This window comes from Streptomyces sp. NPDC053427 (genome assembly GCF_044544985.1).
Classification (GTDB): domain Bacteria; phylum Actinomycetota; class Actinomycetes; order Streptomycetales; family Streptomycetaceae; genus Streptomyces.
This window is the reverse complement of sequence record NZ_JBITYA010000007.1, coordinates 300,619-413,333: the sequence shown is the minus strand read 5'-3', so window position 1 is coordinate 413,333 and position 112,715 is coordinate 300,619. Positions and strand designations below refer to the sequence as shown.

The 112,715-nt window shown below is 69.5% G+C and carries 110 protein-coding genes, 4 tRNA genes and 1 pseudogene (1 of these 115 running past the window's edge); 95 read left to right on the top strand and 20 right to left on the bottom strand.

Annotated features, from left to right (window positions below; translation table 11 throughout):
• A pseudogene (locus tag ACIGWZ_RS22105) lies at positions 1–63 on the top strand (type VII secretion protein EccC); its annotated part reaches 361 nt to the left of the window's first position; the annotation flags it as partial.
• Positions 64–442: 379 nt separating this feature from the next.
• Here the strand turns inward: ACIGWZ_RS22105 and ACIGWZ_RS22100 are convergent.
• Positions 443–646 (bottom strand): cold-shock protein, encoded by a 204-nt coding sequence (locus tag ACIGWZ_RS22100; RefSeq protein WP_003984261.1) that lies wholly within the window; start codon positions 644–646, stop codon positions 443–445.
• A 251-nt stretch (positions 647–897) separates the two neighbouring features.
• Between ACIGWZ_RS22100 and ACIGWZ_RS22095 the strand changes: the two genes are divergently transcribed.
• Positions 898–1,791 carry a menaquinone biosynthetic enzyme MqnA/MqnD family protein gene (locus ACIGWZ_RS22095; RefSeq protein WP_400067098.1) on the top strand — a complete coding sequence of 298 codons (894 nt, stop codon included), beginning with the start codon at positions 898–900 and terminating at the stop codon, positions 1,789–1,791.
• A 21-nt stretch (positions 1,792–1,812) separates the two neighbouring features.
• On the opposite strand, the gene ACIGWZ_RS22090 is transcribed toward ACIGWZ_RS22095, so the two are convergent.
• Positions 1,813–2,943, bottom strand: a complete 1,131-nt coding sequence (locus ACIGWZ_RS22090; protein WP_400067096.1) for an alpha/beta hydrolase — start codon at positions 2,941–2,943, stop codon at positions 1,813–1,815.
• A gap of 156 nt (positions 2,944–3,099) precedes the next feature.
• On the opposite strand from ACIGWZ_RS22090, the gene ACIGWZ_RS22085 reads away from it, so the two are divergent.
• From ACIGWZ_RS22085 to ACIGWZ_RS22055, 7 genes are all read left to right on the top strand, one after another.
• Positions 3,100–4,860, top strand: a complete 1,761-nt coding sequence (locus ACIGWZ_RS22085; RefSeq protein ID WP_400067094.1) for a protein kinase — start codon at positions 3,100–3,102, stop codon at positions 4,858–4,860.
• Between the two features lie 114 nt (positions 4,861–4,974).
• Positions 4,975–6,174: a cyclic dehypoxanthinyl futalosine synthase gene (gene mqnC, locus ACIGWZ_RS22080; protein ID WP_400067092.1), complete on the top strand. Its 1,200-nt coding sequence runs from the start codon at positions 4,975–4,977 to the stop codon at positions 6,172–6,174.
• 25 nt (positions 6,175–6,199) lie between these two features.
• Entirely contained in the window at positions 6,200–6,751 is a 552-nt protein-coding gene (locus ACIGWZ_RS22075; RefSeq protein WP_400067090.1) for an imidazolonepropionase-like domain-containing protein, read from the top strand.
• Between the two features lie 302 nt (positions 6,752–7,053).
• Positions 7,054–7,752, top strand: a complete 699-nt coding sequence (locus ACIGWZ_RS22070) for a demethylmenaquinone methyltransferase (RefSeq protein ID WP_400067088.1) — start codon at positions 7,054–7,056, stop codon at positions 7,750–7,752.
• A gap of 185 nt (positions 7,753–7,937) precedes the next feature.
• Positions 7,938–10,451 (top strand): hypothetical protein, encoded by a 2,514-nt coding sequence (locus tag ACIGWZ_RS22065; RefSeq protein ID WP_400067087.1) that lies wholly within the window; start codon positions 7,938–7,940, stop codon positions 10,449–10,451.
• A gap of 225 nt (positions 10,452–10,676) precedes the next feature.
• Entirely contained in the window at positions 10,677–11,978 is a 1,302-nt protein-coding gene (locus ACIGWZ_RS22060; protein ID WP_400067279.1) for a geranylgeranyl reductase family protein, read from the top strand.
• A gap of 163 nt (positions 11,979–12,141) precedes the next feature.
• Complete coding sequence (locus ACIGWZ_RS22055; RefSeq protein ID WP_400067085.1) at positions 12,142–12,975, top strand: alpha/beta fold hydrolase; 834 nt, start codon at positions 12,142–12,144, stop codon at positions 12,973–12,975.
• Here ACIGWZ_RS22055 and ACIGWZ_RS22050 read toward each other — a convergent pair.
• Positions 12,965–13,783 (bottom strand): ATP nucleotide 3'-pyrophosphokinase, encoded by an 819-nt coding sequence (locus tag ACIGWZ_RS22050; RefSeq protein ID WP_400067083.1) that lies wholly within the window; start codon positions 13,781–13,783, stop codon positions 12,965–12,967. The genes ACIGWZ_RS22055 and ACIGWZ_RS22050 overlap by 11 nt on opposite strands.
• 192 nt (positions 13,784–13,975) lie before the next feature.
• Complete coding sequence (locus ACIGWZ_RS22045) at positions 13,976–14,773, bottom strand: C40 family peptidase (protein WP_400067082.1); 798 nt, start codon at positions 14,771–14,773, stop codon at positions 13,976–13,978.
• Positions 14,774–15,543: 770 nt separating this feature from the next.
• Here ACIGWZ_RS22045 and ACIGWZ_RS22040 point away from each other — a divergent pair.
• From ACIGWZ_RS22040 to nuoN, 14 genes are read left to right on the top strand one after another with little or no spacing between them, the layout of a single operon-like run.
• On the top strand, positions 15,544–15,903 hold the full coding sequence (locus ACIGWZ_RS22040; RefSeq protein WP_030262580.1) for an NADH-quinone oxidoreductase subunit A: 360 nt from the start codon (positions 15,544–15,546) through the stop codon (positions 15,901–15,903).
• Positions 15,904–15,912: 9 nt separating this feature from the next.
• Positions 15,913–16,467, top strand: coding sequence for a NuoB/complex I 20 kDa subunit family protein (locus ACIGWZ_RS22035; protein WP_400067080.1), 555 nt, complete (start codon positions 15,913–15,915; stop codon positions 16,465–16,467).
• Positions 16,464–17,201, top strand: coding sequence for an NADH-quinone oxidoreductase subunit C (locus tag ACIGWZ_RS22030; protein ID WP_400067079.1), 738 nt, complete (start codon positions 16,464–16,466; stop codon positions 17,199–17,201). Before ACIGWZ_RS22035 ends, ACIGWZ_RS22030 begins: the two co-directional genes overlap by 4 nt.
• Positions 17,201–18,523, top strand: a complete 1,323-nt coding sequence (locus ACIGWZ_RS22025) for an NADH-quinone oxidoreductase subunit D (protein WP_400067077.1) — start codon at positions 17,201–17,203, stop codon at positions 18,521–18,523. The genes ACIGWZ_RS22030 and ACIGWZ_RS22025 overlap by 1 nt, the downstream gene beginning before the upstream one ends.
• Positions 18,524–18,540: 17 nt before the next feature.
• Positions 18,541–19,392 (top strand): NADH-quinone oxidoreductase subunit NuoE, encoded by an 852-nt coding sequence (gene nuoE, locus ACIGWZ_RS22020; protein ID WP_400067277.1) that lies wholly within the window; start codon positions 18,541–18,543, stop codon positions 19,390–19,392.
• On the top strand, positions 19,389–20,765 hold the full coding sequence (gene nuoF / locus ACIGWZ_RS22015; protein WP_400067075.1) for an NADH-quinone oxidoreductase subunit NuoF: 1,377 nt from the start codon (positions 19,389–19,391) through the stop codon (positions 20,763–20,765). The genes nuoE and nuoF overlap by 4 nt, the downstream gene beginning before the upstream one ends.
• Positions 20,762–23,269 carry an NADH-quinone oxidoreductase subunit G gene (locus ACIGWZ_RS22010; protein WP_400067073.1) on the top strand — a complete coding sequence of 836 codons (2,508 nt, stop codon included), beginning with the start codon at positions 20,762–20,764 and terminating at the stop codon, positions 23,267–23,269. Before nuoF ends, ACIGWZ_RS22010 begins: the two co-directional genes overlap by 4 nt.
• Positions 23,269–24,657, top strand: a complete 1,389-nt coding sequence (gene nuoH, locus ACIGWZ_RS22005; protein ID WP_400067071.1) for an NADH-quinone oxidoreductase subunit NuoH — start codon at positions 23,269–23,271, stop codon at positions 24,655–24,657. Before ACIGWZ_RS22010 ends, nuoH begins: the two co-directional genes overlap by 1 nt.
• A complete protein-coding gene (gene nuoI, locus ACIGWZ_RS22000) occupies positions 24,650–25,288 on the top strand; it encodes an NADH-quinone oxidoreductase subunit NuoI (protein ID WP_400067070.1) in 639 nt (212 codons plus the stop codon). The genes nuoH and nuoI overlap by 8 nt, the downstream gene beginning before the upstream one ends.
• Positions 25,285–26,163: an NADH-quinone oxidoreductase subunit J gene (locus tag ACIGWZ_RS21995; protein WP_400067068.1), complete on the top strand. Its 879-nt coding sequence runs from the start codon at positions 25,285–25,287 to the stop codon at positions 26,161–26,163. The genes nuoI and ACIGWZ_RS21995 overlap by 4 nt, the downstream gene beginning before the upstream one ends.
• A complete protein-coding gene (nuoK, locus tag ACIGWZ_RS21990; protein ID WP_030067013.1) occupies positions 26,160–26,459 on the top strand; it encodes an NADH-quinone oxidoreductase subunit NuoK in 300 nt (99 codons plus the stop codon). Before ACIGWZ_RS21995 ends, nuoK (ACIGWZ_RS21990) begins: the two co-directional genes overlap by 4 nt.
• 13 nt (positions 26,460–26,472) lie before the next feature.
• Positions 26,473–28,356: an NADH-quinone oxidoreductase subunit L gene (gene nuoL / locus ACIGWZ_RS21985; protein WP_400067067.1), complete on the top strand. Its 1,884-nt coding sequence runs from the start codon at positions 26,473–26,475 to the stop codon at positions 28,354–28,356.
• 3 nt (positions 28,357–28,359) lie between these two features.
• Complete coding sequence (locus ACIGWZ_RS21980) at positions 28,360–30,042, top strand: NADH-quinone oxidoreductase subunit M (protein ID WP_400067065.1); 1,683 nt, start codon at positions 28,360–28,362, stop codon at positions 30,040–30,042.
• On the top strand, positions 30,039–31,691 hold the full coding sequence (gene nuoN / locus ACIGWZ_RS21975; protein ID WP_400067063.1) for an NADH-quinone oxidoreductase subunit NuoN: 1,653 nt from the start codon (positions 30,039–30,041) through the stop codon (positions 31,689–31,691). Before ACIGWZ_RS21980 ends, nuoN begins: the two co-directional genes overlap by 4 nt.
• Before the next feature lie 103 nt (positions 31,692–31,794).
• On the opposite strand, the gene ACIGWZ_RS21970 is transcribed toward nuoN, so the two are convergent.
• The 3 genes from ACIGWZ_RS21970 to fahA form a co-directional block, all read right to left on the bottom strand.
• Positions 31,795–32,286: a hypothetical protein gene (locus ACIGWZ_RS21970; protein WP_400067060.1), complete on the bottom strand. Its 492-nt coding sequence runs from the start codon at positions 32,284–32,286 to the stop codon at positions 31,795–31,797.
• Between the two features lie 745 nt (positions 32,287–33,031).
• Positions 33,032–33,709 carry a GPP34 family phosphoprotein gene (locus ACIGWZ_RS21965; protein ID WP_400067058.1) on the bottom strand — a complete coding sequence of 226 codons (678 nt, stop codon included), beginning with the start codon at positions 33,707–33,709 and terminating at the stop codon, positions 33,032–33,034.
• Positions 33,706–34,989 (bottom strand): fumarylacetoacetase, encoded by a 1,284-nt coding sequence (gene fahA / locus ACIGWZ_RS21960; protein ID WP_400067056.1) that lies wholly within the window; start codon positions 34,987–34,989, stop codon positions 33,706–33,708. Before fahA ends, ACIGWZ_RS21965 begins: the two co-directional genes overlap by 4 nt.
• Positions 34,990–35,473: 484 nt before the next feature.
• Between fahA and ACIGWZ_RS21955 the strand changes: the two genes are divergently transcribed.
• The 6 genes from ACIGWZ_RS21955 (at position 35,474) to ACIGWZ_RS21930 (ending at position 43,250) form a co-directional block, all read left to right on the top strand.
• Positions 35,474–36,748, top strand: a complete 1,275-nt coding sequence (locus ACIGWZ_RS21955; protein ID WP_400067054.1) for an ATP-grasp domain-containing protein — start codon at positions 35,474–35,476, stop codon at positions 36,746–36,748.
• Positions 36,745–37,956, top strand: a complete 1,212-nt coding sequence (locus ACIGWZ_RS21950; protein WP_400067052.1) for an NAD(P)-binding domain-containing protein — start codon at positions 36,745–36,747, stop codon at positions 37,954–37,956. The genes ACIGWZ_RS21955 and ACIGWZ_RS21950 overlap by 4 nt, the downstream gene beginning before the upstream one ends.
• A 612-nt stretch (positions 37,957–38,568) precedes the next feature.
• Positions 38,569–39,582 carry a polyprenyl synthetase family protein gene (locus tag ACIGWZ_RS21945; protein ID WP_400067050.1) on the top strand — a complete coding sequence of 338 codons (1,014 nt, stop codon included), beginning with the start codon at positions 38,569–38,571 and terminating at the stop codon, positions 39,580–39,582.
• 405 nt (positions 39,583–39,987) lie between these two features.
• On the top strand, positions 39,988–41,262 hold the full coding sequence (locus ACIGWZ_RS21940) for an outer membrane lipoprotein carrier protein LolA (RefSeq protein ID WP_400067048.1): 1,275 nt from the start codon (positions 39,988–39,990) through the stop codon (positions 41,260–41,262).
• A gap of 103 nt (positions 41,263–41,365) precedes the next feature.
• Complete coding sequence (locus ACIGWZ_RS21935) at positions 41,366–42,388, top strand: ATP-binding cassette domain-containing protein (protein WP_400067046.1); 1,023 nt, start codon at positions 41,366–41,368, stop codon at positions 42,386–42,388.
• Positions 42,375–43,250 carry an ABC transporter permease gene (locus ACIGWZ_RS21930; RefSeq protein WP_400067044.1) on the top strand — a complete coding sequence of 292 codons (876 nt, stop codon included), beginning with the start codon at positions 42,375–42,377 and terminating at the stop codon, positions 43,248–43,250. Before ACIGWZ_RS21935 ends, ACIGWZ_RS21930 begins: the two co-directional genes overlap by 14 nt.
• On the opposite strand, the gene rarD is transcribed toward ACIGWZ_RS21930, so the two are convergent.
• The 7 genes from rarD to ACIGWZ_RS21895 form a co-directional block, all read right to left on the bottom strand.
• The gene (gene rarD / locus ACIGWZ_RS21925; protein WP_400067042.1) at positions 43,240–44,298 is read right to left on the bottom strand and encodes an EamA family transporter RarD; all 1,059 of its coding nucleotides are present in this window, start codon (positions 44,296–44,298) and stop codon (positions 43,240–43,242) included. The genes ACIGWZ_RS21930 and rarD overlap by 11 nt on opposite strands.
• Positions 44,299–44,379: 81 nt before the next feature.
• Positions 44,380–45,249 (bottom strand): SDR family oxidoreductase, encoded by an 870-nt coding sequence (locus ACIGWZ_RS21920; protein ID WP_400067040.1) that lies wholly within the window; start codon positions 45,247–45,249, stop codon positions 44,380–44,382.
• A gap of 354 nt (positions 45,250–45,603) precedes the next feature.
• Positions 45,604–46,701, bottom strand: coding sequence for a 2-oxoacid:ferredoxin oxidoreductase subunit beta (locus tag ACIGWZ_RS21915; RefSeq protein ID WP_400067038.1), 1,098 nt, complete (start codon positions 46,699–46,701; stop codon positions 45,604–45,606).
• On the bottom strand, positions 46,694–48,634 hold the full coding sequence (locus tag ACIGWZ_RS21910; RefSeq protein ID WP_400067036.1) for a 2-oxoacid:acceptor oxidoreductase subunit alpha: 1,941 nt from the start codon (positions 48,632–48,634) through the stop codon (positions 46,694–46,696). Before ACIGWZ_RS21910 ends, ACIGWZ_RS21915 begins: the two co-directional genes overlap by 8 nt.
• A 295-nt stretch (positions 48,635–48,929) precedes the next feature.
• A complete protein-coding gene (locus ACIGWZ_RS21905) occupies positions 48,930–49,589 on the bottom strand; it encodes a response regulator (RefSeq protein ID WP_400067034.1) in 660 nt (219 codons plus the stop codon).
• A 201-nt stretch (positions 49,590–49,790) separates the two neighbouring features.
• Positions 49,791–51,107, bottom strand: coding sequence for a sensor histidine kinase (locus ACIGWZ_RS21900; protein ID WP_400067032.1), 1,317 nt, complete (start codon positions 51,105–51,107; stop codon positions 49,791–49,793).
• A gap of 184 nt (positions 51,108–51,291) precedes the next feature.
• The gene (locus ACIGWZ_RS21895; protein WP_400067030.1) at positions 51,292–52,482 is read right to left on the bottom strand and encodes a sensor histidine kinase; all 1,191 of its coding nucleotides are present in this window, start codon (positions 52,480–52,482) and stop codon (positions 51,292–51,294) included.
• 171 nt (positions 52,483–52,653) lie between these two features.
• On the opposite strand from ACIGWZ_RS21895, the gene ACIGWZ_RS21890 reads away from it, so the two are divergent.
• The 14 genes from ACIGWZ_RS21890 (at position 52,654) to ACIGWZ_RS21825 (ending at position 67,641) form a co-directional block, all read left to right on the top strand.
• Positions 52,654–53,775: a secretion protein snm4 gene (locus ACIGWZ_RS21890; RefSeq protein ID WP_400067029.1), complete on the top strand. Its 1,122-nt coding sequence runs from the start codon at positions 52,654–52,656 to the stop codon at positions 53,773–53,775.
• Between the two features lie 654 nt (positions 53,776–54,429).
• The gene (locus tag ACIGWZ_RS21885) at positions 54,430–55,866 is read left to right on the top strand and encodes a hypothetical protein (RefSeq protein WP_400067027.1); all 1,437 of its coding nucleotides are present in this window, start codon (positions 54,430–54,432) and stop codon (positions 55,864–55,866) included.
• Between the two features lie 212 nt (positions 55,867–56,078).
• Positions 56,079–56,480 carry an NADH-quinone oxidoreductase subunit A gene (locus ACIGWZ_RS21880; protein WP_400067025.1) on the top strand — a complete coding sequence of 134 codons (402 nt, stop codon included), beginning with the start codon at positions 56,079–56,081 and terminating at the stop codon, positions 56,478–56,480.
• Positions 56,471–57,130 (top strand): NADH-quinone oxidoreductase subunit B, encoded by a 660-nt coding sequence (locus tag ACIGWZ_RS21875; protein ID WP_400067023.1) that lies wholly within the window; start codon positions 56,471–56,473, stop codon positions 57,128–57,130. The genes ACIGWZ_RS21880 and ACIGWZ_RS21875 overlap by 10 nt, the downstream gene beginning before the upstream one ends.
• On the top strand, positions 57,127–58,323 hold the full coding sequence (locus tag ACIGWZ_RS21870; protein WP_400067021.1) for an NADH-quinone oxidoreductase subunit C: 1,197 nt from the start codon (positions 57,127–57,129) through the stop codon (positions 58,321–58,323). Before ACIGWZ_RS21875 ends, ACIGWZ_RS21870 begins: the two co-directional genes overlap by 4 nt.
• Positions 58,320–59,285 (top strand): NADH-quinone oxidoreductase subunit H, encoded by a 966-nt coding sequence (locus ACIGWZ_RS21865; protein WP_400067020.1) that lies wholly within the window; start codon positions 58,320–58,322, stop codon positions 59,283–59,285. The genes ACIGWZ_RS21870 and ACIGWZ_RS21865 overlap by 4 nt, the downstream gene beginning before the upstream one ends.
• Positions 59,285–59,875, top strand: a complete 591-nt coding sequence (locus ACIGWZ_RS21860; RefSeq protein WP_400067018.1) for a NuoI/complex I 23 kDa subunit family protein — start codon at positions 59,285–59,287, stop codon at positions 59,873–59,875. The genes ACIGWZ_RS21865 and ACIGWZ_RS21860 overlap by 1 nt, the downstream gene beginning before the upstream one ends.
• Entirely contained in the window at positions 59,872–60,483 is a 612-nt protein-coding gene (locus tag ACIGWZ_RS21855) for an NADH-quinone oxidoreductase subunit J (RefSeq protein ID WP_400067016.1), read from the top strand. Before ACIGWZ_RS21860 ends, ACIGWZ_RS21855 begins: the two co-directional genes overlap by 4 nt.
• Positions 60,483–60,860 carry an NADH-quinone oxidoreductase subunit NuoK gene (gene nuoK / locus ACIGWZ_RS21850; protein WP_400067014.1) on the top strand — a complete coding sequence of 126 codons (378 nt, stop codon included), beginning with the start codon at positions 60,483–60,485 and terminating at the stop codon, positions 60,858–60,860. Before ACIGWZ_RS21855 ends, nuoK (ACIGWZ_RS21850) begins: the two co-directional genes overlap by 1 nt.
• The gene (locus tag ACIGWZ_RS21845; RefSeq protein ID WP_400067012.1) at positions 60,857–62,854 is read left to right on the top strand and encodes an NADH-quinone oxidoreductase subunit L; all 1,998 of its coding nucleotides are present in this window, start codon (positions 60,857–60,859) and stop codon (positions 62,852–62,854) included. Before nuoK (ACIGWZ_RS21850) ends, ACIGWZ_RS21845 begins: the two co-directional genes overlap by 4 nt.
• Positions 62,855–62,967: 113 nt before the next feature.
• Positions 62,968–64,557: a NuoM family protein gene (locus tag ACIGWZ_RS21840; protein WP_400067275.1), complete on the top strand. Its 1,590-nt coding sequence runs from the start codon at positions 62,968–62,970 to the stop codon at positions 64,555–64,557.
• Positions 64,557–66,077 carry an NADH-quinone oxidoreductase subunit N gene (locus tag ACIGWZ_RS21835; protein WP_400067010.1) on the top strand — a complete coding sequence of 507 codons (1,521 nt, stop codon included), beginning with the start codon at positions 64,557–64,559 and terminating at the stop codon, positions 66,075–66,077. The genes ACIGWZ_RS21840 and ACIGWZ_RS21835 overlap by 1 nt, the downstream gene beginning before the upstream one ends.
• A 187-nt stretch (positions 66,078–66,264) precedes the next feature.
• Complete coding sequence (gene htpX, locus ACIGWZ_RS21830) at positions 66,265–67,128, top strand: zinc metalloprotease HtpX (protein ID WP_400067009.1); 864 nt, start codon at positions 66,265–66,267, stop codon at positions 67,126–67,128.
• A gap of 120 nt (positions 67,129–67,248) precedes the next feature.
• On the top strand, positions 67,249–67,641 hold the full coding sequence (locus ACIGWZ_RS21825) for a YccF domain-containing protein (protein ID WP_400067007.1): 393 nt from the start codon (positions 67,249–67,251) through the stop codon (positions 67,639–67,641).
• 15 nt (positions 67,642–67,656) lie between these two features.
• Here the strand turns inward: ACIGWZ_RS21825 and ACIGWZ_RS21820 are convergent, their stop codons facing one another.
• Both ACIGWZ_RS21820 and ACIGWZ_RS21815 read right to left on the bottom strand, forming a co-directional pair.
• Complete coding sequence (locus tag ACIGWZ_RS21820; protein ID WP_400067006.1) at positions 67,657–68,385, bottom strand: hypothetical protein; 729 nt, start codon at positions 68,383–68,385, stop codon at positions 67,657–67,659.
• 142 nt (positions 68,386–68,527) lie between these two features.
• The gene (locus ACIGWZ_RS21815; RefSeq protein WP_400067004.1) at positions 68,528–69,016 is read right to left on the bottom strand and encodes a YajQ family cyclic di-GMP-binding protein; all 489 of its coding nucleotides are present in this window, start codon (positions 69,014–69,016) and stop codon (positions 68,528–68,530) included.
• A gap of 189 nt (positions 69,017–69,205) precedes the next feature.
• Here ACIGWZ_RS21815 and ACIGWZ_RS21810 point away from each other — a divergent pair.
• Positions 69,206–69,287, top strand: a tRNA-Tyr gene (locus ACIGWZ_RS21810).
• Between the two features lie 531 nt (positions 69,288–69,818).
• Here the strand turns inward: ACIGWZ_RS21810 and ACIGWZ_RS21805 are convergent.
• Entirely contained in the window at positions 69,819–70,481 is a 663-nt protein-coding gene (locus tag ACIGWZ_RS21805) for an NAD(P)H-binding protein (RefSeq protein WP_400067002.1), read from the bottom strand.
• 64 nt (positions 70,482–70,545) lie between these two features.
• Positions 70,546–71,817, bottom strand: coding sequence for an amidohydrolase family protein (locus tag ACIGWZ_RS21800; protein ID WP_400067001.1), 1,272 nt, complete (start codon positions 71,815–71,817; stop codon positions 70,546–70,548).
• 182 nt (positions 71,818–71,999) lie between these two features.
• Here ACIGWZ_RS21800 and ACIGWZ_RS21795 point away from each other — a divergent pair.
• From ACIGWZ_RS21795 to ACIGWZ_RS21770, 6 genes are all read left to right on the top strand, one after another.
• Positions 72,000–72,072 (top strand) — tRNA-Thr (locus tag ACIGWZ_RS21795).
• A 46-nt stretch (positions 72,073–72,118) separates the two neighbouring features.
• A tRNA-Met gene (locus ACIGWZ_RS21790) sits at positions 72,119–72,191 on the top strand.
• Between the two features lie 89 nt (positions 72,192–72,280).
• The gene (gene rpmG / locus ACIGWZ_RS21785) at positions 72,281–72,445 is read left to right on the top strand and encodes a 50S ribosomal protein L33 (protein WP_030986111.1); all 165 of its coding nucleotides are present in this window, start codon (positions 72,281–72,283) and stop codon (positions 72,443–72,445) included.
• Between the two features lie 88 nt (positions 72,446–72,533).
• Positions 72,534–72,986, top strand: coding sequence for a MaoC family dehydratase N-terminal domain-containing protein (locus ACIGWZ_RS21780; protein ID WP_400066999.1), 453 nt, complete (start codon positions 72,534–72,536; stop codon positions 72,984–72,986).
• 1 nt (position 72,987) lies between these two features.
• Positions 72,988–73,422 carry a MaoC family dehydratase gene (locus ACIGWZ_RS21775; RefSeq protein ID WP_400066997.1) on the top strand — a complete coding sequence of 145 codons (435 nt, stop codon included), beginning with the start codon at positions 72,988–72,990 and terminating at the stop codon, positions 73,420–73,422.
• Positions 73,423–73,481: 59 nt separating this feature from the next.
• Entirely contained in the window at positions 73,482–74,537 is a 1,056-nt protein-coding gene (locus tag ACIGWZ_RS21770) for a UDP-N-acetylmuramate dehydrogenase (RefSeq protein WP_400066995.1), read from the top strand.
• A gap of 29 nt (positions 74,538–74,566) precedes the next feature.
• On the opposite strand, the gene ACIGWZ_RS21765 is transcribed toward ACIGWZ_RS21770, so the two are convergent.
• Both ACIGWZ_RS21765 and ACIGWZ_RS21760 read right to left on the bottom strand, forming a co-directional pair.
• A complete protein-coding gene (locus ACIGWZ_RS21765; protein WP_400066994.1) occupies positions 74,567–75,586 on the bottom strand; it encodes an adenosine deaminase in 1,020 nt (339 codons plus the stop codon).
• Between the two features lie 120 nt (positions 75,587–75,706).
• Positions 75,707–76,942, bottom strand: coding sequence for a pyridoxal phosphate-dependent aminotransferase (locus tag ACIGWZ_RS21760; protein ID WP_400066992.1), 1,236 nt, complete (start codon positions 76,940–76,942; stop codon positions 75,707–75,709).
• A gap of 183 nt (positions 76,943–77,125) precedes the next feature.
• Between ACIGWZ_RS21760 and ACIGWZ_RS21755 the strand changes: the two genes are divergently transcribed.
• The 45 genes from ACIGWZ_RS21755 to ACIGWZ_RS21535 all read left to right on the top strand — a co-directional run bounded on the left by ACIGWZ_RS21755 (position 77,126) and on the right by ACIGWZ_RS21535 (position 112,578).
• Positions 77,126–77,198: transfer RNA gene (locus ACIGWZ_RS21755), tRNA-Trp, on the top strand.
• Between the two features lie 109 nt (positions 77,199–77,307).
• Complete coding sequence (secE, locus tag ACIGWZ_RS21750) at positions 77,308–77,604, top strand: preprotein translocase subunit SecE (RefSeq protein ID WP_128507231.1); 297 nt, start codon at positions 77,308–77,310, stop codon at positions 77,602–77,604.
• Between the two features lie 72 nt (positions 77,605–77,676).
• The gene (gene nusG / locus ACIGWZ_RS21745) at positions 77,677–78,585 is read left to right on the top strand and encodes a transcription termination/antitermination protein NusG (protein WP_400066990.1); all 909 of its coding nucleotides are present in this window, start codon (positions 77,677–77,679) and stop codon (positions 78,583–78,585) included.
• 167 nt (positions 78,586–78,752) lie between these two features.
• Complete coding sequence (gene rplK / locus ACIGWZ_RS21740; RefSeq protein WP_083105792.1) at positions 78,753–79,187, top strand: 50S ribosomal protein L11; 435 nt, start codon at positions 78,753–78,755, stop codon at positions 79,185–79,187.
• A 79-nt stretch (positions 79,188–79,266) separates the two neighbouring features.
• Positions 79,267–79,983: a 50S ribosomal protein L1 gene (rplA, locus tag ACIGWZ_RS21735; protein ID WP_400066988.1), complete on the top strand. Its 717-nt coding sequence runs from the start codon at positions 79,267–79,269 to the stop codon at positions 79,981–79,983.
• Positions 79,984–80,116: 133 nt separating this feature from the next.
• Positions 80,117–80,983, top strand: a complete 867-nt coding sequence (locus ACIGWZ_RS21730) for a hypothetical protein (RefSeq protein ID WP_400066986.1) — start codon at positions 80,117–80,119, stop codon at positions 80,981–80,983.
• Positions 80,984–81,310: 327 nt separating this feature from the next.
• Entirely contained in the window at positions 81,311–81,862 is a 552-nt protein-coding gene (gene rplJ, locus ACIGWZ_RS21725; RefSeq protein WP_400066984.1) for a 50S ribosomal protein L10, read from the top strand.
• Between the two features lie 81 nt (positions 81,863–81,943).
• Positions 81,944–82,327: a 50S ribosomal protein L7/L12 gene (gene rplL / locus ACIGWZ_RS21720; protein WP_400066982.1), complete on the top strand. Its 384-nt coding sequence runs from the start codon at positions 81,944–81,946 to the stop codon at positions 82,325–82,327.
• A 629-nt stretch (positions 82,328–82,956) separates the two neighbouring features.
• Entirely contained in the window at positions 82,957–86,442 is a 3,486-nt protein-coding gene (gene rpoB / locus ACIGWZ_RS21715; protein WP_400066980.1) for a DNA-directed RNA polymerase subunit beta, read from the top strand.
• Positions 86,443–86,541: 99 nt separating this feature from the next.
• Positions 86,542–90,441, top strand: a complete 3,900-nt coding sequence (locus ACIGWZ_RS21710; protein WP_400066978.1) for a DNA-directed RNA polymerase subunit beta' — start codon at positions 86,542–86,544, stop codon at positions 90,439–90,441.
• 250 nt (positions 90,442–90,691) lie between these two features.
• On the top strand, positions 90,692–91,174 hold the full coding sequence (locus tag ACIGWZ_RS21705; protein ID WP_400067273.1) for a DUF1707 and DUF4190 domain-containing protein: 483 nt from the start codon (positions 90,692–90,694) through the stop codon (positions 91,172–91,174).
• 377 nt (positions 91,175–91,551) lie between these two features.
• Entirely contained in the window at positions 91,552–91,923 is a 372-nt protein-coding gene (gene rpsL / locus ACIGWZ_RS21700) for a 30S ribosomal protein S12 (RefSeq protein ID WP_030062899.1), read from the top strand.
• Between the two features lie 2 nt (positions 91,924–91,925).
• Positions 91,926–92,396: a 30S ribosomal protein S7 gene (gene rpsG, locus ACIGWZ_RS21695; protein WP_004571813.1), complete on the top strand. Its 471-nt coding sequence runs from the start codon at positions 91,926–91,928 to the stop codon at positions 92,394–92,396.
• 39 nt (positions 92,397–92,435) lie between these two features.
• On the top strand, positions 92,436–94,559 hold the full coding sequence (gene fusA / locus ACIGWZ_RS21690; protein ID WP_400066975.1) for an elongation factor G: 2,124 nt from the start codon (positions 92,436–92,438) through the stop codon (positions 94,557–94,559).
• Between the two features lie 155 nt (positions 94,560–94,714).
• Complete coding sequence (tuf, locus tag ACIGWZ_RS21685) at positions 94,715–95,908, top strand: elongation factor Tu (RefSeq protein WP_400066974.1); 1,194 nt, start codon at positions 94,715–94,717, stop codon at positions 95,906–95,908.
• A gap of 425 nt (positions 95,909–96,333) precedes the next feature.
• The gene (gene rpsJ / locus ACIGWZ_RS21680) at positions 96,334–96,642 is read left to right on the top strand and encodes a 30S ribosomal protein S10 (protein ID WP_004571821.1); all 309 of its coding nucleotides are present in this window, start codon (positions 96,334–96,336) and stop codon (positions 96,640–96,642) included.
• Between the two features lie 14 nt (positions 96,643–96,656).
• Positions 96,657–97,301 (top strand): 50S ribosomal protein L3, encoded by a 645-nt coding sequence (gene rplC / locus ACIGWZ_RS21675; RefSeq protein WP_031003040.1) that lies wholly within the window; start codon positions 96,657–96,659, stop codon positions 97,299–97,301.
• An 8-nt stretch (positions 97,302–97,309) separates the two neighbouring features.
• Entirely contained in the window at positions 97,310–97,960 is a 651-nt protein-coding gene (gene rplD / locus ACIGWZ_RS21670) for a 50S ribosomal protein L4 (protein WP_400066971.1), read from the top strand.
• The gene (gene rplW / locus ACIGWZ_RS21665) at positions 97,960–98,283 is read left to right on the top strand and encodes a 50S ribosomal protein L23 (protein WP_400066969.1); all 324 of its coding nucleotides are present in this window, start codon (positions 97,960–97,962) and stop codon (positions 98,281–98,283) included. The genes rplD and rplW overlap by 1 nt, the downstream gene beginning before the upstream one ends.
• A gap of 39 nt (positions 98,284–98,322) precedes the next feature.
• On the top strand, positions 98,323–99,159 hold the full coding sequence (rplB, locus tag ACIGWZ_RS21660) for a 50S ribosomal protein L2 (protein ID WP_400066967.1): 837 nt from the start codon (positions 98,323–98,325) through the stop codon (positions 99,157–99,159).
• 12 nt (positions 99,160–99,171) lie between these two features.
• Positions 99,172–99,453, top strand: coding sequence for a 30S ribosomal protein S19 (gene rpsS / locus ACIGWZ_RS21655; RefSeq protein WP_018090899.1), 282 nt, complete (start codon positions 99,172–99,174; stop codon positions 99,451–99,453).
• A gap of 44 nt (positions 99,454–99,497) precedes the next feature.
• Entirely contained in the window at positions 99,498–99,845 is a 348-nt protein-coding gene (gene rplV, locus ACIGWZ_RS21650) for a 50S ribosomal protein L22 (protein WP_006604878.1), read from the top strand.
• Positions 99,845–100,669 carry a 30S ribosomal protein S3 gene (rpsC, locus tag ACIGWZ_RS21645; protein ID WP_128507204.1) on the top strand — a complete coding sequence of 275 codons (825 nt, stop codon included), beginning with the start codon at positions 99,845–99,847 and terminating at the stop codon, positions 100,667–100,669. The genes rplV and rpsC overlap by 1 nt, the downstream gene beginning before the upstream one ends.
• 5 nt (positions 100,670–100,674) lie before the next feature.
• Positions 100,675–101,094, top strand: coding sequence for a 50S ribosomal protein L16 (gene rplP, locus ACIGWZ_RS21640; RefSeq protein WP_006604880.1), 420 nt, complete (start codon positions 100,675–100,677; stop codon positions 101,092–101,094).
• Positions 101,094–101,318 carry a 50S ribosomal protein L29 gene (rpmC, locus tag ACIGWZ_RS21635; protein ID WP_397843743.1) on the top strand — a complete coding sequence of 75 codons (225 nt, stop codon included), beginning with the start codon at positions 101,094–101,096 and terminating at the stop codon, positions 101,316–101,318. Before rplP ends, rpmC begins: the two co-directional genes overlap by 1 nt.
• Positions 101,318–101,599: a 30S ribosomal protein S17 gene (gene rpsQ, locus ACIGWZ_RS21630; protein WP_006604882.1), complete on the top strand. Its 282-nt coding sequence runs from the start codon at positions 101,318–101,320 to the stop codon at positions 101,597–101,599. Before rpmC ends, rpsQ begins: the two co-directional genes overlap by 1 nt.
• A 99-nt stretch (positions 101,600–101,698) precedes the next feature.
• Positions 101,699–102,067 carry a 50S ribosomal protein L14 gene (rplN, locus tag ACIGWZ_RS21625; RefSeq protein WP_003998823.1) on the top strand — a complete coding sequence of 123 codons (369 nt, stop codon included), beginning with the start codon at positions 101,699–101,701 and terminating at the stop codon, positions 102,065–102,067.
• A 3-nt stretch (positions 102,068–102,070) separates the two neighbouring features.
• The gene (rplX, locus tag ACIGWZ_RS21620; RefSeq protein WP_400066964.1) at positions 102,071–102,394 is read left to right on the top strand and encodes a 50S ribosomal protein L24; all 324 of its coding nucleotides are present in this window, start codon (positions 102,071–102,073) and stop codon (positions 102,392–102,394) included.
• The gene (gene rplE, locus ACIGWZ_RS21615) at positions 102,394–102,954 is read left to right on the top strand and encodes a 50S ribosomal protein L5 (protein WP_046927447.1); all 561 of its coding nucleotides are present in this window, start codon (positions 102,394–102,396) and stop codon (positions 102,952–102,954) included. The genes rplX and rplE overlap by 1 nt, the downstream gene beginning before the upstream one ends.
• 5 nt (positions 102,955–102,959) lie before the next feature.
• Positions 102,960–103,145, top strand: a complete 186-nt coding sequence (locus tag ACIGWZ_RS21610) for a type Z 30S ribosomal protein S14 (RefSeq protein ID WP_003956452.1) — start codon at positions 102,960–102,962, stop codon at positions 103,143–103,145.
• A gap of 239 nt (positions 103,146–103,384) precedes the next feature.
• Positions 103,385–103,783 (top strand): 30S ribosomal protein S8, encoded by a 399-nt coding sequence (gene rpsH / locus ACIGWZ_RS21605; protein ID WP_363150247.1) that lies wholly within the window; start codon positions 103,385–103,387, stop codon positions 103,781–103,783.
• Positions 103,784–103,805: 22 nt separating this feature from the next.
• On the top strand, positions 103,806–104,345 hold the full coding sequence (gene rplF / locus ACIGWZ_RS21600) for a 50S ribosomal protein L6 (RefSeq protein ID WP_400066962.1): 540 nt from the start codon (positions 103,806–103,808) through the stop codon (positions 104,343–104,345).
• A 3-nt stretch (positions 104,346–104,348) separates the two neighbouring features.
• On the top strand, positions 104,349–104,732 hold the full coding sequence (gene rplR / locus ACIGWZ_RS21595) for a 50S ribosomal protein L18 (RefSeq protein ID WP_053925091.1): 384 nt from the start codon (positions 104,349–104,351) through the stop codon (positions 104,730–104,732).
• A 46-nt stretch (positions 104,733–104,778) separates the two neighbouring features.
• Entirely contained in the window at positions 104,779–105,381 is a 603-nt protein-coding gene (rpsE, locus tag ACIGWZ_RS21590; RefSeq protein WP_006604888.1) for a 30S ribosomal protein S5, read from the top strand.
• Positions 105,381–105,563 (top strand): 50S ribosomal protein L30, encoded by a 183-nt coding sequence (gene rpmD, locus ACIGWZ_RS21585; RefSeq protein ID WP_052859629.1) that lies wholly within the window; start codon positions 105,381–105,383, stop codon positions 105,561–105,563. Before rpsE ends, rpmD begins: the two co-directional genes overlap by 1 nt.
• A gap of 1 nt (position 105,564) precedes the next feature.
• Positions 105,565–106,020: a 50S ribosomal protein L15 gene (gene rplO, locus ACIGWZ_RS21580; protein WP_400066959.1), complete on the top strand. Its 456-nt coding sequence runs from the start codon at positions 105,565–105,567 to the stop codon at positions 106,018–106,020.
• Positions 106,021–106,246: 226 nt separating this feature from the next.
• Positions 106,247–107,560 carry a preprotein translocase subunit SecY gene (gene secY, locus ACIGWZ_RS21575; RefSeq protein WP_400066957.1) on the top strand — a complete coding sequence of 438 codons (1,314 nt, stop codon included), beginning with the start codon at positions 106,247–106,249 and terminating at the stop codon, positions 107,558–107,560.
• Positions 107,560–108,213 (top strand): adenylate kinase, encoded by a 654-nt coding sequence (locus ACIGWZ_RS21570; protein WP_400066955.1) that lies wholly within the window; start codon positions 107,560–107,562, stop codon positions 108,211–108,213. Before secY ends, ACIGWZ_RS21570 begins: the two co-directional genes overlap by 1 nt.
• Before the next feature lie 123 nt (positions 108,214–108,336).
• Entirely contained in the window at positions 108,337–109,176 is an 840-nt protein-coding gene (gene map / locus ACIGWZ_RS21565; RefSeq protein WP_400066953.1) for a type I methionyl aminopeptidase, read from the top strand.
• A gap of 167 nt (positions 109,177–109,343) precedes the next feature.
• Positions 109,344–109,565 carry a translation initiation factor IF-1 gene (infA, locus tag ACIGWZ_RS21560; protein WP_014047798.1) on the top strand — a complete coding sequence of 74 codons (222 nt, stop codon included), beginning with the start codon at positions 109,344–109,346 and terminating at the stop codon, positions 109,563–109,565.
• A 60-nt stretch (positions 109,566–109,625) separates the two neighbouring features.
• Positions 109,626–109,739 carry a 50S ribosomal protein L36 gene (gene rpmJ, locus ACIGWZ_RS21555; protein ID WP_003956441.1) on the top strand — a complete coding sequence of 38 codons (114 nt, stop codon included), beginning with the start codon at positions 109,626–109,628 and terminating at the stop codon, positions 109,737–109,739.
• 199 nt (positions 109,740–109,938) lie between these two features.
• Positions 109,939–110,319, top strand: coding sequence for a 30S ribosomal protein S13 (rpsM, locus tag ACIGWZ_RS21550; protein ID WP_006604894.1), 381 nt, complete (start codon positions 109,939–109,941; stop codon positions 110,317–110,319).
• A gap of 64 nt (positions 110,320–110,383) precedes the next feature.
• A complete protein-coding gene (rpsK, locus tag ACIGWZ_RS21545) occupies positions 110,384–110,788 on the top strand; it encodes a 30S ribosomal protein S11 (RefSeq protein ID WP_004571845.1) in 405 nt (134 codons plus the stop codon).
• Between the two features lie 26 nt (positions 110,789–110,814).
• On the top strand, positions 110,815–111,441 hold the full coding sequence (gene rpsD, locus ACIGWZ_RS21540; protein ID WP_400066951.1) for a 30S ribosomal protein S4: 627 nt from the start codon (positions 110,815–110,817) through the stop codon (positions 111,439–111,441).
• 114 nt (positions 111,442–111,555) lie between these two features.
• Positions 111,556–112,578, top strand: coding sequence for a DNA-directed RNA polymerase subunit alpha (locus ACIGWZ_RS21535; protein ID WP_003956430.1), 1,023 nt, complete (start codon positions 111,556–111,558; stop codon positions 112,576–112,578).
• Positions 112,579–112,715 lie beyond the last annotated feature (137 nt).

The following is a 112,715-nucleotide window of genomic DNA, read 5'->3' as shown; positions in this document are numbered from 1 at the left end:
CGCGGTCATTCCGTTTCGCGTGAGCGGGGCACGCTGTTGGTGCAGCTGGGATGGCTGCCGGGGGACCAGCGGCGGGTGGGCGGGGCGATACGCTCCGCGCCGCGGCGTGCTGCGCCGGGGAAATCCCAAGCGGGTGTTTTTCGGTTTGCCGCGGCGTGTGTGTGCGTTCCCTTGCGGTTTCCCTTGTTGCCGCCTTCTCGTCCCCTTCTCGTCCCCCTCTTGCCCTCTTGCCGGTCCCTTCTCGGTCCCCCCGCCTTGGTCCGTTCTTCCCGGCGGCGGGGGAATTCGTGCGGCGGGTGCTCGCAGGGACGCGGCGGGTGCGGCGTCGTGGCGTGGGGGCGCACGGGAAAAGGCAGGAGCCCCTCTCCCCACCGAAGTGGAGGAGCGGGGCTCCTTGGGTTTTGCTAAGTCGACCTAATGGTTAAAGGTCGGACCGGGCAACTCAGACCGGCGTAACGTTCTCCGCCTGCGGGCCCTTCGGACCCTGCGTGACGTCGAAGTTCACCTGCTGGTTCTCCTCGAGGGAGCGGAAACCAGAGGCGTTGATCGCCGAGTAGTGGACGAAGACATCCGGGCCGCCGCCGTCCTGGGCGATGAAGCCGAAGCCCTTTTCAGCGTTGAACCACTTGACGGTTCCGGTAGCCATAAGCCCTCCTTGGGCCAAAGGGTTGCCCTGCTCCAGAACCTGCAAACAAGTCTGAAAACTACAAAAGCCTGCGGGTCACATGCTCCGCAGGCTCTGTACTGCAAGGGAAACCAAACTGCAACTTGCGGTGAGCCTAGCACGGTGCGCTCGTGAGGCGGAAGAGCCAAAGATCACGTTTAGTCGACGGCCGTGGCGGCCATACGGAGGCCCCGCCGCGTCGCCCCAAGGGGCGCGGGTCTAGCCTCCGGCATGTGGACAATTCAACCTTTGGAGATGCACCCGCAGGCGCACCGGCCGACTACCGTCGGAGCCGGCCGCGGGTGGGCCACATCCAGTTCCTGAACTGCCTGCCCCTCTACTGGGGCCTCGCCCGTACGGGCACCCTGCTCGACCTGGACCTCACCAAGGACACCCCGGAGAAGCTCAGCGAGCAGCTGGTCCGCGGCGAGCTCGACATCGCGCCGATCACCCTGGTGGAGTTCCTGCGGGCCTCCGATGATCTCGTCGCGTTCCCTGATCTTGCCGTCGGGTGCGACGGGCCCGTGATGTCCTGTGTGATCGTCTCGCAGAAGCCGCTGGAGAAGCTGGACGGCGCCCGGGTCGCCCTCGGGTCGACCTCGCGGACCTCCGTACGGCTGGCCCAGCTGCTGCTGGCCGAGAAGATCGGCGTGCAGCCCGAGTACTACAGCTGCCCGCCCGACCTCGGGCTGATGATGCAGGAGGCGGACGCGGCGGTGCTGATCGGCGACGCCGCGCTGCGCGCCAATCTGCACGACGGGCCCAAGCTCGGCCTGGAGGTGCACGACCTCGGGCAGATGTGGAAGGACTGGACGGGGCTGCCGTTCGTCTTCGCCGTATGGGCGACCCGGCGCGACTACCTGGAGCGCGAGCCCCTCGTCGTACAGAAGGTGCACGAGGCGTTCCTGGCCTCGCGCGATCTGTCGCTGGAGGAGGTCGGCAAGGTCGCCGAGCAGGCGGCCCGCTGGGAGACCTTCGACGAGCCGGTGCTGGAGCGGTACTTCACGACGCTGGACTTCCGGTTCGGGGCGGATCAGCTGCGCGGCGTGACGGAATTCGCGCGGCGGGTCGGCCCGACGACCGGGTTCCCGGCCGATGTGAAGGTGGATCTGCTGGGCGGCTACTAGGCCCTGATCCACCGGACAGGCCTAGGGCCCGGTGCGCCGCGCCGGGGCCCGGTCCTGGTGCTCGGCGGCCGGTGCGGGGCCGCGCAGCACCTTGCTGATCGCTTCCAGGGTGGCCTCCCGCATGCCTTGGACATAGCTCTTGGCGTTGTGGCCGCCGTTCTGGATGACGTGCAGGCGGGCCGTGATCGGGCCCGTTCCGTCGCCGTATTTCCGGACGAAGCGTTCGAGAGCGGCGCGGCCGCCTTCCTCGCTGCCGATCTGGAACTCGATGTGGACGGGGGGCGCGTCGGGGCGGGCGGTGAGCCGCTGGGCCAGGCGTTCGGGATCGTTGGCCCGCATCTCCTTCTCGTGGCCGCGCCAGAGGGGGGAGTCGGGGCGGGTGTCCGGGCCGGAGGCGATGACCGCCGCGAAGCGGTCCGGGTGCTGGAGGACCTGCTTGAGGCCGACGAACCCGCCGGACGAGGAGCCCATGAAGGCCCAGCCGTCGCGGGTGGTGAACGTCCGGAAGTTGGCTTTGACCAGGTCGGGGACGTCGTCGGACATCCAGGTGCCCATTTTCGGCTGCCCGGGTATGTCGCTGCCGTCGTAGTAGTGGTCCGCGTCCGGGTTCAGGACGGGCATGACGACGAGGAAGGGCCTGCTCCGGCCCGCCGTCACCATGTCGCTGAGGGTGCTCTGGAGCTTCAGATCGGTGCCCATCCAGTAATTCATGGGGTAGCCGGGGCCACCGGGGAGCGCGATCAGTACCGGGAAGGCGCTGTCGCGGTAGCGGTCCTCGTAGTACTCCTTCGGCGCCCAGACCCAGACCTTGCCGGTGAAGCCGGATTTCCTGCCGTGCAGCGTCGTGACGCCGATCTTGGTGCCGTCGGCGAGGGTGCCGGCCGTGCGGAATTCCGCTCGGGGGCCGGTGGGCATGCGGACCGAGGCGTCGGCGGGCGCGGATGCCGGGGCGGGCCGGTCGGCGGAGTCGAAGGACAGGGGCTCGCCGTCGCCGGAGAACGCATCGAGGTGGGCCAGGACGGGGAGGACTGCGGCGAGGCCGACGGCCGCGATGACGGCGCCGATCAGGAGCGGCCGCTTTCGGCGTGGGCGGCGCGGGCGGTGCGAGGGAGGCGGGGGAGGCGAGAGGTGCAAGGGGCGCGGGGGAGGCACGGACGTACTCCGGGGGGTCGCGCTGCCGCGTGGGGCAGGTGGGGGAGTTGTGGTGAGTTACGCCCTGTTTGATGCGGAAAGTGGTGTGCGGGTTTCCGACGACCGTGCATGACATGGGCCATAAGCTGAAGTGCGCCGTACGAGGGGGAGGCAGCCATGGAGCCGCTGGCAGCGGACGATCCACGGGTCTTGGGCGGGTACCGACTGCTGGGCCGTCTCGGCGCCGGCGGCATGGGCCGGGTCTACCTCGGGCGCAGCGAGGGCGGCCGAACGGTCGCGGTGAAGGTCGTCCATGCGCAGTTCGCGGTCGATGACCAGTTCCGGGCCCGTTTCCGGCGGGAGATCGAGTCGGCGCGACGGGTGGGCGGCGCCTGGACCGCGCCCGTCCTGGATGCCGACCCGGACGCCTCCGTTCCCTGGATCGCCACCGGATACGTCGCGGGCCCCTCGCTCGCGCAGGCCGTCGCCGATGTCGGGCCGCTGGCGGAGCACTCCGTACGGGTCCTGGGCGCCGGGCTGGCCGAGGCGCTGGCCGCCGTCCATGCGCTCGGGCTGGTGCACCGGGACGTCAAGCCGTCCAATGTGCTGCTGACCCTCGACGGGCCGCTGCTGATCGACTTCGGCATCGCGCGGGCCACGGAGGCGACGGCCTCGCTGACCTCCACCGGGGTCTCGGTCGGGTCGCCCGGATACATGGCGCCCGAGCAGATCGTGGGGAAGGGCGCGGCGGGGGCCGCGGATGTCTTTTCGCTGGGGGCGGTGCTGGCGTACGCGGCGACCGGGGTCAGCCCCTTCTCGGGCGACTCGTCGGCCGCGCTGCTGTACAAGGTGGTGCACGAGGAGCCGGAGCTCGGTCCGCAACTCACCGGTGAGCTGCGGGAGTTGGTGGCGTCCTGCCTGTCCAAGGACCCCGCGGACCGGCCCGCCCCGGCGGCGCTGGCGGCCCGGCTCGCGGGGGAGGGGAGCGGCGGGGCCGCGGGGCTGGTGCGCGCCGGGTGGCTGCCGGGCGCGGTCGTGGAGCAGGTCACCCGGCGGGCGGTGGAGCTGCTGAATCTGGAGGCCGAGGCGGCGGAGCCGGCTGCGGCCTCGCCGGGCGGGGCGTTCGGGCCGCCGGATCCCTCGTACGGGGCGGGGGCGGATCCCTCGTACGGACAGCCCTCCGGCCTGGTGCCGTTCGAGGCGGAGGCGACCGGACCCGGCGCCGTCGGCGCGCCCACGCAGGCTTCCCGTGTCCCCGATGTTCCCGGCCCGCCCGCGGCCCCCTGGCCGGTCGCCGGGGCGGCGGTCGCCGATGCCCCGACCGCGGGCCCGTCGCCCACCGCCCCCAACGAGCGGCGGATCGCACTGAGCGGGGCGGTCGGCGGCGCGCGGCGGCCGCACCGGGTGAGCTGCACGCTGGTGCTGTCGGTGGCCGGTGCGCTGGCCGCCGCGACGACCGCGGCGTCCGTGTTCCACCTGCTGCCGGGCGGCTCAGGCAGCCGGGACGCGGCAGGGGCCGAGCCGTCCTCCCGGCAGACGCCGACGGTCGCGTCCTCCCCGCCGAGTGACGGATCCGGCGGGCCGGCCGTCGCCGAGGGCTTCCTGGGCACCTGGACCGGCACGGTGACGACGGAGCTCGGCGTCAACGGCAAGATGACCAGCGTCATCAAGTCCGGCGGCAAGGGGGACTACGTCATCCACACCGTGTACGACGCGGTGCTGGTGAAGTGCGAGGCCAAGGCGAAGCTGGAGTCGGCCACCGAGGGCGAACTGGTGCTCGTGGAGCGTCCGGACGGCCAGCAGGGGCCGGGCTGTACGGGCAACAAGTCCCATGTCACCTACACGCTCGGCAAGGGCGGCCGCACGCTCGCCTTCTCCTCCGACGACCCTGCGGGCGGTACGCCGACCGCGACGCTGAGCCGCGTCGCGGGGCCGTGACCGGGCGTCGGGGGAGCGGCGGGCGCGGGCCCCGGGTCCGGCCGCCAGCGAGGCCGTCGGAGCCCTGACGTACGCTGGGTCAGTCGTGATGCCAGCCTGCGAAAGGGACGCCCGGTGACCGAGAACGCCGACCTCCAGTCCGTACTCGACCGCGCCGCGCAGGGCGGCCGCATCACGCCGGAGGAGGCCCTCGACCTGTACCGCTCCGCGCCGCTGCACGCGCTGGGCCGGGCCGCCGACGCCGTACGCCGCCGCCGCTACGCCGGCACCGAGCACATCGCGACGTACATCATCGAGCGCAACATCAACTACACCAATGTGTGCGTAACGGCCTGCAAGTTCTGTGCGTTCTACGCCGCACCCAAGGACACCGCCAAGGGCTGGACCCGCGACCTCGACGACATCCTGCGCCGCTGCGCGGAGACCGTCGAACTGGGCGGGACCCAGATCATGTTCCAGGGCGGGCACCACCCCGACTTCGGCGTCGAGTACTACGAGAAGCACTTCTCCGCCATCAAGAAGGAGTTCCCGCAGCTGGTCATCCACTCCCTCGGCGCGTCCGAGGTCGAGCACATGGCCCGCATCTCCAAGGTGTCGGTGGAGGAGGCGATCCAGCGCATCAACGCCGCGGGCCTCGACTCCTTCGCGGGCGCGGGCGCCGAGCTGCTGCCCGAGCGCCCCCGCAAGGCCATCGCCCCGCTCAAGGAGAGCGGCGAGCGCTGGCTGGAGATCATGGAAACGGCCCACAACCTGGGCGTGGAATCGACGTCCACCATGCTCATGGGCACCGGCGAGACGAACGCCGAGCGCATCGAGCACCTGCGCATGATCCGCGACGTACAGGACCGCACGGGCGGCTTCCGCGCCTTCATCCCGTACACGTACCAGCCCGAGAACAACCACCTCAAGGGCCGCACCCAGGCGACGATCTTCGAGTACATCCGCATGATCGCGATCGCCCGGATCTTCCTCGACAACGTCGCGCACATCCAGGGCTCCTGGCTGACCACCGGCAAGGAGGCCGGGCAGCTGACCCTGCACTACGGTGCGGACGACCTCGGCTCGGTGATGCTGGAGGAGAACGTCGTCTCGTCCGCAGGGGCCAAGCACCGCTCGAACCTCCGCGAGATGATCGACATGATCCGCACGGCCGACCGCGTCCCCGCGCAGCGCGCCACGACGTACGAGCACCTCGCCGTGCACGACGACCCGGCGAACGACCCGGTGGACGAGCGGGTGGTCTCGCATCTGTCCTCGACCGCCATCGAGGGCGGCACGGCGCATCCCGAGCTGAAGCTCGTCGAGGCCAACTGAAGCACCCGGACCGGCCGAGCTCCCGATGCTGACACTTCACCGCGTGCGCGGTGTCCGGCTCGTCCATGACGGGGCCCTGGACGCCGGGTACGCGGTCGTCGTCGACGGCGCCCGGATCGCCGCCGTCGGCCCGTACGAGGAGCTGTTCGCGGCGTACGGGGAGCGGGCGCGCGTACGGGAGTGGGACGGCGTCCTCACGCCGGGGCGCTACGAACCGCACGGGGCCGCGCTGTTGGAGGCCGCCTACCATCCCGATCCGCGGGAGGCCGACGAGCTCGGCGGCGAGCCCCTCACGGGGGCGGCGCTCGCCGCGCTCGGCATGACCGAGGCGCGGTGGGGCGCCAGCGCCCGGCGGGGGCTGCAACGCCTGCTGGCGACCGGCACGACGGCGCTGACCGGGCCGTTCACCCGGCCCGCGGTCCGCACGGCCGTACAGCGCTCCGGGCTCGTGGAGCTGCCGGGGCCGGTGCCGCGGGTGCTGGCCGCCGGGGAGCCGGCCCACTTCGCCGTGTTCGGCGAGGACGGGGCGTGCCTGGCCACCGTGCTGGCCGGCCGGCTCGTCCACCGGCGGCGCTGAGTCCGTCCGCCTCGATGATCTTCGTCAAGGAGCCGTCAACGCGGCCCCGGTGCACGTCAGGGCGGCGTCAACGGAAACGGAATGACGGATTCGGCCCGGCATGATCGCTGATGCGGGGACGGTCGGCGCCCGGCCGCTCACGATGCACTGCGCACCGCTGGACCGCCCGGATGTTCTGAGGGGGTCCCCCCTGCTCGAGCGGAGTCGAGAGCTCGGGGGAATCCGGCCGTCCCCGACCAGCCTCCCGGCAACGGGCGGTGCCCGGTGCGGGTGCCGGCCCCCGCACGGTGGACAATGGCCGGGTGACCCGAGCATCCCTGGACAAGCAGCCGCACGAAGTCGCCGCGATGTTCGACGACGTGGCGGCGCGGTACGACCTCACCAACGACGTGCTCTCCCTCGGGCAGGCGCGGCTGTGGCGCAAGGAGGTGGACCGGGCGGTGGCCGCCCGGCCCGCCGAGCGGGTGCTCGACCTCGCGGCCGGCACCGGCACCTCGTCGCTGCCGTTCGCCCGGACCGGCGCGTACGTCGTGCCCTGCGACTTCTCCGTCGGAATGCTGGGGGAAGGCAAGAAGCGGCACCCGTGGCTGCCCTTCACGGCGGGTGACGGCACCCGGCTCCCGTTCGCCGACGGGGTCTTCGACGCCGTCACCATCTCCTTCGGGCTGCGCAACATCCAGGACACGGATGCCGCGCTGGCCGAGCTGTACCGGGTCACCAAGCCGGGCGGCCGGGTCGTGATCTGCGAGTTCAGCGAGCCGACCTGGGCGCCGTTCCGGACCGTCTACACCGAGTACCTGATGCGGGCGCTGCCGCCGGTCGCCCGCGCGGTCAGCAGCAACCCGGACGCGTACGTCTACCTCGCCGAGTCCATCCGCACCTGGCCCAACCAGCCCGAACTCGCCGCCAAGTTGCAGGGCGTGGGCTGGACCAAGGTCGCCTGGCGCAATCTGACCGGCGGCGTGGTCGCGCTCCACCGGGGGACCAAGCCGGCCGGCTGAGCCGAACCGCCCCGGCCGGGGCCCGGGCGCGGACTCGCCTGCGGACCCTTCTGCAGGGCAGCCTGCGGACTCGCCTGCGAACCCGGCTACGGACTCGCTTGGATAACGTCGCTTCACAGGGCGTGATTTGGCGGGAACCATGCGTAGGACAGCGGTGTCCCTACGTTCGCGAGTGGTAGCCGATCGTGCTGCCCGTTGAGTTCCCGGAGTTCGATGTGTCCGAGCGTTCCGCCTCCTGCCCGGAATGTGGTTCTTCCTCGCCGCCCGAGGCGCGCTTCTGTATGGGCTGCGGCCGGGAACGGCAGGCCGCCGCGCCGCCCGCGCCCGGCGGGCCGCCGCCCCCGCCGCCCCCGGTGCAACCTCCGGTCCCGGCGGCGCCGCCCGGCCGTCCGCCGTACGCCGCCCCCGCCGCCCCCTCGCCCCTCGGCGCCTTTCTCGGCCGCACGATGAGGGGCGACTGGCTTGCGGCGCTGAAGGTCGCGGCCTGGCCGACGCTGATGCTGCTGCTCCTCGCCTGTGTGCTCGGCATCTTCTCGTCGGACGACATGGACGAGGCCGGGCTCGGCTGGGGCGTACGGATGCGCTGCTTCCTCGCGCTGCTGCTGCAGAGCGTGGGCGGCGGGGTCACCCTCTCCGGCAGCGCCACCGGGCCCCTGGGCAGGTTCGGCGAGGGCCTGAACGGCGAGATGTCGGTGTCGTTGGTGCCGCTGGTGGTCACGGGGCTGTGGGTGACGCTGCTGGCCGTCGCCGCCCGTAAGGCCCGCCGCGCGGCCGCCTCCGCACCGGCCGGAATACCCGGTACGGCCGTCCCGAGGGCTTCCGTACGGGAGTCGGTGCTGCGGATCGCCGTGCTGTGCGGCGCCGGCACCCTGGCGCTCGGCCTGCTGGCCCAGCCGTCCTACGACGGAATGGAGTTGTCCTCGGCCGCCTGGCGCGCGCTGCTGTGCTCCTTCCTGCTGGCGGCCGTGGTGAGCGGCGCGGTGCTGGCGCGCGACGAGGCACGGGCCTGGCTCGCCCCCCGGCCCGGGTGGCGGATCACCCTCAATGCCCTGCGGACCGCGCTGCTCGCGCTGGTCACCGTCGTCCTGCTGGCCGGTCTGGTCGCCTTCGTGGCCATCCTCGCCACGGCGGACGACGTCACGGGCGGCGATGCGGTCGCCCTGCTGGTGCTGCTGCCCAATCTCGGCGCGATCGCCCTGGCGCTGGCCTGGGGCGCACCGGTGAACGCCGAATGGAACGTCCCCGGCCTTCCGTTCCTGGATTCCGGCCGGCAGTCGATCGGCTACTCCGAGCTGGGCCGGCTCGGCGGCGACTGGGCGCTGTTCGGCATCATCGTCGGCGGCCTGGTCTGCGCCCTGCTGGTCGGCTTCCTGACCGTCCGTCGCAGCGCCGACCGGCGCGAACAGCTGCTGGCCGCGGGCTTCTTCGTGGTCGCGCTGGTGCTGGCGGTGTGGGCGGCGGGGGCCACCGTGTCGGCGTCCTTGCACGCCGGGGGCAGCGGGAGCGGCCTCGACGGCGGTTACGGCGGCCAGTACGGCGGCCAGTACGGCGGCGATTACGGGGGCGGCTACGGCGGTGAGGGCGACTCCCGCCTCGCCGCGCACGGCGAACTGGCCGCGGGCGGCGCCGAAACGCTGCTGTTCGCGTTGCTGTGGACGTTCGGCGCGGCGCTGCTCGCCCCGTATCTGCGGATGATGGTCGGCCGCGGCAATGCGGCCGCGCCCGCCGCCCCGGCCGCCCCGTACGGCGCTCCCGCGGCGTCCCCGGCCGCCCCCGGCATGCCGCCGGCCCCGGCCACCGGGCCCCTCCCCGCGGTCCCGCCCACACCGGCCGCCCCGCCCGCCCCTGCTGACGGGCCCGCGGCAGCGCCCGCGGAGGTTCCCGCGAACGTGCCGGCGAACGTGTCTGCGGAGGGGCTTTTCGCGAAGCCCGCCCCCGAGGCCGCGCCGACGCCCCCGGCCACCCCCGCGGTCACTCCCGCCCCGCTCGAGGAACCCCGCCCGGCCCGGCGCCGCGCCGTGAAGTGGGTGTCGATGGCGCTGATCGCGTTCCTCGTCGGCGGAGGTGCCACGGCCGGCGCGCTGTACTACAAGAACCACCGGGCGGGCGCCGAGGACCACAAGGCACCCAAGAAGCCCGCCGTCGCGAAGAGCGGCGGGCCCACCGGCACCCCCGCCCCCTCCGCCACCCCGTCCCCGACCGCCTCGCCCGCCTCCCCCTCCGCCACCCCTTCCCCCGACGCGGGCCTCCCCGCCGGCTTCGAGCGGAAGGACGATCCGTACGGCTTCTCGCTCGGCGTGATGCACGGATGGCAGCGCTCGGTGAAGGGCACCCAGGTCGACTACAAGGCACCGACCGGCAGTTCGTACCTGCGTATCGGCGTCATCGCCGACGCCCCGCAGTCCTCGTACGACAACTTCCTCAGCATGGAGAAGCACGCCAAGAAGCGCACGAACTACCAGCGGACGGAGCTGAAGCGGAACGCCTTCCAGAAAAGCGACGGCGCCCGCTGGGAGTTCACCTACGTCAACGACACGGGGAACACCATCCACGCCATCGACCAGGCGTATGTCGCCGCCGACGGCACCGAGTACAGCATCTATTACGAGTGCCTGGACTCGCTCTACGATCCGGCGAACGACAAGGTGTTCAGCACCGCGCTCGGCACCTGGGCCGTGTCCGCCACGGACGTCGACTAGGCATCCGCCGCGGGCGGGGGACCATCCGTCCTCCGCCCGCCCTCCCCTCCACCGTCCCGTCCCCGGTCTCGGGCTTCAAGGGCCAACCCTTCAGTTTCCGATCGCCAAGGCCCCCATAGACTGCACAGGCCCTCTGCCGGTCGGCACCCAGATATCGAGATATCGACCGCCTCCATCGACTTCGGGAGACCCCCCGTGACCGAGTCCGCGTCCGTGACCGAGTCCGTGACCGCACCCCGCGCCGAGCACAGCGCGGACGTGATCGTCGTCGGTGCCGGGCCCGCCGGCTCGGCCACCGCGTACCACCTGGCCAAGGCCGGCCTGGACGTCCTCCTCCTGGAGAAGACCGCGTTCCCGCGCGAGAAGGTCTGCGGCGACGGCCTGACCCCGCGCGCGACCAAGCAGCTGGTCGCCATGGGCATCGACATCTCCGAGGAAGCGGGCTGGCTGCGCAACAAGGGCCTGCGCATCATCGGCGGCGGCACCCGCCTCCAGCTCGACTGGCCGGATCTCGCCTCGTACCCCGACTACGGACTGGTCCGTAAGCGCGACGACTTCGACGAGCAGCTGGCCCGCCAGGCCCAGAAGGCCGGCGCCCGCCTCTACGAGCGCTGCAATGTCGGCGCGCCCATCGTCAACGAACTCACCGGCCACATCACCGGCGTGCACGCCAAGCTCGGCGAGGCCGGGTCCGATGCAAAAGACACGACCCCGGTCACCTTCCACGCCCCCCTCGTCGTCGCCGCCGACGGCAACTCCACCCGGCTCTCGCTGGCCATGGGCCTGCACCGCCGCGAGGACCGCCCGATGGGCGTGGCCGTACGCACGTACTTCACCTCCCCGCGCCACGACGACGACTACCTCGAGTCCTGGCTGGAGCTGTGGGACCGGCGCGGCGCCCAGGACCGTCTGCTGCCCGGCTACGGCTGGATCTTCGGCATGGGCGACGGCACGAGCAACGTGGGCCTCGGCATCCTCAACTCCAGCTCCGCCTTCCGGGAACTGGACTGGCGCGAGGTCCTGAAGGCCTGGTGCGCGTCGATGCCCGCCGACTGGGGCTACACCCCCGAGAACATGACCGGCCCGATCCGTGGCGCGGCCCTTCCCATGGCCTTCAACCGCCAGCCCCACTACACCAAGGGCCTCCTCCTGGTCGGCGACGCCGGCGGCCTGGTCAACCCCTTCAACGGCGAGGGCATCGCGTACGCCATGGAGTCCGGCAGCATCGCCGCCGAGGTCATCGTGCAGGCCCAGGCCCGCGCCACCTACGCCCAGCGCGAGCTGGCCCTGCACCGCTACCCCAAGATCCTCAAGGAGACCTACGGCGGCTACTACTCCCTCGGCCGCGCCTTCGTGAAGCTCATCGGCAACCCCAAGGTCATGAAGATCGCCACCCAGCGCGGTCTGACCCACCCCCTCCTGATGCGCTTCACCCTCAAGATGCTCGCCAACCTCACGGACCCGACGGGCGGGGACGCGATGGACCGGATCATCAACGGCCTGAGCAAGGTGGCGCCGCGCTCGTAAGCGTGCGCGCGGGGCGTGGCGCGGGGAGCGACCTCCCGTGCCCCGCCCCGGACCATGACCTCCCACGTAATTGAGCCACTCACCACCCCCCGGCAGTCTGGTGCACATCGCGAAACACCTCGCGACAAAGGCACGGCAACAGACCGCAACGGGAGGAACCGCCATGTTCTTCGAGACTCACGACGGCACCCGCCTCGCGTACGAGGACTACGGCCACGGCGAGCCGATCGTCTTCGTCTCGAGTGCGATGCTCAACACCGAGATGTGGGAGTACCAGCTCCCCTTCTTCGCCGAGCGCGGCTTCCGCTGTGTCGCCTACGACCGGCGCGGGCACGGCCGCTCGGACCGGCCCTCCACCGGGTACGACATCGACTCGACGGCCGACGACCTGGCCGCGCTGCTCGAACACCTCGATCTGCGGGGCGTGACCCTGGTCGGGCACTCGCTGGGCGGCGCCGAGGCCGCGCGCTATCTGGCGCGGCACGGCTCGGGACGGGTGGCGCGGGCGGTGTTCGTCTCGGCGATGCTGCCGTTCCTGATGCGTACGGAGGACAATCCGCAAGGCCTGCCGGAGGCCGCCGTCGCCGCCTCGATGGCGCGGATGCGGGCGGACCGGCCCAAGTGGCTGGACCGCCAGAAGGAGGCGTTCTTCGCCACCCACCTCGGCAACGACGTCTCGCCCGCCCTCGTCGAGCACACCATGGCGCAGTGCCTGTCGGCCTCGCCCTGGGCGACCCTCCAGGCGCAGCAGGCGGCGCTGAGCACCGACAGCCGAGCCGGGCTGCGCGAGATCGACATCCCGACCCTGGTCGTCCACGGCGCCGCCGACTTCTCGGCGCCGGTGGACGTCACCGGGCGGCGCACCGCCGAGCTGATCCCGGGCACGACGTACAAGGAGTACCCGACCGCCGGGCACGGGATCTACGCCAGCCACCACGCGCAGCTCAACGCCGACCTGCTGGCGTTCATCGAAGGGGACCGGGGCGCTACGGCATGAGCGCCGGGGCCCACGTCGCCGGGACCGGGTGGTGGCGGACCGGCGCGGTGAGCCGGTCGGCGCCGGGCGGGACCGGTACCGCCGCGAAGATCGCGTCCTGCTGCTCCTGGAGCTCGCGCACCCGCTGCGGCGAGGTGCCGGGCAGCCGCTGCTCCTCGTAGAGCTTGTGGGTCTCCAGCTGGGCCGCCTTGCTCCGCGGGGTGTGGAACTGCACCTCGAAGAGCTGGTGCGAGCGGGGCGTGCGCCAGGCGGAGTTGATCGCCTTGTAGCCGGCGGCGCGGTGCCAGGTGTTGGACCAGCGGGTGGAGTCGTTGCCCCAGGCGGACAGCATCCCGGCGGCGGCGGTGACGCCACGGGAGTAGCGGCCGACCGGCCACTGGAGGGTGAAGCGGACCGCGTCATTGATCTGGGCGAGCGACTCGCCGACCGTCCGGCCCGGCTTTTCCTGCATCCGGGTGGCGACCTTCCGCTTGAGCGAGTCCGGGGACTTCAGCCGATGGTCGAAGCCGATCAGCTCGGCGTGGCTGAGCAGCGCCGCGGCACGGATCTGGGGGCTGATGGAGCGCTCGGCGCGCCGGGCGCGGGCGACATAGGCGTCGACGGTCCTGTTGTCGGCGGCGTTGAGCGTGAGGCCGTCCTGGTGCCAGCCGCCGTCGGAAGCGCCGGTCGGGGTCTTCGCGGCGGACGGCGCCGCTGCGGTCGCGGTGTGGACGGCGCCCAGGGCGAGCGCGGAGGCCAGGGCGGCGGCGGTGGCCGCCCGGGTGACGGTGCCGCGGGCGGGGCGGCGGGCGGAGCGGTCGTTGTACATCGGAGCGCGGTGTCCTCTCTACGGATGCCGCACGGCGCCCGGAGGGCAGAGGTGCGGCAGATGGCGAGAGGTGCAACGGCCCACGGCACTGATCGGTAGCGGTGCGAATCGGTCGCGCTACGCGGCCCGTACGCCGAAGGGCCGCCCCCGGAGAAGGGGCGGCCCTTTGAGCGAACCGTGGAGGCGGGGGTCCTAGAGGACGCGCACCGCACCGGTGGGCATGTCGTAGCTGAGAGGGCGCTCGACGATGCCGGTGCTCGAGTTCTGGGCGCCGATGAAGTTGCCGTCACCGACGTAGACGGCGACGTGGTAGGCGCTGCCGGCGCTGCCCCAGTAGAGGATGTCGCCGACCTGGAGGTTGTCGAGGCCGACCTGGGTGCCGGTGGTCGACTGGTCCTGCGAGACGCGCGGCAGGTCGATCCCGATCTGGCGGAACGCGGCCTGGGTCAGGCCGGAGCAGTCGTACGACGAGGAGCCGGTGGCGCCGAGGACGTACGCCTTGCCGAGCTGGGCCTTGAGGAAGGAGACCAGGGTGGCGGTGCTGCCGGTGGCGGAGGAGGACGCGGAGAGCGTGGTGCGCTCATCGGAGCGCGAAGCGCGGGTCTGGGCCGCTTCCTTGGCCTCACGGGCCTCGGCGGCCTTCTTCTTGGCCTCGGCCTCGGCCTTGGCCTTCTTCACGGCGGCGGCCTTGTGCTTCTCCGCGGCCTTGGCGGCCTTGGCGAGCGCGCTGTCCTGGACGGCCTGGCGCTCGTAGTCGAAGGCGACCTGCTGAGCGGTGTCGGCGCTCTTGGCGGCGCTGGTCGCCAGCGCCGTCGTGATGGTGGGCATCTCCTGCGTTTCGGAGACGGGCTTTTCCGCGGCGTTGGCAGGCACGGTCGCGCCGGTTACCGCGAGGGTGAGGAAGCCACCGGTCACGCCCGCACGCAGTGCCCGCGAGGACGCGGAACGGCGGGGCTTCCGGTGGCTGGGTATGAGTGCGTTCGGGGACATGGCACCACGGCTATCAGGAGCCGCAGGTTGCTGCCAACAAAGGTGGGGTGCGCCACACTTGACGCGTACACGGCGAATAAAACGGACTTTTTTCCGTGCGCCGAGCCGGCGACGCGATGTCCGGATTTCGCGATCATGTTCCTACGCATGGCATTTGCTGCCCGATGCGGGGTCCGGAGGGGCCTATCACCTCGATATCCGCCACGCCAAGGCTTCCCGGCCGTCAAGGACTTATCGCTTGAAAAGGCGTGGGATAGGTCACTCTTGAGTGTCCGTTATGTTCCCGTGATCTGACGACGGCGGTCACTCGACGGGACGCGCGTCCGCCCGCCCGATCGGACCCCCCTACCCGTCGCTCGTGAATGCGGGCACGCACCGATGATCACGGTCGCATCACGAGCGGATCACTCAACGGTGTGTGCTCCCTATATCAGTTGACTCAGTCCACCACCAATTTGCTTGCAAGGGGCACCACTTGATAGAGCGACGGCGCTCTGACCAGCGGTAACCCCGCCGAATGTCACCTCTCGTGATCACTCGCGCGCTTCGCGTATGAAGATCAACGCTCATCCGGCTTCATGATCCTTCGTCAGGTGGTGAAGATCACAAAGTCGTTGTCGCACCCCGTGTCGCAGATCACAGACCGGCGGGCATAAGATGCAGGCGTTCGGGCTTGTGAACTGCCTCACATATGCACGATCTCTACGGGGCAGCCACCGTGCCCGAGCGGACCGCCATCCAGTCATCGTCGACTGAAGGGAGCGAGGACGGTGAACGCTTACGCGCCCATCCTCGTACTGGGAGCCCTCGGGGCAGGCTTTGCGATCTTCTCTGTCGTGATGGCCACGCTCGTCGGACCCAGGCGCTACAACCGGGCGAAGCTTGAGGCGTACGAATGCGGAATCGAGCCGACCCCGCAGCCGTCCGGCGGCGGTCGCTTTCCGATCAAGTACTACCTGACGGCGATGCTCTTCATCGTTTTCGACATCGAGATCGTCTTCCTCTACCCCTGGGCCGTCACCTTCGACGCCCTCGGGCTTTTCGGGCTCGTCGAGATGCTCCTCTTCGCGCTCACCGTCTTCGTCGCCTACGCCTATGTCTGGCGTCGTGGCGGCCTGGAATGGGACTAGGGGTCACCCATGGGACTTGAAGAGAAGCTGCCGAGCGGTTTTTTGCTGACCACTGTCGAGCAGGCCGCGGGCTGGGTACGCAAATCATCGGTCTTCCCCGCGACCTTCGGGCTGGCCTGCTGCGCCATCGAGATGATGACGACCGGCGCCGGGCGCTACGACCTGGCCCGCTTCGGCATGGAGGTCTTCCGCGGCTCCCCGCGGCAGGCGGATCTGATGATCGTGGCCGGCCGGGTGAGCCAGAAGATGGCGCCCGTGCTGCGGCAGGTCTACGACCAGATGCCGAACCCGAAATGGGTGATCTCCATGGGCGTGTGCGCCTCATCGGGCGGCATGTTCAACAACTACGCGATTGTGCAGGGCGTTGATCACATTGTTCCCGTCGACATCTATTTGCCGGGCTGCCCGCCGCGTCCCGAAATGCTGATGGACGCCATCCTCAAGCTGCACCGCAAGATCCAGGACACCAAGCTCGGGGTCAACCAGCAGCAGGCGGCCCGCGAGGCGGAGGAGGCGGCGCTCAACGCACTCCCGCTGATCGAGATGAAGGGACTGCTGCGGTGAGTGAGCCGAAGAACCCCGAGAGCGACCAGGGGAACAGCAACGGCAACGGCGTCCCCGTCCAGCGCGACGACACCGGCGAGGTCATCGGCACCCGCCGCGGCATGTTCGGCGCCAACAACGGCGGCGACACCTCCGGTTACGGCGGCCTGGTCAGGACCGTACGGCTGCCCGGAGCGGCCCAGCGGCCGTACGGCGGATGGTTCGACGAGGTCGCCGACGAGCTGGAGGGCGCGCTCGACGAGCAGGGCCTGGTCCCGGAGAACGTGATCTCCAAGACCGTCGTCGACCGCGACGAGCTGACCTTCCACATCGAGCGGGAGTACCTGCCGACCGTCGCTCGGACGCTGCGCGACGACCCGGCGCTGCGCTTCGAGCTCTGTACGGGCGTGAGCGGGGTGCACTTCCCCGGCGACAAGGGGCGCGAGCTGCACGCCGTCTACCACCTGCGCTCCATCACCCACAACCGGCTGATCCGGCTGGAGGTCTCCGCCCCCGACGCCGACCCGCATGTGCCCTCGATCGTCGCCGTCTACCCGACCAACGACTGGCACGAGCGCGAGACCTACGACTTCTTCGGGCTCGTCTTCGACGGTCACCCGGCGCTGACGCGGATCATGATGCCCGACGACTGGCAGGGCTTCCCGCAGCGCAAGGACTACCCGCTCGGCGGCATCCCCGTCGAGTACAAGGGCGCGCAGATCCCGGCTCCCGACCAGCGGAGGTCGTACAGCTGATGACCACTCCCCACGCAACCCCCCGCGAGACGACCGAAGGCGCGGTCTACACCGTCACCGGCGGCGACTGGGACGAGGTCGCGGCGCGCGCAGTCAAGTCCGACGACGAGCGGATCATCGTCAACATGGGGCCGCAGCACCCCTCCACGCACGGCGTGCTCCGGCTGATCCTGGAGATCGACGGCGAGACCGTCACCGAGGCCCGCTGCGGCATCGGCTATCTGCACACCGGCATCGAGAAGAACCTCGAGTACCGGACCTGGACGCAGGGCACCACCTTCGTCACGCGGATGGACTACCTCACCCCCTTCTTCAACGAGACCGCCTACTGCCTGGCCGTCGAGAAGCTGCTGGGCATCACCGACCAGGTCCCCGACCGGGCCTCGGTCATCCGCGTGATGCTGATGGAGCTCAACCGGATGTCCTCCCACCTGGTGGCCATCGCCACCGGCGGCATGGAGCTGGGCGCCACGACGATCATGATCTACGGCTTCCGCGACCGGGAACTGATCCTCGACATCTACGAGCTGATCACCGGCCTGCGGATGAACCACGCCTACATCCGCCCCGGCGGACTCGCCCAGGACCTGCCCCCGGGCGCCGTCGACCAGGTCCGCGCCTTCATCAAGAAGATGCGCAAGAACATCCCCGAGTACGACAAGCTCGCCACCGGCAACCCGGTCTTCAAGGCCCGGATGGAAGGCATCGGCTATCTCGACCTGGCCGGCTGCCTCGCCACCGGCGCCACCGGGCCCATCGTGCGCTCCGCCGGGCTGCCCCACGACCTGCGCAAAACGCAGCCGTACTGTGGATACGAGAACTACGACTTCGAGGTGCCGACCGCGGACACCTGCGACTCCTACGGCCGGTTCCTGATCCGGCTGGAGGAGATGCGCCAGTCGCTGCGCATCGTCGAGCAGTGCCTGGACCGGCTGGAGCCGGGGCCGGTCATGGTCGAGGACAAGAAGATCGCCTGGCCGGCGCAGCTGGCCCTGGGACCGGACGGCCTCGGCAACTCCCTGGACCACATCAAGAAGATCATGGGCACCTCGATGGAGGCCCTGATCCACCACTTCAAGCTGGTGACGGAGGGCTTCAGGGTCCCGCCCGGCCAGGTCTACTCCGCCGTGGAGTCCCCCAAGGGCGAGCTGGGCGTGCACGCGGTCAGCGACGGAGGCACCCGGCCCTACCGCGTGCACTTCCGCGACCCGTCCTTCACCAATCTGCAGGCCATGGCGGCGATGTGCGAAGGCGGCCAGGTCGCCGACGTCATCGTCGCCGTCGCGTCCATCGACCCCGTGATGGGAGGCGTCGACCGGTGAACGACGTCCAGCTGGGCATGCCCCAACTCCCCGCCCCCGACTACCCGGCCGACGTACGGGCCCGGCTGGAGGCCGACGCCAAGGAGGTGATCGCCCGCTACCCCGGCTCGCGCTCCGCGCTGCTGCCGCTGCTGCACCTCGTCCAGGCCGAGGAAGGGCACGTCACCCGCACCGGCATCCGCTTCTGCGCCGAGATGCTCGACCTGACCACGGCCGAGGTCACGGCGGTGTCGACCTTCTACTCCATGTACCGCCGCAAGCCCAGCGGCGACTACCAGGTCGGGGTCTGCACCAACACCCTGTGCGCGGTGATGGGCGGCGACGCCATCTTCGACGAGCTGAAGCAGCACCTCGGCGTCGAGAACGGCGGGACCACCGAGGACGGCGCCGTCACCCTCGAGCACATCGAGTGCAACGCCGCCTGCGACTTCGCCCCCGTCGTGATGGTCAACTGGGAGTTCTTCGACAACCAGACCCCCGAGACCGCCACGCGCCTCGTCGACGACCTGCGGGCCGGGCGGACCGTCGAACCCACCCGCGGCGCCCCCCTGTGCACCTACAAGGAGACGGCCCGGATCCTCGCCGGCTTCCCCGACGAGCGGCCGGGCGCCGTCGAGGCCACCGGCGGCGCGGGCCCCGCCTCGCTGATCGGGCTGCGCCTGGCCAAGGGCGAAGGCGCCCCGGGCCACGGTACGGACCACGTCATCGCACCCCGCACCCCCGCGGCCGCCGCCACGGAAGAACCCCCCGGCGGCCACTCCGACGAACCGCCCCCCGCGGGTCACCCGAGTTCGCACGACGCGCCACAGCAGACCGCGGCCTCCGACCCCCAGCACCCGGCCGGACCGATCGCAGAGGAGGGGGAGTGATGACCGTGGCAGCCGAGTACGGGGGCACCCGGCCCGAGGCCGGCAGCGACCCCGAGAAGATCCTCGAGCCCGTTCTGTCCGCCTTCTGGGACGAGCCCGAATCCTGGACGCTGGAGACCTACCGGCGGCACGAGGGCTACGAGGGCATGCGCAAGGCCCTCGCCATGGCGCCCGACGACGTCATCGCCTACGTCAAGGACTCCGGGCTCCGCGGCCGCGGCGGCGCCGGCTTCCCGACCGGCATGAAATGGCAGTTCATCCCGCAGGGCGACGGCAAACCGCACTATCTAGTTGTCAACGCCGACGAGTCGGAGCCCGGGACCTGCAAGGACATCCCGCTCCTCTTCGCGAACCCGCATTCCCTCATCGAGGGGATCGTCATCGCCTGTCATGCGATCCGGTCGCACCACGCCTTCATCTATCTGCGCGGCGAGGTCGTGCCCGTACTGCGCCGGCTGCACGAGGCCGTGCGCGAGGCGTATGCGGCGGGCTTCCTCGGAAAGGACATCCTCGGGTCGGGACTGGACCTGGACGTGATCGTGCACGCGGGCGCCGGCGCGTACATCTGCGGTGAGGAAACCGCGCTGCTGGACTCCTTGGAAGGCCGTCGTGGACAGCCCCGGCTGCGTCCTCCTTTCCCGGCGGTGGCGGGCCTCTACGCCTGCCCCACTGTCGTGAACAACGTCGAATCCATCGCGTCGGTTCCCGCGATCCTGAACAAGGGAAAAGACTGGTTCAGGTCGATGGGCAGCGAGAAGTCCCCGGGCTTCACGCTCTACTCGCTCAGCGGCCACGTCACCAACCCCGGCCAATACGAAGCCCCGTTGGGCATCACCCTGCGCCAGCTGCTGGACATGAGCGGCGGCATGCGCCCCGGCCACCGGCTGAAGTTCTGGACGCCGGGCGGCTCCTCGACGCCGATGTTCACCGACGAACACCTCGACGTGCCCCTCGACTACGAGGGCGTCGGCGCGGCCGGCTCGATGCTCGGCACCAAGGCGCTCCAGTGCTTCGACGAGACCACCTGCGTCGTCCGCGCAGTCACCCGCTGGACCGAGTTCTACGCGCACGAGTCCTGCGGCAAGTGCACACCCTGCCGCGAAGGCACGTACTGGCTGGTGCAGTTGCTGCGCGACATCGAGGCCGGCAAGGGCGTGATGGACGACCTCGACAAGCTCAACGACATCGCCGACAACATCAACGGCAAGTCCTTCTGCGCCCTCGGCGACGGCGCCGCCTCGCCGATCTTCTCCTCGCTCAAGTACTTCCGCGAGGAGTACGAGCAGCACATCACCGGCCGGGGCTGCCCCTTCGACCCCGCCAAGTCGACCCTCTGGGCCGACAACGACGCTCACCTGGGGGTGAATGCATGACCGTCACGACAAATGCTCCCTCGGGGGGCGGCGAGGCGGCGATCCCGCCGGAGGACCTCGTCACCCTGACGATCGACGGCATCGAGATCTCCGTCCCCAAGGGGACGCTGGTCATCCGCGCCGCCGAACTCCTCGGCATCGAGATCCCGCGCTTCTGCGACCACCCGCTGCTGGACCCGGCCGGCGCCTGCCGCCAGTGCATCGTCGAGGTCGAGGGCCAGCGCAAGCCGATGGCCTCCTGCACCATCACCTGCACCGACGGCATGGTCGTCAAGTCGCAGCTCACCTCCCCGGTGGCCGAGAAGGCCCAGCGCGGGGTGATGGAACTGCTGCTGATCAACCACCCGCTGGACTGCCCGGTCTGCGACAAGGGCGGCGAGTGCCCGCTGCAGAACCAGGCGATGCAGGTCGGTGACCCGGAGTCGCGCTTCGAGGGCAAGAAGCGCACCTTCGCCAAGCCGGTGCCGATCTCCACCCAGGTGCTGCTGGACCGCGAACGGTGCGTGCTGTGCGCGCGCTGCACCCGCTTCAGCAACCAGATCGCCGGCGACCCGATGATCGAGCTGGTCGAGCGCGGCGCCCTCCAGCAGGTCGGCACCGGAGAGGGCGACCCCTTCCAGTCGTACTTCTCCGGCAACACCATCCAGATCTGCCCGGTCGGCGCGCTCACCTCCGCCGCCTACCGCTTCCGCTCCCGCCCCTTCGACCTGGTCTCCTCGCCGTCGGTGTGCGAACACTGCGCGGGCGGCTGCGCGACCCGGACGGACCACCGCCGCGGCAAGGTCATGCGGCGGCTGGCGGCGAACGACCCCGAGGTCAACGAGGAGTGGATCTGCGACAAGGGGCGCTTCGCCTTCCGCTACGCGCAGCAGAGGGACCGGCTGGAGCAGCCCCTCGTCCGCAACGCGGAGAGCGGCGAGCTGGAGCCGGCGAGCTGGCCCGAGGCGCTGGAGGCCGCGGCCCGCGGGCTGGCGGCCGCCAAGGGGCGCACCGGCGTCCTGACCGGCGGCCGGCTGACCGTCGAAGACGCCTACGCCTACGCCAAGTTCGCCCGGATCGCCCTGGACACCAACGACATCGACTTCCGGGCGCGGGCACACAGCGCCGAGGAGGCCGACTTCCTGGCGGCCCGGGTCGCCGGCCGCGGCCGTGACCTCGGGGGAGGCGACGGGATCACTTACACCGCCCTGGAGAAGGCCCCGGCCGTCCTCCTGGCCGGCATCGAGGCAGAGGAAGAGGCCCCCGGCGTCTTCCTGCGGCTGCGCAAGGCCCACCGCACGAGCGGCCAGCGCACCTACGGGCTGGCCACCCACGCCACCCGCGGCCTGATCAAGGCGGGCGGCACGCTCCTCCCGGCCGCGCCCGGCACCGAGACCGAATGGCTGGACGCGCTCGCGGGCGGCGTCGGCCTGGCGGACGAGGGACGCACCGCGGCCGAGGCGCTCCGCCAGGACGGCGCGCTGATCATCGTCGGCGAGCGGCTGGCCACGGTGCCCGGCGCCCTGACCGCCGCGGTCCGCGCCGCCTCCGCCACCGGCGCCCAGCTGGTGTGGATCCCGCGCCGGGCCGGCGAACGCGGCGCCATCGAGGCGGGCGCACTGCCGGGCCTGCTGCCCGGTGGCCGCCCCGCCACCGACCCCCGGGCCCGCGACGAGATCGCCGCCGCCTGGGGCGTGGCCGAACTCCCGCACCGGCACGGCCGCGACACCGGCCAGATCGTCGAGGCCGCGGCAACCGGCGAACTGAGCGCGCTCCTGGTGGCCGGCGTCGAGGTCGCCGACCTGCCCGACCCGGCCCGCGCGCTGACCGCCCTGGACGAGGTCGGCTTTCTGGTCAGCCTGGAGCTGCGGCCCTCGCAGGTCACCGAACGGGCCGATGTGGTCCTCCCGGTGGCGGCCGTCGTCGAGAAAGCCGGAACGTTCCTCAACTGGGAGGGCCGCGCCCGGCTGTTCGAGGCCGCGCTCAAGCCCGACCAGATGACCCGCCGCCATCTGCTGCCGGACGCCCGGGTCCTGCACATGCTCGCCGATGCCCTCGACGTCCACCTGGCGCTGCCGGACCTGCGCGCCGTACGCCGCGAACTGGACCGGCTCGGCGGCTGGGACGGCCCGTACGCCGGGGAGCCCCAGGAGACCGGGCGCCCGATGCCCCGTCCCGACACCGGCGAGGCCGTACTGGCCGGACACCGGCTCCTGCTGGACCAGGGGCTGCTCCAGCAGGGCGACGACGCGCTGGCCGGCACCCGGCACGCCGCGGTCGCCCGGCTCTCGCAGGCCACCGCCGAGGAGGCCGGCGTCAAGGACGGCGACCTGCTGGCGGTCACCGGACCGGCCGGATCGGTCCGACTGCCGCTCCAGGTGACGCCGATGCCCGACCGGGTCGTGTGGCTGCCGCTCAATTCCGCGGGCGGTGGCGCGGCCGCCGACACCGGGGCGCACCCCGGTGAGCTGGTGAAGGTCTCCGCCGCACCCGGTGCGCCGGAGCCCGCCAAGGAGGAGGTCTGATGCAGCGGCTCGATCAACTGGCAGCCGTGGGACCCGCGCTGGCACAGGAAGACCTGTCGATGTTCGGCCGCGACCCCTGGTGGCTGATCGTCATCAAGGCGGTCTTCTGCTTCGCGTTCCTCATGCTGACCGTGCTGTTCTCCATCGTCTGGGAACGCAAGGTCGTCGCATGGATGCAGCTGCGCATCGGCCCCAACCGGCACGGACCCTGGGGCCTGCTCCAGTCCCTCGCCGACGGCATCAAGCTGATGCTGAAGGAGGACCTGGTCGTCAGGCGCGCCGACAAGGCCGTCTACGTCCTCGCGCCGATCGTCGCGGCCATCCCGGCCTTCATGGCGATCGCGGTGATCCCCTTCGGCCCCGCCGACAACGAGGTCTCGATCTTCGGCGTCCGCACCCCGATGCAGCTCACCGACCTCCCGATCGGCATCCTCTACATCCTGGCCACGGCCTCGGTCGGCATCTACGGCATCGTGCTGGCGGGCTGGTCCTCCGGCTCGACCTACCCGCTGCTCGGCGGCCTCCGCTCCTGCGCCCAGATGATCTCGTACGAGATCGCGATGGGCATGTCCTTCGCGGCGGTCTTCCTCTACTCCGGGTCGATGTCGACCTCGACGATCGTGGAGTCGCAGCAGAGCAAGTGGTACGTCCTTCTGCTGCCGGTGTCGTTCATCATCTACATCATCGCCATGGTGGGCGAGACCAACCGGGCGCCGTTCGACATGCCGGAGTCCGAGGGCGACCTCGTCGGCGGCTTCAACACCGAGTACTCGTCCATCAAGTTCGCGATGTTCATGCTCGCCGAGTACATCAACATGGTCACCGTCTCGGCGGTCGCGGTCACCCTCTTCCTGGGCGGCTGGAAGGCCCCGTACCCGATCACCACGTTCTGGGAGGGCGCGAACCACGGCTGGTGGCCGATGCTCTGGTTCGTCATCAAGGTCCAGCTGCTGCTGTTCTTCTTCATCTGGGTGCGCGGCACGCTTCCGCGCGTGCGCTACGACCAGTTCATGAAACTGGGCTGGAAGGTCCTCATCCCGGTCTCGCTGGTCTGGCTGATGCTGGTCGCCACCGTCCGGGCGCTGAAGAACGAGGGCTACGACTTCCAGCAGATCGTCCTCTACGTCGCCGGGGGCGCCATCGCCCTGCTGCTGATCTCGCTGGTCGTGGACTTCTTCCGGAACGCCGAGCGCGAGGAGGAACCGGACGGCGATGGCGAGTTCGACCCGATGGCCGGCGGATTCCCCGTGCCGCCATTGCCCGGACAGAGCCTGCCGCCCGTGCCGCGACGGCGTCCCCGCCGGGACCGGGAGCTGATTGTCAGTGGCGGAGTGGACACTGTCAGTGACGGAAATGGGATCGATGGAAAGGGGGGCGACGATGTCTGAGTTCCAGAACCCCGTGGCCGGCTTCGGCGTGACCTTCAAGGCCATGTTCAAGAAACGGCTGACCGAGCAGTACCCGGAGGAGAAGAAGCCGACGGCCCCGCGCTTCCATGGCCGCCACCAGCTCAACCGCCATCCGGACGGCCTGGAGAAATGCATCGGCTGCGAGCTGTGCGCCTGGGCCTGCCCGGCGGACGCGATCTATGTCGAGGGCGCCGACAACACCGACGAGGAGCGCTACTCCCCGGGCGAGCGGTACGGCCGCGTCTACCAGATCAACTACCTGCGCTGCATCCTGTGCGGGCTGTGCGTGGAGGCCTGTCCGACCCGCGCGCTGACCATGACCAATGAGTACGAACTCGCCGACCGGTCCCGCGAATCGCTCATCTACACCAAGGAGGAGCTGCTCGCAGGCCTGGAGGAGACCATGGTCGATTCGCCGCATGCGATCCACCCCGGCATGACGGAGAAGGACTACTACAACGGGCTGGTGGCCGAAGCCGCGCCCGGGACGGTCCGTCAGGTCGCCGTCTCCAAGGGCGAGCGGCCCCCGTCGGAGTCCTCGGACGCGGCTGCGGACGCCTCCCGGGAGAAGTCCGACAACGCCTCTCAGGGGAAGGAGGCGACGGCATGACCGGCCTCGCCGCCGCGGCCTCCACGACGTCCTCGGGGGAGGCCGTGCAGTTCTGGATCCTGGGCATCGTCGCCGTCGTCGGCGCGTTGTGCACGATCCTGATGAAGCGGGCCGTCCACAGCGCCCTTTCACTCGCCGGGACCATGATCGTCCTGGCGGTCTTCTATCTGGCCAACGGCGCGTACTTCCTCGGCGTCGTCCAGGTCGTCGTCTATACGGGCGCGATCATGATGCTGTTCCTCTTCGTCGTCATGCTGGTCGGTGTCACCGCGGCGGACTCCCTCAAGGAGACCCTCAAGGGCCAGCGCTGGCTCGCCGCGGGCCTCGGCATCGGATTCGGCATCCTGCTCATCGCCGGCATCGGCAACGCCTCGCTCAAGGAGTTCAACGGCCTGGGCGAGGCCAACGCCGGCGGCAATGTGCAGGGGCTGGCCGCGCTCATCTTCACCAAGTACGTCTTCGCCTTCGAAATCACCGGCGCGCTGCTGATCACGGCGGCCGTCGGCGCGATGGTGCTCACCCACCGGGAGCGCACGGAGCGCGCCCGGACCCAGCGCGAGCAGTCCATCGCGCGCATCAAGGAAGGCAAGCAGGTGCCGCCGCTGCCCGCCCCCGGCGTCTACGCCCGGCACAACGCCGTGGACATCCCGGGCCTGCTGCCCGACGGCACCCCGTCCGAACTGACCGTCAACCCGACGCTGCGCGGGCGCGGCCAGATCCGCGACGTCTCCCGCGAGTCGCTCGCCGAGCTCAAGGCGCTGGAGCAGCGCTCGGAGGAATGGCTGGAGCGCGACTCCGAACCGCCCGCGGCGCCACCGTCATCGCCGTCCGGTCCCCCGGCGCCGAAGGAGCACAAGGAGGGGGCCAAGAAATGAACCCGGTCTACTACCTCTATCTGGCCGCCCTGTTGTTCACCATCGGCGGGGCCGGGGTGCTGATCAGGCGGAACGCCATCGTGGTGTTCATGTGCATCGAGCTGATGCTCAACGCCTGCAATCTCGCCTTCGTGACCTTCTCGCGCATGCACGGGAATCTCGACGGCCAGATCATCGCCTTCTTCACGATGGTCGTCGCCGCGGCCGAGGTCGTGGTCGGCCTGGCGATCATCGTGTCGATCTTCCGCACCCGTCATACGGCCTCGGTCGACGACGCCAGCCTGATGAAGCTGTAAGGGGTCGCACAAAGTGGAGAACTTGATCGCGCTGCTTGTCGCGGCACCGCTGGTCGGTGCGGCCCTGCTGCTGTGCGGCGGAAAACGACTGGACCGCACCGGCCACTTGATCGGCTCGCTGTTCGCGGTGGCCTCGTTCGCCGTCGCCGTGGCGCTCTTCGCCGACATGCTCGGCAAGGGAGCCGAGCACCGCGCGCTGCATCAGCATCTGTTCAGCTGGATTCCGGTCGGCGGCTTCCGGGCCGATATCGCCTTCCAGCTCGACCAGCTGTCGATGACCTTCGTCCTGCTGATCACCGGTGTCGGATCGCTGATCCACATCTACTCGATCGGCTACATGGAGCACGACGAGCGGCGCCGCCGCTTCTTCGGCTATCTGAACCTGTTCCTGGCGGCGATGCTGCTGCTCGTCCTCGCCGACAACTACCTTCTGCTGTACGTCGGCTGGGAGGGCGTCGGCCTCGCCTCGTACCTCCTGATCGGCTTCTGGCAGCACAAGCCCAGCGCGGCCACCGCCGCCAAGAAGGCGTTCCTGGTCAACCGCGTCGGCGACATGGGCCTGTCCATCGCGATCATGCTGATGTTCACGACGTTCGGGACGTTCGCCTTCGGCCCGGTGTTCGCCGCGACCGGGGGGACGAGCGAAGGCAAGCTGACGGCCATCGGGCTGATGCTGCTGCTGGCCGCCTGCGGCAAGTCGGCGCAGGTGCCGCTGCAGTCCTGGCTGGGCGATGCGATGGAGGGCCCGACCCCGGTCTCGGCCCTGATCCACGCCGCCACCATGGTCACCGCCGGCGTGTATCTGATCACCCGCTCCGGGGCGATCTTCAATGCCGCGCCGGATGCCCAGACGGCCGTCGTCGCGGTCGGCGCGGTCACGCTCCTCTTCGGTGCGATCGTCGGTTGCGCCAAGGACGACATCAAGAAGGCGCTGGCCGGCTCGACGATGTCGCAGATCGGCTACATGATCATGGCCGCCGGCCTCGGTCCGATCGGCTACGCCTTCGCGATCATGCACTTGGTCACCCACGGCTTCTTCAAGGCGGGCCTCTTCCTGGGCGCCGGGTCCGTGATGCACGGCATGAACGACGAAGTGGACATGCGCCGTTACGGCGGCCTGCGGAAATACATGCCCGTCACCTTCATCACCTTCGGCCTCGGCTACCTCGCGATCATCGGCTTCCCCGGACTGTCCGGCTTCTTCTCCAAGGACAAGATCATCGAGGCGGCGTTCGCCAAGGGCGGCACCGAGGGCTGGATCCTGGGCGGCGCGGCCCTGCTCGGTGCCGCGATCACCGCGTTCTACATGACCCGGGTGATGCTGATGACCTTCTTCGGCGAGAAGCGCTGGAATCCGGAGGAGACCCATCCGCACGAGTCCCCGAAGTCCATGACGATCCCGATGATCGTGCTGGCCTTCGGCTCGGTCTTCGCGGGCGGGCTGTTCAGCCTCAACGAATCCTTCGTGAAATGGCTGGAGCCGGTCACCTCCTTCGCCCACGGCCACTCCCCGCTCAGCGCCACCGCCGTCACCGGGGCGACCATGGTCGTCCTGGTCATCGGCGTAGGCATCGCCTGGGCGATGTACGGCCGCCGGCCCGTACCGGCCACCGCCCCGCGCGGCTCGCTGCTCACCCGAGCCGCCCGCCGCGACCTCCTCCAGGACGACTTCAACCACGTCGTCCTGGTACGCGGCGGCGAACACCTCACCCGCACGCTCGTCTATCTCGACCACTCCGTGGTGGACGGCGCGGTCAATGGCACGGCCGCCACGATGGGCGGACTCTCCGGCCGGCTGCGCCAGTTGCAGAGCGGCTTCGTCCGCTCGTACGCGGTCCAGATGCTGGGCGGGGCCGCCGTCATCGTCGCCGCGACCCTGCTGATGAGGGGTGTCTGACCCATGTCCTTTCCCCTGCTGACGGCAACTGCCGCGGTCCCGGCGATCGGCGCGATCGCCACCGCCGCGGTGCCCGCCGCCAAGTGCACCGCGGCCAAATGGCTGGCGCTGGCGTTCTCGCTGATCACCTTCGCGCTGGCCCTGGTGATCGCGTTCCGCTTCGCGCCGGGCGCCAAGGGCCCGTACCAGCTCTCCGAATCACACGCCTGGATCCCTGACTTCGGCGTCCGCTACGAACTCGGCGTGGACGGCATCGCGGTCGCCCTGATCGCACTGACCGCCCTGCTGATCCCGTTCGTGATTCTCGCGGGCTGGCACGACGCCGACCCCCTGGAGACTGCGTCCGACGACGGCTCCGCCGCGGGCACCGCCAACAGCCGCTGGCGGCCCACCCAGGGCTTCTTCGCCCTGATCCTGGCCGTCGAGGCCATGGTGGTCCTCTCCTTCGAGGCCACCGACGTCTTCCTCTTCTACATCTTCTTCGAAGCCATGCTCATCCCGATGTACTTCCTCATCGGCGGCTTCGGGGACCGCGCCCATGCGCAGGGCGAGGAACAGGCGGCGACCCAGCGGTCGTACGCCGCGGTGAAGTTCCTGCTCTACAACCTCGTCGGCGGACTGATCATGCTGGCCGCGGTGATCGGTCTGTACGCCGTCACCGCCGACCAGCTCGGCACCGGCACCTTCTCGCTCCAGCAGATCATCGAGGCGCGGGCGGCCGGCAAGCTGGACATCGGAACCGGCACGGAACGCCTCCTCTTCCTCGGCTTCTTCTTCGCCTTCGCGGTGAAGGCGCCGCTGTGGCCGCTGCACACCTGGCTGCCCAACGCCATGGGCGAGGCGACCTCCCCGGTGGCGGTGCTGATCACCGCGGTCGTCGACAAGGTCGGCACCTTCGCGATGCTCCGCTTCTGCCTCCAGCTCTTCCCGGAGGCCAGCAGCTGGGCGACCCCGGTCATCGTGGTGCTGGCGGTGATCAGCATCCTCTACGGCGCGCTGCTCGCCGTCGGCCAACGCGACATCAAGCGCCTGATCGCCTACGCCTCCATCTCCCACTTCGGCTTCATCATCCTGGGCATCTTCGCCATGACGACCCAGGGCCAGGGCGGCGCGACGCTCTACATGGTCAACCACGGCATCTCGACTGCCGCGCTGATGCTGGTGGCCGGCTTCCTGATCAGCCGCCGCGGCTCGCGTCTGATCGGGGACTACGGCGGCGTCCAGAAGGTCGCCCCGGTCCTCGCCGGCACCTTCCTGATCGGCGGCCTGGCCACCCTGTCGCTGCCCGGACTGGCGCCGTTCATCAGCGAATTCCTGGTCCTGGTCGGCACGTTCAGCCGCTATCCGGTCATCGGCATCATCGCCACCCTCGGCATCGTCCTCGCCGCGCTCTACGTCCTCGTCCTCTACCAGCGGACGATGACCGGCCCGGTGAAGGACGAGGTGCGCAGCATGCCCGACCTGCGGGCCCGGGAGCTGCTCGTGGTCGCGCCGCTCATCGCGCTGCTGCTCTTCCTGGGGGTGTATCCCAAGCCGCTCACCGACATCGTCAACCCGGCGGTGGACCACACCCTGTCCGTCGTGGACAAGAAGGACCCCAAGCCCGCTGTGCAGGTGGACGCCGTGCCCGGTGGAGGCCGGCACGGCCACGCCGCGCGTGACCAAGACGTGGAGGCCGCGAAGTGAGTTCCGTGGCAAGTGTCCACAGCCTGTGGACGGTGGCGGCCGATGTGCCGGGCCGGATCCCGGCCCCGCATATCGAATACGCCCAGCTGTCGCCGACGCTGATCGTCCTCGGTGCCGCGGTGATCGGCGTCCTGATCGAGGCGCTGCTGCCCCGCAGCAGCCGCTACTACGCCCAGGTGGCGCTGTCCGTGGTGGCGCTGGCCGCCGCGTTCGCCGCGGTGATCGGCCTGGCCGCCGGCGGCTTCGGCTCGTCCAAGGCCCGGATCGCCGCGATGGGCGCCATCGCCGTGGACGGCCCCGCCCTGTTCCTCCAGGGCACGATCCTGCTGGTGTCGCTGGTCGCCGTCTTCACCTTCGCCGAACGCCGTCTGGACCCGGCGGCGCACGGCAAGCGGGTGGACTCGTTCGCCGCGCAGGCCGCGGCCGTCCCCGGCGGCGACGCCGAACAGGCCGCGGTCAAGGCCGGGTTCACCACCACCGAGGTCTTCCCGATCGTCCTCTTCGCGATCGGCGGCATGCTGGTCTTCCCGGCGGCCAACGACCTGCTGACCCTCTTCATCGCCCTGGAAGTCTTCTCCCTCCCGCTGTACATCCTGTGCGCGCTGGCCCGCCGCCAGCGTCTGCTGTCCCAGGAAGCCGCGGTCAAGTACTTCCTCCTCGGCGCCTTCTCCTCCGCCTTCCTCCTCTTCGGCATCGCCCTCCTCTACGGCTACGCGGGCACGGTCACGTACGCCGGCATCGCCGAGGTCGTCTCGGACGGCGCCAAGCAGATCGATCCGGCGTTGGCCGGGACGATGGGCAACGACGCGCTGCTGCTGATGGGCGCGGCGCTGGTGCTGATGGGCCTGCTGTTCAAGGTCGGTGCGGTCCCGTTCCACATGTGGACCCCGGACGTCTACCAAGGCGCCCCGACCCCGGTCACCGGCTTCATGGCGGCCGCCACCAAGGTCGCGGCCTTCGGCGCGCTGCTGCGCCTGCTGTACGTCGTCCTCCCGGGCATGCGCTGGGACTGGCGGCCGGTGATGTGGGGCGTAGCGATCATCACGATGCTGGGCGGTGCGATCGTCGCCATCACCCAGACGGACATCAAGCGGCTGCTGGCCTACTCCTCCATCGCACACGCCGGCTTCATCCTCGCCGGTGTCATCGCCACCAGCGAGGACGGCATCTCCTCGGTGCTCTTCTACCTCGGCGCCTACTCCTTTGTGACGCTCGGCGCGTTCGCCGTCGTCACGCTGGTACGGGACGCGGGCGGCGAGGCCACACATCTGTCCAAGTGGGCGGGGCTCGGCCGCCGTTCACCGCTGGTGGCCGCGGTCTTCGCCATCTTCCTGCTGGCCTTCGCGGGCATCCCGCTGACCTCAGGCTTCGCCGGAAAGTTCGCGGTCTTCAAGGCGGCGGCCGAGAGCGGCGCGGGCTGGCTGGTGGTCGTCGGTGTCATCTCGTCCGCCATCGCCGCCTTCTTCTACATCCGCGTGATCGTGCTGATGTTCTTCAGCGAGCCGAAGGCGGACGGCCCGACCGTCGCGGTCCCCAGCCCGCTGACCACCACGGCCATCGCGATCGGCGTCGCGGTCACGCTGGTGCTGGGTCTGGCGCCCCAGTACTTCCTCGACCTGGCGGGTCAGGCGGGGGTATTCATCCGCTGAGCGGACTGCGCGCCGAGCCGACGCCGTGTCGCCGTATCTGCCATACGGCCGCCGCCCGGAACCCCAAGTGGGTTCCGGGCGGCGGCCGTTGTGCTGGTGAGCGTCAGCTGCTGGGCATGCTCGGCACGTCGGGAAGATTCGGCATGTCCGGGATCTTCACGCTGCCATCGGTGGACTTGGTGTACTTCTCGGTGGGCCCGCTCTTCCAGTCGACCGTCAGGGTCTTGCCGTCCGAGCCGGGCTTGAGGGTGCCCACGGTGCGAGCGTTGTCGCCCTTGGGACACGTCAGGGCGGCCACCGTCATCCCGCCGAGCTTCTGGACCTTGCCCATGCAGGCCGTCTTGTGCCCGTCGGCGAACGCGACGGTGCCGTGTGCGACGACGAGCACCAGCGGACTGTCGGCCGGCCCGGTCGTCCAGGCGCCCTCGAACGCCTTGGCGTCCGCTGCCTTGCCGTCCCCGCCCGGAGTCGACGGCTCGCTCTTCGGCGCCTTGCTCGGAGTGCTGTCGCTGCCCTTGTCGCTGCTGCTTCCGCAACCACTGAGCAGCATCGCGGCAATCGCGGCCGCCCCGGCGATCTGCGCTGCCTTGCGCACGTACGTCTCCTCCGTTGTGGGACAGGGAGGGGTGAGGGTAGCAGCCGGGGGGTGCGGCGGAGCGGCGCCGCTTGCCGACGGCCGGTACCAGGGGGGCCTCCCCCCCCGCCCCCACCCACCCCGCCCCACCCCCGGCCGTAAGTCTGCGCACACATGCACCCGCCCACGGGCGCACGCGCCCACACACCCACCCGCGCACACACCCGCACACCGATGCACCCGCACGCGCAGTCCCGCTGACACCGGCATCGGCGCACCGCGTGCCTTCCCCGCGCCTCGGTCGGCACGTGACTCCCCGTACGGCTGCCCGGCGTACCGAGCTCGTGGCCCGGCGCACCTGGGTACCCGCGCGGAAGCCGTACGGACCGGGGTTCCGTACGCCGCCTTCACGGGCACCGGCCCTACGGCTCTCGGCCGGTGCCCGTCAGCCTCATCCGCGGGTGTCAGCGCCCGGGCGTCACGCACCTGGCCCGGCGGCGAGTCGGCCGGACGAGGACGCCGGCCTCACGCCCTCTGGCCGCACACTCGCCGACCTCACGCGCTCTGGTCTCCCCCCCGTTCGTCTCACGGCTGTCGCTCGCTCGGACACGGAGACCGCGGCGCCGCGGCCGCTCAGGCCCGGGCTGCCCGGATCCGACTGCCCGGATCCGACTGCCCGGACCTGGCCGCTCAGGAGCCGTGGCCTCTCCGACCGCAGCGTTGGTGCCCCGGCCCTCGGGTGCTGTTCCTCTACGTCCTGTTCCTGCTACGTCGCACCTCCCGCAGTCGACGCTGCGCTCTTGTCCATCTGGACGGCGTGGTGTGCGGCTTTGGCGGTCCACTCCTGTTGTGCGAGGCGTTTGAGGTCGCGGCGCCGGGAGCGGAAGGAGCTGCCCGGCAGGAGTTTGGTGTCCAGATCGGTGGCCGAGGCGTGGGCGGCCAGGAGGCAGCTGCGCCGGTCGGGGAGGCCGGCGTCGATCGCGGACCGGAAGCGGGCGCGGGCCGGGCCCGTCAGGTCGACCGAGCCGACGGGGAATCGGGCGTACGGGAAGAGGCCCAGGGCGCGGCGGGCCTCTCGGCGTACCGCGCCGCGCTCCTCCAGGCGGCGCAGGCACAGCTCCTGCATCGGCCGGGCGGCCGTGCGTACCCAGCGGTGGGCCTTGACGCGCGCGCCGCGGTTCTTGCCCGGGTCGGGCAGCGCGGCGAGTGCGCCGTCCAGCACCGGATCGCCCGTCGGCAGCGGATTGGTCACCGAGATCCGGTCGCCGCGCTCGCACTGGATCCGACCGGCCGCCTCCAGGTCGGCCAGCGTCGCGCCCGCCAGGCCGTACCGCAGGAACTTGGGGTTGCTGATGGGCCGGCCGCGGACCGGATCCAGCGCGAGCAGCAGCAGCTCCTCGGGAAGGGTGAGGGCCCCCGTACCCGTCCCTTGCGGGTCCCTCACGGGGCGTCCCGGGACGTGGTGGCGGCTGCGGCGGAGCCCGCGCCCGCTGCTGCCACGGCCGCGAGCGTGCCCAGCTCGGGGGCGGGCAGGACGCGTCCGGTGACCTCGCCCAGGCCGATCCGGGCGCCATCGGGGCCAGGGGCCCAGGCGGAGAGGGTGACCTCGTCGCCGTCCTGGAGGTAGGGGCCCTTGCCCTGGGTGATTTCCAGCAGGCAGCCGAGCTGGTCCGGCGCGGGCCCCGAGACGGTGCCGGAGGCGAACAGGTCGCCGGTGCGCAGCGAGGCGCCGTTCACCGTCATATGGGCGAGCTGCTGGGCGGCCGTCCAGTACATCGCGGAGAACGGCGGGGTGGAGAGACGCTCGCCGTTGAGGGTCACCTCGATGCGGATGTCGATGCCGCCCGGCTCCACGTCCGAGTCGTCGAGGTAGGGGAGCAGCGGGAAGTCCCGGGTCGGCGGCGCTGTACGGGCCTCGTCGAAGGCGTCGAGCGGGGTGATCCACGCGGAGACGGAGGTTGCGAAGGACTTGCCCAGGAAGGGACCGAGCGGCTGGTACTCCCAGGCCTGGATGTCGCGCGCGGACCAGTCGTTGACGAGGCAGATGCCGAAGACGTGATCGCGGAAGGCGCCCTGGCCCACCGGTTCGCCGTGCGCGGAGGGGGCGCCGACGACGAAGCCGACCTCGGCCTCGATGTCCAGGCGGGTGGACGGGCCGAACGTCGGGACGGCGTCCGTCGGCGCTTTGCGCTGGCCGTTGGGGCGTACCACCGGGGTGCCGGTGACGACAACGGTGCCGGACCGGCCGTGGTAACCGATCGGCAGATGCTTCCAGTTGGGAGGGAGCGCCGCGCCGTCGGGGCGGAAGATCCGGCCGACGTTGGTGGCGTGATGCTCGCTGGAGTAGAAGTCGACGTAGTCGGCGACCTCGAAGGGGAGGTGCAGGGTCACCTCCTCCAGAGGGCGGAGGAGCGGCGTCACGGCGGGGCGGTGCTCGGGAACCGTCAGGGCCGTGTGGACGGCCGCGCGCACCTCTTGCCACACGCTGCGCCCGGCGGCCAGCAGGGGGTTGAGCGTCGGGGCGGTGAGCAGCGCGGCGTGCGGTGGAGATACGACGGTGGGCAGCGTGCTGGGCAGTGCGCTCAGGTCGAGGACATGGCGGCCGTAGCGGACGCCGAGTCTGCGCCGGTCGGGCGCGTCGGCGGTGCTGAAGACGCCGTAGGGCAGGTTGTGCGGGCCGAAGGGATCGCCTTCCGCAAGGTCGAACGGGCTCTGCTCGGGCATGGACAGCTCCTCGCTTCGTCGTCGCCGGTGGGCGGCCGGTCCGGCCTGGCGTCGGATGGCCGGGCCGGTCGATCGGCGGGCCGTCCGGTCCGTGGCCGGTCGGTCCGAAGATCAGGGTACGGCGGGGTGCACCGCGGCGGGGGAGCCTGTGGACAACCTCCGGGCGGGTCTGCGAGCCGAGCCCCGAGCCCGCCGCGCAGTCGACGCCGCAGTCGACGCCAGAGCCGACGCCAGGGCCGGTCCCGAGACGGTGCCGCAGCCGACCCGGAGCCGACGCCCGGGCCGACCACGGCCCATCCCCACCCCCCACCCCACGTACGCGGCGCGCACGCCCCCACCCCGCGCCGCAGAAGCCCCAACTCGCCCCGCCCCACCACCCCCCAATGTCCGGAAAACTCTTGCCGCACTACGCAATTCGGGCCTAGCGTCCTTTGCTGGTACGAGCCGGGGGCACCCGGACGGGGCCGTTCCGTTGGGGGGACAGGTGGCTCGCAGTGGCGCACGGCTCGCGGTCGACCGGAGCGTTCCGGGGCTGATCGTCAAGATCGGCGGCTATCCCCTGCACCACGGCGGCGTGGGAGCGATCCGCAGCCTGGGCCGGCTGGGGGTGCCGATGTATGCCGTGACCGAGGATCGCTGGACGCCCGCCGCGGCGTCCCGTTACCTGACGGGCCGTTTCGTATGGCCCACGACGGGGCGGGAGGAACCCGGCCGGCTGGTGACGGGCCTGTTGCGGATCGGGCACCGGATCGGGCGGCCGGCGGTGCTCATCCCGACCGACGAGGAAGCGGCCGTGCTGATCGCCGAGCATTCCGGGGCCCTGGCCGAATCGTTCCTCTTCCCCCGTGTGGCGGCGGATCTGCCCCGCCGACTGGCCAGCAAACAGGGGCTGCACGAGCTCTGTGCCGAGCACGGGGTGCCCTCTCCGGCTGCCGTCTTCCCCCGCTCGTACGCGGACATCGAGGCGTACGCGGGGCGGGCGCGCTTCCCGGTGGTGGCCAAGAACCGCGAGGCGTTCCTGCGGCGCAGGAGGCCCGCGGTTTCCGGGACGACCCGGATCGGGGGGCCGGCCCAGCTGCTGGACCTGGCGCGCGACTGGGGTCCGCGGCCGGGCGTGATCCTGCAGGAGTATCTGCCGACGGAGGCGGCCGAGGACTGGATCGTGCACGCCTACGCCGATGCGGACGGCGCGCCGCTGGCGCTGTTCACCGGGGTCAAGGTGCGCTCCTGGCCGCCGCATGCGGGCATGACGGCGTGTGCGTATGTCGTCGGCAACCCGGAACTGGCCGAGCTCGCGGGGAAGTTCATCAGGCGCATCGGCTTCACCGGGACCGCCGACCTGGACTGGCGGTTCGACCGCCGCGACGGCCGGTACAAGCTGCTGGACTTCAACCCCCGGATGGGTGCGCAGTTCCGGCTCTTCGAGAACACCGCGGGGGTGGATGTGGTCCGCGCCCAGCATCTGCATCTCACCGGGCGGCCCGTCCCCGAGGGCGCCCAGCGGGCTGGGCACCGCTTCGTCGTCGAGAACATCGATCTGCCCGCGCGGCTGGCGTACCGGGGCGGCGGCGCCGGGCGGCGGGCGACCGGCACCGAGCTGGCGTGGTTCGCGGGCGACGACCCGCTGCCGTTCTTCACGATGCTCGCGCGCTGTGCCGGGCCGGGTGCCCGCCACCTGGTGCGGCTGCGACGGGACGCCCGCCGGGCCGCCGGGACGGCCGATGCGGTGCACCATCCACAGGAGAGGCGACCGATGTGAGTGATTCCAGGACTCCGGTGGCGGTCATCGGGGCCGGCCCCTACGGCCTGTCGACGGCCGCGCACCTTCAGGCGCACGGCCTGCCGGTGCGGGTCTTCGGGGAGCCCATGGTGAGCTGGCGGGCGCAGATGCCCGCAGGCATGCTGCTCAAGTCGACCCCGGGGGCGTCCGGCATCGATGTCCCGCAGGCCGGGCACGCCCTCGCCGACTTCTGCGCCGCCACGGGGGAGGAGCGCTACGCCTCCGACTGGGACGTCGTCCCCGTGGAGACGTTCGTCCGGTACGGGGAGTGGGTGCAGCAACGGCTGGTGCCGGAGGTGGAGCAGGTCCGGGTGGTGTCGGTGGACCGGGCGGCCGACGGCTTCGAGCTGAAGCTGGACAGCGGCGACCAGGTCGGGGCGCGGGCGGTGGTGGTCGCCACCGGGCTGAGCGGGATCGCCCATCTGCCGCCGGAGTTGGCTGCCGCCGTCCCGGACGGGCCGTCCGCCGCGGGGCCCGTCTCGCACAGTTCCCAGCATCGTGATCTCTCGGCGCTGGCCGGCCGGGACGTGGTGGTGGTCGGCGCCGGGCAGTCGGCCCTGGAGAGCGCGGTGCTCCTGGTGGAGGGCGGCGCCGCGTCCGTACGGGTGGTGGCGCGCGGGCGCGCGGCGGTGGGCTTCGGCGCGCCGCCGGACCGCCAGCCCCGGTTGCGGCCGCGGACGCCGTTCGGCAATGCCTGGTCGCTGTACGCGTTCACGTACTACGCGGGCGCCTTCCGTCATCTGCCGGTTCCCGCGCGGCGGTTCCTGGTGCGCCGGGTGCTGGGGCCACTGGGCGCCTGGTGGCTGCGGGACCGCTTCCTGGGGCGGGTGTCGGTCACCCAAGGGCGGCGGATCGTACGGGCCGGGGTCCGCGACGGCCGCCCGGTGCTGGCGCTGCGCGGCGCGGACGGACACGGCGGCGAAGTCACCGCCGACCATGTGCTGGCCGCCACCGGCTACCGGATGCGGCTGGCGGCGCTGGACTTCCTGGGCCAGGGGCTGCGGACCGAGATCGCGGTCCGCGCGGGCGGCCCCCTCCTGGACGGCGGGTTCGGCTCGTCCGTACCCGGCCTGTACTTCACGGGACTGCCCGCCGCCGCCTCGTTCGGACCGGTGATGCGCTTCGTGTGCGGCACGGAATTCGCCTCGCCGCGGCTCGCGCGGGCGGTGGCGCGGGCGTACGGGTGACCCCGCCGGAAGTTTTCCTGGCGTGGCCGCCACGGCGGGTGACTTCGCCGGCGGATTCCGGGCCGCGACGGCGCGCACCCAACCGCCCGTGCGGTGCACGTCGTTGCCGTCGCGGCCGTCGGCCGAGCGGACCGTGCCGATGGCCTTCGGCGCCTCGGGTGCGCGGGCGGCCGACAGGCTCGCGGACGGCCGTGGCGGCGCACGCCGACCGTACGAAGACATGGCCGTGGCCCGCGCGCCCCGGGGGTGCCGCGGCGGCGCCGGATCCGGACGTACCGCTTGCCCGGTCCGACGGCGGGCGGACAGCGGGCGGACCGGTTGCGGGGATGGCCGAAGCGCCTATGGTCCTCGCAGGTATTCGGTCCGGCGGTCACGGCTGTTGCACCAGGGGCTTTCGGGAATTCGTCTGCCTCTGCTGTCCCCTCTCTCCCACCACAAAACCTGAACAAAGGGTGATGTGGGACATAGCGACGGGTGGGTCGGTGTGCTGCCCGGGTGGTTCGAGGGGCGGGCGCTCACAGTGATCGAACTGCGACCGGATACGCTGGCCAGTGGTGGAGACAGCGACAGATCGACATTCCGTTTGATCGTCAGCAGACAGGAGTACCCCTCGTGACCGTCGTCGGGCCTTTTGGGCTGAGCGTGCGGGACCAGGCTCTTGAGGCCGATGTCCAGGCCGGGTTGGCCGCTGTCGAGGAGGGCCTGCTGGAGGCCACCAAGAGCGACGTGCCGTTCATCACCGAGGCCGCGCAGCATCTGGTGCGCGCCGGAGGCAAGCGGTTCCGTCCGCTGCTGGTGATGCTGGCCGCGCAGTTCGGCGACCCGTACAGCCCCGGCGTGGTGCCCTCGGCGGTCGTCGTGGAGCTGACGCATCTGGCGACGCTCTACCACGACGACGTGATGGACGAGGCCGATGTGCGCCGCGGTGTGGCCAGCGCGAACACCCGCTGGGGCAACTCCGTCGCCGTACTGACCGGCGACTTCCTCTTCGCGCGCGCCTCGCACATCCTGGCCGACCTCGGGCCCGAGGCGGTCCGGATCCAGGCCGAGGCGTTCGAGCGCCTGGTGACCGGCCAGATCCTGGAGACCGCCGGGCCGCGCGACGGGCGCGACCCCGTAGACCACTATCTGGACGTCCTCGCGGGCAAGACCGGCTCGCTGGTCGCCGTCGCGGGCCGCTTCGGCGCGATGATGTCCGGCGCCGACGAGTCCGTGGTCAACATCCTCACCCAGTACGGCGAGCGGCTGGGCACGGCCTTCCAGCTGGCGGACGACGTCCTGGACATCGCCAGCGACTCCCACGAGTCCGGCAAGACGCCGGGCACGGACCTGCGCGAGGGCATCCCGACGCTGCCGGTGCTGCATCTGCGGGCGCAGGCCGAAAGCGAATCCGGTACGGCCGAGGACCGGGCGCTGTGCGAGCTGCTGGCCGGCGACCTCACCGACGATGCCCGGCACGCCGAGGCGCTCGCCGGACTGCGCGCCCACCCGGCGCTGGAGCAGGCCCGCCGCGACACCGTGCGCTACGCCGAGCAGGCCCGCGCGACGCTGGCACCGCTGCCGTCGTGCATGGCCAAGGCGGCGTTGGAAGGCCTGTGCGACGCGGTGGTGCACCGGGCCGGCTGAGGTTCGGTCCCGTCCGGAGACGGGGCGGCGCGGCCGGGGCGGGTCCGTTCGGGGCCCGGACTCCCGGCATGACGCTCCGGGGCTCCGGGATGCCGCAGCCGTCCGCCTGCTCGCCTCCCGGGCGTCCCTGGACGTCTCCTGGGCGTCCCCGGCCCTCCCCTCCCTGAGACCTCCTGCGGTCGTCCCCTAGGGAATGATCAGCCTCGCGTCGTACGTGATCCCCCACGGAGTGGCCCGGTCTCATCCCTCAGCAGTACGACGAGTTGGCCCCGCGGGCTGACGCCATGTCTGCGGCGATTTGGTGAGATGGGAAGCACCACAGCACGGCGGACGGGCCCACAATGAGTCCCGAGGGGTGGACGAGTGCATCGCGCGGAAACCGCCGTATACGACGGAGGTAGGCACATGCCACGGAACGAACCGACAGAGGTCACCGACGGATGGGACGGGGGGCGCTCACCGAAGCGCCGTAAGGCGGTGCGGTACGGCGTGCCGGTCGCGGTGGCGGGGGTGGCGGCGGCCACGATCGGGCTGGTCCCGGCGTTCGCCGGCTCCGGTTCTCCCGATCTGCCCAAGATCTCGGCGCAGGACCTGATAGCGAAAATCGCCAAGTCCGATGTCCAGCAGCTGTCCGGCACGGTCCGGGTCACCACCGACCTCGGTCTGCCGTCCCTGCCGGGCGGCGGCAGCGTCGGCGGCTTCGGCGGCGAGCGCCAGGGCCATGGCGCGGAGGGCCAGGACGGTTCGTCCGCGTCCCCGCAGAACAAGCTGATGGAGCTGGCGTCCGGTGCGCACACGCTGCGCGTGGCTGCCGACGGCCCCGACAAGCAGCGGTTGTCCATCGTCGACAAGGCCGCCGAATACAGCATCATCCACAACGGCGACCAGGTGTGGGCGTACGACAGTGGCAGCAACACCGCCGTGCACAGCAAGGCCGAGGCGCACGGTAAGCCCGGCCAGCGGCACCACGGGCCCGAGGACCTGCCCAAGGGCCTCAAGAACGCCACTCCCCAGGACCTTGCCAAGGAGGCCCTGAAGGCGGCGGGCGACACCACCTCGGTCACGGTCGACGGCACGGCCAGGGTCGCCGGGCGGGACGCCTACCAGCTCCTCATCAAGCCGAAGCAGGCCGCCTCCACGGTCGGCTCGATCCGGATAGCGGTGGACGCCGCCAACGGCGTCCCGCTGAAGTTCACCCTGACGCCCAAGAGCGGTGGCGCGGCCGCGGTCGACGTGGGCTACACCAACGTCGACTTCGCCAAGCCCGCCGCGAGCTCGTTCTCCTTCACGCCCCCCAAGGGCGCGAAGGTCGTCGACGCCGACAAGGAGCGCGCGAAGGCGGAGCGGCAGCACGGCAAGGACGTCAAGGACGTCAAGGGCCGTAAGGGCCTGGAGGACTTCAAGGACAGGGGCGGGCTGAACGTCATCGGCAAGGGCTGGACGTCCATCGCCACGATCAAGGGCTCCGGCTCCGGCCTGCCCGCCGGCAAGGACAAGGGCGCCGCCGGCGACGCGGGTAAGTTCCTGGACAGCATCGGCGACAAGGTCACCGGGTCCTTCGGCTCCGGCCGGGTCTTCAGCACCCGCCTGGTCAATGCCCTGATAACGGACAACGGCACGGTGTACGTCGGTGCCGTCGACAAGGAGGCCCTGATCGACGCGGCCAACGCCGCCAAGTAACGGGCCACCGGAGCACAAGAGGGTTCGCCGCGCCTCCCGTCGGGGGGCGCGGCGCGGCCCGTACGTCATACGCCACGCCGTACGCCATGAGTTGGGGGAGCCGATGCCACCGCCACCCGCCGCGGATTCCGCGCGCGTGGACCCGCCGGACGGGGACCGGGTGATCGAGACCCGCGGGCTGACCAAGGCGTACCGCGGGGGCCAGCTTGCCGTCGACGGCCTCGACCTCGCCGTACCGCGCGGCAGCGTCTTCGGCTTCCTCGGCCCCAACGGCTCCGGCAAGACCACCACCATCCGCATGCTGATGGGCCTGATCGAACCGACCGCCGGCAGCGCACGGGTCCTGGGCGCGCCCATGCCCGGCGCGGTCCGCCGGGTGCTGCCCAGGGTCGGGGCCCTCATCGAGGGACCGGCCCTCTACGGCTTCCTCAGCGGCCGGGACAATCTGCTGCGCTTCGACGCGGCCGACCCGACCGCCGATCCCCGCACCCGTGCCGAGCGGGTCGGGCGCGCGCTGGAGCGGGTGGGGCTGGCCGCCGCGGCCGGCAAGAAGGCGCGCGCCTACTCCCTCGGCATGAAACAGCGCCTCGGGCTGGCCGCGGCCCTTCTCCAGCCGCGTGAGCTGCTGGTTCTCGACGAGCCGACCAACGGCCTCGACCCCCAGGGCATGCGGGAGATCCGTGCCCTGATCCGCGAGCTGGCGGCGGACGGCACCACGGTCTTCCTCTCCTCACACCTCCTCGACGAGATCGAGCAGGTCTGCACGCATGCCGCGGTCATGGCCCGCGGCCGGCTGATCACCCAGGGCACGGTCGCCGCCCTCTCCGCCACGGTCCTCGACTCGCGCGGCCGCGGCCGGCTGACGGTGACGACACCGGATACGGCGGATGCGGCGCGCGTCCTGAAGGCGCGGGGCGTGACGGATCTGCAGGTCACGGACGACGGGGTGACCGGCGAACTGCCCCCGGCAGCCGGGCCCGACAGCCAGGAGCCCTGGGAACTGGCGGACCTCAGCGCCGCGCTCGTCCACGCCGGTATACGTGTCCGCGGCTTCGGCACCGCGCGTGCCTCGTTGGAGGACGTCTTTGTACATCTGACCGGGGAGGGCTTCGATGTCGCAGGCTGAGGCGGTGCTGCGCAGTCCCCGGCCGCTGTGGTCGCTGGGTCTGCTGCGCAGCGAGATCGGTACGACGTTCCGGCGCTGGCGCACCCTCGCGCTGCTGGCGGTGCTCGCGGGCGTACCGGTTCTGGTCGGTATCGCCGTGAAGATCGACACCGGCGGCGGCGGATCGTCGGGCGGTGGTGGGGGCGAGGGCGGCCCGGCCTTCCTTTCCCAGGTCACCAACAACGGCCTCTTCCTGGTCTTCGCCTCGCTCGCCGTGACGCTGCCGTTCTTCCTCCCGATGGCCATCGGCGTGATCGCCGGCGACTCCCTCGCGGGCGAGGCCAACGCCGGGACGCTGCGCTACCTCCTCGTCGCGCCCGCGGGCCGTACTCGGCTGCTGCTCGTCAAATACGCCACGACCATGACGTTCTGCCTGGTGGCGACCCTCGTTGTGGCGCTCTCGGCGCTGGCGACCGGGGCGCTGCTCTTCCCCCTGGGCGAGGTCACCCTGCTCTCCGGCACGTCCATCTCGTTCGGCGAGGGGCTGTTGCGCGCGCTGGCCATCGCGGGCGTGGTGGCGCTCTCGCTCCTCGGGGTGGCGGCCGTCGGCCTGTTCATATCGACGCTCACCACCAGCGGTATTGCCGCGATGGCGACCACGGTCGGCCTGCTGATCACCGTGCAGATCCTGGACACCATCCCGCAGCTGCACGCCATCCAGCCGTATCTCTTCCCGCACTACTGGCTGTCCTTCGCGGACCTGCTGCGCGATCCCGTCTACTGGGACCAGTTGCAGAAGAACATGGGCCTGCAGGCGCTGTACGCGGTCGTGTTCGGCTCGGCGGCGTGGGCGCGGTTCACCACCAGGGACATCACGGCGTGATGCGGGGGGCGGCGTCGGCGGCGGCCGGCTCCGCCGCGGCCGCCGACTGCTCCGCCTCGGCCAGTGCCACATCGGCGCCCGCCGCCTCGGACTCCGCCTCGGCCGGCGCCGTCTGCGCGGCCGCCTCGCCCGCGCGTGCGCCCGCATCGGCCAGCGCGGCCCGTGCCCGCCGTACCGTGCGCAGCGCATCCCAGCTCAGGAGGCACAGGGCCAGCCAGACCAGGGCGAAGCCGGCCCAGCGCTCGGGCGGCATCTCCTCGTGGAAGACCGTCAGGCCGAGGACGAACTGAAAAGTCGGCGCCAGATACTGCAGCATTCCGATCGTCACCAGCGGCAGCCGCACGGCCGACGCACCGAAGCAGATCAGCGGTACCGCGGTCGCGATCCCGCACGCCGCGAGCAGCAGCGCCTGGCCCGGCCCGCCGGTGGCGAAGCTGGACTCGCCGCGTGCGCCGAGAAAGACCAGAAAGCCCAGCGCGGGCAGCAGCTGCATCGCCGTCTCGGCGCTGAAGCCCTCGATGCCGTCGAGCTTGATGCCCTTCTTGACCAGGCCGTACGTCGCGAACGACAAGGCCAGCCCGAGCGCGATCCAGGGCATCTTGCCGTAGGCGACGGTCATCACGACGACCGCGAGGACGCCGACGCCCACCGCCGTCCACTGCAACGGCCGCAGCCGCTCGCGCAGCACCAGAACGCCGAAAGCGATGCTGACCAGCGGGTTGATGAAGTAGCCGAGGGAGGCTTCGAGAACGTGCCCGGCGTTGACGGCCCAGATGTAGAGGAACCAGTTCACCGAGATGACCAGGGCGCAGACCAGGATCAGTCCGAGCCGCTTGGGCTGCCGCAGCAGCGGGGGTATCCAGGCCCAGCGGCGCAGCACGGCCAGGATGATGACGGCGACGGGCAGCGACCACACCATGCGGTGGGCCAGGATCTCGGACGGTGCGGCGGCGTCCAGCAGGTGCCAGTACAGGGGCAGCAGACCCCACATGGTGTACGCGGCGAGACCGAAGGCGAGTCCTGTGCGCTGATCATTTCGAGGCTGCAAGGGGCCCTCCCGGTGGCGCTGCGTCGACTCAGTGAAGGTAACGCCCGACGACGCCGCTGTCATGCCCGTATCGGGATACGGTCATGACAGGGGCAGCTCCTCGAGGGCGTCGGCGATCGCGTCGGCGAGGGGTGTGGTCGGGCGGCCGAGGAGCCGGGCCAGGTCACCGGGGGTGCAGGCCAGCTCGCCACGGGCGATCGCGGCGTCCGCGTCGGCCACCATCCGCGCGCCCAGTGCCGGCACTCCCGCCTCGATCATCAGCGCCACGTACCGCTCCTGCGGCAGATCGCGGTACGGGATCCGCCGACCCGTCTGCCGGGACACCTCGGCCGCGTACTCGGCCATCGTCCAGGCGCTGTCACCGCTCAGTTCGTACACCGAGTTCCGATGGCCGCTGCCGGTCAGGACCTCGGCGGCCGCCTCGGCGTAGTCCCGGCGCGCGGCGCTGGCCACCCGGCCGCCGTCCGCGCTGCCGATCACCGCGCCGGTCCGCAAGGTGGTGGCCAGCGCGCCGGTGTAGTTCTCGTGGTACCAGCCGTTGCGCAGCAGGCAGTACGGCACACCGGACGCCAGGAGCGCCTGCTCGGTGGCGATGTGCTCCTCGGCGAGGGAGAAAGTGGCGGCGGGCCCGCCCAGCACGCTGGTGTAGGCGAGCAGTGCGACGCCCGCCTCCCGCGCGGCGTCGATGACCGCGCGGTGCTGGGCGAGGCGTCGCCCGGCCTCGTTCCCCGAGATCAACAGCACCCGGTCGCCGGCCGCGAAGACACCGTCGAGGGTCTCGGGCCGGCCGTAGTCCGCGACCCGCACCTGGACGCCGCGCGCCGCGAAATCCGCCGCCTTGGCCCGGTCGCGGACCACCGCGACGATCTCGCCCGGCGCGGTACGCGCCAGCAGCGCTTCGACGACGAGCCGGCCGAGCGCTCCGGTGGCGCCGGTGATGACGAAGCTCATGAGCTACCCCCTGGGGGCGTCGTTGACGGGCGGCGCGACTGCACGTCCGCCATGAACGATTGCGTATGACGCACGTATAGGACAGACGTATGTGACGGGCGTATGGATTGTGGAGGTGCGGTCGGCCGGCGGAGGGCCGACCGATGCGCAGAGGGTGGATGCGAGGCGGCGGAGGTTCGGGCGGTGGACGTGCAAGCGGTGGAGGTGCAGAGGCGGGTGTCGCACGGGATCGCCCCGTCAGCATGGCACCGGCAGTGGTGCAGGTAGGGGAATCGCCGCCGTGGCGGAGGCCAAAACGAATGCCCCCGGGAGCGCCGTAAGGCACTCCCGGGGGCATCTCCGGGGCCGAGGTGGTCAGCCGACGACCGTCCAGGTGTCATTGCCGGCCAGCAGGGTGGCGAGGTCGCCCTTGCCCTTCTGCTCGATGGCGGAGTCGAGCTGGTCGGACATCATCGTGTCGTAGACCGGGCGCTCGACGCTGCGCAGCACTCCGATGGGGGTGTGGTGCAGCGTGTCGGGGTCGGCGAGACGGGAGAGGGCGAAGGCGGTGGTGGGGGAGGGGTTGTGGGCGTCGTGGACCAGCACGCCGCCGGTGCCCTCCTCCCGGACGTCGATGATCTTGAGGTCACCGGTGGCCGGGTCGCGGACCACGCCCTTGGAGCCGAAGCCGTCGGGGGCCAGCGCCCCGAACCGGATCGGCTGGCCGTGCTCCAGGCGGATGACCGCCTCCTGGGCCTTCTCCTTGTCCTTGAGGACCTCGAAGGCGCCGTCGTTGAAGATGTTGCAGTTCTGGTAGATCTCCACCAGGGCCGTCCCGGGATGGGCGGCGGCCTCGCGCAGCACCGAGGTGAGGTGCTTGCGGTCGGAGTCGACGGTCCGGGCGACGAAGGACGCCTCGGCGCCCAGGGCCAGCGAGACCGGGTTGAAGGGCGCGTCCAGCGACCCCATCGGCGTCGACTTGGTGATCTTGCCGACCTCGGAGGTGGGGCTGTACTGGCCCTTGGTCAGGCCGTAGATCCGGTTGTTGAACAGCAGGATCTTGAGGTTGACGTTGCGCCGCAGGGCGTGGATGAGGTGGTTGCCGCCGATGGACAGCGCATCGCCGTCACCGGTGACGACCCACACCGACAGATCGCGCCGCGAGGAGGCCAGGCCCGTGGCGATGGCCGGGGCGCGGCCGTGGATGGAGTGCATCCCGTAGGTGTTCATGTAGTACGGGAAGCGGGAGGAGCAGCCGATACCGGAGACGAAGACGATGTTTTCCTTCGCCAGGCCGAGCTCGGGCATGAAGCCCTGCACGGCGGCGAGGACGGCGTAGTCACCGCAGCCGGGGCACCAGCGCACTTCCTGGTCGGACTTGAAGTCCTTCATGGACTGCTTGGCCTCGGCCTTGGGCACCAGGGAGAGCGCCTCGAACTGTGCGGGCTTCTCCTCCGAGATCGTCTCAGTCATTGATGGCCTCCTTAAAGACCTCCGCGAGCTGCTCGGCCTTGAACGGCATTCCACTGACCTGGGTGTGCGAGCGCGCGTCGACGAGGTACTTGGCGCGCAGCAGCGAGCTGAGCTGTCCGAGGTTCATCTCCGGCACGACCACGTTGTCGTAACGCCCGAGCACCTCGCCGAGATTCCTCGGGAAGGGGTTGAGATGGCGCAGGTGCGCCTGGGCGATGTGCTCCCCTGCGCCCCGCACGCGCCGTACCGCAGCGGTGATGGGGCCGTATGTCGAACCCCAGCCCACGACGAGGGTGTTGGCCTCGCCCGACGGGTCGTCGACCTCGAGGTCGGGGACCTCGATGCCGTCGATCTTCGCCTGGCGGGTGCGCACCATGAAGTCGTGGTTGGCGGGGTCGTAGGAGATGTTGCCCGTGCCGTCCTGCTTCTCGATGCCGCCGATGCGGTGCTCCAGGCCCGGCGTGCCCGGCACCGCCCAGGGGCGGGCCAGGGTCTGCTCGTCGCGCTTGTAGGGCCAGAACACCTCGGTGCCGTCCGCCAGCTGGTGGTTGGGGCCGGAGGCGAACTGAACGCGCAGGTCGGGGAGTTCGTCGACGTCGGGGATCCGCCAGGGCTCGGAGCCGTTGGCCAGATAGCCGTCGGAGAGCAGGAAGACGGGGGTGCGGTAGGTCAGCGCGATACGGGCCGCGTCCAGCGCCGCGTCGAAGCAGTCGGCGGGCGTTTTGGGGGCCACGATCGGCACCGGAGCCTCGCCGTTGCGCCCGTACATCGCCTGGAGCAGGTCGGCCTGCTCGGTCTTGGTGGGCAGGCCCGTCGAGGGGCCGCCGCGCTGGATGTCCACGATGAGCAGCGGGAGTTCCAGGCTGACCGCGAGGCCGATGGTCTCCGACTTCAGCGCCACGCCGGGGCCCGAGGTCGTGGTCACCGCGAGGGAGCCGCCGAACGCCGCGCCCAGCGCCGCGCCGATACCGGCGATCTCGTCCTCCGCCTGGAACGTCCGCACGCCGAAGTTCTTGTGCTTGGACAGCTCGTGCAGGATGTCGGAGGCCGGGGTGATGGGGTAAGAGCCCAGGTAGAGCGGCAGATCCGCCTGCCGGCTCGCGGCGACCAGCCCGTAGGAGAGCGCGAGGTTGCCGGAGATGTTGCGGTAGGTGCCGGTCGGGAAGGCCTTGGTGGCCGGGGCGACCTCGTACGACGTCGCGAAGTCCTCGGTGGTCTCGCCGAAGTTCCAGCCCGCCCGGAAGGCCGTGACGTTCGCTTCCGCGATGTCCGGCTTCTTGGCGAACTTCGACCGCAGGAACTTCTCGGTGCCCTCCGTCGGCCGGTGGTACATCCACGACAGCAGGCCCAGCGCGAACATGTTCTTGCTGCGCTCGGCCTCCTTGCGGGAGAGCCCGAACTCCTTGAGCGCCTCGATCGTCAGCGTCGTCAGCGGCACCGGATGGACGTTGTACGCCTCCAGCGAGCCGTCCTCCAGCGGGCTGGTCGCGTAGCCGACCTTGGCCATCGGGCGCTTGGTGAACTCGTCGGTGTTGACGATGATCTCCGCGCCGCGCGGCACATCCGCGATGTTCGCCTTCAGGGCCGCCGGATTCATCGCCACCAGGACGTTCGGGGCGTCCCCGGGGGTGAGGATGTCGTGGTCGGCGAAGTGCAGCTGGAAGCTGGAGACGCCCGGCAGTGTGCCGGCAGGGGCCCGGATCTCGGCGGGGAAGTTCGGCAGCGTCGACAGGTCGTTGCCGAACGACGCCGTCTCGGAGGTGAACCGGTCGCCGGTGAGCTGCATCCCGTCACCGGAGTCGCCGGCGAACCGGATGATGACCCGGTCCAGTCGCTGGACTTCCTTGCCTCCGCCGCCGTCACCGGGCGCGCGCTGTTCCCCGACAAGCGCACCGTCGGTCTTCTCGGCTGGGCTACTGACCTGGCTGGTCACTGCTTCGGACCTCCCTCGAGGGGTGCGGCGTCCCCGCCGGAGGCAGGGCTCGGGACGTGTCGAACCGACTGGTTGTCCCCTATCCATCGTACGTGGGTAAGGGTCGCCTTCCCTGAGTCGATCACATCGTGGACGTCAAGCTGAGACACCGTACTGGCATGGTTTGTCATGAAATCACCGCCCCCGTCACCCCTTCTTCATGACGCTCCGGACTTCATCCAATAGTTCTAGGTCCAAGGTCCTGGACCCCGTCGGGCACCCCTCCGGCCTGCGCATCTGACGGGCTGTCAGGTGCTCAGGAATTGAGATAGGTGAGGACCGCGAGCACCCGGCGGTGATCCCCGTCACTCTGGGAGAGGCCCAGCTTCAGAAAGATGTTGCTGACGTGCTTCTCGACCGCGCCGTCGCTGACCACCAGCTGCCGGGCGACCGCGGAGTTCGTCCGGCCCTCGGCCATCAGCCCCAGTACCTCCCGCTCCCTGGGCGTCAGATTCGCCAGGACGTCCTGCTTGCGGCTGCGGCCCAGGAGCTGGGCCACCACCTCCGGGTCCAGCGCGGTGCCGCCCTCGGCGACCCGCACCACGGCGTCGACGAACTCCCGTACCTCGGCCACCCGGTCCTTCAGCAGATAGCCGATCCCCCGGCTGGAGCCGGCCAGCAGCTCCGTTGCGTACTGCTCCTCGACGTACTGCGACAGCACCAGAACGCCCAGCTCAGGGTGCTCCCGGCGCAGCCGGATCGCCGCCCGCACCCCCTCGTCGGTGTGCGTCGGCGGCATCCGTACGTCCGCCACCACCACATCCGGCAGCGCTTCCTCGGCCGCCAGCTCCGCAATCACCTTGATCAGCGCCTCGGCATCCCCCACACCCGCCACGACGTCGTGCCCGCGGTCGGTGAGCAACCGCGTCAGTCCCTCCCGCAGCAGCACCGAATCCTCGGCGATGACGACGCGCACCCTGTCCTCCACAGTTCCGCTTCCCCCCACGACTCGTACAACCCCGCCTGCGGCCCCAGCATTCCAGCAACCGGGGGGCGGTGCGGCGGGAGCCGCGGATTCGGCGCGGGTGGGGAGGCCCGCGGAGGCGGGGGCAGGACCGAGGCGGTGCGGGCCGGGGCCGGACCCCCGTCCCGGCCCCGGCCGTCGGCTGCCCGGCCGCTACCGGCTACGCCACGGCAGCTCGGCGGATATGGAGGTCGGGCCCCCGACCGGGGATTCCACGACCAGCAGGCCGTCCACGGACCCGAGCCGCTCGGCCAGGCCCGCCAGACCGCTGCCCGTGCCGGTGGTCGCGCCGCCCCGGCCGTCGTCCGTCACCTGCATCATGATCCGGTCCGCCGAGTGCCAGACATCGACCGTGGCGCGGGTGGCACGGGCGTGCTTCGAGATGTTCTGCAGCAGCTCGGAGACGGTGAAGTACGCGATTCTCTCGATCGCCGCGGCGGGCCGGCTGTCCAGATCGACGGTCACCGTCACCGGCACCGTGCACCGCGCGGCCAGCGCCGACAGCGCCGGGCCGAGCCCCCGGTCGGTCAGGATCGCCGGATGGATGCCGCGGGCCAGATCCCGCAGCTCCTGCAGCGCGACCTTCACCTCGCCGTGCGCCTCGTCCACCATCCGCACGGCGGCATCCGGATCCTCCACCAGCTTCTCCTTGGCCAGGCCCAGGTCCATGGCGAGGGAAACGAGCCGGGCCTGTGCGCCGTCGTGCAGATCCCGCTCGATGCGCCGCAGATCGGCCGCCGCGGTGTCGACCACCACCCCGCGGTCCGACTCCAGCTCCGAGACCCGGCCGGCGAGCGGGGAGGGACCCAGCAGGCCGAGGACCATCACCCGGTCCACCTGCGTCAGCCCGCGGATCAGCCACGGCCCGGCCAGCACCAGCAGCAGACCGAAGGCGCTGATGGCCCCGATCTCGACGGGCGTGTCGAGGTAGAAGCCGTTGGCGTCGCCGTCGCCCCACATCTGGATGCCCGGCACGCCGAGGAACGTGGGGAACGTCCACCGCCACAGCGGATAGGCCAGCAGACACCAGCCGAGGGACCAGAAGATCGTCGCGAAGACGAAGGAGAACAGCGCCCACGGGAAGTGGAAGAAGGAGTAGAGGAAGTGCCGCCAGGACACTCCGCTCTTCAGGACGGCCCCGATCCACCCCATCAGGCCCGGCTTGGCGGCACGGACCGGCTCCGGCTCGGCCACCTCCAGCCCCAGCAGCGCGCGGGCCCGCCCTCGCTCGAGAATGCCCAGCGCGCGGCAGCCCGCCAGCCCGCCGGCCAGCACCGGGATGCCCAGGAACGTGATCAGCAGTCCGGCGCCGAGCGAGATCACCGTTATCGCGTAGCTGAACATCACCGTCGCGATCGGGAGGCTGAGGAAGAGATACAGGAACTCGCGCCAGGTGCGCCCGGAGAACGGGGCGCGCAGTCCCATGGGTACGTGGGAGCCGCGGTGCTGCGGTGCGTATGCGGTATCCATCGACTCGTCGTCCGTCCGTTCTGCCGTATGCCGCGGGTGCTCCGGCTCGTTCGTGCTCTTTTCCGCTACGACAAGCGTCCGCGCCCGACGCCGCCCGCACCATGAGGCTCAGCGCACTCTTTCCCTGGGGTTTTCCCCACCCCCGGACCTGAGGACGAACGCACCCGCCGCCCCGTCCGCCCCGTCAGCTCCCGCCCGTACGCGCCCGCCACGGCAGCTCCGCCGTCACCCGAGTCGGCCCGCCGACCGGCGAATCCAGCACGAACAGCCCGTCCACCGACCCCAGCCGCTCCGCAAGACCGGCCATCCCGCTGCCGCCGTCCAGCCGCGCCCCGCCCCGCCCGTCGTCCTCCACCTGGATCAGCAGCCGGTCCTTGACCCGCCACACCTCCACGGACGCCCGCCGCGCCGCGCTGTGCTTCGAGACGTTCTGCAGCAGCTCGGAGACGGTGAAATACGCGATGCCCTCGATGGCCGGCGCGGGTCGTTCGGCCAGGTCCACGGAGGTCGTGGCGGGCACCGTGCAGCGCCCGGCCAGCGAGGCGAGCGCCGGCCCCAGCCCGCGGTCCGTCAGGATCGCCGGATGGATGCCGCGGGCCAGGTCCCGCAGCTCCTGCAGCGCCAGCTTCACCTCGCCGTGCGCCTCGTCCACCATCGCCGCCGCCGCATCCGGGTCCTCCAGCAGCTTCTCCTTCGCCAGCCCGAGCCCCATGGCGAGCGCCACCAGCCGGGCCTGTGCGCCGTCGTGCAGATCCCGCTCGATGCGCCGCAGATCGGCCGCCGCGGTGTCGGTGACCGTCATCCGGTCCGTCTCCAGCTCGGCGATCCGCCGTTCCAACTCGTCGGAGGGGGAGAGCAGTCCGCGCACCATCGCCCGGTCCACGTTCGACAGCCAGCGCGCCAGCCACGGCAGCGCCGGCCAGGCCACGAGGAGCGAGACGAGCGTGACCGAGAACGTGAGGACGGCCCAGGGCAGCCTGATGAACGCGAACAGCGCATGCCGCCAGGCGACCGGGTCCTTCACGCACGCCCACAGCCAGGGGAAGAACCCCGCCTCCCGCGCCCGCAGCGGACTCGGTTCCTCCACTTCCACGCCGAGCAGCGCCCGCGCCCGCGCCCGTTCCGCCTTCCCGTACTTCCGGCACGCCACCAGGCCGGTCGCGAGCAGCGGCAGCCCGATGACGGTGACGGACAGCCCGATCCCGAGCGCCAGCCAGACCACCAGCACCACGAACGCGAGGACGTCCAGCGGGAAATTGGACAGCAGGTAGGCGATCTCCCGCCACGTCCAGGCGCTGAGCGGCGCCCGGGGCGGCGGTGGTGAGGTGCCGTCAAGGGCTCCATCGGCGGCACTGGGCAACGATCTCTCCGTCATACGCCACAGCCTGCCCGGCCACGGGCCCGGGTGCCATGGGGTTCGTGGGGTGCCGGGGGTGGGGTTTCCCCCACCTTCGCCCCGTCTTCCTCCGCATCGGCGCAGGCCGGTGGCTATCTCGTTATCGCCGGTGGTGGACACGCCGCGGCGGCGGGACCGTATGGTGATGCGGTGCAGAGCGGGAGAGGCGGGGCGATGGCGCAGGGTTGCGACAGCCAGGTGCTGGTGCCGGATCCCGTTGACGGGGACCTCACCAACGAGACGGCCGGTCCGCTCGACGTCCGCGGCTGGGGCTGGGGGGAACGGACCAAGGCCTGGACGGCGGTGACAGCCAGTGTGCTGCTTGCGGCCGTCACCGGGGTCTGCGCGGTCGCGTGGTACGGGAGCGGCGCCGCCCTCTGGCTCGCAGGTGCCGCCGTGCTCGCCGCGGGCGCCGGAGCGGGTACCGGCCTGGTGGCCGGGCGGCCGGGCCACCGTGCACCGGGCGTCGCCCTGTTGCTGCTCGGCGGTGTGCTCGGGGTCGTCGCCTCCTGGCATGCGGTCTCCGGCGGCGCAGCCCGGCTGGCCACCGTAGGACTGACCGTCGCCGCCGTGTTCGCGCTCCTCGGGCTCTGCACGCCACTGGGGCGCGGCGGTCTGACCGGAGCCGCCTCGATCGCGCTCGCGGTGGGCGCCTGGGAGGCCGGTCTCGCGCTGACCACCCCCGCCCGTACGGGTGTTGCCCTCGGCTTCGTCTCCGTCCTGGTCCTCGGGTATCTGCCGCGGCTCGCGCTGATGGCCGCCGGGCTGACCCGGCTGGACGACCGGCGCTCCGGTGGCACGCCGGTCAGCAGGCACCAGGTGGCGGCCGCCCTGGGCGCCACCCACCGGGGGCTGGCCCTGGCCACGGTGGCGATGGCGGCCTCGGCCGGCGCGGCGGGGGTGCTGGCGGTGGACACACCCGGCCTGTGGACCGTGCTCGCCGCGCTGCTGCTCTGCGTCGTACTGCTCTCGCGGGCCCGCGCCTACCCGCTGGCGGTGGAGGTCGTCGCGCTGCTGGCGGCCGGAACCGCCGTATGCGTACGGCTCGTTCTGCTCTGGGCGACGGACGGTGGCGGGCCGGTCGGCGCCCTGGCGCTGCTGGGCGTGCTGGCGGCGCTGCCGGTTGCGATCCTCGCGGTACGGGTGCCCGAGCCCCTCCGGGCGCGGCTGTGGCGATGGCTGGATCTGGTCGAGTCGGCCGGCGTGGTGGCGCTGATCCCGGTGGCCCTGGGAGCCTTCGGGGTCTACACCCTGCTGCTGGGCACGTCCTGACCCGGAAGCTTCGGAGGGAACATGTCAGCGGAAGCGAGCCCCGGAGCGAATACGCCCGGGGGTACGGAACCGGGGCGACCGGGCCTGACGTTGAATAAGCGGGAGGGAGGTGCGGTTTCGGTGAGTACGAGTTCAGGTGCGGGCGCGAGTGCGTCTTCGGGTTCGGCTGCGAGTTCGGCTTCAGCTTCGAGTCCGAGCGCGGGTACGAGCGCGACGGAGGGGGCTGGGCCGATGCCTGCATTGACTGCGCAGAGGATGCCCGGTGGCCTGCCCGCACCGGCCCCTGCTCCCGCACCGGCCCCTGCTCCCGCCGCGGCTCCGGCCCCGGCAGGGCCCGTCGCGCAGGCACCCGCCGCTCAGGCACCCACTGGCCAGGCACCCACTGGCCAGAGATCCACTGCCCAGGCGCCCATGGCGACGCCTCCCACCCCGACACATCTGCCGTCGCGGGCCCCGGGCACGCCGGCTCCCGCCCCATCGGCTCCTGCCCCGTCGGCTCCCGCCCCGTCGGCCCCGGCCGCGTCCGCTCCCGCCGCGTCCGCTCCCGCCCCATCCGCTCCCGCCCCATCGGCTCCCGCCCCATCGGCCCCGTCCGCTGCCGCTCCTGCCGCTGCCCCCTCGGCCCCAGCCCCCGGCCGCTACGGACGTTCCGGTTTGCCGGCCCGCACTCCGGTCTCCGTCCCGCTCCTGCCGCCCGAGCTGGCCGCCGGCCAGCCCAAGCCGCGGCGCGGCGACCCGCTGGCCAGGAGGGCCGGGCGGGCGCTGCGCCGGGTGTTCGCGTCCTCGCCGGCCGCCGAGACGGCCGCCCTCACCCAGGCCGCGTACGCCATCCAGCAGCCCGTGACCAGCGGTCGGCAGATCGCCGTTTCCAGCATCCGCGGCGGCGCGGGCAAGTCCACCGTCGCCGCCCTGCTGGCGCTCACCTATGCGCACTACCGCCCCGACCCGGTGCTCGCCGTCGAGGCCGATCCGGCGCTCGGTACGCTGCCGCACCGCCTCGGCGCCCGCGAGGTGCGCTGGTCGGGCAGCGATCTTGCGGAGATCGTCGATCCCTCGATGCTGATCACGGACCTGACCGGCTATCTCCTGCCGTTCGCGGGCGGCGGCTGGCTGCTGCCCGGCAGCCAGGGGGCGATCGGCACGCGGCTGGACCTCGATACCTACCGGGTCGTGATGACCTCCTTGCGCCGCCACTTCGCCGCCACCGTGGTGGACTGCGAGACGCTGCCCGCCGAGGTGGCCCGCACCGCCCTGGTGACGACCCAGGCGCGGGTACTGGTCACCCCCGCGACCCCGGAGGGCGTGGCGGCCACCCGGTCCGTGCTGAACTGGGTCGGCGGGCTGCACCCCGGCCTGCTGCCGACCACGGTGGTCGTGCTCACGCACTCCTCGCCCGACGCCGGTCTCGATGTACGCAAGGCGGCCGAGCATCTGGGTGCCGGGGGAGCGGCGGTGCTCCCGTTGCCGTACGACCGCCATCTGGCGGCGGGCGGAGCCATCCGGACGGAACTGCTGGGCGAGCGGACACGAGAGTCGGCGGCCCGGATCGCGGCCGAGGTGATGGACCGCGCCGTCTCGCGGGAGCCCGGCAGGCGGAACGTCCAGTCCCCGCACGCCCAGTCCCCGCACGCCCAGTCTCCGTACGTCCAGTCCCCGCAGGCCGCGCAGCAGCCCCTCCAGGGGTATCCCCAGCAGTCGCCTCCCCAGCAGGTGGTCCACGCCCCGGGGCAGACGCCCGTCATGCCGGGGACCGGAGCCTCCGGGCCCGCCCCCGTACCGCCGCAAGCCGGCGTCCCCGGGCCCGCACCCGTACCGCCGCGGCCGATGCCACGGCCGACCCCGACATCCCATTCGGCCCCGACGTCCCACCTGACTCCGACGTCCCACCCGACTCCGGCCCCTGCGCCGCAGTCGACTCCCACGTCCCACCCCACCCCTCAGCAGATGCCGCAGCCCCTGCCCCAAACGCCGGCGCAGCCCCACCCGCAGCCCGCGCAACCGCTACCCGCGACCCCGCCCCGGTCACCCGCCCCCACCGACGCCGACGGCCCCGACACCCGCAGCCCCTTCGACGGCGGCCCCAAACGCTGATCCGGAGCTGCACCGTCCGGTCCGTGAGACGGTCCCTGAGACAATCGGCCGCGACGTCTACGCTGCCGGCCGCCCAGGTAGGGCGAAGTGGGGACAACCCCACCCTCCGCGACGACGCGGCTGCTCAACGCGGCCGGAGCAGGGCCTAGACTCCGGTCCGTACAGATCGTCGAAGTCGTTGAACAAGCGCAGTCAGGGAGCGAGGGGCGGACGTGCCGGACACGACCGTACGCACCACCATCGCCGCGGATTATTTCGAGGGCTACTCGGTCGTAGGGCTCATCGCCGTGATCGGCGTGCTCTTCGTGGCCGTGGCCTTCGGGGCCGGGCGGTTGCTGCGGCCTGTGGTGCCGACGCCCGAGAAGCTGCTGACGTACGAGTGCGGCGTGGACCCCGTCGGCGAGGGCTGGGCGCACACCCAGGTCCGCTACTACGTCTACGCCTTCCTCTACGTCATCTTCGCCGTCGACTCGATCTTCTTGTTCCCCTGGGCGACGGTCTTCGCCGCCCCCGGCTTCGGTGGCGTGACGCTGGTGGAGATGTTCATCTTCCTCGGCTTCCTCGCCATCGGCCTGCTCTACGCATGGAAGAAGGGCGTCCTGGAATGGACGTGAACCCCGCCCCCAACGGATCCGCAGCCGCGTCCGAGGGCGCCGGCCCCGAGTTCCTGCCGGAGCCGCGGCGCCTGGGGACCCTGGCCCGGCTCGCACCCGAACCGATGAAGGTGGTCCTCAACTGGGGCCGCCGCTACAGCCTGTGGGTCTTCAACTTCGGCCTCGCCTGCTGCGCCATCGAGTTCATCGCCGCGTCCATGGCGCGCCACGACTTCATCCGGCTCGGCGTGATCCCGTTCGCGCCCGGCCCGCGCCAGGCCGACCTGATGGTCGTCTCCGGCACGGTCACCGACAAGATGGCGCCCGCGGTCAAGCGCCTCTACGAGCAGATGCCCGAGCCGAAGTACGTGATCTCCTTCGGGGCCTGCTCCAACTGCGGCGGCCCCTACTGGGACTCGTACTCCGTCACCAAGGGCGTCGACCAGATCATCCCGGTCGATGTGTACGTACCGGGTTGCCCGCCGCGTCCCGAGGCGCTGCTCCAGGGCATCCTCAAGCTTCAGGAGAAGATCGCGCGCGAGTCGCTGGGCGAGCGGTACGGACATGGCGGCGGCGCCCGGCCGTCGGCGGCCGCGCTCCGCAGCGGGCTGGTCGCGCCGCCGGCCCCTGAGACCGAGGAGCCGAAGACGGCGGGGGAGGAGCCCCGATGAGCGACCGGAGCGAGACGCCCGAGCAGCCCGAGCAAGCTGTCGACCAGCCCGAGCAGGCCGTCGAGCAGCCCGTCGAGCCGGTCGCCGAGCCGGTGGTCGGCTGGCTGCCGCGGCCCGCGAGCGAGATCTTCGGTACGGGGGCCACGGCGGAGCTGGCATACGACCTGCTGACGGTCGACGTCCCGGTGGACGCCTGGCTCACCGCCCTGACGGCCGCCCGCGACGACCTCGGCTGCACCTACTTCGACTGGCTGAGCGCCGTCGACGAGCCCGGCACCGGCTTCCGGATCTGCGCGCACCTCGCGGATGTGGCGCACCCGGGGACCGTCCGCCGGCTGGTCGTCCGGACGACCGTGCCGCACGACGCCGCCGCGCTGCCCACCGCCGTGGAGGTGTTCGCCGGCGCGGGCTGGCACGAGCGCGAGACCCACGAGATGTTCGGCGTGGACTTCACCGGCCATCCGCACCTCGTACCCCTGCTGCTCCCGGAGACCTTCGAGGGCCATCCGCTGCGCAAGGACTTCGTGCTCGCGGCGCGCGTCGCCAAGGCGTGGCCGGGTGCCAAGGAGCCGGGGGAGTCCGAGCACGGCGGGCCCAAGCGGCGCCAGATGCTGCCGCCGGGCGTGCCCGACCCGAACGAATGGGGTCCGTTGAAGGGCCAGCTGCCGCCTGCGCCCGCGCGGCCTGCGCGGGGCGCGCGGGCGGCGGGTGCCGCCGCGGGCGAGCGCCCGGCGCGGCGTACGCGGACGGCGAGCGCGGGCTCGGCCGGCCAGCAGGCGACGGGGGCGGCGGGCGAGGCCGCGGAGGCTCCGGCGGCCGCGGCGCCTGCCGAGCGCCCGGCGCGCCCGGCGCGGCGTACCCGGTCGGTGAGTGAGGGCTCGGCGAGCCAGCAGGCGGAGGCGGCTCCGGCGACGGAGACCCCGGCGAAGACGGACGCCCCCAGCTCCTCCGACGCCCCCTGGCACCACGCCCGCCCGGCCTTCGACGAGACGGCGAAGAAACCCGAGGCGGCGGAAAAGCCCGAGGCGACGGAAAAGCCCGAGTCCGAGGCAAAGCCCGAGCCTGAAGCGAAGCCCGAGCCCGAGGCGGAGCCCAGCGCCGGCAACGACAACAACACAGGCAACGCCACGGCCAACGACACCGTCAACGACGTGGCCAACGACCGCGACCAGGCAGGAGGCGACACCTCATGAGCGACACCCTCGACATCGCCCTGCGCCTTCTTGCCGTCTTCGTCGTCTTCCTGGTCTTTCCGCTGGTCGTCGGGCAGACCGAGCACAAGGTCATGGCCCATATGCAGGGCCGCCTCGGCCCCATGTACGCGGGCGGCTTCCACGGCTGGGCGCAGCTGGTCGCCGACGGCGTCAAGTTCGCGCAGAAGGAGGACGTCGTCCCGGCGGGTGCCGACCGGCGGATCTTCCAGCTCGCACCGGCCGTCGCCCTGCTGCCGTACCTCCTGGTCCTGATCGCCATTCCGATCGGCCCGCACAACGCCGTGGGGCAGGCCCTGGACGCGGGCATCTTCTTCGTACTCGCCGTCATGGGCGTCGGCGTGCTCGGCTCGCTGATGGCGGGCTGGGCGTCGGCCAACAAGTTCTCGCTGCTCGGCGGTCTGCGGACGGCCGCGCAGCTGCTGGCGTACGAACTGCCGATGCTGCTCGCCGCCGCGTCCGTGGCGATGGCGGCCGGCACGCTCTCGCTGCCCGGCATCCTGGACGCCTTCCACTGGTGGTGGGTGCCGTGGCAGATCGTGGGCGGGGTGGTCTTCTTCACCGCCGGGCTCGCCGAGCTGCAGCGGCCGCCGTTCGACATGCCGATCGCCGACTCGGAGATCATCTTCGGCGCGTACACCGAGTACACCGGGCTGCGCTTCGCGCTCTTCCTCCTGGCCGAGTACGCGGGCATCGTCGTTCTCTGCGCCCTGACCGCCGTCCTCTTCCTCGGCGGCTGGCACGGTCCGTTCGGCCTCGACGGCCTGGGCTGGCTGTGGACGCTGCTGAAGACCGCGATCCTCGCCTTCGGCGTCATCTGGCTGCGGGTCACCTACCCGCGGCTGCGCGAGGACCAGCTGCAAAAGCTCGCCTGGACGGTCCTCATCCCGCTCGCCCTCGCCCAGATCGCCGTCACCGGCGTCGTCAAGGTGGTGATCTCGTAATGGGCATCCCCGGCAGCGGCCTCGCCAAGGGCCTGGCCGTCACGCTGCGCACGATGACGAGGAAGTCGGTCACCGCGCAGTACCCCGACGTCCAGCCCGACCTCGCGCCGCGCACCCGCGGCGTCATCGGGCTGTTCGAGGAGAACTGCACGGTCTGCATGCTGTGCGCCCGCGAATGCCCGGACTGGTGCATCTACATCGACTCCCACAAGGAGACGGTGCCGCCCGCCGCGCCCGGTGGCCGCGAGCGCAGCCGCAATGTGCTGGACCGCTTCGCCATCGACTTCGCGCTGTGCATGTACTGCGGTATCTGCATCGAGGTCTGTCCGTTCGACGCGCTCTTCTGGTCGCCGGAATTCGAGTACGCCGAGACGGACATCCACGAGCTGACCCATGAGCGCGACCGGCTCCGCGAGTGGATGTGGACGGTGCCCGAGCCGCCCGCGCTCGACCCGGCGGCCGAGGAGCCCAAGGAGATCGCCGCCGCCCGCAAGGCCGCGGACAAGCTCGCCGCCCAGCAGGCAGCCGAAGCCCAGCAGGCAGCCGAAGCCCAGCAACAGGCCCAGGACACCAAGGAGGAGGGAACGTGACGCTCGCCGCCGCTGTCAGCCACGGCTTCCTTTCGCCCACCGGTGTCGAGATCGCCTTCCTCCTGGTCGGCATCGCGACCCTCGGCGCGGCCGCCGTCACGGTCACCACCAAGCAGCTGGTGCACGCCGCGCTCTGGCTGGTGGTTTCCCTCGGCGGGATCGCCGTCGAGTACCTCCTGCTCACCGCGGAGTTCATCGCCTGGGTGCAGGTGCTGATCTACGTCGGTTCCGTGGTCGTCCTCCTCCTCTTCGGACTGATGCTGACGAAGGCGCCCATCGGCCGCTCCCCGGACGCCGATTCGGGCAACCGCTGGGCCGCGCTGGTCGTGGCCGTCGCCGCGGCCGCTGCGCTGGTCTGGGTCGTCGTCGACGCGTTCCGGGCCACCTGGATCAACCTCGACGGCGCCGTCCAGGGCTCCACCGAGGCCTCCGGGCGCACCCTCTTCCAGTACTGGGTGCTGCCCTTCGAGGCGCTGTCCGTGCTGCTGCTCGCCGCGCTCGTCGGCGCGATCGTGCTGTCCCGCAAGGCCGGTGAGGGCAAGGCCCCGGCGGCGGCCCTCAGGAACGGCGTCTCCCGCGCCCCCGCCCCGCGAGAGGACCAGCGCTGATGCATCTCGCCTATCCGGCCGTCCTCGCCGTCCTCCTCTTCTGCATCGGTCTGTACGGCGTGCTCGCCCGCCGCAACGCGATCCTGGTGCTGATGTCCGTCGAGCTGATGCTCAACGCCGTCAACCTCAACCTCGTCGCCTTCGACGTCTGGCTGCGCGACACCCTGCACGCCGGCCAGGCGCTGACCCTTTTCACCATCGCCGTCGCCGCCGCCGAGATCGGTATCGGCCTGGCGATCGTGCTGCTCGTCTACCGCAACCGCGGCAGCTCCGACATCGACCGGCTCCGTGACCTCGCGGAGCGGCCGGACGGTACGGATGCCACGGACCACGGCGCGCAGCCGCAGCCGGACACCCAGGCGGAGGCCACCGCGTGACGCTCACGACCACCGCCGTCCTCGTTCCCCTCCTGCCCTTCCTCGGGGCCGTCGCCGGCCTCCTCCTGGGGCGCCGCGCGCCAGGTTTCGTCCGGCCGCTGGCCGTGCTGCCGACGCTCGCCGCCGCCGCGCTCGCCCTCAGCGTCGCCGTCGAGCAGGGCGGCGGTCCGGCCACCGACGTCGCCACCCGGTTCACCCCGACCGGCTCCGTCCCCATCGACCTGGCGCTGCACATCGACGGCTTCGCCGCGCTGATCGCCGTCCTGGTCGGGGTCGTGGCCACCTGCGTGCAGATCTACTCCACCGGCTATCTGCGCGACGATCCGCGCTACCCCTCCTACGCCGCGCTGGTCTCCCTCTTCACCTCCGCGATGCTGCTCGTCGTCTACACCGGCGACCTGATGCTGCTGCTGGTCGGCTGGGAAGTCATGGGCATCTGCTCGTACTTCCTCGTCGGCCACTACTGGGAGACCGAGGCCGCCCGTGCCGCCTCCCTCAAGGCCTTCCTCGTCACCAAGCTCGGCGATGTCCCCTTCCTCTTCGGCATCTTCGCGCTGGCCGTCGACGCCGGTACGTTCCGGATCACCGGAATCCTCGGCCAGGTCGCCAGCGGCGGCCTGGACCACCCGACGCTGATCGCGCTGTTGCTGCTGGCCGGTGTCGCGGGCAAGTCGGCGCAGTTCCCGCTGCACACCTGGCTCCCGGACGCGATGGCCGGCCCGACCCCCGTCTCGGCGCTGATCCACGCGGCGACCATGGTCGCCGCCGGTGTCTATGTCGTGGCCCGGCTCCTCCCGGTCTTCGCCGCCTCCGCGGCAGCCCTGGTCGTGCTCGCCGTCATGGCCGCGATCACCATGGTCGGCTCCGGCCTGGCCGCGCTCGCCCAGGACGACATCAAGCGCGTCCTGGCCTATTCGACGATCGGCCAGCTCGGCTACATGCTCGGCGCGCTGGCCGTCGGCGACCGCGGCGCCGCCGTCTTCCACCTCCTCTCGCACGGCGCGTTCAAGGCCCTGCTCTTCCTCGGCGCGGGCGTGATCATCCACGCCTCCGGGACGAACTCGCTGGCCGCCATGTCCCGGATGAGCGGCCTGTCCCGGCGCATCCCGGACGCCTACTGGACGGTCACCGTGGCGCTGCTCGCGCTCGCCGCGATTCCGCCGTTCGCCGGCTTCTTCTCCAAGGAAGCCGTCCTGGGCGCCGCCGAACACGCCGCCACCGGTGGCGCGCACGGCATTCCCGGCGCGGCCGGCTGGACGGTACTGATCTCCGGACTGCTCACCGCCCTCCTCACCGCGGCCTACGCCGCCCGTCTGTGGCTGCTCGCCTTCAAGGGCAAGGGCACCGAGGTCCCCGACCACGGTCCCCAGCCCGTCGTCATGAACGCCACGCTCTGGGTGCTGTTCGTCCCCACCGTCGCGTTCGGCCTGGCGGGCCCCTACCTGCCCGACTGGTTCGACGGGCGCTCGCTCACCCCCACCCTCAACACCTCCGTCCTGGGCACCGGCGTCGCCCTCGTCGGCGGCCTGGTCACCTACGCGACCTGGCGCCACACCAGCGCGCTCGCCGCCCGCGCCCCCCTCGGAGCGGTGGCCGTCGCCCCCGACGCCGCCCCCGGCCTCGCCGAGGAGCTGGCCATCGAAAGCCACGCCCCCGCCTACGGCGATGTCGCCGGCGCCCCGGACCCGGCCGACCCCGGCCGCCTCCTCCTGGGCCCGCTCCACCGCCACGCGGCCGCCGGCTTCCACCTCGACGCCGTCTACTCCGCGCTGTTCGTCCGGCCCGTACGCGCCGCCGCCACGCTCGTGCGCTTCCTCGACCGCGAGGTCGTCGACACCTACGTGCGCGGCGCGGGCACCGCCCCCCGCTGGCTGGGCGCCGCCGTCCGCCGCGCCCAGACCGGCAATGTGCAGACCTATCTCGGCGCCCTGCTGGCGGGCTCGCTCGTTCTGGCCGTCGCCGCCGTCCTCGTCGCTACGGGCACGGGAGCCTGACCGTGCTGCAATCCTCCGGGGGACGACCCCCGTACCCCCAGCCGACGGACCTCGCGGCCTGCCTCGTCGGAGCCGAAACCCTGAGGAGGGCCTGACCCGTGAATCACACCGCCATGCAGATCCTCCTCGCGGGCGTCGTCGTCCTTCCCCTCGTCGGCGCGCTCGCCGCGCTGCTCCCCGCCCCGCCCGGCCTCCGGGGCCGCAACCCCGATCAGGCCGTGCTGCGCCACGGAGTGACCGTCACCGGCGTCGTCCTCGCCGCCGCCCTCGCGCTGGCCATCGGCTTCGACCACGACCACCCGGCCCGTATGCAGGCCACCACCGACATCAGCTGGATCCCGGCGCTCGACATCCGTATCCACCTCGGCGTCGACGGCATCTCGCTCCCCCTTGTCGTCCTGACCGCGCTGCTGACCTTCCTCTGCGCGCTCTACAGCTACTTCAAGATGCCAACGGGCCCGTCACCCAAGGCATTCGTGGCTCTGCTGCTCACCCTCGAGGCCGGCACCCTCGCCAGCTTCGCCGTCCTCGACCTGATGCTGTTCTTCCTCGCCTTCGAGATGGTCCTCATCCCGATGTACTTCCTCATCGCCCGCTGGGGCGGCGCCGGAAAGCAGGCGGCGGCCTGGAAGTTCATCCTCTACACGCTGCTCGGCTCGGTCGTCATGCTGCTCGGCCTCCTCCTCATCGGCGTGAAGTCCGGCACGTTCGACATGGTCGCACTCGCCACTGACAACGGCCCGAAAGCCCAGCTCAGCCACACAGTTCAGCTTCTGGCGGTGCTCGCGATCGGCATCGGACTGGCCGTCAAGGCCCCGATGTGGCCGCTGCACAGCTGGCTGCCGGACGCGCACACCGCGGCCCCCACCGTCGGCTCCGTGCTGCTGGCCGGCGTCCTGCTGAAGATGGGCACGTACGGCTTCGTCCGCATCGCACTGCCGATCACGCCCGAGGGCATGCACACCTTCGCCCCGTACCTCGCCGCGCTCGCCGCCATCGGCATCATCTACGGCTCCCTCGCCTGCCTCGCCCTGGTCCGCAAGGGCGCCAAGGGCGACCTCAAGCGCCTGATCGCGTACAGCTCCGTCGGCCACATGGGATTCGTCCTGCTCGGCATCGCGAGCATGACCCCCACCGGCGTCAACGGCGCGCTGTTCGCCAACATCGCCCACGGTCTGATCACCGGCCTGCTGTTCTTCCTGGTCGGCGCCCTCAAGGACCGCTACGGCAGCACCGACCTCGACACCCTCGCGGGCAGCACCGGCGCCGCCCTGTACGGCAGGGCCCCGCGCTTCGGCGGACTCCTCGCCTTCGGCGCCGTCGCCTCGCTGGGCATCCCCGGACTCGCCGGCTTCTGGGGCGAGATGCTCGCGATGTTCGGCGCCTTCCGCCCGGCCGCGGGGCTCAGCCGGCCCGCCTTCCTGACGTTCATGGTCATGGCCGGCCTCGGCACCCTGCTGACCGCCGCCTACCTGCTGCTCGTCGTCCGCCGCGTCTGCATGGGCGGCCATGTGGTGGCCGAGCCGGCCCCGCTGGGAGCCGACGGGTCCGCCCCGGCGCTCGTCATCCCCGACATCGCGCGTCACGAATACGCGGCCTGGACCCCCCTCGCCGTCCTCACCGTCCTCGCCGGACTGTGGCCCGCGGCCCTCCTCGGCCTCACGAACCCGGCCGTCCAGCAGCTCCTCGGAGGCGGTAAGTGATGAGCTCGGTCACCTCTCTGGTCCAGTCCGTCGACTGGCTCGCCATCGCGCCGCCCACCATCACCGCGGCCGTCGCCCTGGTGGTGCTCGTCGCCGACCTCTTCCTGCCCGCCACCAGGAAGCCGCTGCTCGGCTGGGTGGCGACCGCAGGCCTCGCCCTGGCGGCGCTCTCCCTCCTGCCCCTCCTGGACGGCGACCGCCGCACCTTCTGCCTCACCGGCCACCCGGACGTGTGCAGCTATGTGGCCGACCCGTTCACCCTCGTCATCCAGTTCCTGGTGCTGGCCGGGGCGCTGCTGACCGCCCTGCTGTCCATCGACACCATCAAGGATCACGACCTGCCCACCGGGGAGTACTGGTTCCTGCTGCTCTCCTCGGCGGCCGGCGCCGCCCTGCTGCCCGCCTCCCGGGACCTCGCCACCCTGGTCATCGCCCTCGAAGTGGCCTCGCTGCCCGCCTTCGCCCTGGTCGGGCTGCGGCGCGGCGACCGGCTCTCCTCCGAGGCGGCCCTGAAGTTCTTCCTCTCCTCGGTGGCCGCCACCGCCGTGATGCTGCTCGGCGTGAGCTTCCTGTACGCGGCCACCGGGAGCCTGCATCTGTCCCGGGTGGCGCACACCCTCACCGACCTGCCCGACCCCCGGCTGGCGACCCTGGCCACCGCGGGCGTCGCACTCACCCTCGTCGGCTTCGCCTTCAAGACCGCGGCCGTCCCGTTCCACTTCTGGGTGCCCGACACGTACGTCGGCGCGCCGCTGCCCATCGCCGCCTACCTCTCCGTGATCGGCAAGGCCGTCGGCTTCTCCGGCCTGATCCTGGTCACGGTCCAGGGCTTCCCCTCGTACGCCAACGTCTGGGGCCCGGCGCTGGCCGTCCTGGCCGCGCTCACCATGACCGTCGGCAACGTCGCCGCCCTCCGCCAGGACCCGCGCCGCGCGCACAGCGCCGTACGCCTGCTCGCCTGGTCCTCGGTCGGCCAGGCCGGCTACCTCCTGGTCCCCATCGCGGCGGCCGGCTACGCCGACAACCCGGCGCACGCCATCGGCTCCACCGTCGCCTACGCCCTGATGTACGGCGCGGTGAACCTCGGCGCCTTCGCCATCGCCGCCCTGGTGGCCCGCACCAGCCCCGCCAACCGCCTCACCGACTACCGGGGCCTGTACGCCCGGCGCCCCCTGGTGGCGCTCGCCCTCGGCTTCTTCCTGCTCTGCCTGGCGGGTCTGCCGCCGGGCATCATCGGCCTCTTCGCCAAGGTGACGGTGTTCTCGGCGGCGGTCGACGCGGGCCTGGCCTGGCTCGCCGTCGTCATGGCCGTCAACGTCGTGATCGCGCTCTACTACTACCTCCAGTGGACCGCGATCCTCTTCCGGGGCGCCGAGGCCGCGGCCGCGGACCGTCCCGCGCCGCACGCCAAGATCCCGGCCGCCCTGACCACCGCCATCACCCTCGCCACGGTGCTCGGCATCGCCCTCTCCGGCGCCCCGCAGCTCGTCCTGCGCTTCGCCTCGGGGGCGCTCCTCTGAGGCCTGTCCGGTGGATCACGGCCGGGGCCGCCGCGGCCGCCGTCCCGCCCTGCCCGGCACCGCGCCGCGCCGCGCAGGCAAGGGAACCACCCCTCCCCATCTCGCGTTGACCAGTGAGTAAGGGTCCACTGGAGAGTGGAGATAAGCAGCACAGGGTTCCCCTGCCGCACCGCTTGGAGGGCGTACCGTGCACCGCCGGCACAACGGGCTCAGGACCGCCGTACTCCTCGGGGGACTGTCCGCACTCATCATCGTCATCGGCAGCCTTTTCGGCCGTACGGGCCTGATCATCGCCGTCCTCGTCGCCCTGGGCACCAACGCCTATGCGTACTGGAACAGCGACAAGCTGGCCCTCAAGGCCATGCGGGCCCGCCCCGTCAGCGAATTCGAGGCCCCAGGGCTCTACCGCATGGTCCGCGAGCTCTCCACGGCCGCCCGCCAGCCCATGCCGCGCCTGTACATCTCCCCGACCCAGGCCCCCAACGCCTTCGCCACCGGCCGCAACCCCCGCAACGCCGCGGTCTGCTGCACGGACGGCATCCTCCAGCTCCTCGACGAACGCGAACTGCGCGGCGTCATCGGCCATGAGCTCAGCCACGTCTACAACCGCGACATCCTCATCTCCTCCGTGGCCGGCGCGCTCGCCTCCGTCGTGATGTTCCTCGTCAACTTCGCCTGGCTGATCCCCATAGGCAGAAGCGACGACGACGAGGGCCCCGGCATCGTCGGCATGCTCCTGATCATGATCCTCGGCCCGGTCGCGGCCTCGCTCATCCAGCTGGCCGTCAGCCGCTCCCGCGAGTACCAGGCGGACGCCTCGGGCGCCCGGCTCACCGGCGACCCGCTGGCCCTCGCCTCCGCCCTGCGTAAGCTGGAAGCGGGCACCCGGCAGCTGCCGCTCCCGCCCGAGCCGCGGATCGAGACGGCGAGCCACATGATGATCGCCAACCCGTTCCGGGCGGGCGAGGGCATGTCGAAGCTCTTCTCCACCCACCCCCCGATGCGCGAACGCATCACCCGCCTGGAGGAGATGGCAGGCCACCGCCCCTGACGGGTGCCGATTTCACACGACGGGTGCGGATCCGCCGCAACGTTCGGACACCCTCCGCGCGTCTATAGAGGGCAGACACACTCTCAAGTGCACTCCCACGTGCCTGGAAGGCTGCCGATCATGAAGCTCATCCTCAACGTCATCTGGCTCGTCCTGAGCGGCTTCTGGCTGGCGATCGGCTATGTCGTCGCGGGCGTCATCTGCTGCATCCTGATCATCACCATCCCGTTCGGCATCGCGTCCTTCCGGATCGCGGGCTACGCCCTGTGGCCCTTCGGCCGTACGACGGTCGAACGGCGCGACGCCGGCGCCGGGTCGGCGATCGCCAACGTCATCTGGATCGTCTTCGCGGGCTGGTGGCTGGCCCTGGGCCACATCGTCACCGGCATCATCCAGTGCGTGACGATCATCGGTATCCCGCTGGGCATCGCCAACTTCAAGATGATCCCGATCTCCCTGCTGCCCCTGGGCCGCGAGATCGTCCCCACGGACCAGCCGTTCGCCACGCGGTGACGCTCCGCCCCGCCCTTACGCCCGTACGAGTCCCCGAGGCCCCACGAACCGCTTGAACCCCAGCGGTTCCACGCCGTCCAGACTCGCGATGAAGCCCATCACCGCTCCGCCGTCGTTCAGCTTGGCGTCGAACATGCGCTGATGGGCTTCCGCGGTCGTCCACTCGCTGTAGTTCACGACCTGCAGGCCGTCCTCGCTGAGGTGGAAGTGCGAGCCGAACGCGCCCTCGCCGTCCTGCCGGCCGCCGAACATCTCCATCAGACCGTCGACGAGCCGTCGGGCCGCCTCGTGCCCCGACGTCCGAAAGGCGACCCGTACGACGCAGCCCATCGCCCCCGGCACGTCCTCGGCCAGCAGGCTGCGGTACAGCCGGAAGCGGCCAGGGCCCTCGTTGCCGACGCCCCCGACGCCGTCGAGGACCGCAGCGATCCGCTCGCGCAGCCCGTTGTCCTCGGCGTCCCGTACGAACTCCTGGCGCGCCGCATGGCTCGTCCACTGGCCGTAATTGAGCACGCTCCGGCCGTCCGTCCCGGTGAACAGCACCCGCGAGAGAAAGCCCTCCGGCAGCGGCATCTCCGCCCACGCGCGGGCCACGCCGTCCACGACGGCCCGCTGGCCCTCGGGGCTGCCCGCGTCCCACTCGCTGATCAGTACGGCACCGGCATCCGGCCGCCGGATCTCGGGAAAGACGTCCGTCAGGAAGGCGTCGTGCGGGTCGGGGTGGGCGCTCTGCCGCGAAGTCATGTTCCGCCGTGAAGTCATGGCCACACCCTGCAACCTCAACCGAAGTCGAGGTCAAGCGTCGCCGCGGAACCCTTCGGGAAACACCGGTGGGGCGGCACGCCGAAGCGCACCGCCCCATCCCTGGCACCCGGAATCCGGGCTCCTACCGGTAGTTCACAAACTGAAGCGCGAAGTCCAGGTCCTTCCCCTTCAGCAGCTGCTGCACCGCCTGCAGGTCGTCCCGGCTCTTCGAGCTGACCCGCAGCTCATCGCCCTGCACCTGCGCCTTGACGCCCTTCGGGCCCTCATCGCGGATGATCTTGGCGACCTTCTTGGCGTTGTCCTGCGAGATCCCCTCCTCGATCGAGGCGAAGATCTTGTACTCCTTGCCCGAGGGCTGCGGCTCGCCGGCGTCCAGGGCCTTCAGCGAGATCCCGCGCTTGACCAGCTTGGTCTCGAAGATGTCGAGTACGGCCTTCACGCGCTCCTCGGCGTTGGCCCGCATCTCGATCTTCTCGCCCGACCATGCGATCGAGGCGTCCACGCCCTTGAAGTCGTAACGCTGCGAGATCTCCTTGGCGGCCTGGTTGAGGGCGTTGTCGACCTCCTGCCGCTCGACCTTCGAGACGATGTCGAAACTGGAGTCGGCCATGTTGAGTTGGCTCCTCATACGTAGATCCGTCAGGGGTACGGCCCATCCCGGACCGTCCGCCAAGCCTAGCCACCCGGCCAAGATCCAGCGCTTCGGAATCGAGTGGCGGACCACCCCCAGCCATCGGGTATGGTTTACGTCGTTGCCACAGAGCACCGCCTCACAGCGGGTCTCCCGGCAGCAAACCCTGGCGGTGTGCCCGAGCGGCCAAAGGGAGCAGACTGTAAATCTGCCGGCTTCGCCTTCCCAGGTTCGAATCCTGGCGCCGCCACAGGTGTGAAGAGGTCCGTGACCAGCGTAAATGCTGGCCGCGGGCCTCTTCTCTGTTTGCGGACGCGAAACTGCCGCCGCGGAACCGCCGACGCGGGTGGTCTGCCCGGCTCTGTCGCGCCTTGTCCCGCGTGCTGACCAGCGCGTGCGGAGCCCCGTGCGGGGCAGCCCCGGGCCGCTGGTTCCCTCCCTCCCTCCCTCCCTCCCTCAAGGCCGCCGCGATCGAGGCCGCGGCTCAGCCGGCCGCTGACGCCGTACCCCGCACCTGCCATCCGGGCGGGCAGGAGATCGGGAGACCCAGGCCTCGCGGGTCCGAGGATCGGGAATCCATCGCCCAGCGCCCGGCACGCATCGCGACTCCGGTCCGGCCGGCAGCGGAGCACCGCGTGGCCGCCGCTCGGCCGGACCCTCCGCGTCAGACTCTGCGCGGTGCCGGCCACACGCCACGGCCTCACCGCCGCACGGCAGCGGTGCTGCTTCACCCTCGCGACCGGACCTCTCCGACCAGCCGTGACGGGCCCTCAGTGGGCCCTCAGTGCGCCGCCACGTTCCGCACCGCCTCCGCCACCGGCACATCGCCCCCGATGAGCTCCAACGTCCGGCCCGCGGTGGCCGGTTGGGCGAGCAGCTCCGCCAGGACGGCCGCCACGTCGTCACGGGTCACCTCGTCGCGGCCGGTCGCATCGGCCAGCGTCACCAGGCCCGTTCCGGGGTCGTTCGTCAGCCGGCCCGGCCGCAGGATCGTCCAGTCGAGGCCGGCCCGGGCCCGTACGTCCGCGTCCGCCGCCCCCTTGGCCCGCAGATACGCCGCGAAGACCGGGTCGGTGCCCTCCGGCGGCTCGCGGTCCGCGCCCATCGAGGAGACGACGAGGAAGCGCCGTACGCCGGCCGCCTCGGCCGCGTCCGCGAAGAGCGCCGCGGCGCCGCGGTCCACGGTGTCCTTGCGGTCGGTGCCGCTGCCCGGGCCCGCGCCCGCCGCGAAGACGGCCGCGTCCGCGTCCTGCAGATGCCGTGCCACGTCCTCCACCGACGCCGACTCCAGGTCGCAGACGACCGGTTCGGCGCCCGAGGCCAGCAAGTCGCCGGCCTGTTCCGGCCGGCGGACGATGCCCGCGACCTCGTCCCCGCGCCCGGCGAGCAACCGCTCCAGCCGCAGCGCGATCTGACCATGTCCACCTGCGATGACAATGCGCATGATCCCGACCGTACGCCGAAGTGCCCCGGCACACCGCAGGACCCGGCGACGGCACCCCGGTGCTTCAGCGCTGCGACTGCCGCGGCAGGTCCAGCGCCACCTCCGCCGCCGAGTCGCAGTACTCGCGCACCGCGCTGGTCCGGGCGACCACCCGTCCCCGATGCACCACGACCCGGCTGTACGCGAGCGAGAGCACCCCGGCGATCCGCTCGCCCCGTACGGCCAGCAGCTCCGCAGGAAAGCCCGCCTCGACCCGTACCTCCGGCAGGCCCAGCGTCGCCCGCGCCGCCGCGCTCACCGTCTCGTACGCGGCCTCGGGCGTGGCCTCCCCGAGGGACGCCAGCAGATACGCGGCCTCCAGGGGGTCGCCGCGCCCCACCGGGTTCGCCACGTCCCGCAGCGCCCCGCTGCCCGCCGCGACCCGTACCCCGGCCGCGCGCAGCAGCCGTACGGGGGCGGGCCGGGCCACCCGGGAGCCGTGGCGCTCCAGGCCGGTGCAGTCGCCCTGGGGCAGGCAGACGACGGCGACATCGGCGGCGGCGAGCTGTTCGGCGACCCGGGCCGCCACGCTGCGCGGCATCCGTGCCATCCCGGCGCACGGTCCGAGGGCCACCCCCGGCCGCAGCCCGCCGGCCATCGCCGCGAAGCGGGACAGCCGCGCCGGATCGTCACCGTCCGTGTGCAGATCCACCGGGCAGCCGTGCTCGCCGGCCACGTCCAGGACCGTCTCGACGTACCCGGCCGGGTCGGGGTCGAGGTCCGGGCAGCCGCCGATGACCGAGGCGCCCATCTTGACGGCGTCCCGCAGCATCGCCAGCCCGTCCGCGCCGGCCACTCCGGTCAGTACGCGCGGCACCGCGACCGCCGCCAGGTCGGCCAGCCCGCGGAGCGACCGGCGGGCCCGCAGTACGGCCTGCAGCGAGCGCAGCCCCTGCACATCGCCGATCCGGACATGGCTGCGGGAGGCGGTGGCGCCGTGCCCGAGCTGGAGCAGCGCGGCCTCCGTCGTACGCCGCTGGACGTCCTCGGGGGAGTCGGAGGCGGGCCCGTCGGTGTCCGCGGTCAGCGCGGTGTCGCAGTGCGCATGCGGTTCGGCGGGGGCGGGGAGCAGGAGATAGCCCGCGAGGTCGACGCGGGAACCCTGCGGGGCGAGGCTGCCGGCCGTCCCGACGGCCTCGATGCGTCCGCCGCCGAGCCGTACGTCCACCGTCCGGCCGTCGGCCAACCGGGCACCGCACAGGACCAACGCGCCCGCGTCCGACTTGGCATGCCGGCCACCGTTCGGCTTTCCCCGCTTCCCCGGCTGTGGCTGCTGCGGTGAACTGCTGTCGGACATCGCGCTCCTCGAAGGCACGGGCGTGCAAGATCACGCAGCGGTGTTCCGAGCGTAGGGGGCCGCCGGGGGACCGTCGCGCAGGCGCGAAATAGTCGTACCGGTGTGGTGCGGGGGGCGGTTGGTGCGCGGCCCGGATACGGATTTCACCTTTGGCTGCGGGCCGTGTAATGTCTTCATCGCTCGCCCCAATAGCTCAGTCGGCAGAGCGTCTCCATGGTAAGGAGAAGGTCTACGGTTCGATTCCGTATTGGGGCTCTGATGTGTGAGGTTCCCGCCTTCGGGCGGGGTCCCCTCGCATCACAGCGGTGTAGCTCAGTCGGTAGAGCAAGCGGCTCATAATCGCTGTGTCACCGGTTCAAGTCCGGTCACCGCTACTGACAGTAGCCGATTGTGGGGTCGGTCCTCCGATCGGCTACTCTTTTATGCGTTCAGTCCGACCATCCGTCCGTCAAGGAGCACTCACGTGGCTGCCACCGACGTCCGCCCGAAGATCACGCTGGCCTGCGTGGAGTGCAAGGAGCGGAACTACATCACCAAGAAGAACCGGCGTAATGACCCGGACCGTCTTGAGATGAAGAAGCACTGCCCCCGTTGCAAGTCGCACACCGCACACCGCGAGACGCGATAACACAGGCTCGTTCGTGAGGCCGTCCCCAATTTGGGGGCGGCCTCACGGCGTTGAATCACCAACATCAGTACGAGGAGGTAGCGAGCCCATGGCGCTCGATCCGTCTTTTGTCGGACGCACGTACCCGCCCACCGACCCGTACGAGGTCGGCCGGGAAAAGATTCGCGAATTCGCTGAGGCGATCGGGGACACCAACCCCGTATACGTCGATGCCGACGCCGCCAAAGCGCTCGGACATCTCGATGTGATCGCCCCGCCGACTTTTGTGTTTGCGATCACATTCAAGGCCGCGGGGCAGGTGATCGAGGATCCGCAACTGGGCCTGGATTACAGCCGGGTGGTGCACGGCGACCAGAAGTTCGCCTACACCCGGCCGGTGCGCAGCGGTGACCGGCTGGCCGTCACCTCCACCATCGAGGCCATCAGGACCATGGCGGGCAACGACATCATCGACATCCGCGGTGAGGTGCACGACGAGGCGGGCGAGCACGTGGTGACCGCCTTCACCAAGCTGGTGGCCCGCGCCGCCCAGGAGGCCTGAGATGACCGCCAAGATCTCCTATGACGACATCGAGGTCGGCACCGAACTCCCGGCGCAGACCTTCCCAGTGAGCCGCGCCACGCTCGTCCGGTACGCGGGCGCCTCCGGTGACTTCAACCCGATCCACTGGAACGAGAAGTTCGCCAAGGAGGTCGGGCTGCCGGACGTCATCGCGCACGGCATGTTCACCATGGCCGAGGCGATCCGCGTGGTCACCGACTGGGTCGGCGACCCGGGCGCGGTCTCCGAGTACGGCGTGCGCTTCACCAAGCCCGTCGTGGTCCCCAACGACGAGACCGGCGCGCTGATCGAGGTCAGCGCCAAGGTCGCCGCCAAGCTGGACGACGACGCCCGTACGGTGCGGGTCGACCTCACCGCGATAAGCGCGGGCCAGAAGGTGCTGGGCATGTCCCGCGCCGTGGTCCGCCTGGCCTGACGGCATGGGCGGGGGCGGCCGGCCCGGCATTGCCGGACCGTCCCCGTACCCTTGGGCCCGTGCAGGAACTTCATGACGCCCCCCTCGCCCCGCTGACCACCTTCCGCCTCGGCGGCCCGGCGGCCCGTCTCGTCACGGCCACCACCGACGACGAGGTGATCGAGACCGTCCGCGCCGCCGACGACGCCGGCACCCCGCTGCTGATCATTGGCGGCGGCTCCAACCTCGTCATCGGCGACAAGGGCTTCGACGGCACCGCCCTGCGCATCGCCACCAGCGGCTTCACCCTGGACGGCACGGCACTGGAGCTGGCCGCGGGCGAGAACTGGTCCGACGCGGTCGCCCGTACGGTCGAGGCCGGGCTGGCCGGTATCGAGTGCCTGGCCGGCATCCCCGGCTCGGCGGGCGCCACCCCGATCCAGAACGTCGGCGCGTACGGCCAGGAAGTCTCCACCACGCTCACCGAGGTCGTCGCCTACGACCGCCGTGCGGGCGAGACCGTCACCCTCTCCAACGGCGAGTGCGGCTTCTCCTACCGCCACAGCCGCTTCAAGGAGCACCCCGACCGGTTCGTGGTGCTGAGGGTGCGCTTTGCCCTGGAGGACGCCGGAGGCCTCTCCGCGCCCCTGAAGTACCCCGAGACGGCCCGCGCCCTCGGCGTCGAGGCCGGCGACCGGGTCCCGGCGGCGGTCGCCCGCAAGACCGTGCTGGCCCTGCGCGCGGGCAAGGGCATGGTGCTGGACGCCGAGGACCACGACACCTGGTCGGCCGGCTCCTTCTTCACCAACCCGATCCTCACCGAGGCCGAGCACGCGGCCTTCCTCGTGCGCGCCCAGGACCGGCTCGGCCCCGATGTCGCGCCCCCCGTCTTCCCGGCGGGCGACGGCCTGGTGAAGACCTCCGCGGCCTGGCTCATCGACCGGGCCGGCTTCACCAAGGGCTACGGCAGCGGCCCGGCCCGTATCTCCACCAAGCACACCCTCGCGCTCACCAACCGCGGCGCGGCCACCACCGAAGACCTTCTGGCGCTCGCCCGCGAGGTCCGCGACGGCGTCCAGGCGGCCTTCGGCGTCACCCTCGTCAACGAGCCGGTGACGGTGGGCGTCAGCCTCTAGCAGGGCGCGTACGGGGCCTTCAAAGGCCGCTACGCCGCCAGCCAGGCGTCGACGCCCGCCAGGAGCCGCTGCCGCTCGCCCTCGGGCGCCTGGGAGCCGCGGATCGACTGGCGGGCCAACTCGGCCAGTTCCGCATCCGAGAAGCCGTGCGTGGTGCGGGCGAGCTCGTACTGGGCGGCCAGCCGCGCGCCGAACAGCAGCGGGTCGTCCGCACCCAGCGCTATCGGCACGCCGGCGTCGAAGAGCGTCCGCAGCGGTACGTCCTCGGGCTTCTCGTACACCCCCAGCGCCACATTCGACGTCGGGCAGACCTCGCAGGTCACCCCGCGGTCGGCCAGCCGTCGCAGCAGCGCGGGATCCTCCGCCGCCCGTACGCCGTGCCCGACCCGGCCCGCGTGCAGATCGTCCAGGCAGTCCCGCACGCTCGACGGGCCCGACAGCTCACCGCCGTGCGGCGCCGCCAGCAGGCCGCCGTCCCGGGCGATGGCGAAGGCCCGGTCGAAGTCCCGGGCGAAACCGCGCCGTTCGTCGTTGGACAGGCCGAAACCGACGACGCCCTGGTCGGCGTAGCGCACCGCGAGGCGGGCCAGCGTCCGGGCATCCAGGGGGTGCTTCATACGGTTCGCGGCCACCAGGACGCGGATGCCCAGCCCGGTGTCCCGGGACGCCCGCTGGGCCGCGTCCAGGATGATCTCCAGCGCCGGGATCAGCCCGCCCAGCCGCGGCGCGTACGAGGTCGGGTCGACCTGGATCTCCAGCCACCCCGACCCGTCCCGGACGTCCTCCTCGGCGGCCTCGCGCACCAGCCGCTGGATGTCCTCCGGCGAGCGCAGACACGACCGGGCGATGTCGTACAGCCGCTGGAAACGGAACCAGCCGCGCTCGTCCGTGGCCCGCAGCCGGGGCGGCTCGCCGCCCTTGAGGGCGTCCGGCAGATGAACGCCGTACCTGTCGGCGAGCTCCAGCAGGGTCGTGGCCCGCATCGAACCGGTGAAGTGCAGGTGCAGGTGGGCCTTCGGCAATTGACGCAGATCACGAACGCTCTCCATCTGCAGATCTTGCCGCATCCGGGTGGTGTCCGGGTAGGCCCCGCCCCGAACGAAGGGACCGCCGCAAAAGCGTGCGGGTCCGGAACATGTTCCGGACCCGCACGCTTTTGCCCTCGGCGATTACTTCGCTTCGGACAGCAGCTTCTGGATCCGGGACACGCCCTCGACCAGGTCCTCGTCGCCCAGCGCGTACGAAAGACGCAGGTAGCCGGGGGTGCCGAAGGCCTCACCCGGGACGACCGCGACCTCGGCCTCCTCCAGGATCAGCTCGGCCAGCTCGACGCTGCTCGCCGGGCGCTTGCCGCGGATCTCCTTGCCCAGGAGCTCCTTCACCGACGGGTACACGTAGAACGCGCCCTCCGGCTCCGGGCAGAGCACGCCGTCGATCTCGTTGAGCATCTGCACGATCTTGCGCCGGCGGCGGTCGAAGGCGACCTTCATCTCCTCGACGGCCGTCAGATCGCCGGAGACGGCGGCGATGGCCGCGGCCTGGGCGACGTTGGAGACGTTGGAAGTGGCGTGCGACTGGAGGTTCGTCGCGGCCTTGATGACGTCCTTGGGGCCGATCGCCCAGCCCACCCGCCAGCCGGTCATGGCGTACGTCTTGGCAACACCGTTGACGATGATGCACTTCTCGCGCAGCTCCGGCACGACCACCGGGAGCGAGGAGAACTCCGCGTCGCCGTAGACCAGGTGCTCGTAGATCTCGTCGGTCAGCACCCACAGGCCGTGCTCGGCGGCCCAGCGGCCGACCGCCTCGACCTGCTCGCGGGTGTAGACCGCGCCTGTCGGGTTCGACGGCGAGACGAACAGCAGGACCTTGGTGTTCTCCGTACGAGCGGCCTCCAACTGCTCCACGGTCACGCGGTAGCCGGTGGTCTCGTTGGCGATCACGTCGACCGGTACGCCGCCCGCGAGCCGGATCGACTCGGGGTAGGTGGTCCAGTACGGCGCCGGCACGATGACCTCGTCGCCCGGGTCGAGGATGGCCGCGAAGGCCTCGTAGATGGCCTGCTTGCCACCATTGGTGACCAGGACGTTGGCGGCCTCGATCTCGTAGCCGGAGTCGCGGCGGGTCTTCTCGACGATCGCGGCCTTGAGCTCGGGCAGGCCGCCGGCCGGGGTGTAGCGGTGGAACTTCGGGTTGCGGCAGGCCTCGATCGCCGCCTCGACGATGTAGTCGGGCGTGGGGAAGTCGGGCTCACCGGCGCCGAAGCCGATCACCGGGCGCCCGGCGGCCTTGAGGGCCTTGGCCTTGGCGTCGACGGCGAGGGTGGCGGACTCGGAGATCGCACCGATGCGGGCGGAGACCCGGCGCTCGGTGGGGGACGATGCAGAAGGAGTGGCAGCGCTCATGCAGGCATCGTCGCAGACCGCCCAGGAGCCCGGCACAGGGGTTTGCGGGCGCCGCCCCGGGGGTTTCTGTTCGACGCCCGGCGCGGAAGCACGTACACTCGCTGACCGTTGGCCTTCAACGGGTCGCCGCGACTCACGCACAAAGTGCAGTCAGTCGTATGCGGTAGGTTGGGGGAACCACAAAGGGTCGTAGCTCAATTGGTAGAGCACTGGTCTCCAAAACCAGCGGTTGGGGGTTCAAGTCCCTCCGGCCCTGCTACACGCACTTTCTTCACCACAGTGCGTGCACGCGTACGTATGAAATGCACCGCCGTGCGGCTCAACCGGGCGCGGCACGGCCACGACCCGGATTCAGGTGAGGACGAGTGACGGACGCCCTGGGCTCCATCGACATGCCTGAGCGCGGTCGTTCCGAGGACGAGACCGCGGAATCCCAGAAAAAGCCCCGTCGCGGCGGTAAGCGCGGCAAGAAGGGGCCCTTTGCGCGTCTCGCGCTCTTCTACCGCCAGGTCGTGGCGGAGCTCCGCAAGGTCGTCTGGCCCTCGCGCAGCCAATTGTCGACGTACACCAGTGTGGTGATCGTCTTCGTTGTCATCATCATCGGTCTCGTAACCGTGATTGACTTGGGAATCAACCGAGTCGTCGGGTACGTCTTCGGCTGATCCCGCGGAGGCCGCCTCAGCGGGGCGGCCCTTCGCACGTTCAACCCCTTGAAGCAAGGAAGAAGCAGCCACGTGTCTGACCCGAACCTGAACGACGCCGCCAAGCCCGTCGCGGCTGCAGAGGCCGAGGTTGACGAGGCCGTCTCGGCCGAGGTCGAGGGCGACGACACCGCTCTGGAGATCGTCGCGAACGCCGATGGTGTCGACGAGCTCGACGCCGAGGACGCTGCTGCCGGCGAGCCCGCCGAAGAGGCCGCGGTGCAGATCGAGGACGACGCCGAGGGCTCCGAGGCCGACACCGAGGTCGCCGAGGACGCGTCCGAAGACGAGTCCGAGGAGGAGCCCGAGGAGGAGCAGGAGCCGGTCGACCCGGTGGCCGCCCTCCGCGACGAGCTGCGCACCCTCCCCGGTGAGTGGTACGTCATCCACACCTACGCGGGCTACGAGAACCGCGTGAAGACCAACCTTGAGCAGCGCGCCGTCTCGCTGAACGTCGAGGACTACATCTTCCAGGCCGAGGTGCCGCAGGAAGAGGTCGCCCAGATCAAGAACGGCGAGCGCAAGACCATCCGGCAGAACAAGCTCCCGGGCTACGTCCTGGTGCGGATGGACCTGACGAACGAGTCCTGGGGCGTCGTCCGTAACACCCCGGGTGTCACCGGATTCGTCGGCAACGCCTACGACCCGTACCCGCTGACGCTGGACGAGATCGTCAAGATGCTCGCCCCGGAGGCCGAGGAGAAGGCCGCCAAGGAGGCCGCCGCGGCCGAGGGCAAGCCGGCTCCGTCCCGCAAGCTCGAGGTCCAGGTGCTGGACTTCGAGGTGGGCGACTCCGTCACCGTCACCGACGGTCCGTTCGCGACGCTTCAGGCGACGATCAACGAGATCAACGCCGACTCGAAGAAGGTCAAGGGCCTGGTCGAGATCTTCGGCCGGGAGACTCCGGTCGAGCTCAGCTTCGACCAGATCCAGAAGAACTGACGTTTTTCGGGACCACAGCCACCGACCAGGTCAGACCGGCTTCAGAGCCGGTCTGACCTGCGCGGTTTTTGGCCGCACGACCATACCCGTTATCGTGGTGCGGTATGCCTCCATCCGGATGACCGGATTGCGGGGCGAACCACCTCTCACTAGGACCCGGAGAGAGCATGCCTCCCAAGAAGAAGAAGGTCACGGGGCTTATCAAGCTCCAGATCCAGGCCGGTGCCGCGAACCCGGCTCCGCCGGTCGGCCCCGCGCTGGGTCAGCACGGCGTCAACATCATGGAGTTCTGCAAGGCCTACAACGCCGCGACCGAGTCGCAGCGTGGCATGGTCGTGCCGGTGGAGATCACGGTCTACGAGGACCGTTCCTTCACCTTCATCACCAAGACTCCGCCGGCCGCGAAGCTCATCCTGAAGGCCGCGGGCGTGGAGAAGGGCTCCGGCGAGCCGCACAAGACCAAGGTCGCCAAGATCACGCGCGACCAGGTCCGTGAGATCGCCACCACCAAGATGCCCGACCTGAACGCCAACGACCTGGACGCCGCCGAGAAGATCATCGCCGGCACCGCCCGTTCCATGGGCGTCACGGTCGAGGGCTGATCCCAGCCCACCAGGCAACCCGTGGCAGGACCAGGCGCTGGTCCGGACCACGACTCCACCCACTGCATCAGGAGCAGAAGTGAAGCGCAGCAAGACTCTTCGCAACGCGGACGCGAAGATCGACCGGGAGCGTCAGTACGCCCCGCTCGAGGCCGTCCGTCTCGCCAAGGACACCTCGCCCGTCAAGTTCGACGCGACCGTCGAGGTCGCCATGCGTCTGGGTGTCGACCCGCGCAAGGCCGACCAGATGGTCCGTGGCACCGTGAACCTTCCGCACGGCACCGGTAAGACCGCCCGGGTCCTGGTCTTCGCGACCGGTGACCGTGCTGCGGCCGCGGAAGCCGCCGGCGCCGACATCGTCGGCTCCGACGAACTGATCGACGAGGTCTCCAAGGGCCGTCTGGACTTCGACGCCGTCGTCGCCACCCCGGACCTGATGGGCAAGGTCGGCCGCCTCGGCCGCGTGCTCGGTCCGCGTGGTCTGATGCCGAACCCGAAGACCGGCACCGTCACCCCCGATGTCGCCAAGGCTGTCACCGACATCAAGGGCGGCAAGATCGAGTTCCGCGTGGACAAGCACGCGAACCTCCACTTCATCATCGGCAAGGTGTCCTTCGACGACGCCAAGCTGGTGGAGAACTACGCCGCGGCGCTCGAGGAGATCAACCGCCTCAAGCCGTCCGCCGCGAAGGGCCGCTACATCAAGAAGGCGACCATCACCACCACGATGGGCCCCGGCATCCCGCTGGACGCCAACCGCACCCGCAACCTCCTTGTGGAGGACGAGGCTGTCTGAGCCTCGTAGCGCGTGATCCTTGTCGTCAGGCCCCGTTTTCCGTAGGGAAAACGGGGCCTGACGCATGTGGTGTCAGTGCCCTGCACTACAGTCGCCCCGAGGTCCGTAGAGGAGAACTAAGGGGGAGCCTCAAGTGCGTAGCACGCGTATGACCGCCATCGCGGCGGGGGTTGTCATCATGGTGGCCGGTCTGAGCGCCTGTAACGACAAGGGTGGCGACGGCGACAAGGCCGGAGGCAGCACCGGCGGAAGCAGCAGCACCGGCGGCGGAGGCGACACGGCGGGCAAGTCTCCGCTGGACTCCGCCCTGGCCTCGCTCAAGCAGGCCTCGGAGCAGACGAACGGCAAGCAGTCCGCCAAGGTCGACGGCACGACCAAGAGCGGTACCACCACCCAGACCATGAAGGGTGCGATGGACTGGTCCAAGGGCATGAACATGACCGTGGACATCACGACGTCCGGCGCGGGAGCCATGGGCTCGGGCAAGCCCATGAAGGCGCTGTACACCCCGGACGCGATGTACATGAACATGGGCATGCCGATGCAGGGCAAGTCCTGGATCAAGTACGACTACGACGTCATGGCCAAGAAGATGGGGCCGGCCGGCTCCGTGATGAAGGACATGATGCAGAACAACAACCCGGGTAGGTCGGTGGACCTGCTGGTCGCCTCCGGCAAGGTCAAGGAAGTCGGCAAGGAGGACGTCCGCGGCGTCCAGGCGACCCACTTCACCGGCACGCTCTCGGTCAGCGAGCTGACGCGGATGCAGTCCAAGAACGTCAGCGAGGCCGACCTCAAGGCGCTCGAGCAGCAGCTGAAGCAGTCCGGAGCGACGACCGAGACCATCGACCTCTGGGTCGGCTCGGACAACCTCCTGGTCAAGAAGCGCGAGCAGCTGCAGGGCAAGGCCCCCTACGACTCGACGGTGTTCTACTCGGACTACGGCACCAAGGTCTCGGTGACCCCGCCGTCGCCGAGCGACACGTTCGACTACAAGTAGGCCGTGCGCCGGCGGTGAGCCGGTAGCGGTCAGTAGGGGAGCGGGGGCGTCGAGGATGCCCCCGCTCCGGCCGATTTGCCTGACGGCAGGCCGTTCCCGTACCGTACCCAAGAAGCCAAAGACCGCTGGTTGTCTCTGCGCGTCCCGATTCCGGGCGTGTGGTGGCCGAAGGATCCGCTAGCTGCGGACGGCCTGCGCAGGTGTATATGGATGAACTCCCGAACGGCTACCGTTCGGTCGAGTACGCCCCGTGCGCCTGCGCCGGGGCGTTTGTTTTGCCCAGCCCCTTCTGCGCGGTCCTCATCACCCGGAAGGAGGCCGAGGCTCATGGCGACGTCCGACAAGATCGCAGCCGTTGCAGAGATCACGGAGAAGCTCCGTGGTTCCAACGCAGCTGTTGTGACCTCTTACACCGGACTTTCCGTGGCGCAGCTCAAGGAGCTGCGCCGATCGCTCGGTGACAACGCTCAGTACCGTGTGGTGAAGAACACGCTGACCAAGATCGCGGCCGAGGAGGCCGGGATTCAGCTGGACGAGCACCTCAAGGGCTCGACCGCTGTTGCCTTCGTGACCGGTGACCCGGTCACGGCGGCGAAGGGTCTTCGTGACTTCGCCAAGGAGAACCCGAATCTCGTCATCAAGGGCGGTGTCCTTGAAGGTAAGGCGCTGACCGCCGACGAGATCAAGAAGCTTGCGGACCTCGAGTCCCGCGAGGTTCTGCTCGCCAAGCTGGCGGGTGGCATGAAGGCGTCCATGGCCAAGGCCGCGGCGACCTTCCAGGCCCCGCTCACGAAGTTCGTCCGCACCGCGGAGGCGCTTCGCAGCAAGGTCGAGCAGGGCGGTGCCGGTACGCCGGCTCCCGCCGAGGCTGCCGAGTAACCACTCGTCGGCCCAGCGGGCCCGTACGCCCGCCATTCATGTACATCCGGCACCAGCCGAATTAGTGGAAGGACCGCCACCATGGCGAAGCTCAGCCAGGAAGACCTGCTCGCGCAGTTCGAGGAGATGACCCTCATCGAGCTCTCCGAGTTCGTGAAGGCCTTCGAGGACAAGTTCGACGTCGAGGCTGCCGCCCCGGCCGCCATCGCCGTTGCGGGCCCGGGTGCCCCGGCCGCCGAGGCTGCTGAGGAGCAGGACGAGTTCGACGTCATCCTCACCGGCGCCGGCGACAAGAAGATCCAGGTCATCAAGGTCGTGCGTGAGCTGACCTCCCTGGGTCTGAAGGAGGCCAAGGACCTCGTCGACGGCACCCCGAAGCCGGTCCTCGAGAAGGTCGCCAAGGACGCCGCGGAGAAGGCCGCCGAGGCCCTCAAGGGCGCCGGCGCCTCCGTCGAGGTCAAGTGACCCCAGTGAGCCCTGGGGCTCACGTCCTGAGCGCCTGACGGCGCGCCTGGACACTGCGAAGGGCGATCACCCATGCGGGTGGTCGCCCTTCGGCGTGCTCGTCACGGCTGCCTTGTCTCGCGCCGGAGTGCGAGTATGGTGATCTTCGTTGCCCGGACCTGCCCCCATGTGACGATCTCCCTGAGGTGGGGGGCCTTGACGAACCGCACGCGGCGCGCAATTCTCGGGACGCGACGCGGAAGCGATCCAGGGTTCGAGGCATGGATCGCCGACGAAGAGGGAAGCATCGGTGTGCGCCACTGGCGCAAGGGCTTTCGGCAGGCGCAGGGCATTGGGCGAAGAGAAGAACAATGAGGGGCCCCTCCAGCGAGGAGGACGCGCCCTCCCGGAGGGAGAAGATCGGTATCACAGCGATGAACCGGTCTCCGGAAACTCGCTCTGGACATCAGTGTGGCAAGTGGCTACACTGACCCTTTGCGCTGCCTGTTAGCTGCTCCCTGCCCGTCACCAGGGGCATACCCGAGCCCGAGCATTGCTGAATGATACGCCCTGACCTGGGCTTTCTCTCACTTTGTTCGTTCGGGACCGGTACGCGCGTAGTGAGTCCGAGCCCTCGGAAGGACCCCCTCTTGGCCGCCTCGCGCAACGCCTCGACTGCCAATACGAACAACGGCGACAGCACTGCCCCGCTGCGCATCTCTTTTGCGAAGATCAAGGAGCCCCTCGGGGTTCCGAACCTCCTTGCGCTGCAGACCGAAAGCTTCGACTGGCTGCTCGGCAATGCCGCATGGAAGGGTCGCGTCGAGGCTGCGCTGGAGAGTGGGCAGGAAGTTCCCACCAAGTCCGGTCTCGAAGAGATCTTTGAAGAGATCTCGCCGATCGAAGACTTCTCCGGGTCGATGTCGCTGACGTTCCGCGACCACCGCTTCGAGCCCCCGAAGAACTCCATCGACGAGTGCAAGGAGCGCGACTTCACGTACGCGGCTCCGCTGTTCGTCACCGCCGAGTTCACCAACAACGAGACCGGCGAGATCAAGTCTCAGACGGTCTTCATGGGCGACTTCCCGCTCATGACGAACAAGGGCACCTTCTGCATCAACGGCACCGAGCGTGTCGTCGTCTCGCAGCTGGTCCGCTCGCCGGGTGTGTACTTCGACAGCTCCATCGACAAGACGTCCGACAAGGACATCTTCTCCGCCAAGATCATCCCGTCCCGGGGTGCCTGGCTGGAGATGGAGATCGACAAGCGCGACATGGTCGGTGTGCGCATCGACCGTAAGCGCAAGCAGTCCGTCACCGTCCTGCTCAAGGCGCTCGGGTGGACCACCGAGCAGATCCTTGAGGAGTTCGGCGAGTACGAGTCCATGCGCGCCACCCTGGAGAAGGACCACACCCAGGGCCAGGACGACGCGCTGCTCGACATCTACCGCAAGCTGCGTCCGGGCGAGCCGCCGACCCGCGAGGCCGCGCAGACGCTGCTCGAGAACCTCTACTTCAACCCCAAGCGCTACGACCTCGCCAAGGTCGGCCGCTACAAGGTCAACAAGAAGCTCGGCGGCGACGAGCCGCTCGACGCCGGCGTGCTGACCACCGATGACGTCATCGCCACGATCAAGTACCTGGTCAAGCTGCACGCGGGCGAGACCGAGACGATGGGCGAGTCCGGTCGTTCGATCGTCGTCGAGACCGACGACATCGACCACTTCGGCAACCGTCGTCTGCGCAACGTCGGCGAGCTCATCCAGAACCAGGTCCGTACGGGTCTGGCCCGTATGGAGCGCGTCGTGCGTGAGCGCATGACCACCCAGGACGTCGAGGCGATCACGCCGCAGACCCTGATCAACATCCGGCCGGTCGTCGCCTCCATCAAGGAGTTCTTCGGCACCAGCCAGCTGTCGCAGTTCATGGACCAGACCAACCCGCTGTCGGGTCTGACCCACAAGCGCCGTCTGTCGGCGCTGGGCCCGGGTGGTCTCTCCCGTGAGCGGGCCGGCCTGGACGTCCGTGACGTGCACCCCTCGCACTACGGCCGCATGTGCCCGATCGAGACCCCCGAAGGTCCCAACATCGGTCTGATCGGCTCGCTGGCCTCCTACGGCCGGGTCAACGTCTTCGGCTTCATCGAGACGCCGTACCGCAAGGTCGTCGACGGTCAGGTCACCGAGGAGGTGGACTACCTCACCGCAGATGAGGAGGACCGCTTCCTGATCGCGCAGGCCAACGCCAAGCTGTCCGAGGACATGCGGTTCTCCGAGCAGCGTGTGCTGGTCCGTCGCCGTGGCGGCGAGGTCGACCTCGTCCCCGCCGACGAGGTGGACTTCATGGACGTCTCGCCGCGCCAGATGGTGTCGGCCGCGACCGCCATGATCCCGTTCCTCGAGCACGACGACGCCAACCGCGCGCTCATGGGCTCGAACATGATGCGCCAGGCCGTTCCGCTGATCAAGGCGGAGTCGCCGCTGGTCGGCACCGGTATGGAGTACCGCTGCGCGGTCGACGCCGGTGACGTCATCAAGGCGGAGAAGGACGGTGTGGTCCAGGAGGTCTCCGCGGACTACATCACCGTCGCCAACGACGACGGCACGTACACCACGTACCGCGTCGCCAAGTTCACCCGCTCCAACCAGGGCACCTCCTTCAACCAGAAGGTCGTCGTGGACGAGGGCGCGCGCGTCATCGAGGGCCAGGTCCTCGCCGACGGCCCGTCCACCGAAGAGGGCGAGATGGCCCTCGGCAAGAACCTGCTCGTCGCGTTCATGCCGTGGGAGGGTCACAACTACGAGGACGCGATCATCCTGTCGCAGCGCCTCGTGCAGGACGACGTCCTCTCCTCGATCCACATCGAGGAGCACGAGGTCGACGCCCGTGACACCAAGCTCGGCCCCGAGGAGATCACCCGGGACATCCCGAACGTCTCCGAGGAGGTCCTCTCCGACCTCGACGAGCGCGGCATCATCCGGATCGGTGCCGAGGTCGTCGCCGGCGACATCCTCGTCGGCAAGGTCACGCCCAAGGGTGAGACCGAGCTGACCCCCGAGGAGCGCCTGCTCCGCGCGATCTTCGGTGAGAAGGCGCGCGAGGTGCGCGACACCTCGCTGAAGGTGCCGCACGGTGAGATCGGCAAGGTCATCGGCGTCCGCGTCTTCGACCGTGAAGAGGGCGACGAGCTTCCCCCGGGCGTGAACCAGCTGGTCCGCGTCTACGTCGCCCAGAAGCGCAAGATCACCGACGGTGACAAGCTCGCCGGCCGTCACGGCAACAAGGGCGTCATCTCGAAGATCCTGCCGGTCGAGGACATGCCGTTCCTTGAGGACGGCACCCCGGTCGACATCATCCTCAACCCGCTGGGTGTCCCGTCCCGAATGAACCCGGGACAGGTCCTGGAGATCCACCTCGGCTGGCTCGCCAGCCAGGGCTGGAAGGTCGAGGGTGTGGACGAGGAGTGGAAGAAGCGCCTCCACTCCATCGCCGCCGACGAGGTCGCCCCCGGCTCCAACGTCGCCACCCCGGTGTTCGACGGCGCCCGCGAGGACGAGATCTCCGGTCTCTTCGAGTCGACGATCCCGAACCGCGACGGCGAGCGCATGGTCAAGGGCTCCGGTAAGGCGCGGCTGTTCGACGGCCGCTCCGGTGAGCCCTTCCCGGACCCGATCTCGGTCGGGTACATGTACATCCTCAAGCTGCACCACCTGGTCGACGACAAGCTGCACGCGCGTTCGACCGGTCCGTACTCGATGATCACCCAGCAGCCGCTGGGTGGTAAGGCTCAGTTCGGTGGCCAGCGGTTCGGTGAGATGGAGGTGTGGGCGCTGGAGGCTTACGGCGCCGCGTACGCCCTCCAGGAGCTGCTGACCATCAAGTCCGACGACGTGACCGGCCGCGTGAAGGTCTACGAGGCCATCGTCAAGGGCGAGAACATCCCCGAGCCCGGCATTCCCGAGTCCTTCAAGGTGCTCATCAAGGAAATGCAGTCCCTGTGCCTCAACGTGGAGGTGCTGTCCTCGGACGGCATGTCCATCGAGATGCGCGACACCGACGAGGACGTCTTCCGCGCTGCGGAGGAGCTCGGCATCGACCTGTCCCGGCGCGAGCCGAGCAGCGTCGAAGAGGTCTGACGGGAGTTCGGCCGGGGAGCCAGTGATGGTTCCCCGGCCGGCCCCAGGACCCCCGTTTCAGACCCCAAGACTTACAACCCTGAGAGGGATTGACGCATAGTGCTCGACGTCAACTTCTTCGATGAGCTCCGGATCGGTCTGGCCACCGCTGACGACATCCGTCAGTGGAGCCACGGCGAGGTCAAGAAGCCCGAGACCATCAACTACCGCACCCTCAAGCCCGAAAAGGACGGACTCTTCTGCGAGAAGATCTTCGGTCCGACCCGGGACTGGGAGTGCTACTGCGGTAAGTACAAGCGCGTCCGCTTCAAGGGCATCATCTGCGAGCGCTGCGGCGTCGAGGTCACTCGCGCCAAGGTGCGTCGTGAGCGGATGGGCCACATCGAGCTTGCCGCTCCCGTGACCCACATCTGGTACTTCAAGGGCGTCCCGTCGCGTCTGGGATACCTGCTCGACCTCGCGCCGAAGGACCTCGAGAAGGTCATCTACTTCGCCGCGTACATGATCACCTTCGTGGACGAGGAGCGCCGGACGCGCGACCTGCCCTCGCTGGAGGCGCACGTCTCCGTCGAGCGTCAGCAGGTCGAGAACCGTCGCGACTCCGACCTGGAGGCCCGCGCCAAGAAGCTCGAGACCGACCTGGCCGAGCTCGAGGCCGAGGGTGCCAAGGCCGACGTGCGCCGCAAGGTGCGCGAGGGCGCCGAGCGCGAGATGAAGCAGCTGCGCGACCGTGCGCAGCGCGAGATCGACCGTCTCGACGAGGTCTGGAACCGCTTCAAGAACCTCAAGGTCCAGGACCTCGAGGGCGACGAGCTGCTCTACCGCGAGCTGCGTGACCGCTTCGGCACGTACTTCGACGGCTCCATGGGTGCCGCTGCCCTGCAGAAGCGCCTGGAGACCTTCGACCTCGACGAGGAGGCCGAGCGCCTCCGCGAGATCATCCGCACCGGCAAGGGCCAGAAGAAGACCCGTGCGCTCAAGCGCCTCAAGGTCGTCTCCGCCTTCCTGCAGACCCGCAACAGCCCCAAGGGCATGGTGCTGGACTGCATCCCGGTGATCCCGCCGGACCTGCGTCCGATGGTGCAGCTGGACGGTGGCCGCTTCGCGACCTCCGACCTGAACGACCTGTACCGCCGTGTGATCAACCGCAACAACCGCCTGAAGCGGCTTCTCGACCTCGGCGCGCCCGAGATCATCGTGAACAACGAGAAGCGCATGCTCCAGGAGGCCGTGGACGCGCTCTTCGACAACGGCCGTCGTGGCCGCCCGGTGACGGGCCCCGGCAACCGTCCGCTGAAGTCGCTGTCCGACATGCTCAAGGGCAAGCAGGGTCGCTTCCGTCAGAACCTGCTCGGTAAGCGAGTCGACTACTCGGCGCGTTCCGTCATCGTCGTCGGCCCGCAGCTGAAGCTGCACCAGTGCGGTCTGCCCAAGGCCATGGCGCTGGAGCTCTTCAAGCCGTTCGTGATGAAGCGCCTGGTGGACCTCAACCACGCGCAGAACATCAAGAGCGCGAAGCGGATGGTCGAGCGCGGCCGCACGGTCGTGTACGACGTCCTGGAAGAGGTCATCGCGGAGCACCCGGTTCTGCTGAACCGTGCGCCCACGCTGCACCGTCTGGGCATCCAGGCCTTCGAGCCGCAGCTGGTCGAGGGCAAGGCCATTCAGATTCACCCGCTCGTCTGCACCGCGTTCAACGCGGACTTCGACGGTGACCAGATGGCCGTCCACCTCCCGCTGTCCGCGGAGGCCCAGGCCGAGGCCCGCATCCTGATGCTGTCCTCGAACAACATCCTCAAGCCGGCCGACGGCCGTCCGGTCACCATGCCGACCCAGGACATGGTGCTCGGCCTCTTCTTCCTCACCACGGATGAAGAGGAGCGCAAGGTCATCGGCGAGGGCCGGGCGTTCGGCGCGACCGCCGAGGCGATCATGGCGTTCGACGCCAAGGAGCTCTCGCTCCAGGCGAAGGTCGACATCCGCTTCCCGATCGGCACCGTCCCGCCCCGCGGCTGGACCCCGCCGGCTCCGGAGGAGGGCGAGCCCGAGTGGCAGCAGGGTGACAGCTTCCGCCTGCGGACGACCCTGGGCCGCGCGCTCTTCAACGAGCTGCTGCCCGAGGACTACCCGTTCGTCGACTACTCGGTGGGCAAGAAGCAGCTCTCCGCGATCGTCAACGACCTGGCCGAGCGCTACCCCAAGGTCATCGTGGCGGCGACGCTCGACAACCTGAAGGCGGCCGGTTTCCACTGGGCGACCCGTTCCGGCGTCACCGTCGCCGTCTCGGACATCGTCGTGCCGGAGGCCAAGAAGGCCATCGTCGCGGGCTACGAGGCCCAGGACGAGAAGGTCCAGAAGCAGTACGAGCGCGGTCTGATCACCAAGGACGAGCGCACTCAGGAACTGATCAACATCTGGACCAAGGCGACCAACGAGGTCGCCGAGGCGATGAACGAGAACTTCCCCAAGACGAACCCCATCTTCATGATGGTTGACTCGGGTGCCCGAGGAAACATGATGCAGATGCGGCAGATCGCCGGTATGCGTGGTCTGGTGTCGAACGCGAAGAACGAGACCATCCCGCGTCCCATCAAGGCGTCGTTCCGCGAGGGTCTGTCCGTGCTGGAGTACTTCATCTCCACGCACGGTGCCCGTAAGGGTCTGGCGGACACCGCCCTTCGTACCGCCGACTCCGGTTACCTCACCCGTCGTCTGGTCGACGTCTCCCAGGACGTCATCATTCGCGAGGAGGACTGCGGCACGGAGCGTGGCCTCAAGCTGCGGATCGCCTCGAAGGACGCCTCCGGTGTCCTGCGCAAGGCGGACGACGTCGAGTCCAGCGTGTACGCGCGGATGCTCGCCGAGGACGTCGTGGTGGACGGCAAGGTCGTCGCCCCCGCGAACGTCGACCTCGGTGACGTGCTCATCGACGCGCTGGTCGCCAACGGCGTCGAGGAGGTCAAGACCCGCTCGGTCCTGACCTGTGAGTCGGCGGTCGGCACCTGTGCCTTCTGCTACGGCCGCTCGCTGGCCACCGGCAAGCTGGTCGACATCGGTGAGGCGGTCGGCATCATCGCCGCCCAGTCCATCGGTGAGCCCGGCACCCAGCTGACGATGCGTACCTTCCACACCGGTGGTGTGGCCGGTGACGACATCACCCTGGGTCTGCCGCGTGTCGTCGAGCTCTTCGAGGCCCGTACGCCCAAGGGTGTCGCCCCGATCTCGGAGGCGGCCGGCCGCGTCCGGATCGAGGAGACCGAGAAGACCAAGAAGGTCGTCGTCACCCCGGACGACGGCAGCGACGAGACCGCCTACGGCGTCTCCAAGCGCGCCCGTCTCCTGGTGGGCGAGGGCGACCACGTCACGGTCGGCCAGCCGCTGACCGTGGGTGCCGTCAACCCGCACGACGTGCTGCGGATCCTCGGCCAGCGTGCCGTCCAGGTCCACCTGGTCGGCGAGGTCCAGAAGGTCTACAACAGCCAGGGCGTGGCGATCCACGACAAGCACATCGAGATCATCATCCGGCAGATGCTGCGCCGCGTGACGATCATCGAGTCCGGCGACGCGGAGCTGCTGCCGGGCGAGCTCGTGGAGCGCACGAAGTTCGAGGGTGAGAACCGTCGGGTCGTGGCGGAGGGTGGCCACCCGGCCTCCGGCCGTCCGCAGCTGATGGGTATCACCAAGGCTTCGCTGGCCACCGAGTCCTGGCTGTCGGCGGCGTCCTTCCAGGAGACGACCAGGGTCCTGACCGACGCGGCGATCAACGCCAAGTCGGACTCCCTGATCGGCCTCAAGGAGAACGTCATCATCGGTAAGCTCATCCCGGCCGGTACGGGCCTGTCCCGCTACCGCAACATCCGGGTCGAGCCCACCGAGGAGGCCAAGGCAGCGATGTACTCGGCCGTCGGTTACGACGACATCGACTACTCGCCCTTCGGCACCGGCTCCGGCCAGGCGGTCCCGCTGGAGGACTACGACTACGGTCCGTACAACCAGTAAGTCCGGGCAACCGGCAGGTCTGGTTGCTTCGACAGCTACAGGGCGGTCACCCCACCGGGGTGGCCGCCCTGCGGCGTTCGGCCGGGATGGTTCGGGCGGGGCGTTCGGCCGGGCGAGGGAACTTGTTCTCCCATTGCAGCGTCTGTGATGAGAGAATGGGCAGAACTGTCGAGCGGGGGGAGGTTCGCGCGTGGCATTCCAACCGTGGCAGGGTGGGCAGCCGGTCCAGCCGGCGCATCAGCTTCCGGCGATGCGTGCCTCGCACGCGGATCGTGAGCGTGCGGTCGATGTGCTGAAGGCCGGTTTCGCCGAAGGGCGACTCCAGCAGGCCGAGTACGAGCAGCGGATCACCCGGGCCTATCAGGCCCAGACCCATTCCGAGCTGCAGATGCTGGTCGCGGATCTTCCGCAGGGGCCGGTGCCGCAGGCGCAGTTCACGCCGCGGCCGTTGCCGGCGACGTTCATGCCGATGCCCATGCCGATGCCGATGCCGGTGCGCACCAACGGCGCGGCGACGGGGGCGCTGGTCTGCGGGATCCTGACGCCGATGACGTGGGGTGCGACGTCGATCCCGGCGGTCATTCTCGGCCACAAGGCGCGGGCGGAGATCCGCCGCACGGGCGAGCGGGGCGACGGTCAGGCGCTTGCGGGCCTGGTGCTGGGCTGGCTGGGCATCGGCGGCTGGGCGCTGTTCCTGTTGTTGCTGGTGCTGCTGGCCGCCACCGGGCACTGAGTGCCGTACGAGGGAGCGCCCGCCGGGGGCGTCCGAGGACGGCGTGCGGCCGTCTTCCCCCTCGCCATCGATGCCACTACGGTGGCCGCAACGCCGTGAGGAGTCCGGCGTGTCCTTCGCGTGTGCATTTGTTTTGACCGTAGCCCATGCGGTAGGTACGCTCTGACCTTGTGCCTGGGGTGTCCCTAGGCTGCCGTGCGCGCAACCTCCCCCAGCCTGTACCGGGGAGCGCCAGGAGCGCGGAAGCCGGGTCTCGACACCGCAATCTGTCGCCACCTTCGCTCGCGAGGGGTCGGTCTACAGCATTCGACACACCCGACCGCGTGGGTCGGTGACGTTCCAGGTTAGTTGTACCGAGACAAGAAACCGGAGAAACGGTGCCTACGATCCAGCAGCTGGTCCGAAAGGGCCGCCAGGACAAGGTCGAGAAGAACAAGACACCCGCACTGGCGGGGTCGCCTCAGCGTCGTGGTACGTGCACGCGTGTCTTCACGACCACCCCGAAGAAGCCGAACTCGGCCCTCCGCAAGGTTGCGCGAGTCAAGCTGAGCAGTGGGATCGAGGTTACTGCCTACGTCCCGGGTGAGGGGCACAACCTGCAGGAGCACTCGATCGTGCTCGTGCGTGGTGGTCGTGTGAAGGACCTGCCGGGTGTTCGTTACAAGATCATCCGCGGCTCCCTCGACACGCAGGGCGTCAAGAACCGTAAGCAGGCTCGCAGCCGCTACGGCGCCAAGAAGGAGAAGTAAGAATGCCTCGTAAGGGCCCCGCCCCGAAGCGCCCGGTCATCATCGACCCGGTCTACGGTTCTCCTCTGGTGACCTCCCTCATCAACAAGGTGCTGCTGAACGGAAAGCGCTCCACCGCCGAGCGCATCGTTTACGGCGCCATGGAGGGTCTGCGCGAGAAGACCGGTAACGACCCGGTCATCACGCTCAAGCGCGCGCTCGAGAACATCAAGCCGACTCTTGAGGTCAAGTCCCGCCGTGTCGGTGGCGCGACCTACCAGGTGCCGGTCGAGGTCAAGCCCGGCCGCGCCGCCACCCTCTCCCTCCGCTGGCTCGTGGGCTACTCCCGCGCCCGCCGCGAGAAGACCATGACCGAGCGCCTCATGAACGAACTGCTGGACGCCTCCAACGGCCTCGGCGCTTCGGTCAAGAAGCGTGAGGACACGCACAAGATGGCCGAGTCCAACAAGGCCTTCGCGCACTACCGCTGGTAGTCGCAACCCACATCGAGACCGAGAGAAGATTGAGCCGATATGGCCACCACTTCGCTTGACCTGGCCAAGGTCCGCAACATCGGGATCATGGCCCACATCGACGCGGGCAAGACGACCACCACCGAGCGGATCCTGTTCTACACCGGTGTTTCTTACAAGATCGGTGAAGTCCACGACGGCGCTGCCACGATGGACTGGATGGAGCAGGAGCAGGAGCGCGGCATCACGATCACGTCTGCCGCGACGACCTGCCACTGGCCGCTGAACAACGTCGACCACACCATCAACATCATCGACACCCCGGGCCACGTCGACTTCACCGTCGAGGTGGAGCGCTGCCTGCGCGTCCTCGACGGTGCCGTGACGGTGTTCGACGGCGTTGCCGGTGTTGAGCCGCAGTCCGAGACCGTCTGGCGTCAGGCGGACCGCTACGGCGTTCCGCGTATCTGCTTCGTCAACAAGCTCGACCGGACCGGCGCAGAGTTCCACCGCTGCGTCGACATGATCGGTGACCGCCTGGGCGCGGTTCCGCTGGTCATGCAGCTGCCGATCGGCACCGAGATGGACTTCAAGGGTGTCGTCGACCTCGTACAGATGAAGGCCCTGGTCTGGTCCGCCGAGGCGGCCAAGGGCGAGATGTACGACACCGTCGACATCCCGGCCTCGCACGTCGAGGCTGCCGACGAGTGGCGCGGCAAGCTGCTCGAGGCCGTCGCGGAGAACGACGAGGCCATGATGGAGCTGTACCTCGAGGGCCAGGAGCCCACCGAGGAGCAGCTGCACGACGCCATCCGTCGCATCACCCTTGCCTCCACGGGCGCCGAGGGTTCGGTCACCGTGACCCCGGTGTTCTGCGGTACCGCCTTCAAGAACAAGGGCGTCCAGCCCCTGCTCGACGGCGTGGCCCGCTACCTCCCGTCGCCGCTGGACGTCGGCGCCGTCGAGGGCCAGTCGACCAAGGACGCGGACGAGGTTCTCGTGCGCAAGCCGTCGGACGACGAGCCGCTGTCCGTTCTTGCCTTCAAGATCGCGAGCGACCCCCACCTGGGCAAGCTCACCTTCATCCGGGTCTACTCGGGCCGCCTCGAGGCCGGCTCGCAGGTGCTGAACTCGGTCAAGGGCAAGAAGGAGCGCATCGGCAAGATCTACCGGATGCACGCGAACAAGCGTGAGGAGATCGAGTCGGTGGGTGCCGGTGACATCGTCGCCGTCATGGGTCTGAAGCAGACCACCACCGGTGAGACCCTCTGCGACTCCGCGAACCCGGTGATCCTGGAGTCGATGGACTTCCCGGCCCCGGTCATCCAGGTCGCCATTGAGCCCAAGTCCAAGGGCGACCAGGAGAAGCTGGGTGTCGCCATCCAGCGCCTCGCCGAAGAGGACCCGTCGTTCCAGGTCCACACCGACGAGGAGACCGGCCAGACCATCATCGCGGGTATGGGCGAGCTGCACCTCGACGTGCTGGTCGACCGTATGCGCCGTGAGTTCAAGGTCGAGGCCAACGTCGGCAAGCCGCAGGTCGCCTACCGGGAGACCCTGCGCAAGGCCGTCGAGCGCCTGGACTACACGCACAAGAAGCAGACTGGTGGTTCCGGCCAGTTCGCGAAGGTGCAGATCGCGATCGCTCCGCTCGAGGGCGACGGGTACGAGTTCGAGAACAAGGTCACCGGTGGCCGTATCCCGCGGGAATACATCCCGTCCGTGGACGCGGGCTGCCAGGAGGCCATGGAGTTCGGTGTTCTCGCCGGCTACCCGCTGACCGGCGTCAAGGTCACGCTCCTCGACGGTGCGTACCACGAGGTCGACTCGTCCGAGATGGCGTTCAAGATCGCCGGTTCGATGGCCTTCAAGGAGGCCGCCCGCAAGGCCTCCCCGGCCCTGCTCGAGCCGATGATGAAGGTCGAGGTCACCACGCCCGAGGACTACATGGGCGACGTGATCGGCGACATCAACTCCCGCCGTGGTCAGATTCAGTCCATGGAGGAGCGCAGCGGCGCCAAGCTCGTCACGGGCCTGGTTCCCCTCTCGGAGATGTTCGGCTACGTCGGAGACCTCCGCAGCAAGACGTCGGGTCGCGCAAGCTACTCGATGCAGTTCGACTCCTACGCCGAGGTTCCCCGGAACGTCGCCGAGGAGATCATCGCGAAGGCCAAGGGCGAGTAGCTCCGTCTCCCGCGAGTCGGAACACGCTTTAGGCTTGACACCGTCTGCCGGGGTAATCCCCGCAATCCGTGAGGACTGCCCCGGCGGCCGGCATCCCAGCAAAGATCACCTGGCGCCGATGAGTAAGGCGTACAGAACCACTTCAGGAGGAACCAGTGGCGAAGGCGAAGTTCGAGCGGACTAAGCCGCACGTCAACATCGGCACCATCGGTCACATCGACCACGGTAAGACGACCCTCACGGCCGCCATTACCAAGGTGCTGCACGACGCGTACCCGGACCTGAACGAGGCCTCGGCCTTCGACCAGATCGACAAGGCTCCTGAGGAGCGCCAGCGCGGTATCACGATCTCCATCGCGCACGTCGAGTACCAGACCGAGTCGCGTCACTACGCCCACGTTGACTGCCCCGGTCACGCGGACTACATCAAGAACATGATCACCGGTGCCGCCCAGATGGACGGCGCCATCCTCGTGGTTGCCGCCACCGACGGCCCGATGCCGCAGACCAAGGAGCACGTGCTCCTGGCCCGCCAGGTCGGCGTTCCGTACATCGTTGTCGCCCTGAACAAGGCCGACATGGTGGACGACGAGGAGATCCTGGAGCTCGTCGAGCTCGAGGTTCGTGAGCTCCTCTCCGAGTACGAGTTCCCCGGCGACGACGTTCCGGTCGTCAAGGTCTCGGCGCTCAAGGCGCTCGAGGGCGACGCCGAGTGGGGCAAGTCCGTCCTCGACCTGATGAAGGCCGTCGACGAGTCGATCCCGCAGCCCGAGCGCGACGTCGACAAGCCGTTCCTGATGCCGATCGAGGACGTCTTCACGATCACCGGCCGTGGCACCGTTGTCACCGGTCGTATCGAGCGTGGTGTCCTCAAGGTCAACGAGACCGTCGACATCATCGGCATCAAGACCGAGAAGACCACCACCACGGTCACCGGCATCGAGATGTTCCGGAAGCTCCTCGACGAGGGCCAGGCCGGTGAGAACGTCGGTCTGCTCCTCCGTGGCATCAAGCGCGAGGACGTCGAGCGCGGCCAGGTCATCATCAAGCCGGGCTCGGTCACCCCGCACACCGAGTTCGAGGCGCAGGCCTACATCCTCTCCAAGGACGAGGGTGGCCGCCACACGCCGTTCTTCAACAACTACCGTCCGCAGTTCTACTTCCGTACGACTGACGTGACCGGTGTGGTGACCCTCCCCGAGGGCACCGAGATGGTCATGCCGGGCGACAACACCGAGATGACCGTCTCGCTGATCCAGCCCGTCGCCATGGAAGAAGGCCTGAAGTTCGCCATCCGTGAGGGTGGCCGGACCGTCGGCGCCGGCCAGGTCACCAAGATCAACAAGTAATTGCTGATCCGGTCGACCCGGTAGCTCGTCAGAGCATTCGAGGAGCCCCGCTCACCATTTGGTGGGCGGGGCTCCTTGACAGTTGGGCCCCGATTGGCCTTAGGCATCCCACGTATGGCACACTGTCCAGGTTGCTCGGTTGAGTGCCGATGCTGCGCGCCTCCCGCCGGGAGGACTGGAAGCGAGTCCCAGGTATTCGTCGTCCCTTCTCAGGGCCGGAAATACGGGAATCTTCCGGGAAGCGTCAGCGGGGTGCCTCGGCCAGGCGCCCGGTGGGTGTTCTTCCCCCACTTTCTCCTTCTTGAAGGATCTCCCTTGCGGAGATTTACGGGAAGGGGCGCGACACGCCCGACCGCGTGGGTCGGAGAAGAACGCGAACTTGCCGGGTCCCAGAGCGTTACGAGAGACAGGACTACGAAGTAGCCATGGCGGGACAGAAGATCCGCATCCGGCTCAAGGCCTACGACCACGAGGTCATCGACACGTCGGCGAAGAAGATCGTCGAGACGGTGACCCGTACTGGTGCGTCGGTCGCGGGCCCGGTGCCGCTGCCCACTGAGAAGAACGTGTACTGCGTCATCAAGTCGCCGCACAAGTACAAGGACTCGCGCGAGCACTTCGAGATGCGCACGCACAAGCGCCTGATCGACATCCTCGACCCGACGCCCAAGACCGTTGACTCGCTGATGCGCCTGGACCTTCCGGCCGGCGTTGACATCGAGATCAAGCTCTGAGAGGCGCGGAAGAGATGGCTAAGCAGATCAAGGGCATCCTGGGCGAGAAGCTCGGCATGACCCAGGTCTGGGACGAGAACAACCGTGTCGTCCCGGTCACTGTGGTCAAGGCCGGCCCCTGTGTCGTTACCCAGGTGCGCACCAATGACCAGGACGGTTACGACTCCGTCCAGATCGCCTTCGGCGAGATCGACCCGCGCAAGGTGAACAAGCCCCTCAAGGGCCACTTCGCCAAGGCCGACGTCACCCCCCGTCGTCACCTCGTCGAGGTCCGTACCGCTGACGCCAGCGAGTACACCCTCGGCCAGGAGCTGACTGCCGAGACCTTCGAGTCCGGCGTCAAGGTCGACGTGACCGGCAAGAGCAAGGGCAAGGGCTTCGCCGGCGTCATGAAGCGTCACGGCTTCCACGGCGGCAAGGCGTCCCACGGTGCCCACCGCGTGCACCGTAAGCCGGGCTCCATCGGTGGCTGCGCCACCCCGGGCCGCGTGTTCAAGGGCATGCGGATGGCCGGCCGTATGGGCAATGAGCGGGTCACCACCCAGAACCTGACCGTCCACGCCGTTGACGCGGAGAAGGGTCTGCTGCTCATCAAGGGCGCAGTTCCTGGTCCGAACGGCGGCCTCGTCCTGGTCCGTACCGCGGCCAAGGGGGCCTGAGGTAACCGATGAGCACCATTGACATCCTTTCGCCGGCAGGCGACAAGGCCGGGACCGTCGAGCTCCCCACGGAGATCTTCGACGCCAAGGTCAGCGTTCCGCTGATCCACCAGGTCGTTGTCGCACAGCTGGCCGCGGCCCGTCAGGGCACGCACAAGACCAAGACTCGCGGCGAGGTCCGCGGCGGTGGCAAGAAGCCGTACCGCCAGAAGGGCACCGGCCGCGCGCGCCAGGGTTCGACCCGTGCGCCGCAGTTCGCCGGCGGTGGCGTCGTCCACGGCCCCGTGCCGCGTGACTACAGCCAGCGGACCCCGAAGAAGATGAAGGTTGCCGCCCTGCGCGGTGCCCTCACCGACCGGGCCCGCAACAGCCGCATCCACGTCGTTTCCGGCGTGGTCGAGGGCGACATCTCCACCAAGGCCGCCAAGGCTCTTCTCGGCAAGGTCAGCGAGCGCAAGAACGTGCTCCTGGTCGCCGAGCGCAGCGACGAGGCCGCGTGGCTGTCCGCCCGCAACCTGCCCCAGGTTCACATCCTGGAGCCGGGCCAGCTGAACACGTACGACGTGCTCGTCTCCGACGACGTGGTCTTCACCAAGGCCGCCTTCGAGTCCTTCGTGTCTGGCCCCAAGGCCGCTGAGACCGAAGGGAGCGACGCCTGATGTCTGAGGCGACCGTTACCAGCAAGACCTTCTCGGACCCGCGCGACATTCTCGTCAAGCCGGTTGTCTCGGAGAAGAGCTACGCGCTGCTGGACGAGAACAAGTACACGTTCATCGTCGCGCCTGGCGCCAACAAGACTCAGATCAAGCAGGCCGTCGAGGCGGTCTTCTCGGTCAAGGTCACCGGGGTCAACACGATCAACCGTCAGGGTAAGCGCAAGCGCACCAAGACCGGTTTCGGAAAGCGCGCGAACACCAAGCGCGCCATCGTGACCCTCGCCGAGGGCGACCGTATCGACATCTTCGGCGGCCCGACCTCCTGACGGAGGTCGAGTCGTCCGGAATCGGACGAGGACTGAGAAATGGGTATCCGCAAGTACAAGCCGACGACCCCGGGCCGTCGTGGCTCCAGCGTCGCCGACTTTGTCGAGATCACGCGGTCCACGCCGGAGAAGTCGCTGGTCCGCCCCCTGCACAGCAAGGGCGGCCGTAACAACGCCGGTCGTGTGACCGTTCGCCACCAGGGCGGTGGCCACAAGCGCGCCTACCGAGTGATCGACTTCCGTCGTCACGACAAGGACGGCGTGCCGGCCAAGGTCGCGCACATCGAGTACGACCCGAACCGCACCGCGCGCATCGCGCTGCTGCACTACGCAGACGGCGAGAAGCGCTACATCATCGCGCCCCGCGGCCTGGTCCAGGGTGACCGGATTGAGAACGGCGCTGGCGCCGACATCAAGCCGGGCAACAACCTGCCGCTGCGCAACATCCCCGTGGGTACGACGATCCACGCGATCGAGCTGCGTCCGGGCGGCGGTGCGAAGTTCGCCCGCTCGGCCGGTGCCTCCGTGCAGCTGCTGGCGAGGGAGGGCACGATGGCCCACCTTCGTATGCCGTCCGGTGAGATCCGCCTGGTCGACGTCCGCTGCCGCGCCACTGTCGGCGAGGTCGGCAACGCCGAGCAGTCGAACATCAACTGGGGCAAGGCCGGCCGTATGCGCTGGAAGGGCGTCCGCCCGACCGTGCGTGGTGTCGTGATGAACCCCGTCGACCACCCGCACGGTGGTGGTGAGGGCAAGACCTCCGGTGGTCGCCACCCGGTCTCGCCGTGGGGTCAGAAGGAGGGTCGTACTCGTTCGCCGAAGAAGGCGAGCAACAAGTACATCGTCCGCCGCCGCAAGACGAACAAGAAGCGCTAGGAGCGGGTTTAGATGCCGCGCAGTCTCAAGAAGGGGCCCTTCGTCGACGACCACCTTTCCAAGAAGGTGGACGTTCAGAACGATGCAGGCACCAAGAACGTCATCAAGACCTGGTCCCGCCGCTCCATGATCGTCCCGGCCATGCTCGGCCACACGATCGCGGTGCACGACGGCCGCAAGCACGTCCCGGTGTTCGTCACCGAGTCGATGGTCGGCCACAAGCTCGGCGAGTTTGCGCCGACCCGCACCTTCCGCGGCCACGAGAAGGACGACCGCAAGTCGCGTCGTCGCTGATCGACCGGAGTGCGAAGACTATGACTGACACCGAAGGGACAACCATGGAAGCCAGGGCCCAGGCGCGGTACATCCGCGTCACGCCCATGAAGGCCCGCCGCGTGGTGGACCTTATCCGTGGCATGGATGCCACGGAGGCTCAGGCGGTCCTGCGTTTTGCCCCGCAGGCCGCGAGCGTGCCGGTTGGCAAGGTGCTGGACAGCGCCATTGCCAACGCTGCACACAACTACGACCACACCGACGCCGGCAGCCTCGTCATTTCCGAGGCGTACGTCGACGAGGGCCCGACCCTGAAGCGGTTCCGTCCGCGTGCCCAGGGCCGCGCCTACCGGATCCGCAAGCGGACCAGCCACATCACCGTGGTCGTCAGCAGCAAGGAAGGAACCCGGTAATGGGCCAGAAGGTAAACCCGCACGGGTTCCGGCTCGGCATCACCACCGACTTCAAGTCGCGTTGGTACGCCGACAAGCTGTACAAGGACTACGTCAAGGAAGACGTCGCCATTCGTCGCATGATGACGAAGGGCATGGAGCGCGCCGGTATCTCCAAGGTGGAGATCGAGCGCACCCGTGAGCGCGTCCGCGTTGACATCCACACCGCTCGTCCGGGCATCGTCATCGGCCGCCGCGGCGCCGAGGCCGACCGCATCCGCGGCGAGCTGGAGAAGCTGACCGGCAAGCAGGTCCAGCTGAACATCCTCGAGGTCAAGAACCCCGAGACCGACGCTCAGCTGGTGGCCCAGGCCGTCGCCGAGCAGCTGTCCTCCCGCGTCTCCTTCCGTCGCGCCATGCGTAAGAGCATGCAGTCGACGATGAAGGCCGGCGCCAAGGGCATCAAGATCCAGTGCGGTGGCCGTCTCGGCGGCGCCGAGATGTCCCGCTCGGAGTTCTACCGCGAGGGCCGTGTGCCCCTGCACACCCTCCGTGCGAACGTCGACTACGGCTTCTTCGAGGCCAAGACCACCTTCGGCCGTATCGGCGTGAAGGTCTGGATCTACAAGGGCGACGTCAAGAACATCGCCGAGGTTCGCGCCGAGAACGCTGCCGCCCGTGCGGGTAACCGCCCGGCCCGCGGTGGCGGCAACGACCGCCCGCGTCGCGGTGGCGAGCGCGGTGGCCGCGGCGGCCGCAAGCCGCAGCAGAGCGCCGCTGCCGAGGCCCCCAAGGCCGAGGCCGCTGCCGCTGCTCCGGCGGAGACCCCCGGAACGGAGGCCTGACCGACATGCTGATCCCTCGCAGGGTCAAGCACCGCAAGCAGCACCACCCGAAGCGCAGTGGTATGGCCAAGGGTGGCACCGAGCTGGCCTTCGGTGAGTACGGAATCCAGGCCGTCACTCCGGCCTACGTGACGAACCGGCAGATCGAGTCCGCTCGTATCGCCATGACCCGTCACATCAAGCGTGGCGGCAAGGTCTGGATCAACATTTACCCGGACCGCCCGCTCACGAAGAAGCCGGCCGAAACCCGCATGGGTTCCGGTAAGGGTTCTCCGGAGTGGTGGGTCGCGAACGTCAAGCCCGGTCGGGTGATGTTCGAGCTGTCCTTCCCGAACGAAAAGGTTGCCAAGGAGGCGCTGACCCGCGCCGCCCACAAGCTTCCGATGAAGTGCCGCATCGTTCGGCGCGAGGCAGGTGAGTCGTGATGTCGGCCGTTACCAAGGCGTCCGAGCTGCGCGAGCTGAACGACGAGGACCTCGTCGCGAAGCTCCGTGAGGCCAAGGAGGAGCTGTTCAACCTCCGCTTCCAGGCGGCGACCGGACAGCTCGAGAACCACGGTCGGCTCAAGTCCGTCCGTAAGGACATCGCCCGGATCTACACCCTGATGCGTGAGCGCGAGCTGGGCATCGAGACGGTGGAGAGCGCCTGATGAGCGAGAAGAATGTGACTGAGACGAACGAGCGCGGTTTCCGCAAGACCCGTGAGGGTCTCGTCGTCAGCGACAAGATGGACAAGACCGTCGTCGTCGCTGTCGAGGACCGCGTCAAGCACGCGCTGTACGGCAAGGTCATCCGCCGTACCAACAAGCTCAAGGCGCACGACGAGCAGAACGCTGCCGGTGTCGGCGACCGCGTCCTCCTGATGGAGACCCGGCCGCTGTCCGCCACCAAGCGCTGGCGCATCGTCGAGATCCTCGAGAAGGCCAAGTAATCCCTCCTGGGGGGACCCCCCAGGAACAGTTCCGCCAGGCTCGGCAGGGGTTTCACGTGAAACCCCTGCCGGGAACCGGCAGACATTCAGGAGATAGACGTGATCCAGCAGGAGTCGCGACTGCGCGTCGCCGACAACACTGGTGCGAAGGAAATCCTTTGCATCCGTGTTCTCGGTGGCTCCGGTCGCCGCTACGCGGGCATCGGTGACGTCATCGTCGCCACCGTCAAGGACGCGATCCCCGGTGGCAACGTGAAGAAGGGTGACGTCGTCAAGGCCGTCATCGTTCGCACCGTCAAGGAGCGCCGCCGTCCCGACGGCTCGTACATCCGCTTCGATGAGAACGCGGCCGTCATCCTCAAGAACGATGGCGACCCCCGCGGCACCCGTATCTTCGGCCCCGTGGGCCGTGAGCTGCGCGAGAAGAAGTTCATGAAGATCATCTCGCTCGCGCCGGAGGTGCTGTAACCGATGAAGATCAAGAAGGGCGACCTGGTCCAGGTCATCACCGGTAAGGACAAGGGCAAGCAGGGCAAGGTCATTCAGGCCTTCCCCCGCGAGGACCGTGTCCTGGTCGAGGGTGTCAACCGGGTCAAGAAGCACACCAAGGCCGGTCAGACGGCTCGTGGTTCGAAGACCGGCGGCATCGTGACGACCGAGGCCCCTGTCCACATCAGCAACGTTCAGCTGGTCGTGGAGCAGGACGGCAAGAAGGTTGTCACCCGCGTCGGATACCGCTTCGACGACGAAGGCAACAAGATCCGCGTTGCCAAGCGGACCGGTGAGGACATCTGATGACTGCCACCACCAACGCGCCGCGTCTGAAGCTGCGCTACCGCGAAGAGATCGCCGGGAAGCTGAAGGACGAGTTCTCCTACGAGAACGTCATGCAGATCCCCGGTCTGACCAAGATCGTGGTCAACATGGGTGTGGGCGACGCCGCCCGCGACTCCAAGCTGATCGAGGGTGCCATCAAGGACCTCACCACGATCACCGGTCAGAAGCCGGCCGTCACCAAGGCCCGTAAGTCCATCGCGCAGTTCAAGCTGCGTGAGGGCCAGCCGATCGGTGCCCACGTCACCCTCCGTGGTGACCGCATGTGGGAGTTCCTGGACCGCCTGCTGTCGCTCGCGCTGCCGCGCATCCGCGACTTCCGTGGTCTGTCCCCGAAGCAGTTCGACGGTCGGGGCAACTACACCTTCGGTCTCACGGAGCAGGTCATGTTCCACGAGATCGACCAGGACAAGATCGACCGTACCCGGGGTATGGACATCACCGTGGTCACCACGGCGACCAACGACGATGAGGGCCGCGCTCTCCTTCGTCACCTCGGCTTCCCGTTCAAGGAGGCGTGAGCGAGATGGCGAAGAAGGCTCTGATTGCCAAGGCTGCTCGTAAGCCGAAGTTCGGTGTGCGCGCGTACACCCGCTGCCAGCGCTGCGGCCGTCCGCACTCCGTCTACCGCAAGTTCGGCCTGTGCCGCGTGTGCCTTCGTGAGATGGCTCACCGTGGCGAGCTGCCGGGCGTGACCAAGAGCTCCTGGTAATCCCCTAGTTGGGTATTACCGGAGGCTCTCGGTAAGCAACCGGTCGGCGGGCGCCCCTTCCTTTTTCCCGTAGGGTAGAAGGGTTTGGGCGCCCCGCCGCCCGAGACCGACCGCGGGCAAGGCCCGCATAACGTCGCTTACTACGCCGTAGGTCCCCGCGCCGCACCCGTCCCGACTCTGCTCGGGGAGAGGGATGGCGCACATAGGAAACCCCGGCGAGAGAGGCCGAAGGCCAATTCATGACCATGACTGATCCCATCGCAGACATGTTGACCCGTCTGCGTAACGCGAACTCGGCGTACCACGACACCGTCGTGATGCCGCACAGCAAGATCAAGTCGCACATCGCGGAGATCCTCCAGCAGGAGGGTTACATCACCGGCTGGAGCGTCGAGGACGCCGAGGTCGGCAAGAACCTCACTCTCGAGCTGAAGTTCGGCCCGAACCGCGAGCGCTCGATCGCCGGCATCAAGCGGATCTCGAAGCCGGGCCTCCGGGTCTACGCAAAGTCCACCAACCTGCCGAAGGTCCTCGGCGGCCTGGGCGTGGCGATCATCTCCACGTCCCACGGTCTCCTGACCGGCCAGCAGGCCAGCAAGAAGGGCGTGGGTGGGGAAGTCCTCGCCTACGTCTGGTAACCAGGGAACGGAGGAATAGCTAATGTCGCGTATTGGCAAGCTGCCCATCCAGGTTCCCGCTGGTGTGGACGTCACCATCGAGGGCCGCAAGGTGTCGGTCAAGGGTCCCAAGGGCTCCCTTGAGCACACCGTCGCCGCGCCCATCGAGGTCGCCAAGGGTGAGGACGGCGTCATCGCCGTCACCCGCCCGAACGACGAGCGTCAGAACAAGGCCCTGCACGGCCTGTCCCGCACGCTGGTGGCGAACATGATCACCGGCGTGACCCAGGGCTACAGCAAGGCGCTCGAGATCAGCGGTGTCGGCTACCGCGTCCAGGCGAAGGGCTCCAACCTGGAGTTCGCGCTGGGCTACAGCCACCCCGTCGTCGTCGAGGCTCCCGAGGGCATCTCCTTCAAGGTCGAGTCCCCGACCAAGCTCAGCGTCGAGGGCATCGACAAGCAGAAGGTCGGCGAGGTTGCGGCGAACATCCGCAAGCTGCGCAAGCCTGACCCGTACAAGGCCAAGGGCGTCAAGTACGCCGGCGAGGTCATCCGCCGCAAGGTCGGAAAGGCTGGTAAGTAAGCCATGGCATACGGTGTGAAGATCGCTAAGGGTAACGCCTACAAGCGCGCTGCCGCTAAGCGTCGCCACATCCGCATCCGTAAGCGGATTTCGGGTACGCCGGCGCGTCCGCGCCTGGTCGTGACGCGTTCCAACCGCGGTATTACCGCGCAGGTCATCGACGACATCGCGGGCCACACGCTCGCGTCGGCGTCGACCCTGGACGCGTCCATCCGTGGCGGCGAGGGTGACAAGAGCGCTCAGGCCCAGAAGGTTGGCGCCCTGGTTGCCGAGCGTGCGAAGGCCGCCGGTGTCGAGGCCGTCGTGTTCGACCGTGGTGGCAAGCAGTACGCCGGGCGGATTGCCGCTCTGGCCGACGCCGCCCGCGAAGCCGGGCTGAAGTTCTAAGCCCCGGTTCCGGAGCTAGCGGACGTAACAGAGAGAGGTAAATCCAATGGCTGGACCCCAGCGCCGCGGAAGCGGTGCCGGTGGCGGCGAGCGGCGGGACCGGAAGGGTCGCGACGGTGGCGCTGCCGCCGAGAAGACCGCGTACGTTGAGCGCGTTGTCGCGATCAACCGCGTCGCCAAGGTTGTCAAGGGTGGTCGCCGTTTCAGCTTCACCGCGCTGGTCGTGGTGGGCGACGGTGACGGCACCGTAGGTGTCGGTTACGGCAAGGCCAAGGAAGTTCCGGCTGCCATCGCCAAGGGCGTTGAAGAGGCCAAGAAGAACTTCTTCAAGGTCCCCCGTATCCAGGGCACCATCCCGCACCCCATCCAGGGCGAGAAGGCTGCGGGCGTCGTCCTGCTCAAGCCGGCTTCCCCCGGTACCGGTGTGATCGCCGGTGGTCCCGTGCGCGCCGTCCTGGAGTGCGCCGGCATCCACGACGTGCTGAGCAAGTCGCTCGGTTCGTCGAACCCGATCAACATCGTGCACGCCACGGTGACCGCGCTTCAGGGCCTTCAGCGCCCCGAGGAGATCGCGGCCCGTCGTGGCCTGCCGCTGGAGGACGTTGCTCCCGCCGCTCTGCTGCGGGCGCGTGCCGGGGTGACCGCGTAATGGCGCACCTCAAGATCACGCAGACGAAGTCCTACATCGGCAGCAAGCAGAACCACCGTGACACCCTCCGGTCGCTCGGGCTCAAGCGCCTGCACGACTCGGTTGTCAAGGAGGACCGCCCCGAGTTCCGCGGCATGGTGCACACCGTCCGCCACCTCGTGACGGTTGAGGAGGTCGACTGACATGGCGGAGAACAACCCGCTGAAGGTCCACAACCTCCGGCCCGCCCCGGGTGCCAAGACCGCCAAGACCCGTGTCGGTCGTGGTGAGGCGTCCAAGGGTAAGACCGCTGGTCGTGGTACCAAGGGCACGAAGGCCCGTTACCAGGTTCCGGAGCGCTTCGAGGGTGGGCAGATGCCCCTCCACATGCGCCTCCCGAAGCTGAAGGGCTTCAAGAACCCCGCGCACAAGCAGTTCCAGGTCGTGAACCTGGACAAGCTGGCCGAGCTCTACCCGCAGGGTGGCGAGGTCACGGTGGCCGACCTGGTCGCCAAGGGCGCGGTGCGCAAGAACGAGCTCGTCAAGGTGCTGGGCGCCGGCGAGGTCTCCGTGGCGCTGCAGGTGACGGTTGACGCCGTCTCCGGCTCCGCCAAGGAGAAGATTGCCGCTGCCGGCGGCAGCGTCACCGAACTCCTCTGAGTTCGTTGATTTAACTGACCGGGGATGCCCATTGATTGGGGCATCCCCGGTTGGTCGTTCCACGGGGGGTACGGTCGCCGGTAAGGTGGCAGGCACTGTTGTTTTCCGGGGCTTCGTCCCGGACCCCCGCCGCGCGGGCCCGGCCCGTGCGGTGTAGCCGCCAAGTATTCGTCGATCCTCAAGACCGTCACCTCTCGCACTTGAGGCGGGAGGCGCAGGAGGCACCGTGCTCACCGCGTTCGCCCGAGCGTTCAAGACGCCCGACCTGCGCAAGAAGCTGCTGTTCACATTGGGCATCATCGTGCTCTACCGGATCGGTGCGCATGTCCCGGTCCCCGGGGTGAACTACGCGAACGTCGAGACCTGCATGAAGCTGGCCGGCGGCAACAGCGGGTTGTTCGCCCTGGTGAACATGTTCAGCGGTGGTGCGCTGCTGCAGATCACGATCTTCGCGCTGGGGATCATGCCGTACATCACGGCGAGCATCATCCTCCAGCTGCTGACCGTGGTGATCCCCAGGCTGGAGGCCCTCAAGAAAGAGGGACAGTCCGGCCAGGCGAAGATCACCCAGTACACCCGCTATCTGACCGTGGCGCTCGCCATCATGCAGGGCACCGGCCTGGTGGCCACCGCCCGCAGTGGTGCGCTCTTCCAGAGCTGCCCGGTCGCCAGCGAGATCGTGCCCAGCGACTCGATCTTCACCACCATCACGATGGTCATCACGATGACCGCCGGTACGGGCCTGATCATGTGGCTCGGTGAGCTGGTCACCGACCGCGGCATCGGCAACGGCATGTCCATCCTGATGTTCATCTCGATCGCCGCCGGCTTCCCGGGCGCCCTGTGGCAGATCAAGCTCACCGGCAAGCTGGCCGACGGCTGGATCGAGTTCTTCGCGGTGATCGCGGTCGGCCTGGCGATGGTCGGGCTGGTGGTCTTCGTCGAGCAGGCGCAGCGGCGCATTCCGGTGCAGTACGCGAAGCGGATGATCGGCCGCCGGTCCTATGGCGGTACGTCCACTTACATCCCGCTCAAGGTGAACCAGGCGGGTGTGATTCCCGTCATCTTCGCGTCATCGCTGCTCTACATTCCCGCGCTGATCGCACAGTTCAGCGGGTCGAAGGCGGGGTGGGCGACGTGGGTCGCCACCAACTTCACCAAGGGAAATCACCCCGTTTACATCGTTACGTACTTCCTTCTGATCGTCTTCTTCGCCTTCTTCTACGTGGCCATCAGCTTCAACCCCGAAGAAGTTGCCGACAACATGAAGAAGTATGGTGGCTTCATCCCGGGTATCCGGGCTGGTCGCCCGACGGCCGAGTACCTCAGCTACGTGCTCAACCGGATCACGTGGCCGGGCTCGCTGTATCTGGGGCTGATCGCACTCGTACCAACAGTGGCGTTGGTGCTGTTCAACGCGAACCAGAACTTCCCGTTCGGCGGGACGAGCATCCTGATCATCGTGGGTGTGGGTCTGGAGACCGTGAAGCAGATCGAGAGTCAGCTTCAGCAGCGCAATTACGAAGGGTTCCTCCGCTGATGCGAATCGTCCTCGTCGGACCTCCGGGGGCCGGTAAGGGTACGCAGGCTGCGTACCTTGCCAAGAACCTCGGGATCCCGCACATTTCCACGGGGGACCTGTTCCGCGCGAACATCAGCCAGGGCACGCCCCTGGGCCTCGAGGCGAAGTCCTACATGGACGCGGGGAATCTCGTACCGGACTCGGTGACCATCGGCATGGCCGAGGACCGCATGGGGCATGAGGACGCGGCCAACGGCTTCCTCCTCGACGGCTTCCCGCGCAACCTGGGCCAGGCCCAGGCGTTGGACGACTACCTCAAGGCCAAGGGCCTCACGCTGGACGCCGTCCTGGACCTGGAGGTCCCGGAGGACGAGGTCGTCAAGCGGATCGCGGGCCGGCGGATCTGCCGCAAGGACAGCAGCCACGTCTTCCACGCGGAGTACAACAAGCCGAAGACCGAGGGCGTCTGTGACGCCTGCGGCGGCGAGCTGTACCAGCGCGAGGACGACCGCGAGGAGACCGTCCGCAAGCGGCTGGAGGTCTACCACACGGAGACCGAGCCGATCATCGACTACTACAAGGCCCAGGATCTGGTCGTCACGATCCCGGCGCTCGGCAAGGTCTCCGAGGTGACGCAGCGGGCGATGGCCGCGCTGCAGGCCGGCGAGTAGCCGACAGCTCTGTACGGATACGGCCGCGGTGCCCCGATGGGTACCGCGGCCGTATTGTGTACGGGGGCGGTTTCGGCCGCCGCGCAGGCATCGGAACCGGTACTCAGGAAGGCGTAAGCCGCAATGGTGGAGATCAAGACCCCCGACCAGATCGCGAAGATGCGCGAGGCGGGGCTGGTGGTCGCCGCCATTCACGCGGCGACCCGGAAGGTTGCGGTGCCCGGCGCCTCGACCAAGGACCTGGACGACGCGGCGCGCAAGGTACTGGCCGAGCACGGAGCGAAGTCGAACTTCCTCGGCTACGGCGGTTTTCCCGCGACGATCTGCACCTCGGTGAACGACGTCGTGGTCCACGGCATCCCCGACGCCGAGACGGTCCTCGCGGACGGGGACATCATCTCCATCGACTGCGGCGCGATCATCGACGGTTGGCACGGCGACGCGGCGTACACCGCCTTCGTCGGCTCCGGTCACTCCGCGGAGCTGGTCGAGCTCAGCCGGGTCACCGAGGAATCGATGTGGGCGGGCATCGCGGCCGTCGCCAAGGGCAACCGCCTGGTCGACATCTCCAAGGCGATCGAGGGCTACATCCGCCGCCAGCCGCGGCCGTCGAGCGGCAAGTACGGCATCGTCGAGGACTACGGCGGCCACGGCATCGGCTCGCAGATGCACATGGACCCGCATCTGCTGAACTACGTCGACCGCAAGCGCGGCCGCGGCCCCAAGCTGGTGCCCGGTTTCTGCATCGCGATCGAGCCGATGGTCAATCTCGGCACGGCCAAGACGCATGTCCTGGAAGACGACTGGACGGTCAAGTCCAACGACGGCAGCTGGTCCTCGCACTGGGAGCACTCCGTCGCACTGACCGAGGACGGCCCGCTGGTGCTGACCGCACCGGACGGCGGCAAGGCCAAGCTGGCGGAGCTGGGAATCACGGCGGCGCCGGACCCCCTGGCCGCCTGAGGCCTTGTGGCGTAAGGATCTCCGCTGGTGGGCAATAGTCCTGGATTCGTCTTTTCACAGGCACTGGCGTAGACTGACGCGTCGGCTCTCGTGCATCCGTGTGCCCAGAGATGGGTGACAGTGTGATAACGGGCGTCGATCAAGGTAGCCGATTCGAAAGGCGAAGCGTGGCCAAGAAGCAAGGTGCCATCGAGATCGAGGGCACCGTGATCGAGTCTCTGCCGAACGCGATGTTCCGGGTAGAACTCCAGAACGGTCACAAGGTCCTCGCGCACATCAGCGGCAAGATGCGGATGCACTACATCCGTATCCTCCCGGATGACCGGGTCGTGGTGGAGCTCTCTCCGTACGACCTGACGCGTGGCCGGATCGTCTACCGCTACAAGTAGATCTTGTCGGCGCCCCGCTCCCGTGGGGTGACGGCACTGACCCGGAGAACCTCACATCCCATGAAGGTCAAGCCGAGCGTCAAGAAGATCTGCGACAAGTGCAAGGTGATCCGCCGCCACGGTCGGGTCATGGTCATCTGCGACAACCTGCGCCACAAGCAGCGCCAGGGCTGACGCACGCCGACCACCTGCATTTCGCAGTTTTTCGCGCGACGCACGTAAATACGTACATACGCAGTCACCCGACCCTCGCATTCATTCGCGTGGGACGACACCCCCGGCTCGGAGGCCGGGGACCCGGCTCGTAATTCTGAAGAGTCTTACGGGAACGGTGCTGCGGAAGACCTCCGAATAGCCATCAGGAGCCACATCAATGGCACGCCTCGCAGGCGTTGATCTCCCGCGCGAAAAGCGCGTCGAGGTCGCCCTCACCTACGTCTTCGGTATCGGGCGCACGCTGTCGCAGCAGACCCTCGCCGCCACCGGCGTGAACCCGGACACCCGCGTTCGCGACCTGGCCGAGGAAGACCTGGTCAAGATCCGCGAGTACGTGGACAACAACCTCAAGACCGAGGGTGACCTCCGTCGCGAGATCCAGGCCGACATCCGCCGCAAGGTCGAGATCGGCTGCTACCAGGGTCTGCGTCACCGCCGCGGCCTGCCGGTGCACGGTCAGCGCACCAGCACGAACGCCCGTACCCGCAAGGGTCCGCGTCGCGCGATCGCCGGCAAGAAGAAGCCGGGCAAGAAGTAGTCCTCAGCAGGACGCTTACCAGCGGTCTTCGCTGTAGGACCGACCACCTCCACGGGAGTAATGAATGCCTCCGAAGGGCCGTACGGCCGGCGCCAAGAAGGTGCGCCGCAAGGAGAAGAAGAACGTTGCCCACGGGCACGCTCACATCAAGAGCACGTTCAACAACACGATCGTTTCGATCACGGACCCCACGGGCAACGTGATCTCTTGGGCCTCTGCCGGCCACGTCGGTTTCAAGGGCTCGCGCAAGTCCACCCCCTTCGCCGCGCAGATGGCCGCCGAGTCGGCCGCCCGCCGCGCGCAGGAGCACGGCATGCGCAAGGTCGACGTCTTCGTCAAGGGCCCGGGTTCGGGTCGCGAGACGGCCATCCGTTCGCTGCAGGCGACCGGTCTCGAGGTCGGCTCGATCCAGGACGTCACCCCCACCCCGCACAACGGATGCCGCCCGCCCAAGCGCCGCCGCGTCTGACCAGCTGAAGTAGGAGACAAGACAATATGGCGCGTTACACCGGGGCCGACTGCAAGCGTTGCCGTCGGGAGAAGCAGAAGCTGTTCCTCAAGGGCAGCAAGTGTGAGAGCGCAAAGTGCCCGATCGAGATTCGTCCTTACCCCCCGGGTGAGCACGGACGCGGGCGCACCAAGGACAGCGAGTACCTGCTTCAGCTTCGTGAGAAGCAGAAGTGCAGCCGTATCTACGGTGTTCTTGAGAAGCAGTTCGTGAACTACTACAAGGAAGCGAACCAGAAGTCCGGCAAGACCGGTGAGAACCTTCTGCGCATCCTTGAGACCCGTCTCGACAACGTGGTCTACCGGGCCGGCTTCGCCAAGTCCCGCGACCACGCCCGTCAGCTGGTCCGTCACGGACACATCAACGTCAACGGCCGCAAGACCGACATCCCGTCGGCTCGTGTGTCCGCGAACGACATCATCGAGGTCCGCGAGGGCTCTCGGAACCTGACCCCCTTCGAGGTGGCCAAGGCCGAGGCCGGCGAGAAGACCGTTCCGGCCTGGCTGGAAGCGATCCCCTCGCAGCTGCGCGTCCTCGTGCACAGCATGCCGGAGCGCCAGGTGATCGACACCCAGGTGCAGGAGCAGCTGATCGTTGAGCTCTACTCCAAGTAAGAGCTGAGCGGAACGGTCTGGGCGGTACGGAGCCATTGGCGTCGTACCGCCCGTACCCTTTGAAGTACAGCGGGCGTCAAATAGCGGGCGTCCACGACTGAAGGATCGAACACCATGCTGATTGCTCAGCGTCCCTCCCTGACCGAAGAGGTCGTCGACGAGTACCGCTCCCGGTTCGTGATCGAGCCGCTGGAGCCGGGCTTCGGCTACACCCTCGGCAACTCCCTGCGTCGGACCCTTCTGTCCTCGATCCCCGGTGCGGCGGTCACGTCCATCCGGATCGACGGTGTCCTGCACGAGTTCACCACCGTGCCGGGCGTCAAGGAAGACGTCACCGACCTCATCCTCAACATCAAGCAGCTGGTCGTTTCCAGCGAGCACGACGAGCCCGTCGTGATGTACCTGCGCAAGCAGGGTCCGGGCCTCGTCACCGCCGCTGACATCGCCCCGCCGGCCGGTGTCGAGGTGCACAACCCCGACCTGGTCCTCGCCACGCTCAACGGCAAGGGCAAGCTGGAGATGGAGCTGACCGTCGAGCGCGGTCGCGGCTACGTCTCCGCCGTCCAGAACAAGCAGGTGGGCCAGGAGATCGGCCGTATCCCGGTCGACTCCATCTACTCGCCGGTGCTCAAGGTCACGTACAAGGTCGAGGCGACCCGTGTCGAGCAGCGCACCGACTTCGACAAGCTGATCGTCGACGTCGAGACCAAGCAGGCCATGCGTCCGCGCGACGCCATGGCGTCGGCCGGTAAGACCCTGGTCGAGCTGTTCGGTCTGGCGCGCGAGCTCAACATCGACGCCGAGGGCATCGACATGGGCCCGTCCCCGACGGACGCCGCCCTGGCCGCCGACCTGGCGCTGCCGATCGAGGAGCTCGAGCTCACCGTTCGCTCGTACAACTGCCTCAAGCGCGAGGGCATCCACTCCGTGGGTGAGCTCGTCGCCCGCTCGGAGGCCGACCTGCTCGACATCCGCAACTTCGGTGCGAAGTCGATCGACGAGGTCAAGGCGAAGCTGGCCGGCATGGGCCTGGCGCTCAAGGACAGCCCGCCCGGATTCGACCCGACCGCCGCCGCCGACGCCTTCGGCGCCGACGACGACGCGGACGCCGGGTTCGTGGAGACCGAGCAGTACTGAGTGTGTCCGGCTGGGGTGGGGGGGGGGGGCCCCGCCCCCCCCCCCCGGGCGGGCCCGCCCCGGGGGGGGGGGCGGGGCGCCCGGCACCACGCACAGCCGCACGCCCGGGGCGCCCACCATGAGGAAAAAACAAACCC

Excerpts from the sequence above, each read along its gene's own strand:
- ACIGWZ_RS22100 (WP_003984261.1), bottom strand. The coding sequence starts at position 646 with ATGGCTACCGGAACCGTCAAGTGGTTCAACGCTGAAAAGGGCTTCGGC.
- ACIGWZ_RS22085 (WP_400067094.1), top strand. The coding sequence starts at position 3,100 with ATGGAGCCGCTGGCAGCGGACGATCCACGGGTCTTGGGCGGGTACCGA.
- ACIGWZ_RS22075 (WP_400067090.1), top strand. The coding sequence starts at position 6,200 with ATGCTGACACTTCACCGCGTGCGCGGTGTCCGGCTCGTCCATGACGGG.
- ACIGWZ_RS22055 (WP_400067085.1), top strand. The coding sequence starts at position 12,142 with ATGTTCTTCGAGACTCACGACGGCACCCGCCTCGCGTACGAGGACTAC.
- ACIGWZ_RS22050 (WP_400067083.1), bottom strand. The coding sequence starts at position 13,783 with ATGTACAACGACCGCTCCGCCCGCCGCCCCGCCCGCGGCACCGTCACC.
- ACIGWZ_RS22045 (WP_400067082.1), bottom strand. The coding sequence starts at position 14,773 with ATGTCCCCGAACGCACTCATACCCAGCCACCGGAAGCCCCGCCGTTCC.
- ACIGWZ_RS22035 (WP_400067080.1), top strand. The coding sequence starts at position 15,913 with ATGGGACTTGAAGAGAAGCTGCCGAGCGGTTTTTTGCTGACCACTGTC.
- ACIGWZ_RS22025 (WP_400067077.1), top strand. The coding sequence starts at position 17,201 with ATGACCACTCCCCACGCAACCCCCCGCGAGACGACCGAAGGCGCGGTC.
- nuoE (WP_400067277.1), top strand. The coding sequence starts at position 18,541 with ATGCCCCAACTCCCCGCCCCCGACTACCCGGCCGACGTACGGGCCCGG.
- ACIGWZ_RS22010 (WP_400067073.1), top strand. The coding sequence starts at position 20,762 with ATGACCGTCACGACAAATGCTCCCTCGGGGGGCGGCGAGGCGGCGATC.
- nuoH (WP_400067071.1), top strand. The coding sequence starts at position 23,269 with ATGCAGCGGCTCGATCAACTGGCAGCCGTGGGACCCGCGCTGGCACAG.
- nuoI (WP_400067070.1), top strand. The coding sequence starts at position 24,650 with ATGTCTGAGTTCCAGAACCCCGTGGCCGGCTTCGGCGTGACCTTCAAG.
- ACIGWZ_RS21995 (WP_400067068.1), top strand. The coding sequence starts at position 25,285 with ATGACCGGCCTCGCCGCCGCGGCCTCCACGACGTCCTCGGGGGAGGCC.
- nuoK (WP_030067013.1), top strand. The coding sequence starts at position 26,160 with ATGAACCCGGTCTACTACCTCTATCTGGCCGCCCTGTTGTTCACCATC.
- ACIGWZ_RS21980 (WP_400067065.1), top strand. The coding sequence starts at position 28,360 with ATGTCCTTTCCCCTGCTGACGGCAACTGCCGCGGTCCCGGCGATCGGC.
- fahA (WP_400067056.1), bottom strand. The coding sequence starts at position 34,989 with ATGCCCGAGCAGAGCCCGTTCGACCTTGCGGAAGGCGATCCCTTCGGC.
- ACIGWZ_RS21940 (WP_400067048.1), top strand. The coding sequence starts at position 39,988 with ATGCCACGGAACGAACCGACAGAGGTCACCGACGGATGGGACGGGGGG.
- ACIGWZ_RS21935 (WP_400067046.1), top strand. The coding sequence starts at position 41,366 with ATGCCACCGCCACCCGCCGCGGATTCCGCGCGCGTGGACCCGCCGGAC.
- ACIGWZ_RS21930 (WP_400067044.1), top strand. The coding sequence starts at position 42,375 with ATGTCGCAGGCTGAGGCGGTGCTGCGCAGTCCCCGGCCGCTGTGGTCG.
- ACIGWZ_RS21920 (WP_400067040.1), bottom strand. The coding sequence starts at position 45,249 with ATGAGCTTCGTCATCACCGGCGCCACCGGAGCGCTCGGCCGGCTCGTC.
- ACIGWZ_RS21915 (WP_400067038.1), bottom strand. The coding sequence starts at position 46,701 with ATGACTGAGACGATCTCGGAGGAGAAGCCCGCACAGTTCGAGGCGCTC.
- ACIGWZ_RS21900 (WP_400067032.1), bottom strand. The coding sequence starts at position 51,107 with ATGGATACCGCATACGCACCGCAGCACCGCGGCTCCCACGTACCCATG.
- ACIGWZ_RS21895 (WP_400067030.1), bottom strand. The coding sequence starts at position 52,482 with ATGACGGAGAGATCGTTGCCCAGTGCCGCCGATGGAGCCCTTGACGGC.
- ACIGWZ_RS21875 (WP_400067023.1), top strand. The coding sequence starts at position 56,471 with ATGGACGTGAACCCCGCCCCCAACGGATCCGCAGCCGCGTCCGAGGGC.
- ACIGWZ_RS21870 (WP_400067021.1), top strand. The coding sequence starts at position 57,127 with ATGAGCGACCGGAGCGAGACGCCCGAGCAGCCCGAGCAAGCTGTCGAC.
- ACIGWZ_RS21865 (WP_400067020.1), top strand. The coding sequence starts at position 58,320 with ATGAGCGACACCCTCGACATCGCCCTGCGCCTTCTTGCCGTCTTCGTC.
- ACIGWZ_RS21860 (WP_400067018.1), top strand. The coding sequence starts at position 59,285 with ATGGGCATCCCCGGCAGCGGCCTCGCCAAGGGCCTGGCCGTCACGCTG.
- nuoK (WP_400067014.1), top strand. The coding sequence starts at position 60,483 with ATGCATCTCGCCTATCCGGCCGTCCTCGCCGTCCTCCTCTTCTGCATC.
- ACIGWZ_RS21840 (WP_400067275.1), top strand. The coding sequence starts at position 62,968 with ATGCAGATCCTCCTCGCGGGCGTCGTCGTCCTTCCCCTCGTCGGCGCG.
- ACIGWZ_RS21835 (WP_400067010.1), top strand. The coding sequence starts at position 64,557 with ATGAGCTCGGTCACCTCTCTGGTCCAGTCCGTCGACTGGCTCGCCATC.
- ACIGWZ_RS21825 (WP_400067007.1), top strand. The coding sequence starts at position 67,249 with ATGAAGCTCATCCTCAACGTCATCTGGCTCGTCCTGAGCGGCTTCTGG.
- ACIGWZ_RS21820 (WP_400067006.1), bottom strand. The coding sequence starts at position 68,385 with ATGACTTCGCGGCAGAGCGCCCACCCCGACCCGCACGACGCCTTCCTG.
- ACIGWZ_RS21815 (WP_400067004.1), bottom strand. The coding sequence starts at position 69,016 with ATGGCCGACTCCAGTTTCGACATCGTCTCGAAGGTCGAGCGGCAGGAG.
- ACIGWZ_RS21805 (WP_400067002.1), bottom strand. The coding sequence starts at position 70,481 with ATGCGCATTGTCATCGCAGGTGGACATGGTCAGATCGCGCTGCGGCTG.
- ACIGWZ_RS21800 (WP_400067001.1), bottom strand. The coding sequence starts at position 71,817 with ATGTCCGACAGCAGTTCACCGCAGCAGCCACAGCCGGGGAAGCGGGGA.
- ACIGWZ_RS21780 (WP_400066999.1), top strand. The coding sequence starts at position 72,534 with ATGGCGCTCGATCCGTCTTTTGTCGGACGCACGTACCCGCCCACCGAC.
- ACIGWZ_RS21775 (WP_400066997.1), top strand. The coding sequence starts at position 72,988 with ATGACCGCCAAGATCTCCTATGACGACATCGAGGTCGGCACCGAACTC.
- ACIGWZ_RS21765 (WP_400066994.1), bottom strand. The coding sequence starts at position 75,586 with ATGGAGAGCGTTCGTGATCTGCGTCAATTGCCGAAGGCCCACCTGCAC.
- ACIGWZ_RS21760 (WP_400066992.1), bottom strand. The coding sequence starts at position 76,942 with ATGAGCGCTGCCACTCCTTCTGCATCGTCCCCCACCGAGCGCCGGGTC.
- rplK (WP_083105792.1), top strand. The coding sequence starts at position 78,753 with ATGCCTCCCAAGAAGAAGAAGGTCACGGGGCTTATCAAGCTCCAGATC.
- rplJ (WP_400066984.1), top strand. The coding sequence starts at position 81,311 with ATGGCGACGTCCGACAAGATCGCAGCCGTTGCAGAGATCACGGAGAAG.
- rplL (WP_400066982.1), top strand. The coding sequence starts at position 81,944 with ATGGCGAAGCTCAGCCAGGAAGACCTGCTCGCGCAGTTCGAGGAGATG.
- ACIGWZ_RS21705 (WP_400067273.1), top strand. The coding sequence starts at position 90,692 with ATGCGTGCCTCGCACGCGGATCGTGAGCGTGCGGTCGATGTGCTGAAG.
- rpsG (WP_004571813.1), top strand. The coding sequence starts at position 91,926 with ATGCCTCGTAAGGGCCCCGCCCCGAAGCGCCCGGTCATCATCGACCCG.
- fusA (WP_400066975.1), top strand. The coding sequence starts at position 92,436 with ATGGCCACCACTTCGCTTGACCTGGCCAAGGTCCGCAACATCGGGATC.
- rpsJ (WP_004571821.1), top strand. The coding sequence starts at position 96,334 with ATGGCGGGACAGAAGATCCGCATCCGGCTCAAGGCCTACGACCACGAG.
- rplC (WP_031003040.1), top strand. The coding sequence starts at position 96,657 with ATGGCTAAGCAGATCAAGGGCATCCTGGGCGAGAAGCTCGGCATGACC.
- rplD (WP_400066971.1), top strand. The coding sequence starts at position 97,310 with ATGAGCACCATTGACATCCTTTCGCCGGCAGGCGACAAGGCCGGGACC.
- rplW (WP_400066969.1), top strand. The coding sequence starts at position 97,960 with ATGTCTGAGGCGACCGTTACCAGCAAGACCTTCTCGGACCCGCGCGAC.
- rplB (WP_400066967.1), top strand. The coding sequence starts at position 98,323 with ATGGGTATCCGCAAGTACAAGCCGACGACCCCGGGCCGTCGTGGCTCC.
- rpsS (WP_018090899.1), top strand. The coding sequence starts at position 99,172 with ATGCCGCGCAGTCTCAAGAAGGGGCCCTTCGTCGACGACCACCTTTCC.
- rplV (WP_006604878.1), top strand. The coding sequence starts at position 99,498 with ATGGAAGCCAGGGCCCAGGCGCGGTACATCCGCGTCACGCCCATGAAG.
- rpsC (WP_128507204.1), top strand. The coding sequence starts at position 99,845 with ATGGGCCAGAAGGTAAACCCGCACGGGTTCCGGCTCGGCATCACCACC.
- rplP (WP_006604880.1), top strand. The coding sequence starts at position 100,675 with ATGCTGATCCCTCGCAGGGTCAAGCACCGCAAGCAGCACCACCCGAAG.
- rpmC (WP_397843743.1), top strand. The coding sequence starts at position 101,094 with ATGTCGGCCGTTACCAAGGCGTCCGAGCTGCGCGAGCTGAACGACGAG.
- rpsQ (WP_006604882.1), top strand. The coding sequence starts at position 101,318 with ATGAGCGAGAAGAATGTGACTGAGACGAACGAGCGCGGTTTCCGCAAG.
- rplX (WP_400066964.1), top strand. The coding sequence starts at position 102,071 with ATGAAGATCAAGAAGGGCGACCTGGTCCAGGTCATCACCGGTAAGGAC.
- rplE (WP_046927447.1), top strand. The coding sequence starts at position 102,394 with ATGACTGCCACCACCAACGCGCCGCGTCTGAAGCTGCGCTACCGCGAA.
- ACIGWZ_RS21610 (WP_003956452.1), top strand. The coding sequence starts at position 102,960 with ATGGCGAAGAAGGCTCTGATTGCCAAGGCTGCTCGTAAGCCGAAGTTC.
- rpsH (WP_363150247.1), top strand. The coding sequence starts at position 103,385 with ATGACCATGACTGATCCCATCGCAGACATGTTGACCCGTCTGCGTAAC.
- rplF (WP_400066962.1), top strand. The coding sequence starts at position 103,806 with ATGTCGCGTATTGGCAAGCTGCCCATCCAGGTTCCCGCTGGTGTGGAC.
- rplR (WP_053925091.1), top strand. The coding sequence starts at position 104,349 with ATGGCATACGGTGTGAAGATCGCTAAGGGTAACGCCTACAAGCGCGCT.
- rpsE (WP_006604888.1), top strand. The coding sequence starts at position 104,779 with ATGGCTGGACCCCAGCGCCGCGGAAGCGGTGCCGGTGGCGGCGAGCGG.
- rpmD (WP_052859629.1), top strand. The coding sequence starts at position 105,381 with ATGGCGCACCTCAAGATCACGCAGACGAAGTCCTACATCGGCAGCAAG.
- rplO (WP_400066959.1), top strand. The coding sequence starts at position 105,565 with ATGGCGGAGAACAACCCGCTGAAGGTCCACAACCTCCGGCCCGCCCCG.
- ACIGWZ_RS21570 (WP_400066955.1), top strand. The coding sequence starts at position 107,560 with ATGCGAATCGTCCTCGTCGGACCTCCGGGGGCCGGTAAGGGTACGCAG.
- map (WP_400066953.1), top strand. The coding sequence starts at position 108,337 with ATGGTGGAGATCAAGACCCCCGACCAGATCGCGAAGATGCGCGAGGCG.
- rpmJ (WP_003956441.1), top strand. The coding sequence starts at position 109,626 with ATGAAGGTCAAGCCGAGCGTCAAGAAGATCTGCGACAAGTGCAAGGTG.
- rpsM (WP_006604894.1), top strand. The coding sequence starts at position 109,939 with ATGGCACGCCTCGCAGGCGTTGATCTCCCGCGCGAAAAGCGCGTCGAG.
- rpsK (WP_004571845.1), top strand. The coding sequence starts at position 110,384 with ATGCCTCCGAAGGGCCGTACGGCCGGCGCCAAGAAGGTGCGCCGCAAG.
- rpsD (WP_400066951.1), top strand. The coding sequence starts at position 110,815 with ATGGCGCGTTACACCGGGGCCGACTGCAAGCGTTGCCGTCGGGAGAAG.
- ACIGWZ_RS21535 (WP_003956430.1), top strand. The coding sequence starts at position 111,556 with ATGCTGATTGCTCAGCGTCCCTCCCTGACCGAAGAGGTCGTCGACGAG.